Source organism: Streptomyces sp. NPDC016459, from assembly GCF_040632845.1.
GTDB lineage: Bacteria > Actinomycetota > Actinomycetes > Streptomycetales > Streptomycetaceae > Streptomyces.
The window spans coordinates 224,177-335,554 of sequence record NZ_JBEYCR010000003.1 but is presented as its reverse complement, the minus strand read 5'-3'; the positions used below and the strand labels follow the sequence as shown (position 1 = coordinate 335,554).

Here is a 111,378-nt window from a genome sequence, read left to right as displayed (position 1 = left end):
GCCCGTACGGTCATCCCTGCCCGGCCTCGGTGAGCACGGCGGCGAACTCGCCCCGGGCGGTGGTGCCGTCGGACAGCCGCCACTCGGCGGTGACCCGGCCGCCGCCCTCCGTGGCGGAGTCCGCACCGGCACGGAGGACCCGCCGTACCCGAAGGGTCAGCGGCGCGGACGCGCCGGGGACCCGTACCACCACGTCGGTGTGGTCCCTGCCTTCGGTGACCCGCACGAGTTCCACGTCGGCCGCGTCGCCCGCCGCCGGGGCGGGCGAGACGACGACGGTGGGGTCGGGGGCGTCGGTCTCGGACTGGGCCTGGGCCTGCGTCCGGCCGGTGAGGAGCGCGTACAACTGGGTGACGAACACCGGGTCGTGGGTGGCGTCGTGAACCCAGCGCTTTCCGAGGACGCCGTGCTCCATGGTGCCGATCAGGGCGTGCTCGGCGCCCGCAAGGGGGCCGGCGCGGTACGTCATGGGGACGAGGTACGTGACGGCAGTGTCGCCCTCGCCGTCGGTCACCGCGACGATCTCGATGCCGACCTCGCCCGCCGGGTCGTCGAGCCGGAAACCCCCGGCGTTCACCGGCCTCGCCTCCGCGCCGGTGTGCCACTGGCGGGCGGGCAGCCACTCCGTGAGCAGTTCCAGCTTGGTGGGGCGCAGGGTGGTGCGGTGGATGACGGCCATCGTGCGGGTCTCCCTCTCCTCCGTGGTCCGGGCCTGCGCAAACTAACAGACCGTGTCGGGACCGACGAAGCCGACGCGGTCGGCGGGGGCGGCCGCCACCGTGGCAGAGTCTGAGGGGTGGGGCCGAACCGTTGGAGGAGCGAATCATGGGACGAGTGACCGTGCGGCGGCGCGTACTGCGCATCCGGGACGGCGTGACCTCGCACCGCCCGGACACCCTGGCCGCCGAGGAACCGATGGAGATCCGCGTCGGCGGACGCCCGCTGACCGTGACGATGCGGACCCCCGGCGACGACTTCGACCTCGCCGCCGGATTCCTGGTGAGCGAGGGCGTCGTCCACGCCGCGGCGGACGTGACGGGGATCCGCTACTGCGCGGGCGCCACCGCCGACGGAGGCAACACGTACAACGTGGTCGATGTCGGCCTGGCCCCGGACGTCACCGCTCCCGACGCCTCGCTGGAACGCAACTTCTACACCACGTCCTCCTGCGGCCTGTGCGGCAAGGCCAGCCTCGACGCCGTCCGCACCACCGCCGCCTGGACCGTCGGCGACGACCCGCTGCGCATCGGGGCCGACGTGCTGGCGGCGCTCCCCGACACGCTGCGGGCGGCCCAACGCGTCTTCGACACCACCGGAGGCCTGCACGCCGCCGGGCTCTTCGCGCCCACCGGCGAACTGCTCTGCCTGCGCGAGGACGTCGGCCGGCACAACGCCGTCGACAAGGTCATCGGCCACGCCCTGCGCGAAGGGCGGCTTCCGCTCCGGGGCACCGTCCTGATGGTCAGCGGCCGCGCCTCCTTCGAACTCGTGCAGAAGGCGGTCATGGCCGGCATCCCGCTGCTCGCGGCCGTCTCCGCCCCCTCCTCGCTCGCCGTCGACCTCGCCGCGGAGACCGGACTCACCCTCGTGGGATTCCTCCGGGGCGCGTCCATGAACGTCTACACCCACGACGAGCGCGTCGACACCCCCGGCTGACGACCGGGGCCCCCCGGGGGGGCTACCGCCAGTCGTCCCAGGGCGGCGGCTCCTCCATGCCGTCCATGTCGTAGGGCGGCTCCTCGTCGTACGGCGCCGCGGTCTCCGGAGCGGCAGCGGACTCGGGCCGGACTGCCGGCGCGGGGACGGCGGCGGCGACGGCAGGGGTGGGCGGGGCGGTGGTGGGCCCGGCGGCGGTGGCGCCGCACTCCGCCAAGGCGGCGAGGACACCCTCGGCGTACTTGGTGAGCTTGGCCTCACCGACGCCTCCGATGGTGCCGAGCTCCTCGACCGTGCCCGGGACCCGCGTCGCGATCTCCCGCAGCGTGGCGTCGTGGAAGACGACGTACGCCGGTACGCCCTGCTCGCGCGCCGTCGCGGCCCGCCAGGCGCGGAGCGCCTCGAAGACCGGCACGGCGGCGTCCGGCAGGTCGACCGGCACCCGGGCGCCCTTGCCCGAGCGGGCGCCGGACTCCTTGCGGGCGGGGGCGGCCGGCGCCTTCTCCTTCCGCATCGTGACGGTGCGGCGCCCGCCGAGCACCTCGCCGCTTTCCTCGGTGAGCACGAGCGTGCCGTAGTCGCCCTCCACCGTCAGGAGCCGCAGCGCGAGGAGCTGGCGGACGACCCCGCGCCACTCCGCGGTGCCCAGCTCCGCGCCGACGCCGAACACCGAGAGCGCGTCGTGGTCGAACTGGATGACCTTGGCGGTCTTCTTGCCCTGGAGGATGTCGATGATCTGGCCGGCGCCGAACTTCTGGCGCCGCTCCTTGGCGAGGCGCCATACGGTGGACAGCAGTTTCTGCGCGGCGACCGTGCCGTCCCAGGACTCGGCCGGGGTCAGGCAGGTGTCGCAGTTGCCGCAGGGCTCGCCCGACTGTCCGAAGTACGCGAGCAGCCGCACACGGCGGCAGTCGACGGTCTCGCAGAGCGCGAGCATGGCGTCCAGGTGCATGGCGAGGGCGCGCCGGTGCTGCTCGTCGCCCTCGGAGCCGTCGATGAGCTTGCGCTGCTGGACCACGTCCTGGAGGCCGTACGCCAGCCATGCCGTGGCCGGCTCGCCGTCACGCCCGGCGCGGCCGGTCTCCTGGTAGTAGCCCTCGACCGACTTCGGCAGGTCGAGGTGGGCCACGAAGCGCACGTCCGGCTTGTCGATGCCCATGCCGAAGGCGATCGTCGCCACGACGACGACCCCGTCCTCCCGCAGGAAGCGGGACTGGTTGGCCGCGCGCGTACGGGCGTCCATGCCGGCGTGGTAGGGCACGGCGTCGATGCCGTGCTCCACCAGGAGGGCCGCGGTCTTCTCGACGGAGGCCCGCGAGAGGCAGTAGACGACTCCGGCGTCCCCCTCGTGCTCGGTCCGGATCAGGTCGAGCAGCTGCTTGTGCGGGCTGTTCTTGGGGACGATGCGGTACTGGATGTTCGGCCGGTCGAAGCCCGCGACGAAGTGCCGGGCGTCCTCCAGGCCGAGCCGGGCCGCGATCTCCTTGTGCGTGGCCTCGGTGGCCGTCGCGGTCAGCGCGATGCGCGGCACCTTGGGCCAGCGCTCGTGCAGCATGGACAGGGCGAGGTAGTCGGGGCGGAAGTCGTGGCCCCACTGGGCGACGCAGTGCGCCTCGTCGATCGCGAAGAGCGACACCGTGCCCCGGTCGAGGAGCCGCTGGGTGCCCTCGGTGCGCAGGCGCTCGGGGGCCAGGTAGAGCAGGTCGAGCTCGTCGGCGAGGAAGGCCTGCTCGACGGCCTGGCGCTCGTGCGGATCCTGCGTCGAGTTGAGGAATCCGGCCCGCACTCCGAGGGCCCTGAGCGCGTCCACCTGGTCCTGCATCAGGGCGATGAGCGGCGAGATCACGACGCCCGTCCCCTCTCTGACGAGGGCCGGGATCTGGTAGCACAGGGACTTGCCGCCGCCGGTCGGCATCAGCACGAGGGCGTCGCCGCCGCCGACGACCTGCTCGATGATCTCCTGCTGCTCCCCTCGGAAGGAGCTGTAGCCGAAGACGCGGTGGAGGACGCCCGCTGCCTCGGAGATCACGGCGGAATCGTCGGTGAGGACCATTCACCCACCCTATCGGCCGGCACCGACACCCCTGCCGCCTCCGGGCGAACCTGTGGACAACCTCCCCGGCGGCGGGCCACCCTCTGAGGCAACGTGCGGGGCGAACCCCGCGTCCTTCCGCACAGGGACGCGTCGGCCGACACGACACCCCCCCGGCCCCAGGGAACAGGACACATCATGAGCGACAAGGCCCGCACTCTCTTCGACGCCCTCGACCTCGACCACGACGGGACGCTGACCCGCACCGAGGTGATCAGCGCCCTGCGTGCCAAGGGCCCGACCCTCGCCGCGCAGGGAGTGATCCCCTTCTGGGGCGTGGGTACCGCCGACGACGCATCGGCCCTGTTCGACGAGGCCGACCAGAACGGCGACCGCGTCCTGTCGTTCGAGGAGTTCGCCATCCTGGTCGACCGCCGCTTCGGGTGGTGACCGGGGAGGGGCGGCGCGGAGACCGTACCCACGCCCCTCGGGCGGCCCGCCGGACACGGCCGCTCACCTGTCCGGGGGCGTGGACGTCTTGACCGGAGCGGCACCCCGGGAGCTACAGTCATGAAAACTTGCGCTGCTAGTTTTGAGGGCCCTCCCCACACCTTGGAGCCGTGACCATGCGCCCCGTCTACTTCGCCACCGCCCGGCGCACGCCGATCGGCCGCCTCCGCGGCGCCCTCTCCGGCGTCCGGCCCGACGACCTCGCCGCGACCGCCGTCCGCGCCGTCCTGGACGCGGTGCCGTCGCTCGACCCGGCGCGGATCGACGACGTCTACTGGGGCGCGGCCAACCAGTCAGGCGAGGACAACCGCAACGTGGCCAGGATGGCGGTACTCCTCGCCGGGCTCCCGGAGACCGTCCCCGGCGCCACCCTGAACCGGCTCTGCGCCTCCGGCCTGGAAGCGGTCACCACCGCCGCCCGCGCCATCGCCTCCGGCGAGGCCGACATCGTGCTCGCCGGCGGCTCGGAGTCGATGAGCCGCGCCCCCTTCGTACTCCCCCGCGCGGAACAGGCGCTCCCCCACCACCAGGAGATCCACGACACCAAGCTGGGCTGGCGGATGACCAACCCGCGGATGAAGGAACTCCACGGAGTGCTCTCCATGGGAGAGACGGCCGAGGAGGTCGCCGCCCGGTACGGCGTCAGCCGTGAGGACCAGGACGCCTTCGCCCTGCGCAGCCACCGGCTCGCCGCCGCCGCGCGCAAGGACGGCCTGTTCGACGCCGAAACCGTCCCCGTCACCCTCCCGGACGGCACCGTCGTCGCCCACGACGAGTCGATCAGGCCCGACACCACGCCGGAGAAGCTGGCCTCCCTGAAGCCGGTCTTCCGGCCCGGCGGCACCGTGACCGCGGGTAACGCCTCGCCGATGAACGACGGAGCGGCCGCGCTGCTGCTCGTGACCGAGGACGTCCTGCACGAGCTGGGTCTTGAGCCGCTCGGCCGCTACGTGGCCGGCGGCAGCGCCGGCGTCCACCCGGACGTCATGGGCATCGGCCCGGTCCCCGCCGTGCGCCGGGTCCTCACCAGGACCGGCCGCGCCCTCACGGACATCGACACCGCCGAGTTCAACGAGGCCTTCGCCGCCCAGGCCCTGGCCTGTGTCCGCGAGCTCGGCATCGACCCCGAGCGGGTCAACCCCCAGGGCGGCGCGATCGCCCTCGGCCACCCCCTGGGCGGTTCCGGCGCCCGCATCCTCACCACCCTCCTCCACCGCATGCACCGCACGGGCGACCGCCACGGCCTCGCCACCATGTGCGTCGGCGTCGGCCAGGGCACCGCCGTCCTGGTCGACCGGGACTGACCGACCGGGCGCTCACGAACACATCCGTGTCATCGTCGGCCCCGTCCCACCCGAGCGGCCTCCGGTCAGGTGTGACGGGGCTCACGCGTTCTCTGCGGGATCCGTGTAGACCGTCGTGCCCCTCCCAGGCGTATCCCCGGTGAAGCAAGAGACCCGGGAGTTGCCGTTGACCGTCGAAGAGTTCGAAGCGTTCTACGTCCAGGCGGTCGGGCGGCTCACCGGGCAGCTCTACGTCATGCTCGGCGACCTGCAGGAGGCTGAAGACGTTGTCCAGGAGGCGTTCATCAAGGGCTGGAACCGGCGACGGCAGCTCGACCGCGACGCCGGACCGGAGGCGTGGGTCCGGAAGGTCGCCTGGCGTCTGGCCGTGAGCCGATGGCGCTTCCGGCACCGTACGGCCGAGGCCTGGGGCCGACGAGCGGCTCCGCCCGACATGCCGGGGCCGGGGCCGGAACACGTGGTGCTGGTCGAGGCGCTGCGTACCCTGCCGGCCCAGCAGCGGCGCACCATCGCCCTCCACTACCTGTGCGATCTCACCGTCGAACAGATCTCGGGCGAGACCGGGCTGTCCGCCAGCACGGTCAAGACCCACCTCGGCCGAGGGCGTGCCGCCCTGGCCGACCGGCTGCGGGACAACGTGCAGGAGGCTCCCGGTGCGTGACGACATCGACGACCCGTCCCTGAGGAGCCTGTTCCGGGCCGCCGCCGATCACGGCCGACGGCACGCCACGCCGCTGCCCGTCGCGCAGGTCGTCGAGCGGGGCAGGCGCTCCCACCGGCGTCGTACGGCCCTCGGCGTGGTCACGGCGAGCGCCGTCGCGGCCCTCGGCATGGTCACGGCGCTGGGGCTCGGACCCGAGGCCCCCGGCCCCGTCATGCCCGCGACCAGTCCTTCCGGCCCGCAGCCGGGCCCCACCGCCGGCCCTGCCTGGCCCCTGCCCACGCAGACGGAGGCGGGCAGCACGCCCCCGCCGACCACCACCGGCACGACGACCCTGCACGGCTGACGCACCGCGTCCCCGCCTCCGGGGCGGCCCGCGCACCAGGGCCGGTCCCGCCCTTTCACGTACGCACGGAGAGACATCACCCATGCCTGTCACGGCACCGGCCTCCCCGAGGCATGCCCCCGAACGGCCGGACCCCGCCGCGCCCCGGGCCTCCGCGAACGTCCCGCGGCCTGATCGTCCGGGCCGGGCGGACACCTGGTTCGGGCGCGCCAGGTCCCGTCTGCGACCGGTCGACCGCGAGGTCCTGTGGTTGTACCTGGTGACCCGGGTGACCGTGTGGACGACCGCGTACTGCACCCGCCGGCTGTTCCCCGCGGACGGGAACAGCCGGGTGCCCGAACCGGTACTGGCGTCCTTCGAGCGCTGGGACTGGGGGCACTTCCTCCACATAGCCCGGGACGGCTACTTCCCCGAGGGCGGAGCCGGCCCCGCCGCGGGGGACAACCGGGAGGCGTTCTTCCCGGGCTTTCCCCTGCTTCTGCGGGCGGTGCACACGGTGGTCCCCGACTGGACCGTCGCCGGGCTCCTCATCTCGTTCGTCGCCGGCGCGGTCGCCGTACTCGCGCTGGCGCGGATCGCCGAACTCCACCTGCCGGACGCGCGCACGGGCAGACGCGCCGTCCTGTTCCTGCTGCTGTCCCCCTGCGCGGTCTTCCTCGCCGCCGGATACAGCGAGGCCCTCTTCCTGGCCTTCGCCCTGCCGGCCTGGCTGGCCGCCCAACGGCACCAGTGGCCCCTCGCCGCGCTCCTGGCCGCCGGCGCCACCACCGTCCGCGTCAACGGCCTCTTCCTTGCCGCCGCCCTCGCCGTCCACTTCCTCGTCACGGTGCGCGCAGGTCGGCGCCGCGCCGCACTCCTCGCGCTGCCCGCCCTGCCGGCTCTCCTCTACTTCTGGTACCTGTACGAGCGGACCGGCGACCTGATGGCGTGGAAGCACGCCCAGGAACGCGGCTGGTACCGGCATTTCCGCGCCCCGTGGGACGCCTGGTCCCAGACCTGGCACGAGGCCTTCGACCAGACCCAGGCCATCGGCTACGCCGCCCTGTTCCAGGCGGACCTGGTGGCGATGCTCCTCGGCCTCGGCCTGCTGGCCTTCCTCGCGCGCCGACGGCGCTGGCCGGAAGCCGTGTACATCGCACTGACCCTGTGGGCGCTCGGCACCTCGTACTGGTACATGTCCATCGCCCGCAGCACCCTGCTGTGGTGGCCCCTGTGGATCGGCCTCGCCGTCTGGAGTCTGCGCGGCAGGACGGTGACGACGGCGTACGTCTGCCTGGTCGCCCCCCTGAGCACGATCCTCTCCGTCACGTTCCTGACGGGCCGCTGGGCGGGCTGACCTCGGTCCCCGAACGAATCGAGGGGCCGCTTCAGATCTCTCTGAAGCGGCCCCTCGATGAACGACTCTTTCGAGTCGGGACGACAGGATTTGAACCTGCGACCCCTTGACCCCCAGTCAAGTGCGCTACCAAGCTGCGCCACGTCCCGCTGCCCGTCTGACCTGGTGTTTCCCCCGGGTGGACGCGCATGAGAACAATACCGCACTTTCTTCGGTGGTCACGAACCGTTTCCGGGCGTGCGGGGAGGGCCGAGCGCCGGGAGTGGCGCGTTCACTCTCTGTGACGCGCCTTCGCGCCCGGGGGTGCGCCCGCGCGCCTGCTCCGGGAGGCCGAAGGGGGCGTGCGGGAGGTCGACAGGCCGCTCCACCTGGGCAGGAAGGGAGGGGGGTGGGGTTGCCGGAATGCCGGTCCCGTGGGGAGGAAGGCGCTCATGGGATGACCCGGGCGCTCTCATGACCATATGACCGCGAGTTCGTTGCCGTTGGCATGTGGCAGAAAGATGCCCACGGGGAATGGACTGCGGACCGGGCCGAGCAGGCCAAGACCCTACGAAACACAGTCGAAAACAATCGTCAACCGCTCGGGTTTCGGACAAATCTCGTGGCGATATTGCTCCGTCCCAGAAAGATCAACACCATGAAGTGGTCGGCCTGTTCGGGACGGGACCACTGCCGATGCACCACCTGCTCGGACAACCGATCAGGCGTTTCGCAGGGGAGGGACTCGAATGGACGGCTACTTCAGCAGTCGACTGCATCATCAGCTCAGGGAGACGGTCCGCGATTTCGCAGAGCGTGAGGTTCGGCCACGAATAGCCGAGATGGAGGCGTCCCGCACGGTCCACCACGAACTGTCACGACTGATCGCCGAACAGGGCTGGCTGGGCGCGACAATCGGCCAGGAGTACGGCGGCATGGGCGCCGGCCATCTGGCCAAGACCATCATCATCGAGGAGCTGTCCCGGGTCAGCGGCGCCATGGGCGCCATGGTCCAGGCCTCGCAGCTGGGCACCGCCAAGATCGTCCACTTCGGGAGCGACGAGCAGCGGAAGACCTGGCTCCCGGTGATCGCCGCCGGCGAGTGCCTGCCCACCATCGCGGTCACCGAGCCCGAGTCCGGCGGCCATGTCCTCGGCATGAGCGCCAGCGCGGTGCGTGACGGCGACGACTACGTCCTCAACGGCAGCAAGGTCTTCGTCGGCAACAGCCACGTCGGCGACCTGCACGGCGTCGTGGTCAGGACCGGTCCCGGTTCGAAGGGACTCACGGCATTCCTGGTCGAATCCGATCGCCCGGGGTTCAGGACCGGTCCCCAGCAGACGGCCATGGGACTCCACGGTTTCAGCTTCGGCGAGCTGATCTTCGAGAACTGCCGGGTTCCGGCCGCCAACCGGCTCGGCGACGAGGGCGACGGCCTCTCCGTCGCCTACTCCTCCAGCGTCCTCTACGGCCGGGCCAACCTGACCGCGGTCTCGCTCGGCATCCACCGGGCGATCCTGGAGGAGACCACCCGGTTCGCCTCCGAGCGCATCCGGTACGGCAAGCCGCTCCACGACCTCCCCACGGTCAAGCTGAAGCTCGGCCAGATGCAGTCCCGGCTGATGACCTCCCGGCTTGCGGCGTACCACGCCGTGCACATGCTCGACCAGGGTCTGTCCTGCGACGCCGAGCTGATGAACGCCAAGCTCGTCAACGTCGAGTCGGCGATCGACTCCGGTCGCAACGCCATGGAGATCCACGCCGCCGCCGGTCTCTTCACGGACCGGGCCATCGAGCGCTATCTCCGGGACGCGCACCACATCTTCGCCCCGGCCGGCACCTCCGACATCCAGCTGCTGCGGCTGGCCGAGGTCGCCCTGGGCCAGGACAAGGGCAGCTGGTCGGAGCGGCTGTCCGAGCTGGTCCGCACACCGGAACCGGAACCGGTGCACGCCTGACCCCGGAACGCCGGGAGCCCCGGCACGGCGGCGACCGTACCGGGGCTCCCGGCGTTCCGGGTGGAACCGGTCAGAACATGCCGTCCTCACGGCGGTGGATCTGCTCCATCAGCTCGGCGGCCATCGCCTTGATCGTCTCGAGCCCGGCGCGCCCCCACGGCCGGACATCGGTGTCGACGACGCAGATGGTGCCGAGGGCCGCTCCGGTGCGGTCGATCAGCGGCGCTCCCATGTAGGAGCGGATGCCGATCTCGTCCACGACCGGGTTCCCCGCGAAGCGCGGGTAGTCGCAGACGTCCTCGAGCACGAGCGCCTTGCGCCGCACCACGACGTGCGGGCAGTAGCCGTGGTCACGGGCCATGAAGCGGCCGACGCCGCCGGAGCCCGCGGCGGCCGCGCCGAGGTCACTGCCCGAGTGGGTGCCCTCGGGGGTGTGCAGACCGGCGAAGAACTGCCGGTTCTCGTCGATGAAGTTGACCATCGAGAACGGGGCCCCGGTCACGTCCGCGAGGCGGTGGGCGAACTCGTCGAACGCCGGCTCCGGCCGCTCCCCCAGCCCGAGTTCCCGCAGCCGCTGCACCCGGGCGGGCGCGTCCTTGTCGACGGGGGTCAGCAGGAGATGACCGGTCGGGTCGTACGTCATGGCGTGGCTCCGTAGCTCGGCACGGTGGCCGGGATGGTGGTGAGCAGATGCTGGACGAGGGTCAGCAGGGTGCGGATGCCGGAGCTGGAGATCCGGGCGTCGCAGAGGACGACCGGCACCTCCGGCTTGAGGTCGAGCGCGGCCCGTACCTCGTCCGGGTCGTAGCGGTAGGAGCCGTCGAACTCGTTGACCGCCACGACGAACTGGATGCCCCGCCGTTCGAAGAAGTCCACGGCGGAGAAGCACTCCTGGAGCCTGCGGGTGTCGGCGAGGACGACCGCCCCCAGCGCGCCCTCGGAGAGCTCGTCCCACATGAACCAGAAGCGTTCCTGGCCGGGGGTGCCGAAGAGGTAGAGCACATGGCGGTCGTCGAGCGTGATGCGGCCGAAGTCCATGGCGACGGTGGTCGTGGTCTTGGACTCCACGCCCTCCAGGCTGTCGGTGGCCGCGCTGACCGAGGTCAGCAGCTCTTCGGTGCTCAGCGGTTCGATCTCGCTGACCGCGCCCACGAGGGTCGTCTTGCCCACGCCGAATCCCCCCGCCACCAGGATCTTGAGCGCGGTGGGGAACGGGTCGGTGGCGAGACTCTCGTGGCGCTCAGAGCCGTTGTCGTAGGCCATCGAGCACTGCCTCCAGCAAGGAACGGTCGGTTGGGTTGGCGTGGAGCCGAGGAGCGCGGGCGGTGAGCGCCCCGCAGTCCATGAGGTCGGAGAGCAGGACCTTGGTGACCACGGCCGGGAGCCGTAAGTGCGCCGCGATCTCCGCCACCGTGGTGGGCCCGTCGCACAGCCCGAGGGCCAGGCTGTGTTCGGGTCCCATGTGCGTCTGGGGTGACGATCCGGTCGCCATGACCATGGACAGCAGGTCCAGCGCGGTGGTCGGCTTGGTCCGGCCGCCACTGACGGTGTACGGGCGGATCAGCCGGCCGGCCGCGTCGTCGAGCCAGGGGCCTTCCTGAGGGGACGTCGCGTTCACTGCCCGATGCCACCCACCACTCCGGCGGTATGCCGGGCGGGAGTGACCAGGTACGGCCGGACGCTCTTGACGAGCATCGCCATCTCGTACCCGAGGACCGCGGCGTCCGCCTCGCGCCCGGCGAGGACCGCCAGACAGGTGCCTGATCCCGCGGTGGAGACGAAGAGGAGAGTGGAGTCGAGCTCCACGACCACCTGCCGCACCTCGCCGCCGTCGCCGAACCGGGCGCCCGCGCTGCGGCCGAGCGAGTAGAGCCCGGAGGCGAGGGCCGCCATGTGGTCGGCGGCGTCGGGGTCGAGACCGTGGACGGACTTGACGAGGCCGTCGGAGGAGAGCAGAACCGCGTTGCGGGTGTACGGGACCCGCTGGACCAGTCCGCTCAGCAGCCAGTCGAGGTCCGAGGAATGGCCGGTCGGCACATTGCTCGCCATGGTGCATCTACTCCTTGCGCGCGTCGTCGGGACGCAGCGGTTCGTGGGGGGCGGGCTGGGATTCGGCGAGACCGATGCCGCGCTGGAACGCGGCCATCAGGCCGGGGTCGTGCAGGGCGTGCTCTTCGGGCTTGCGGGCCGCGGGCTCGTCGCGCAGCTGCGGGACGAGGTGCTCCTGGGCTCGCCGCTTGGGGAGCACGGGTCGGCCGTTGCCTTCGGGCGCCGGGGGGAGCGGCGACAGGAAGGAGGCCGGCGGGCCCATGGGCGCGCTGCCGGCCGCCGGGGCCGGTGCCGCGGGGGTGCGGTCGGAGTCCGCGTAGCCGTTCGACCGCCCGTTCGTACGGGCGTAGGTGAGCGGATCGGCGGCGGGGCTCTCCTGGTGGCGGGAGGTGACCCGCTCGGGGAAGGGCGCGGACCGCGGTGCGGGCGTGGTGGGGGTGGCGCTCATGGCCACGGGCACGGGCGCCTGGGGGTGGGCCGGCGCCGGGGGCGCCAGGGGAGCCGTCGGGGGGGCCGGGGCCGCCGGGGGGGCGGTGACCGCGGGCCGGGACGGCGGGGGCGCAGGCGACTGGGCCGTCGGCTGGGACTGCATCTGCACCTGGTTCGGCGGGACCGCGGTGGAACCGGCGGCCGCGGCGGCCTGGCGCTCGTGCTGGGCGAGGCCTTCGGGGTCGGCGCCGAGGAGACCCTGGGGCAGTACGAGGACGGCCTGGACCCCGCCGTAGATGTTGGACTGGAGGCGTACGGCGATGCCGTGCCGCCTGGCCAGCGCCGAGACGACGAAGAGGCCGATCCGGCCGTCCTGCAGCAGATGCGCGACGTTGACCTGGTCGGGATCGGCGAGCAGGGCGTTCATCTTGTTCTGCTCGGTGACGGCCATGCCGAGACCGCGGTCCTCGACCTCGATGGCGAGGCCCGCCGTGACGTACTGCGCGCGGAGCAGCACGGTGGTGTGCGGCGCGGAGAACAGTGTCGCGTTCTCGACGAGTTCGGCGAGGAGGTGGATGACGTCGGCCACGGCATGGCCCCGGAGCGTACCGTCGATCGGCGGGACGAGCTTCACCCGCGGGTACTGCTCGACCTCGGCGATGGAGGAGCGCAGGACCTCGGTCATGGTGACCGGGTTCGACCACTGGCGACGGGAGATGGCGCCACCGAGCACGGCGAGGTTCTCCGCGTGCCGGCGGATGCGGGTGGCCAGGTGGTCGACGTGGAACAGGCCCTTGAGCAGCTCCGGGTCCTCGACCTCGTTCTCCAGCTCGTCGAGGAGCTGGATCTCGCGGTGGACGAGGGACTGCAGGCGCCGGGCGAGGTTGACGAAGACCTCGACCTTCTGTTCGTTTCCGACGCTGCTGGAGAGCCGGGACGCCTGCACGACGGCGGCGATCGCGGCCTCGTGAGAGCGCGTCAGCTCATGGGAGAGCAGGTCGAACTCGTCGCCGGAGGCGGTGCCGGTCGGCGGTGCGGGGCGGGGCGGCAGCCCTTCCCCCCTGCGCAACTGTTCGACGACCGTCCGCAGTTCGCTCTGGCCGCGGGCGCTGGCGCGGCGCAGGGCGTTGCAGCGGTCGAGCACCGACTTGGCGGCCCTGTCCGCGCCGAGCGCGGCGGCCGTCACGGAGGCGACGGTGAGGGCGGCCGCGCCGGTGAGCGCGGCCCAGAGCCCGGGGGTGGGGCTGGCGCCGGTGGAGCGGATGGTGAAGAGGACGGCCGCGGCCCCGCCCAGTGCCACCGCGATGGCGGGGAGCACCGAGGTGCGCAGGAGTTGGGGGCGTATCCGCGCTTCCGTCGAGTGCTGCGGCGCGGGCGGCTGCGAGGGGGGGTTGCCGGGGGTACCGGGGGCGGAGCGGGCTCCTGACCGGCCGTGCCGCCCGCCCTCGCGTCGATCTGACCGCGAGGCGGGTGCGCGAAGTTGAGACATGAGTGTCCTTGGTACGTGCCCAGGAATCGGCGTACTGCGGGGGTGGTTCAGGGGGACGTTCTGCGGGTCGTTCTGGAGGGCCGTTCCTGGGGCGTTCTGCGGGTGGACGACAAGAGTGCGTCGGGCTTATCGATGATCACCAACCACACACTGTAGTCGTCAACCGTTCATGGGGGGTGCGCAGTTGGCAAACTTACCCGCAGACGGGGCCGGTCTGGTATCGCCCGTCGTACGACAGGCCGAGAACGATCGGCCGAGAGTCGATCGCATGGCGTGAAAGCGCCGTCGATGACCGGGAACGGAAGAGGGCGGAGGCGCTCGTACGCCTCCGCCCCCTGCGGAAATCGATCCCTACCGGAATCCCCCGGAGCGGTACGGACCGCTTCCGTCCGCCCGCGACATCAGGGAGTCCGCGCCGCCTCCGGCGCACCAAGACCGCCGTCCGCGCCCGGCCCGCCGGACACCTGCCCGGTGTCCGCACCGGTGTTCAGGCCCCCGGCCCCACCGGCGGCGCCCGTCGACGGCGAGTGACCGTCGATGAGAACCGGGTCTTCCCACCCGCCGGCCGGGACGCGGGCGACCGGGCGCCACCAGGGGGCCTCGGGCAGACGCTCGGCCCCGGGCTCGAAGGGTTCGCCGGGAATGGGCAGGGCGACCCGCTGGGAAGCGCCGGCGGCGGCTTCGACGGTGCCCTCCCCCGGCTCGGCCCACGGGTGCGGCGCGAGGTTGAAGGTGCCCCAGTGGATCGGCAGCATCACCCCGGCCGGCTCGCCGCCTTGGAGGTCCAGGTGGGCCCGCATACCCTCCGCCGGGGTCATGTGGATGTCGGTCCAGAACTCCGAGTAGGCGCCGATCTGGATCATCGTGGCGTCGAAGGGGCCGTGGGCCGCGCCGATGTCCTTGAAGCCGGAGAAGTAGCCGGTGTCGCCGCTGTGGAAGATCCGGTGGGCGGATCCCGTCACCACCCACGAGGCCCAGAGCGTCATCTGCCGGTTGCGCAGCCCGCGGCCGCAGAAGTGCCGGGCCGGGGTGGCGGTGAGACGCAGCTCGCCGACCTCGGTGGACTCGTTCCAGTCCAGCTCGCGCAGCCGGGAGGCGGGTACGCCCCAGCGCTCCAGGTGCGCGCCGACGCCGAGGGGCACCGCGAAGAGCGTGTCCGTGGTGGCGAGCGCCTTGATCGTCGGCAGGTCGAGGTGGTCGTAGTGGTCGTGCGAGATCACCACGACGTCGACCGGACCGAGCGCGGCGAGCGGCAGGGGCACCGGGTGGAGACGCTTGGGCCCGGCGAAGGGGAAGGGGGAGCAGCGCTCGCCCCAGACGGGGTCGAAGAGGACCCGGTGGCCGTCGATCTCGGCGAGGACGCCCGAGTGCCCCATCCAGGTCAGGCGCAGGCCCGTGGCCGGGGGCCTGGCCAGGTCGGCGACGGTGGTGGGGTGGACGGGGATCGAGCCGGTGGGGGCGCGGCGCGACCGTCCGTCCTTGTCGAAGTAGATCCTGGCGAACTCGAGGCCGGAGCCGGAGGGGCCCCGCCGGGCGGGTTCGGGGTTCTGGAAGATCCCGTCCGCGAAGTTCGGCGAGCGGCGGACGCGGGCGAGGCGCTCGCCCGTGGGGTCCGCGCCGAAGGACTCGGGGCGCAGCGCGCGCAGCCGGGCGCGCGGCGAACGGTCGGAGCCGGTACCGGTCACAGGACCTCCTGATCCATGGGGGTCGTTCCATTATGGGCAACCCGCGCCCCGAACGGTCGGGACGATGGTCCACACTGAACGGCTGTTCAGTATGGAGCCCGGCCCCCACGCCCTTTCCGAGGAGACGCCCGATGAGTCCCGCCCCCCTGATTTCCGTCGGTTGGACCGACCACGTGACCGGCCGCCGGGGCCATCTGGTGGTCGACCGGCTGGTGCGCGGGGTGGCCAGTGGAGGCCTGCGCATGCGGGAGGGGTGCACGGCCGACGAGGTCGCCGGACTCGCGCGGGGCATGACCGTGAAAGAGGCCCTGCACTACGACCCGAGCGCCCGGTACGTGCCGCTGGGCGGCGCCAAGGGCGGCATCGACTGCGACCCGCGCTCCCCCGAGGCGTACGGCGTCCTGGTGCGCTACCTGCGGGCGATGCGGCCCTACGTCGAGCGGTTCTGGGCCACCGGCGAGGACCTGGGGCTCACCCAGGACCTGGTGGACCGCGCCGTGGCCGAGGTCGGCCTCGTCTCCTCCGTGCAGGCCGTGTACCCGCTCCTGGACGACGAGGCGACGGCCCGGAAGCGCCTCGCCGACGCCTTCGCCATCGAGCTCGACGGCCTCGGACTGGACGAGCTGGTCGGCGGCCTCGGGGTCGCGGAGTCCGTGCTCGTCGCTCTCGACCGGGCCGGCCGGGAGTACGCCGCGACCCGGGTGTCCCTGCAGGGTTTCGGCACGATGGGCGCGGCCACCGCCCGGTTCCTCGTACGGGCCGGACTGCGGGTGGTGGCCGTGGCCGACGTCCGGGGCACGATCGTGAACCCCGACGGCCTCGACGTCGAGGCACTGCTCGCGGCCCGCGACGCCCACGGGACCGTCGACCGCTCCGCGCTCCGGCCCGGCGACCGGCAGGCACCCGGGGACGCCTGGCTCGCGGCCGAGGCGGAGGTCCTGGTCCCGGCGGCCGTCTCCTACGCCGTCGACGCCGGGAACCAGGGACGGATCACGGCCCGTTGGATCGCGGAGGCCGCCAACATGCCGGTCCTGCCGGAGGCCGAGGAGGCGCTGTCGGCGCGCGGGGTGACCGTACTGCCCGACGTGGTCGTGAACTCGTGCACCAACGCCTGGTGGTGGTGGACGCTGTTCGGCGACATCGAGGCCGACGCCGACCAGGCATTCGACCGGGTACGGCGGGCCATGCGGGCGCTCGTCGGCGGGATGCTCGACCGGGCGGCGGCGGACGGCACGAGCCCGCGCGCCGCGGCGCACGCGCTGGCGGAGGAACGGCTGCCGCTCATCGCCGAGCGTTACGGCTGGTACTGACCCCACCACGACGGGTGACCGATGACGATCATGCTCGCGTCACGTGCTGTGTAGGCTGCACGGCGTGGCGAGAGTGCGGTTGAGCGTGGCCGAGCGGCGGGAGGAACTGCTGCGGGCAGCCGTCGAGCAGATCGAGGCGCGCGGTGTCGCGGCCGTCCGGATCTCCGACGTGGCGTCCGCGCTGGGGGTGAGCAACGCCCTCGTGCTCTACCACTTCTCGTCCAAGGAACAACTGGTCGCGGCGGCCTTCGCGCACGCCGCCGAGGCAGACCTCGCCCAGCTGCGACGGATCCTCGGGCGCCGCTCCACAGCGGTGCGACGGCTGCGGGCGGCGGTGCGCTGGTACGCGCCGACCGGCCAGGCCAAGGGTTGGCGGCTGTGGATCGAGGGCTGGGCTGCCTCCCTGCGCGACCCGGAACTGCGCCGGGTCGCCGCCTCCCTCGACCAGGAGTGGAAGGCCGCGCTGACCCGGGTGATCGCGGAGGGAGCAGCGGCCGACGAGTTCCGCTGCACGGATCCGGCCGCGGCGGCCTGGCGGCTCACCGCCTTCCTCGACGGCCTCGCCGTCCAGACGACGGCCTACGCCGGCTCCCTCTCCCGCACCGCGATGCTGCGCTGGGCGGACGCGGCCCTCGCCCGAGAGCTGAACCTGCCGGATGAGGCCGGGGACGGGGACGGGGACGGGGAGTCGGGCGGGGACGGGGAGTCGGGCGGGGACGGCGACCCCCGGGAGGACGGGAAGCCGGGCGGCAGCGGCGGGCCGGGCGCGGGTGGCGAGGACGGGAAGCCGGGTGAGACGGGCGGGCCGGGCGAGAGTGGCCGACCACCGGGCGCGGGTGGTGGCGGCCACCCCGGCGAGGACGGGAAGCCGGGCGGCAGCGGCGGGCCGGATGGCACCCGCGGGCCGGGCGCGGGTGACAGCGGCGCTCCGGATGGCGTCGGACCGCGCCCGGGCGGACCGCCGGGGGACGCCTGACCACCCCCCCGCCACCCCGCCACCCCCGCGGTCAGCGCAGTTCGAAGACCGCCGAGACCGTGATGTGCTCCTCGATCTCGCCCGGGGCCAGCGGCACGCTCTGCTCGTCCGCGATGACGCCCGGGGCGGCGCCGAGGCCGGGGCGTACGGACTCGCCCTCGCTGAGCGAGACGAGGCGGCCGAGACGGTGGCCGCTGAGCCGCGCGTGCTGTGCCGCCTTGTCGTACGCGTCCTGGTAGGCGGCCTCGCGCGCCTTCGCCCGCAGCGACGAGGGGTCGGCGACGTCGAACACGACGCCGTTGATTCGGCCCGCGTCCTTCGTGGCGTCGTTGACGGCGCCGACGACCTGCCCGGTCCTGTCGAGGTCCCGGACCTTCACAGAGAAGGACTGCCCGGCCTGGTACCCCGTCACCTTGCTCTCCCCGGCGGCGTTCTGCGTGTGCACCGGGGACAGCGTGAGGCTGTCGGTGCGGATGTCCCGCTCCGCGATGCCCTCCTTGTGCAGTACCCCGAGGAGGGTCTCGGCGGCGGTCTTCTGCGCGGCCATCGCCTCCTTCGCGGTCCCGCGCGCGGCCTCGACCCCGACGGACAGGATCGCCAGATCGGGCGCGGCGGCGGCCCGACCGCTGCCCGTGACGGTGACCGTCGCCGGCGTCTCCGCCCGGGTGGCGAGGCGTGGGGCCGTCCGCTCGGGCGCGATGGCCAGGGCGGGGATCGCGGTGGCGACGAGGAGGCCGCCGAGGACGGCGGTGGCGGCGAGAAGTCGGGCGGTGCGGGCGGCGCTGGGCCGGCGGATCGTCACGGGCGGTCCCTTCGATGGCGGGTGCCGGAGCTCCGGCGGGCCCCCTCCATCCCAGCACCCGGCGCCGCCGCCTCCCGTACGCCACTCCTGACCGGCGTCGCCCTTCACCTCTCCGTACCAGCCGGCCCGCTCGCGGGCGCGCTCAGGTCTGGACGAGCGGTTCGTACGCGTCGGGGTGCAGCCCGAAGGTCCAGGCGACGCCCTCCCGCGCGGTCCTGGTCGTGGGCGGCACCCGGAGCCAGTACGTGCGGTGGGTGCCGTCGGGCTCGGGCGTGGAGTTGACGACCTCGACCATCGCCACGTCCTCGTCGTCGGCCAGCTCGATCCGCCAGAGGACCCCGGTCTCGTCGCGATGCTCGTGCCGGGCGCCGGAGGCGGCGAGGTACCGCTCGTAGCCGTAGTACTCCAGCATCACGCGCCGCAGTTCGGCGTTCTCCTCCTTCCGTATCCGCTCCGGGGTGAGTCCGGCGAGACCGGCGAGGAACGTGGCGGGCACGGGCATGCCCCGCCAGGCGTGCAGGGCGAACCCGTCGGCGAACGCGAGCGCCGGGCCGTCGCCCCGGTCGAGCCGGCCCGCCTCGTCCCGGTGGAGTTCGACCGGGCGCTCGCAGACCACGGCGACGTTCTCGTAGGGCCACCACCAGCCCGCGTGTCGGGCGACGGCGGCGAGGCCCGCGAGGCGCTCGCCCTGCCCTTCGAAGGCGGCGAGCCAGGCGGCGTCGTGCTGACCGAGCACGGCGTCGAGCAGCACGAGCCGCACGGCGGTCGCCTCCCGCTCGGCACCCGCCGAGCCGACGAGGCCGTCGTCCGCCGAGCCCACGAGACCCTCGTCCGCCGAGCCTCCGGCGTCGTCCGGGTCTCCGGCCCCGGCCGCCGCAGCCGTGGCCGCGTCCGTCACCCCGGTCCGTATCCGCTCCGCGAGGTTCCGGGTGGGGTCCCACAGGGGGGCGCCGGTCGCCTGCCAGTGGGCCGCCCACCCGGCGGGTCCGAGGTCGTCGTGGAGGCGGCGGCGCTCCTCCGCCCATGGTCGGGTGCGCACCGCGTCCCGTACCGAACGGTCCTGTTCCGTCAGGCCCCGTACGACCGTGACGGCCGCGAGAGGCGAGTCGGCCCAGAGCACGCGCGCGGGTTCGGCGAGGCCCGCCGTGCGGTAGGCGAGCCGGACGCCGTCCTCCGCGGCGGCGCGGTCGGCGGGCCCGGTGGCGGCGGCGACCGATCGCCACGAGTCCAGTGCGGTGGTGCGGTCCATGGCGGCGTGGTTCACGTCGGTGTGGTTCATGTCGCTGTCCCCAGGTCTCTCTCGGTCAGTCCGCGACGATCCGGTACGCGCCGGGCACGTACTCCCGCTGGCGCACCACCCGGTACCAGCCCCTGGGAAGGGGTATCGGAGCGTGTTCCTCGTGCACCACCCGGCCGCCTTCGGGGAGTTCGAGCAGGAACGGGCCGAAGGGCCCCGGTTCCCGCACGAGCCTGCCCGGCCCGTTGATCGCGTGGGCGTGCCCGGTGACCTCTCCGAGGGCGAGGACCAGGCGCCCTCGGGCGTCCCTCGGCTCCCCCGGCGCCGTCCTCGCCCGCTGCGGAACGGCCGTCTCGTCGACGGGCGCGATCAGTACGTCTCCCTGCCGGTACATGGCTCTGCCCTCCCCGTCCGGCGCGGTCGGCCGAACACGAGAACGACGCTAGAGGGCGGGTCTGACAATCGGTCCCCGGACCGGCGGCGGCGCGGCCGGCGGCCCCCTCGCGGCGTCCGGGACCGACCCGGCGAACGGTGTTGTCGGTGCCGCTTGGTAGAACTCAGACATCAGCCGATCCACGCCAGTTCGCCGTACGGGAGCGCAGTCATGACCGTTCACCACCACATGCGGGAATTCCACGACCTGCCCGTGTTCGACTTCCCGGCGGCGGACGCGCCGGTCGAGCTGCCCGACGCGGCTGCCGTCGCCTGGCGGATCTCCTCGCCGACCTACTGCGACCCCGGGGACGAGCAGTGGGGGCCGCTCTTCGAGCGGTTCCTGAAGACGGTCGACGCGGGACGGGTGCGCGCGCTGGTCGTCGGCGGTTGGGACGAGGCGTACGAGAACTCGTCGGCCGACATCGTGACGGCGCTGATCGGGGCCGCTGACCGGCTGACCGGCCTGGAGGCCGTGTTCCTCGGGGACATGCTCTCCGAGGACTGCGAGATCTCGTGGATCGTCCAGTCCGATGTGACGCCCCTGCTCGCCGCCTACCCGGGGCTGCGGGAGTTCGGCGTGCGCGGCGGCACGGGCCTGGTGTTCCCGTCCGTCCGGCACGAGAGCCTGGAGACCCTCGTCGTGGAGACGGGCGGTCTGGGCGCCGAGGTCGTGCGCGGGATCGCCGGGAGCGACCTGCCCGCCCTGGTGAACCTGGAACTCTGGCTCGGCACCGACGAGTACGGCGGCGACAGCACCCCGGAGGACCTGGCTCCGCTGCTCTCCGGTTCGGCGTTCCCGGCCCTGCGCAGTCTCGGCCTGTGCAACAGCGTGATCCAGGACGCCGTCGCCGCCGCCGTGGCGAGCGCCCCCGTGGTCGCCCGGATCGAGCGCCTCGACCTGTCCATGGGCGTGCTCACCGACGAGGGCGTGGCGGCGCTGCTCGACGGGCAGCCGCTGACCCATCTCGCCCATCTCGACCTCTCCCACCACTACCTGTCGGAGGCCATGCGCGAGCGGGTGCTCGCCGCGCTCGTCCCGCACGGTGTGACCGTCGTGCTCGGCGACGCCGAAGAGCCCGACGAGTACGACGGCGAGGTCTACCGGTACGTCGCGGTCGCCGAATGACCGCCGCCCCGCGTCTCGTGGTCGTCGGCGATCCGGCGGGCCGCCGCGTCGCGTTCTTCCAGGACGCGCTGCGGACCGCCGGGCTGCCCGGGGCGCGGGTGGTGTCCTGGCCCGAGGTGCTGCGCGGCGGTGCGCGGTTCGGGGCGGGCGAGACCGTACGCCTGGACTCGCCCGGTGAGGACCCCGAGGCCGACCGGGTGCTGCGCGGCCTGGACGATCCCTCCCGGGTCGAGGGCTCCGGCCGCTGGTACGAGCGGTTCGTCGAGGCCGTGGCGGGTCTCGCCGGGTCCGTCGCCGGGGCGGGCGCCACGCTCGTCGACGACCCCGCCGAGCTCGCGGTCCTGTTCGACAAACGGCTGAGCCACGGCCTGCTGCACGCGGCCGGGGTGCCGGTGCCCGCGTCCCCGACCTCCGGGCCGTCCGCCCCCGTGGTGCGCGGCTGGGAGCACGTCCGATCGCTGACGGCCGAGGCAGGGATGCGCCGGTTCTTCGTGAAGCTCGCGCACGGATCGTCCGCGTCGGGGGTGTTCGCCGTCCAGACCGACGGCGCGGGCCGGGTGCAGGCCACCACCTCGGTGGAGCGCGGCCCCGGCGGACGCCTCCACAACTCCCTGCGGGTGCGGCGGTACACGACCGAACGCGAGGTCGCCGCCCTCGTGGACACCCTCGCGCCCGACGGTCTGCACGTCGAGCGCTGGCTGCCCAAGGCCTCCCAGGACGGCCGGGCCGCCGATCTGCGGGTGGTGGTCATCGACGGCAGGGCCACCCACGCCGTGCTCCGCACCAGCCGCTCCCCCATGACCAACCTGCATCTGGGCGGGACCCGCGGCGACCTGGCCGCGGCCCGCGCCGCGATCGCCTCGGCCGGCGGACGGTGGTCGGACGCGCTCGCCGTGTGCGAGCGGGCCGCCGCCGTCTTTCCCGGCACCCGGTGCGTGGGCGTCGATCTGCTGCCGGCCACGGGCTGGCGCCGCTTCGCCGTGGCCGAGGTCAACGCCTTCGGTGATCTGCTGCCGGGCCTCACGGGCCTGCCCGGCAGCGGCGCAGAGGGTCTCGACACGTACGCGGCGCAGGTCGCCGCGCAGTTCCCGACGACCGCTGAGGCCCTGAAGTCCCCCGAGGCCTCGGCACCATCGCAGAAGGCGCTGCGAACCCCGCAGGCCCGTCCCGCCCCCCGCACCACAGGAACGAGCAGTCCGTGAACCAGCAGCCCGCGAACCGGCGGCCCGACATGAACGCGATCGTCGGCAGCCACGATCTGCTCCTCGTCACTCTCGACACCCTGCGGTACGACGTGGCGGTGGAGCTCGCGGCCGCGGGCCGCATCCCGAACCTGGCCCGTCATCTGCCCGGCGGCGCATGGGAGCGACGGCACGCCCCCGGCAGCTTCACCTATGCCTCCCACCAGGCGATCTTCGCGGGCTTCCTGCCGACCCCGGCCGCCCCCGGGCCGCACCCGCGTCTGTTCGCGGCCCGGTTCGCGGGCAGTGAGTCGACCGCCGGCGGCACCTTCGTCCACGAGACCCCCGACCTGGTGTCCGCGCTCGCCGGCGAGGGCTACCGGACGGTCTGCGTCGGCGGCGTGGGCTTCTTCAACAAGCAGCCGCCGCTCGGCACCGTGCTCCCCGGCCTGTTCCAGGAGAGCCACTGGGAGCCCGACTTCGGCGTCACCTCCCCCACCTCCTTCGAGTCCCAGGTGGCCCGCGCGGAGGAGGTCGTGGCCGGGCTCCCCCACGGGCGTCGGCTCTTCCTCTTCGTCAACGTGTCCGCGCTGCACCAGCCCAACTGGTTCCATCTGCCGGGGGCGACCCCCGAGGCGGGTGACTCCCGGGCCACCCACGCGGCGGCCCTGGAGTACGTGGACCGGCACATCGGACGGCTCTTCGCCGCGATGAGCAGTCGGCGTCCGTGCTTCGCGATCGTCTGCTCCGACCACGGCACGGCGTACGGGGAGGACGGCCACACCGGGCACCGGATCGGTCACGAGGTCGTGTGGACCGTCCCGTACGCGCAGTTCGTCCTCGCGGGCCCGGAGCGGGAGGCCCTGGCATGAGCGACGCCATCCGCCCGTACCGCAGCTACGTCTACGCGTACCCGCACAAGACGGCGTACCGCGCGCTTCCCGAGCGCCCGGAGCTGACCGCGCTCTGGGCCGGGGAGCCGAAGGACGCGCTCTCCCTCTACGCGCACGTACCGTTCTGCGAGGTCCGCTGCGGCTTCTGCAACCTCTTCACCCGGATCGGCGCCCCCGACGAGCTGACCGGCCGCTATCTCGACGCCCTCGACCGCCAGGCCACCGCCGTGCGGGAGGCCCTCGGGGACGGGACGCCGGTGCGGTTCGCGACGGCCGCGTTCGGCGGGGGCACGCCCACCTTCCTCACGGCCGCCGAGCTGGAGCGGCTCTGCGACATCGCCGAGAAGCGGATGGGGGTCGACCTCCGGGCGGTCCCGCTCTCCGTGGAGACCTCGCCCGCGACGGCGACCGCCGACCGGCTCGCGGTCCTCGCCGAGCGGGGCGCGACCCGGCTGAGCATCGGGGTGCAGAGCTTCGTGGAGGCCGAGGCCCGGGCGGCCGTCCGGCCGCAGCGGCGCGCGGACGTCGAGGCGGCGCTCGGCCGCATCCGGGACACGGGCGTGCCCGTGCTCAACATCGACCTGATCTACGGGATCGACGGCCAGACCGAGGAGTCCTGGCGGTCCTCGCTCGACGCGGCCCTGGTCTGGCGCCCCGAGGAGCTGTATCTCTACCCCCTGTACGTCCGCCCCCTCACCGGCCTCGGCCGGATCTCCCCCGCCGACCGGCTGCGGGCCGACCGGGAGTGGGACGAGCGGCGGCTGCGTCTGTACCGGTACGGCCGGGACCATCTCCTCGCGCACGGCTACGAGCAGGTGTCCATGCGGATGTTCCGGCGGACGGACGCCGCACCGCTCGGCCCCGACGACCACGCCTGTCAGACGGACGGGATGATCGGCCTGGGCTGCGGGGCCCGTTCGTACACGTCGGCCCTCCACTACTCCTTCGACTACGCCGTCGACATGAGGGAGATCCGCTCGATCATCGACGCCTACACGGAGACCGCGGACTTCTCCCGCGTCGAGGTGGGCCGCTGGGTCGACGCCGAGGAGGCCCGCCGCCGCCATCTGCTGCAGTCGCTGCTCCAGGCCGAGGGCATGCCGGTCGCGGCGTACGAGGAGCGGTTCGGGTCCTCGCCGTTCGCGGACTTCGCCGAGGAGCTGGGCCGGTTCGAGCGGCTCGGTTGGCTGGACGCGGACGCCCCGGCGGGGCTCCTGCGGCTGTCACCGGACGGGCTCGCGTACTCGGACGGGCTCGGCCCGGAGCTGTTCTCCCCCGACGTGCGGGCCGCGATGGCCGCGTACGAGCCGAAGTAGGGGACCGGCATGGACCTCATCCTCGGCTCGGGCCCGGATCTGACCCCTGGCCCGGGCATGGACCTGACGCTGCTCTACCGCGGGCCGCTCTCGTCCTGCGACTTCGACTGCCCGTACTGCCCCTTCGCGAAGCGGCGGGACAGCCGTGAGCAGTTGCGGGCGGACCGGGCCGCGCTCGAACGGTTCACCGGGTGGGCCGCCGGACAGACCGGCGACCGGCTGCGGGTCCTCTTCACGCCGTGGGGCGAGGGGCTGGTGCGCTCCTGGTACCGGCGGGCGCTGGTCGACCTGTCACGGCTGCCGCAGGTCGAGCGGGTGGCGATCCAGACCAATCTGAGTTGCCGGACGGACTGGCTGGCGGAGGCGGACCCGGAGCGCGTGGCGCTCTGGTGCACGTACCACCCCGGGCAGACGCCGTTCACGCGTTTCCTCGCCAAGTGCGGGGAACTGGCGGAGCGGGGCGTCCGGTTCAGCGTCGGCGTGGTCGGTCTGCCGGAGCACACGGAGCACGCGCGCCGGCTGCGCGCCGCGCTGCCGCCGCACGTCTACCTCTGGGTGAACGCGGCGGAGGGGCACACGTACACCGACGCGGAGGCGGGGGCGTGGACGGCGATCGATCCGCTGTTCCCGTACAGCCGTCATCCGCACCGCTCGGCGGGGCTGCCCTGCCGGACCGGGGAGTCGGTGATCTCGGTGGACGGCGAGGGGACGGTGCGGCGCTGCCACTTCGTCAAGGCCGAGCTGGGGAACCTGTACGACGGTTCGTACCGTGCCGCCTTGCGTCCCCGGCCCTGCCCCCTCGCCGTCTGCGACTGTCACATCGGCTATGTGCACCTGGAGACACTGCCTCTGTACGACGTGTTCGCCGGCGGGGTCCTGGAGCGGATCCCGGCCGGCGGTCCGCCGCCGCTCAGAGGGGCATGAGGTCCGGTCGCTTGGCCGCGACGTGGTCGCCGGAGCTCTCGCCGCGCAGCCGGCGCCCGATCCACGGCACGAGGTACTCCTTGGCCCAGTAGATGTCGTCGCGGCGCACCTCCAGCGTGCCGCGCGGGGGCACGGGCGGCCATACCTGGTCGGGGTCCGCGGGCACCGGCAGGCCGAGGACCTGGGCGGCGCGGAGGGCGACCCTGGTGTGCCCCTCGGCCGAGAGGTGCAGCCGGTCGCTGTCCCAGGCGCGCCGGTCCTGCACGGACCGGAGGGACCACAGGTCGAGGACCGGGCAGTCGTAGCGGTCCGCGATGGCCCGGACGTGGGCGGTGTAGGTGGCGATCTTGCCCCGCAGGTGCCTGAGCACGGGCACGTCACGGGTGTCGAAGCCGGTGGTCACCATGACGGTGCCGACGGCGGAGGTCAGTTCGGCGACAGCGCGCTCGAAGCGCTCGGCCACGTCGTCGGGGTCCGTGCCGGGGCGGATGATGTCGTTGCCGCCGGCACAGAAGGTCACCAGGTCGGGGGCGAGTTCCTTCGCCCGCGGGACCTGTTCCGCCACGATCTGGTCGAGGAGGCGCCCGCGTATGGCCAGGTTGGCGTAGCGGAAGGCGTCGCCCTCCGGCAGCCGGTCGGCGAGCAGGACCGCGAGGCGGTCCGCCCAGCCGACGTACGTCCCGTCCGGGCCGGGGTCTCCGACGCCCTCGGTGAAGCTGTCACCGATCGCCGCGTACGACCCGAATACGTTCTTGTCTCTTGATCTCGAATCGTCTGCCACGGGAGCACATCCTTCCCTCTGGGATGTGACCTACGCGACCGTAAGGAGGGGTTGACGCCGGGTGACATATGCCACCGATAAAGAGTTTGCCAAGCCGGAATAGACGGGGAACACGCCGGTGGCCCGGCACGGGAGTGCCGGGCCACGCGGGGTGCCGGTGTGTCAGATGGAGACGCCGTGCTGGCGCAGGTAGCCCAGCGGGTCGATGTCGGAGCCGTAGCTCGGCGAGGTGCGGATCTCGAAGTGCAGGTGCGGGCCGGTGGAGTTGCCGGTGGAGCCGGAGAGGCCGATCTGCTGGCCGCCGCTGACGGACTGGCCGGACGAGACGGAGAGGGAGGAGAGGTGGGCGTACTGGGAGTAGCTGCCGTCGGCGTGCTGAATGACGACCTCGTTGCCGTAGGCGCCGCTCCAGCCGGCCGAGACGACCGTGCCGGCACCGACGGCGCGGACGGTGGTGCCCGAGGAGGCGATGAAGTCGACACCGGTGTGGTAGCCGGAGGACCACATGGAGCCGGAGGCGCGGTACGGGGTGGAGATGCCGCCGCTGACCGGGGAGACCCAGCCGGACCCGGAGGTCGAGGCGCCGGAGCCCGTGGACTGCGCGGAGGACGAGGAGGAGCCGGAGTCCGAGGACCGGGTGACGGGGGCCGAGGCCTCGGCGCGGTCGTCGCCGCGGGAGGCGCGCGGGGTGTCGCCGTTCTTCGAGGAGGACCGCTCGGGGGCGGCCTTGGGCGCGGCGCTCTTCGGGGCGGCGGCCTTGGCGGTGCTCTTGGCGGTGCTCTTGGCGCCGAGCGTGAGCTTCATGCCGGGCAGGATGAGCGAGGGGTCCTCGCCGACGACCTGGCGGTTGTCCGCGTACAGCTTCTGCCAGCCGCCCACGAGGCGGTGGTCGGCGGCGATCTTCGACAGGTAGTCGCCCCGCACGACGGAGTACGTCTTCGGTGCGGCCTTGGCGGCGGGGGCGGCCTTGGCGGAGGCGGGAGCCTTCACCTGGGCGGCAGCGGTGACGGCCTGGCCGGCGGCGGCCGGGGCGGACTGCTCGGCGGCGTGGGCCCCGGTGGCGCCGAGGAGTGGGAGCGCGACGACGGCGCCTCCCGTACCGGCGGCGGCGATTCCGCGGGTCAGGCGGTTGGTCTTGATGCGGCGGTGCTTACCCTTCGCGGGCATGACGAAATCCTCTCCGGCGCCTACGAGGTGAGCTGTCGGGTTCGGACTGGAGATGTCCGGCCGCGCTCTCACGCGGCTTCACCCCAAGCCGTCCTGCGTCGCGGGACCGGCGTACTTCCTGGGTCCCCCGCTCCTGCCACACATGGGTGAGTGGGAATTCCGGACGGTGGCAGGATTCGGCGGTCCGACCGGATTGACGGTGACGCTAGACGAGCGGGGTCGACACGAACAAGCCACTGTTTTCCGCCCGCTTTCCCCGCCCCGCCTTTCCCCCGGAATTCCGGTCACCCTCCGTGGATGACGGTCCTTCGATCCCCCTTTCACGCAGGGCAATTGGTTCCGGCCGTCGGCCACGATCCGTCACCTTTATGACCCTGCTCACGCGCCGAGTCTCATCTCGCCCGCAAACGGGGCGAGTTGTACGCAAGGCCCTAATCCGGACAGATCGCCCATTCCCGTGCAGGGGGGTGACCCGGCACCGTCCCGCCTGGATGATTGCCCCTGGAACCGATCTCGCTTCGGGCACCCGACCGCCGACCACCAGGAGCATCCGTGACGCAGCAGCTGCCGCAGGTCCCGCCCCTCGACATGACCGAACCCGCACTGACCGAGGTCCGCAACTTCCGGGACGTGGGCGGTCTGCCGACGACCGACGGGCGAGCCGTCCGCCCCGGGCGCCTCTTCCGCAGCGGCCACCTCGCCCACGCGACCGCGGCGGACGCCGCCTTCCTCGAATCGCTGGGCCTGCACACCGTCTTCGACTTCCGGAACCTGGCCGACCGGAAGGTGGAGGGCCCCGACGTCGAGCTGCCCGGCGTGCGGAACGTGAACATACCCCTCAACGATCCGGCGGACGGCAAGGAGTTCTGGAAGCTGGTCCGCGGCGGCGACATCGCACAGCTGCGGGAGATCCTCGGCGACGGCAAGGCGGCCGCCACCATGTCCGACTCGTACCGGAAGATGGTGGTCGAGCGGACCGCGGAGCACAGCCGGATCCTGCACGCCCTGGCGGAGGACAGCCTCCCCGCCCTGATGCACTGCGCGGCCGGCAAGGACCGCGCCGGGCTCTCCATCGCGATCACGCTGCTCGCCGTCGGGGTCGAGCGGACGGCGATCGAGGCCGACTACGTGAAGTCGAACGAACCGCACCGCCGCTACAAGGTGCGCCGCAGCTCCACCGCGCCGGACGCCATGTCGCCCGAGGTGATGGAGCTGCTGAGCCCGCTCTTCGACGCACGGGTGGAGTATCTGCGCGGGGCCTTCGAGACGATCGAGACGACGTGGGGCTCCGTGGACGTCTACCTCGCCGAGGGCCTGAAGCTGGCCCCGGAGACCCGCGAGCTGCTGCGGGAGCGCCTGCTCACCGAGGCGTGACCCCGCCGCCTACTGGTTCTGGCCACCCAGCACGAAGAGCAGGTAGAGGAAACCGGCGAAGAGGTGGCCGGCGATCAGATAGGCGAAGAGCCGGAGGACCAGTCCCTTGGGGAACTTGCCCTCCCCGCGCTCTTCACCGGTGACCGGTCGTGACTTCTCGGACATGTCAGCCCTTTCGGAAGCATCAGCGTCGGTGCGGCGTCCCGTCGCCGAGACACAGCTCGGCCACGGGACTCCGCAGCAGGGTGTGGACGAACAGCAGCTCCGCCCCGCCGGGAGTGGCGGCGCCGATCCGGTGCGGGGTGAGCGAGTCGAAGTGGGCGCCGTCCCCGCGGTCGAGGACGTGGACGACGTCACCGAGCGCGAGCCGCACCCGGCCCTCCAGGACGTGGATCCACTCCTCCCCCGGGTGGACGCGCACGATGTCGGCCCGGGTGGCGTGCGGCACGTGGACCCGCAGGCACTGCAGGGCGCGCCCGGCGCCGCCCGCCTGGCGGTAGACCCAGCCGTCGGCCTCGACGGGTTCGGAGCGGGCCGCCCGGACGACGGGGTCGCGTTCGGGCGGCGCCTCGCCGAGGAGCTCGGAGACCGTCGTACCGTAGATCCGGGCGAGGGCGAGCAGCATCGGCAGCGAGGGCTGCCGGTTCCCCGTCTCCAGGCGCGAGAGGTGGGCCGGGGAGAGGCCGGCCCGCTGGGCGGCGGCCTCCAGGGTGAGTCCCCGGCGGCGGCGCAGGGCCCGCAGCTGCGGGGCGACGTCCGGCAGGGAGCCGGGGGTGGCGGGGTCCGGGGAGAGGTCCCCGGGGACGTGGTCCATGCGTCCATTGCGCCAGCATCGTGCCTCTGAGGCAAGTTTCTTGCCTCAGAGGCAAAGACCCGACCGGGGTCAGCGTTGCGCGACGGCCTGCTTCACCAAGGTCTTGCCGAAGTCCCACATCAGCCCGCCGCCGCCGTGGGCGTCGTCCATGACCGCCGTGAAGGCGGTGACGAACCGGTCCACGTCCGCCTCGTCGATGATGAGCGGCGGGATCAGCTTGATCACCTCCAGATGGTCCCCGGAGACCTGGGTGAGGATCCTGTGCCGCTGGAGCAGCGGGACGACGACCATCTGCGCGAAGAGCCCCTTGCGGGCCGCCTGCAGCATCGTCCAGCGGCCGCGCAGCCCCAGCGAGGACGGCCTGCCGAACTCGATCCCGATCATCAGTCCGCGCCCACGGACCTCGTGGAGCAGTTCGTACCGGGGTACGAGCTCCCGCAGGCGGGCGGACAGCAGGTCGCCGATGCGACGGGCGTGCGCTACCGTCCCCTCGTCCTCCATGACCGACAGGACCGCGAGCCCGGCCGCCATGGCCTGCGCGTTCGATCCGAAACTCGCCGAGTGGACGAGGACCCGGTCCATCGACGAGTAGACCTTCTTGAAGATCCAGTCCTTGCCGAGGGTGGCGCCGACCGGCACGTAGCCGCCGGAGAGCGCCTTGGCGACGCAGACCAGGTCGGGCTCGACCCCTTCCTCGTGCTGGTACGCGTAGAAGTCGCCGGTCCTGCCGAGGCCGGTCTGCACCTCGTCCGCGATCAGCAGGGCGCCGTGCTCGTGCAGCAGGTCCTGGGCGGCGCGCAGGAAGCCGGGCGGGGCCTCGTGGACGCCCTTGCCCTGGATCGGCTCCACGACGAAGGCGGCCACGTCGCCGCCGCGCAGCTCCCGTTCCAGGGCTTCGAGGTCGCCCAGCTCGATCGCCGTGTCGGGCAGGAGCGGGGCGAAGCCGTCCCGGAAGCCCTTCTCCCCGTTGACGGAGAGGGAGCCGGTGGTCAGGCCGTGGAAGGCGTGGGAGCAGTAGAGGACCCGGGGGCGCCCGGTGGCGTACCGGGCGAACTTGAGGGCGGTCTCCACGGCCTCCGTGCCGCTGCTGCCGAAGAACACCCGGTCGAGGTGCGGGCTGTGGCCGAGCAGTCGTTCCGCGAGGAGTCCGGGCAGCGGCGGGCAGTCGAAGCGGGTGAGGTCGGCGAGCTGGGCGTCCAGGACGTCGTGGAGGGCCTTGCGGACGACGGGGTGGTGCCGTCCGAGGCCCATCACGCCGAAGCCGGCGAGCATGTCGAGGTGGTCGACGCCGTCGGCGTCCCAGAAGTGGGCGCCCTCGGCCCGCTCGTACACCTTGTCGAAGCCGATGGTGTGGAGCATCCGCGGCAGTTGGGGGTTCAGATGGCGGGCGTGCAGCTCGTACCGCTCGCCGCCGCGTTCGGCGAGCAGCGCCCGCAGGTCGAACTCACCCGTCATGAGGCACTCACCCGTTGTTCCCGGAGACGGTCTCCCTGACCGCGCGCAGGGACTCCTTGAGGGAGCCCATGGTGGCGAGGACGGCGGTGGGCTCGTAGCCGCAGTGCGCCATGCAGTTGGCGCAGCGCGGGTCCTTGCCGCGGCCGTACTTGTCCCAGTCGGTGTCCTCGATGAGTTCGCGGTACGTGGGGACGTAGCCGTCGCTCATCAGGTAGCAGGGGCGCTGCCAGCCGAAGAGGGAGTAGTTCGGGATGGCCCAGGCGGTGCAGGGGAAGTCCGCCTTTCCTTCCAGGAAGTCCAGGAAGAGCGGCGAGTGGTTGAGCCGCCAGCGACGCCGGTTCCCGCCGGCGAAGGCCTTCTTGAAGAGTTCACGGGTCTGCTCGACGCCGAGGAAGTGCTCCTGGTCGGGGGCCTTCTCGTACGCGTACGCGGGCGAGATCATCATCTCGTCGACCTGGAGGTCGTCGTTGAGGAAATTGAGGACCTCGATGATGGTCTGCGGGGTGTCGGTGTTGAAGAAGGTCGAATTGGTGGTGACGCGGAATCCGCGTCGCTTGGCCTCCTTGATGGCCGCCACCGCCTCGTCGAACACGCCTTCCTTGGCGACGGACTCGTCGTGCCGTTCGCGCAGGCCGTCGATGTGCACGGCGAAGGCGAAGTACCGGGAGGGCGTGAAGTCCTCCAGCTTCTTCCGGAGCAGCATCGCGTTGGTGCAGAGGAAGACGTACTTCCTCTTCGCCACCAACTGGCGGACGATCTCGTGGATCTGAGGGTGCATCAGGGGCTCTCCGCCCGCGATGGACACCATGGGGGCGCCGGACTCCAGGACCGCGCCGACCGCCTGGGCGACCGGCATGCGCTGCTTGAGGACGCCCGCCGGGTGCTGGATCTTTCCGCAGCCCTCGCACTTGAGGTTGCACGCGAAGAGCGGCTCGAGTTCCACGATCAGCGGGAACTTCTCGCGCTTGCGGAGCTTCTGTTCGAAGAGATAGGTCCCGACCCTGATGGACTGGCGCAGTGGCATGGCCATGACTCGCTCACCTCCTGGGGAGCAGCAAAGAACGGTGCCATTCGAAGAAAGCGGGAAGGACGGCACGAAGAACACGGAAGGCCGATATTCCCCCGCGCACCGTCCCGATCCGGAGCAGTTCATGATCTGGAGCGTCCACGACCACCCGGACGGCCGCAACGGGGCGGGCGCCGGGCCCTCCCCCGGGGCTTCCGGCGGCCCGTGCGGTACGCAGCGTCGCGGCGGACTCCATGTCGACGGCGATCGCGCCGGTGGCGCGCAGCGCGGCCCGCTCGGGGCCGCGCACCACGTGGTCGGAGCCGGTCAACGGCCCGGTGTGCACGGCCCGGCCCGGCACCGCCCTGGCGAGGGCCTCCACCAGGAGCTCGGTCCCGGTGCAGGGGGTGGTGCCGTCGGGGCCACGGGTCTCGTCGGCGACGATCAGGTCCCCCGGATGCATGCCGGGGGCCAGCCCCGCGCAGAAACCGGAGGCGATGACGGCCGCGTCCCGCCACCGCTCCCCGCCGAGCGTCCGGGACACCGCCCGGTGGGCCCGGCCGGGTCCCATGCCCGTACGGAGCACGGTCACGGCCCCGGGAGCGCCACCGCGGTCCCCGCTGCGCAGGGCGAGCTGCTCGATGCCGAGCGCGCAGGCGATGAGCAGATGCGGCGGGGCGCCGGGGCCCGGCTCGCGCCCCATCAGCGCACCCTGCCGGGCGCCGGCTCCCCGTACACGTAGCGTCCGAGCGCCGTGAGGGGGAACACCTGCCGGTAGAGGTGGTAGTTGATGGAGAAGTCCCAGGGGAAGCCGGTGCCGGTGAAGTACGGCTCGTCCCAGGAGCCGTCCTCGCGCTGGGTCGCGGTGAGCCAGGCGACGCCGCGCCGGACGGGCTCGGAGTCACGCTCGCCCGCCGCGAGGAGGGCCATCAGCGCCCACGCGGTCTGGGAGGCGGTGGAGGCACCCCGGCCGATCCACTCCGGCTGCGTGTAGGAGCGCATGTCCTCGCCCCAGCCGCCGTCGTCGTTCTGCGTGGAGCCGAGCCAGGCGACGGCCCGGCGGATCGCGGGATGGGAGACGGGCAGCCCGGCCGCGGTCAGCGCCGGGAGCACCGAGCCGGTGCCGTACACGTGGTTGACGCCCCAGCGCCCGAACCAGCCGCCGTGCGGCTCCTGTGCGGCGAGGAGCCACTCGACGCCCCTGCGGGTACGGGGGTCCTCGGCGAGCCCCTCGTACGCCAGCATCTCCACCACGTGGGCGGTGACGTCGGCGGAGGGCGGGTCGATCACCTCGCCGAAGTCGCAGAAGGGCAGCTTGTTGGGCAGGGCGCTGGTGTTGTCGGCGTCGAACGCGCCCCAGGCGCCGTCGCGCGACTGCATGCCGAACGTCCAGCGCGCGCCCCGGGCGACGGCCGCCTCGACCCGGGCCGGCTCGGGGTGGCGGACCCGGCGCAGGGCGAGCACCACCTCCGCGGTGTCGTCGATGTCGGGGTAGTTGTCGTTGTGGAACTCGAACGCCCAGCCGCCCGGTGGCAGTCCCGGCCGTCGTACCGCCCAGTCCCCCGTCCGGGTGATCTCCTCGTCGAGCATCCAGTCGACGGCCTTCAGCAGGGCGGGGTGGTCCGGCGGGAGTCCCGCGTCCGCGAGGGCGATGGTGGCGAGGCAGGTGTCCCAGACGGGCGACTGGCAGGCCTCGACCATCCGCGAGCCGTCCTCGCGCCACACGGCGAACCGGTCGAGCGACTCCAGGCCGGCGCGCATGACGGGGTGTTGGAGGTCGTAGCCGAGGAGGTGGAGGGCGATCACCGAGTAGACGGCGGGCGGCTGGATGCCGCCCCAGCAGCCGTCGTTCTCCTGGCGCTCGACGATCCAGCGCGCGGCCAGGTTCATGGCGGTCCTGCGCAGGGCGCGCGGCGCCACCCGGTGGTAGACGTGCAGCGCCTTGTCGAGCCGCTGGAAGATCCCGTCCCAGCCGGTCGCGGGGGCGAGGGGGCGGGGCGGGTTCGGCCGGACCGGGTCGGTGTGCAGCTCGTCGAGGGGGAAGGGCGCGGGGCGGACCGGGCGTTTCGCGGAGACGACGGTGAGGGGCACGATCGTCTGCCGGGCCCAGCAGCCGAAGTCGTAGATGTTGAGCGGGAACCACTTCGGCAGGAAGAGCAGTTCCGGGGGGAGTTCGGGCAGGTCCTCCCAGCGCCACCAGCCGAAGAGGGCGAGCCAGATCCGGGTGAATACCCGGGCGGCAGCGATGCCGCCCCCGGCGCGGACCCAGGCGGCAGCGCGGACCATGTGCGGAGCCTCGGGCGGGTCTCCGGCGAGCCGGAGGGCCACATAGGCCTCGACGGTGGCGGAGACCTCTCCGGGTCCGCCGTAGAAGGTGGCCCAGGCGCCGTCCTCGCGCTGTTCGCGGCGGATGTGGAGGGCCGCGGCGCGGAGGGTGTCGGCGTCGAGGATGCCCAGGAACTGGCGGAGGAGGAGGTCCTCGGCGTCCATGGTGACGTTGGTCTCCAGGTCGCCCTTCCACCAGCCCTCGGGGTCCTGCAGGGCGAGCAGGTGCTCGACGGCCCGTTCCGTGGCTCTGGCGGCGGCCTCGTCGAGGCCGGCGGGCGCGGAGGCGTCGGTGTGGTGGGTGGTGCTGGCCGCGGCCGTCCGGGGGCCTACGGCCCCGGCGTTTCCGTCGGTCGTCGCTGTCATGGCTTCCCCTTTACGCAGTCGGTTTCATCTGCTCTACGGGTCTGCCGTCGGCCGGCGCCGAAGGGCACCGGCCGGCGACCGCGAACTCATATCAGGGTGATGGTGATCATCTCTTCCGTACGACCACGAAGTCGGCCAGCGCGGTGAGCTGCGCCCGGACGCGGGCGGGCATGTCCACCTCGTGCAGGGCCTCGATCGCGACGGCGTGCTGGCGGCGGGCCTCCTGGGAGGTCCACTCGCGCCCCCCGGCCTCCTCGATGAGGGCCGCCCGGAAAGCGAACTCCTCCTCGGAGAAGGTGTCGAAGTCGTTGGACTTGGCGTCCGCCGCGAGCAGTTCGCCGAGCCGCTCCGAGGCCTCGCCGCCGGCGGCGAGGGCGGCGACGACCGGCAGGGACTTCTTGCGCTGGCGCAGGTCGCTCCAGGTCTGCTTGCCGGTGGCCCCGGGGTCGCCCCAGATGCCGAGCAGGTCGTCGACGGCCTGGAAGGCGAGGCCGAGGTGGTAGCCGTACTCCTCCAGCTTGTCGGCGGTGCGGTCGTCGGCGCCGCCGAGCACGGCGCCGATGGAGACGGCGCAGGCGAGCAGGGCGCCCGTCTTGTTGCCCTCCATCTCCAGGCACTCCTCGACGGTGACCCGTTCCCGGTGCTCGTACGAGATGTCCTGGGCCTGCCCGTCGATGAGCTTGCGGGAGGCCGTGGTGAGCCTGCGGGTGGCCCGGCCGGCCTCGACGGTGCCGAGTTCGAGGAGCAGCTCGTTGGCGAGGGCGAACAGGGCGTCGCCGACGAGGATGGCCTGCGCGGGGCCGTGCACCTTCCACACGGTGTCGCGGTGGCGGCGCTGCTCGTCGCCGTCCATCAGGTCGTCGTGCAGCAGCGAGAAGTTGTGGACGAGCTCCACGGCGACGGCGCCGGGGACGCCGACCTCGGGCGGGGCGCCCGCGACCTCGGCCGACAGCAGGGCGAGCGCGGGGCGGACGGCCTTGCCGCCGTCGCCGTCGGCGGGGTTGCCCTGGGCGTCGATCCAGCCGAAGTGGTAGGCGGCCACGGTGTCCATGGGTGGTGCGAGGCGGTCGACGGCCGCCCGCAGTACGGGGGTGGACAGGGTCCGCCCCCGCTCCAGCAGTGCGGTCACGTCCGCGGTGTCGACGGCCGGATTACCCGGCGGCACAGTCGGCACGGTCTCTCCTCTTGTTCCGGTACTCACACTCATACCGCCTCCTGAAGCGGATGGTCATGGCGGCGGCCGAGGGCGGAGAGCGCGGCGCCCGCCGCGCTGAATCCGCTGCGGACGGCACCCTCCATGGTCGCGGGCCAGCCGGTGGCGGTCCAGGCGCCGGCCAGGTAGAGCCCCGGGGCCTGGGTGCGGGCGCCGGGGCGGAGCCGGCCGACGCCCGGGGTGGGGGCGAACGTGGCCGTCCGCTCCCTGGTGACGAAGAAGTCGCGGATGCCGGCGCCGCGGGCGGCGGGCAGCAGCCGTTCCAGCTCGGGGAGGTACTTCGCGCGCAGGGCCGCGACGGGTTCGTCGATCTCGTCCTGGGCGGCGGACTGGGAGACGGCGAGGTACTGGCCGCCGCCGGTGAGCCCGGAGGAGTCGGTGCGGTCGAAGACCCACTGCACCGGGGATCCGAGCGTGGTGAAGAAGGGCCGCTTGAGGACCTTGCGGTCGTAGACGACGTGGAGGTTGAGGATGGGGGCGGTGGCGATGTCGAGGAGCCGGTCGGGGTCGTCGAGTGCGCCGTCGGGCAGCAGACCGTGGGTCTCCTGCTGGGGTACCGCGAGGACGACGGCGTCTGCCGTGAGCGTCTCGCCGGGTACGTCGACGGTCCAGCGGCCGTCGTCGGTACGGGCGATCCGCTCGGCCTTGGTGCGGAGCAGGGTGCGGACGCCGAGGGCGTCGAGCTCCTTCGCGGCGCGGGTGTCGTGGAGTTCGCCGAGCGGGACGTGGGCCCAGCCGATGTCGGCGGCACCGGGCTCGGACAGGAGCCCGGTCTTGAAGACCATCGCGGCGAGTCCCATGGAGGCCTGCGGGGCGGGGGCGTTGAGGGTGGGGACGCCGACCAGGTCCCAGAGGGCCTCGATGGCCCGGGGGGACTGTCCGTGCCGTCCGAGCCAGGTGGCGAAGTCGATGCCGTCGAGCGCGGGGTCGGCGGGGTCGAGTTTCTTCAGGGCGAGCGCGGCCCGGCCGACGGAGGCACGCTCGGCGAGGGAGAGGTGCGGGTACGTGGCGAGGCTGCGGGCGAGGTGCAGCGGTACGGGGAGGTCGTCGCGGCGGATCCGGCCGAGGCGGGGACCGCGCGGGTGGCCGACGTCGAGGACGGGGACGTCGAGACGGTCCTGGAGGGGCGCGAGCCTGGCTCCGTCGACCCGGCCGAGGAACCAGCGGTACGCGGTGCAGCAGCGCAGGTAGACGTGCTGGCCGTTGTCGACGGTGAGGTCACCGCGGCGGAAGGAGAAGGCAAGGCCGCCGAGCCGGGGCCGCCCTTCGATGAGGGTGACGTCGACGCCCGCCTCGGCCAGCCGGAGCGCGGCGGTGATCCCGGCGAGCCCGCCGCCGACGACGACGGCGTGGGGCCGCCGGGCGTTCTGCTCGGTTCCGTCGTGGGTCACTCGGCCTCCGCTCGGGTCGTCGCGCAGAGGGACGCCGAGGCGGCGCCCGGGGTTGCCCGGCGGTGGGGGGTGTGCGGGCTCATCAGGCATGCCCCCTGACACCGCGCCGGGCGATGTGACGGGTGTCGAGGCCGGAGAGGCCGCGGACGGCGACGTACGCCTTCTCCCGGCCGGGCAGCGAGACACGGCCGCGCAGCACGGCCCCGGGGTCGCGTTCGATCCGGTCGAGCAGACGGCGGTAGATGCCGGCCATGGCGGCGACACAGGCGCCGCTGCGCCGGTCGAGCATGGGCAGCAGTTGGTAGCCCTCGGCGAACAGGGCACGGGCGCGCCGCACTTCGAAGTGGATGAGGCCCTCGAAGTCGGAGCCGGCGGGCGGTGTGTCGCCGCGGAAGCCGTCTCCGCAGCCGAACTTGGCGAGGTCGTCGGCGGGCAGGTACGTGCGCCCGTTGCCCGCGTCCTCGCGTACGTCCCTGAGGATGTTGGTGAGTTGGAGCGCGAGGCCCAGGGTGTCGGCGTACTCGGGGGCGCGGTCGGCGCCCCGGGCGCCGGGCTGGGTGCCGAAGACGCCGAGCGAGAGCCGGCCGATCGCCCCCGCGACGCAGCGGCAGTAGACCTTGAGGTCGTCCCAGGTCTCGAAGGTCGCACCGTGCACGTCCATGAGGACGCCGTCGATGAGTTCGTCGAGGCCGTCGAGCGGGAGCGGGAAACGGCGGGCCGAGTCGGCGAGGGCGACGGCGACGGGATCGGTGTCGTCCTCGTCGACCTCACCGGCGCGGACCCGGTCGAGCAGCGCGCGGGTGGCCTCCAGGCGCTCCCGCTTGACCTCGGACGCGAGGGTGCCGTCGCCGATGTCGTCGACGCGCCGGGAGAAGGCGTACAACGCGGACATGGCCTGGCGCTTCCCGGTCGGCAGCAGCCGGATCCCGTAGGCGAAGTTGCGTGCCTGCTGTCCGGTGACCGTCTCGCAGTAGCTGTAGGCGGCCTGTACCGGTGCGGACGGCTGGGGCTGTGCCTCCACGGTCGCGCTCACCCCTCTCTCCGCGCCCGGAGCATGACCGCTCCCACCTGGCGCATCAGGCTCGGCTTGGTGGACTTCGGTGCGCCGCTCAGTACGTCGAACCCGGCGTCGGTGATCGCGTCGAGCGCGGCGAGCCCCCCGGCGGCGAATCCCGCGAGGAGGAGGCGGAGCCGGCCGTGGACGCTGCCGACGAGCGGGGTGCCCGCGTGGAGCAGGTCGCGGGCCCGCTCCGCCTCGAAGGCGATCAGTGCGCGCACGGAGGCGCCCGCGGCGGGGCGTGCGAGGTCGGCCTCGGTGACGTGGAACCGCTCGAGGTCCTCGGCGGGCAGGTAGATCCGGTCGTTGCCGAGGTCCTCGGCGACGTCCTGGAGGTGCTCGACGACCTGGAGGGCGGTGCAGATCTCGTCGGAGCGGCGGATCCGCTCGGGGGTCTCGGTGCCGGTGATGGCGAGGACGAGCCGGCCGACGGGGTTGGCGGAGAGCTCGCAGTACGCGAGGAGGTCGTCGTACGTCTCGTAGCGCCGGACCTGCTGGTCCTGCCGGTTGGCCGCGATCAGGCCGAGGAAGGGCTCCGGGGTGAGCCGGTGGCGCCGTACGGTCGGCTGGAGGCCGCGCAGGAGGGGGTGGCGCGGGGTGCCGTCGAAGGCGCGGCGGAGGTCGGCCTCGAAGGCGTCGAGGAGGACGAGCCGGTCCTCGGCGGTCCCGGGGTCGAGGCCGAGGTGGCGGGCGTCGCCGCCGCCGGGGGCGAGGTCGCCGTCCCCGATGTCGTCGACGAGGCGGGCGAAGCCGTAGACGGCCATGAGGTCGTCGCGCCAAGCCCGGGGCAGGAAGAAGGGGGCCACGGGGAAGTTCTCGTCCGCGGCCTTGCCGAGTGTGGCGCGCGAGGAGGCGTCGGGGCGCGCCTGCCGGGTGTCCGTCACAGGTCACTGCCCGACGGAGGGACGGCGACACCCTCGTGGAGCTGGAGATTCTGCGTCATGGCCGTCACGTCTCCCGTTCTACACTGCGGATCCAATCCATCCTATTTCGGACACGCCGCCGACCCCTGCCCGTAGAGCCGTGACCCGGAGGCCCGATGGTCGTGGGGTATCGCCCTACTTGCCGCGAAACAGACCGGTCCAGCTTACGTCGTACGACCTCCGTCGCCGTTCCGGGGTGGCGTGCGCCGGGAAGCTCACTCGTACGAGTCGTCAACCCCCGCACATCGCAAGGGAGTTCGGCGCGGTAGGCGGCTCAGAGGGCGCGCGCGCCGGAGACCACCATGGCGAGCGTCGTCTCGACGACGGCGTTCCTGCGCTGGACGGGAAGGCGCCGAAGCGGGCCGTCGACCAGGAGAAGTGACAGTCCGTGCACGGCCGACCACGCGGCGGCACCACTGACGGCGCGGGCGCCCTGGCGGGCGGTGCCGCGGCGGGTGAGCGCCTCGAGCGCCTCCCCGAGCAGGGTGAACGCGCGGATCTCGGGCTCGGCGGGCTGCCGCTCCGCCGCCGCTCCGGCCGTCCCCGCCGGGCGGGGGACGCAGAACGCGGCCCGGTAGAGGCCGGGCTGGTCGAGGGCGAAGCCGACGTATCCGCGGCAGAGGGCCGCGACCCGGCGTTCGGCCGCGAGGGTGGGGTCGTCGGCGCCGGGCTCGCGGGCGGCGGCGCGCTCCATGGAGTCGGCGAGGCGGCGCCGGGCGTGGGTCCTGACGGCGCGCAGGAGTTCACCGCGTCCGTCGAAGTGCCGGTAGGCGGCGGTGGGCGAGACTCCGACCCGTCGGGCCGCCTCGCGCAGGACGACCCGCTCGGGGCCGCCCTCGGTTGCGAGGTCGACGGCCGCGCAGATCAGCGCGTTGCGCAGGTCGCCGTGGTGGTAGGTCTTTCCCCCCGAGAACGCTGCCATGGCCTCATCCTGCCCGAAGTTAACCGCATGAACATTCCAGCCGCCGGTACGACGCGCGGAAACCGGAACCGCCCCCGCCGACGACGGCGGGGGCGGTTCGGAAGGACTCGGGGTCAGCGGGCGGTCTCGCGCTCGTACGCCTTGAGGACCTCGTCCGTGGGGCCGTCCATCAGGAGTTGCCCCTTCTCCAGCCAGAGCACCCGGTCGCAGGTGTCCCGGATGGACTTGTTGCTGTGGCTCACCAGGAAGACCGTGCCGGCCTCCTTGCGGAGTTCGCGGATGCGCTCCTCGGAGCGGATCTGGAACTTGCGGTCACCGGTCGCCAGCGCCTCGTCGATGAGGAGGACGTCGTGGTTCTTGGCCGCCGCGATGGCGAAGCGGAGCCTGGCACCCATACCGGAGGAGTACGTCCGCATGGGCAGGCTGATGAAGTCGCCCTTCTCGTTGATGCCGGAGAAGTCGACGATGCCCTCGTAGCGGGAGCGGACCTCCTCGCGGCTCATGCCCATGGCGAGGCCGCCGAGGATCACGTTGCGCTCACCGGTGAGGTCGTTCATGAGGGCCGCGTTGACGCCGAGGAGCGAGGGCTGCCCGTCGGTGTAGACCTTGCCGCTCTCGGTGGGCAGCAGACCGGCGATGGCGCGCAGCAGCGTCGACTTGCCGGAGCCGTTGGAACCGATGAGGCCGATGGCCTCGCCGCGGTAGGCGGTGAAGGTGACACCCCGGACGGCGTGGACCTTGCGGACGCCGCGGGAGACCTCGGCCTTGCCGCGGCCGACGATCCGGCTGAGCGCCGCGGTGGCGCTGCCCTTGCCTCCGCCGCCGGCGTTGACGCGGTAGACGATGTGGACCTCGTCGCAGATGACGGTGGGGACGTTGCTCCGGTCGGTGTCAGCCACGGCCGTACCTCTCCTCGGCCTTCCAGAAGTAGACGAAGCCGCCGATGCCGAAGACCAGCGCCCAGCCGAGGGCGGTCATCCAGACGTGGTCCGGCAGGTTCTGCGCGCTGTAGCCGTCGATGAGGGCGAAGCGGATCAGGTCCATGTAGACGGCGGCCGGGTTGTACATGAGGATGTCGGCGATCCAGGCCGGCTTGTCGGAGAGCATCACCGGGATCGAGAACATCACGCCGGACGCGTACATCCAGGTCCGCATGACGAAGGGCATCAGCTGGGCGAGGTCGGGCGTCTTGGAGCCCATCCTGGCCACGATCATGGCGAGGCCCACATTGAACACGAACTGCAGGAGCAGCGCCGGGATCACGAGGAGCCAGCGGAACGAGGGGTAGCTGCCGAAGGCGATCGCCACCGCCACGAGCACGATCATCGAGAACAGCAGCTGCTGGAGCTGCTGGAGCGAGAAGGAGATCGGCAGGGTGGCGCGGGGGAAGTGCAGGGCCCGGACGAGTCCGAGGTTGCCCGAGATCGCCCGGACGCCCGCCATCACGGAGCTCTGGGTGAAGGTGAACACGAAGATGCCGGTGACCAGGAAGGGGATGTAGACCTCCTTGGTCATCCCTTGTCCCGCGCCCAGGATCAGCCCGAAGATCAGGTAGTAGACCAGGGCGTTCAGCAGCGGGGTCGCCACCTGCCACACCTGGCCCAGCTTGGCCTGGCTGTACTGCGCGGTCAGCTTGGCAGAGGAGAAGGCCAGGATGAAGTGGCGGCGGCTCCACAGCTCACGGACGTACTCGAACAGCCCGGGCCGGGCGCCACTGACGGAGAGGCCGTACTTCGCCGCCAGCGCGGCCGGAGCCAGGCCCTCGTCGACGGACGGAGGCGCGCTCGTCGCGACCGCCCCGCCCTGGTGTGTGTCACTCACAGTCGAAACTTTCGTGTTCAAGATGCGCGGCACGTCGGTACCACGATGTCAGACGACCGGGGGGCGACCCAGCCGGGTCAGCCGCCACACCGTACGCCACCTCATGGGGCGGCGCGGTCCGCAGGGGGTCGTCCAGCCCTCGCGGAGACCGCCGCACCACGCCTTCAGCGCGGGGAGCGGGGGCCGCCGGGCCAGGGTGAGCAGGAGCCAGACGCCGAGATAGACCGGCACCAGGGGCGCGGGCAGATTGCGACGTGCCAGCCACACTCGGTTGCGGGCCACGTTGAAGTGGTACGAGGCGTGCCGGGACGGGGCTGTGGTGGGGTGCAACAGCACCATGTCGGAACGGTAGTCGATCATCCAGTCGGCGTCGAGCGCGCGCCAGGCGAGGTCGGTCTCCTCGTGCGCGTAGAAGAACTCGCCCGGCAGTACGCCCACTTCGGCGAAGACCTTGGTGCGGACCGCGTTGGCGCCACCGAGGAAGGTGGTCACCCGCGAGGAGCGCATCGGGTCGGACGCGCGCAGTCGCGGCACGTGCCGGCGCTGGGTGAGCCCGGTCTCGGGGTCGGCGATGCGGAAGGTGACGATGCCGAGGCGCGGGTCGGCGGTGAAGGCCTGCCGGACCAGTTCGGCGGTGTCCGTGTGCGCGAGCAGCCCGTCGTCGTCGAGGAACATCAGGACGTCGACGTCGGTGCCGCCGGGGCCGAAGGCCTCGATGCCGACGTTCCGGCCGGCGGGGATGCCGACGTTCTCCGGGAGGTCGACGGTCCGCACCCAGTCGGGCACCCCGGTGACCGGGGTGCCCTGCCCGACGACGACGACCTCGACCCGGTCGCCCTCCTGCGCGGCGACCGAGTCGATCAGCGCGCGCAGCTCGTCGGGGCGGTCGCCCATCGTGATGACGACGGCTCCCACCTTGAGCGGCGCGCCCGCGGACGGTCTCACTTCAGCCTGCTGGAAACCATGATCGACACGAGGTGGAGCACGGTCTGGAGCAGCGCGATGCCGGCGAGGACGGCGACGCCGACCCGGGAGAAGAACAGGTCGCCGCGGACCTGGTCCGCGATCGCCAGGACCACGATCAGGAGCGAGGCCTCGATGCCGAGGACGAGCCGGTGGAACTTGAGCGCCGCCGCGGCCCTGCGGGCCAGCGCCATGCCGGAGGAGCGCGGCTCGGACGCCGCCTCCTTGACCGGCGGCAGACCGCCCTGGTGACGGGCGACACCGACGAGGTCGGTCTCGGCCTTGATCAGGATGGCGCCGAGGGCGGCGAGCGTCCCGAGGAAGGCCCACAGCCAGTCGATCCGGCCGGAGCCCCACAGGTCGGCGGCGCGCAGGCCGAAGCCGACGAGCACGGCCGCGTCGCACAGGTACGCGCCGACCCGGTCCAGGTACACCCCGCCGAGGGAGAACTGCTTCTTCCAGCGGGCCACCTCGCCGTCGACGCAGTCGAGCAGCAGGTAGAGCTGGACCATGAGCGCGCCGAGCAGGGCGCCCGGGATCCCCGGCACCAGCAGCGCCGGGGCCGCGAGGACGCCCGCGAGGGTCATGACGTAGGTGAGCTGGTTCGGCGTGATCCGGGTGCCGACGAGCCGGCGGGTGATCCGGAGCGAGATCTCCCGCATGTACAGGCGGCCGCCCCAGTGCTCACCGCTGCGCCGGTCCTTCACACCGGGGGGGTGGACGACCGGTCGGAGCTCAGCTACCGATGGCTTTTGCATAGTCGGCGTACGCGTCCCTGATCTCGTCGTCGGACAGGTCGAGGTGTTCGAGGATGGTGAAGCGGCCCGGTCGGGTCTGCGGGGCGAAGGACACCGCCCGTACGAACTCGTCCACGGTGAAGCCCATCTCCTCCGGCCGGACGGGCAACCCGTGCCGGCGGAGGGTCTCCACCATCTGCGCGGACCCGTCGCGGGCGCCGCGCAGGTGCATGGCGAAGGCCGCTCCGAGGCCGCACTGCTCGCCGTGGCTGGCGGCGCGGGCCGGGAAGAGCAGGTCGAAGGCGTGGCTGATCTCGTGGCAGGCGCCCGAGGAGGGGCGGCTGTCGCCACTGATCGACATGGCGATGCCGGACATCACCAGGCCTTCGGAAAGGGAGACGAGGAAGTCGTCGTCGCCGACGCCGCCGGGGTGGCGGAGCACGGCCTCGCCCGCGCTGCGGGCCATGGCGGCCGCGAGGCCGTCGACGGGCTCGCCCGTCACCTCGTGGGAGAGCTCCCAGTCCGCGATGGCGGAGATGTTGGAGACGGCGTCGCCGATGCCGGAGCGGACGTAGCGGACCGGCGCCTCCCTGATCACGTCCAGGTCGATGACGAGGGCGATCGGGGTGGGCACGCCGTAGGAGCCCCGGCCGTTGTCGTTGTCCAGGGTCGAGATCGGGGAGCAGATCCCGTCGTGCGACAGGTTGGTGGCGATGGCCACCAACGGCAGCCCGACCCGGGCCGCCGCGTACTTCGTCACGTCGATGATCTTGCCGCCGCCGAGGGCGACCACGGCGTCGTACCGCTTGCCGCGCATGGCGTCGGCGAGCTTCACGGCCTCGTCGATGGTGCCGCCCGCGACCGGGTACCAGTCGGCACCCGGCAGCTCGGCGGCGAACTGGTCACGCAGCTTGAGGCCCGAGCCGCCGCTGATGGCGACGGCGATCTTGCCGTTGCTGGAGATCCGCTGGTCCGCGAGGAGCGCGGACAGGTCGTCCAGCGCTCCCCTGCGGATGTCGACGACGACCGGCGAGGGGATCAGCCGAGTCAGTACTGGCACGCGATCTCACGGCCCTTCGCGAGGTCGTCGTGGTTGTCGATCTCGACCCACTTGACGTCGCCGATGGGGGCCACGTCGACGGTGAAGCCGCGGTGGACGAGCTCCTGGTAGCCGTCCTCGTAGTACAGGTCGGGGTCGCGCTCGAAGGTGGCCTTGAGGGCGTCCGCGAGCTCCTCGGCGGCCTCGGCCTCGATGAGGGTGACGCCGATGTACTCGCCGGTGGCGGTGGCCGGGTCCATGAGCTTGGTGATGCGCTGGACGCCCTTGCCCTCGGCGGTGATGACCTTCATCTCCTCGTCGGCGAGGTTCTTCACCGTGTCGAGGGCGAGGATGATCTTCTTGCCGTCGCCGCGGGCGGCGAGCAGGGTCTCCTCGACGGAGACCGGGTGGACGGTGTCGCCGTTGGCGAGGATCACACCCCGCTTGAGGACCTCACGGGCACACCACAGGGAGTAGGCGTTGTTCCACTCCTCGGCCTTGTCGTTGTCGACGAGGGTGAGCTTGAGGCCGTACTTCGCCTCCAGGGCCTCCTTGCGGTCGTAGACGGCCTCCTTGCGGTAGCCGACGACGATCGCGACCTCGGTGAGGCCGATCTCGGCGAAGTTCTTCAGCGTCCCGTCGAGAATCGTCGTCTCGCCGTCGACGGGCACGAGGGCCTTCGGAAGGGTGTCGGTGTAGGGGCGCAGACGCCGTCCGGCACCGGCTGCCAGTACGAGACCGATCATGCTGTTTCTCCTTCGTCGTGAACGGCGGGTGCTCCGGAGGAGACCCAGAAGCGGACGGACTCCACGAGCACCACCAGCGCGACGGCGACCGCGAGGGCGGTCAGTGCCAGGGTGAAGTCGTCGCCGCGGTCCGCCAGCAGGGCGGCGAGGACGGCCACCAGGAGCGTGCGCCCCTCGTGTCCGCCGGTGACGCGCGCCAGCCAGGCGGGCGGCGCGCCGGTGCCCCCGCGAATGCGGTACACCGTGTCGTAGTGATGGTAGGCGACCGCCGCGACCAGCCCGAACGCCGCCGGGAGGGCGTGCGCGGAGCCGGAGTGGGCGGCGAGGACGAGGACGGTGGTGTACTCGGCGGCGCGGAAGAGCGGCGGTACGAGCCAGTCGAGGGCGCCCTTGAGGGGGCGGGAGACGGCCGCGCCGGCGAGCACCACGTACAGGACCGCGATGACGACGGTCTGCCGGTCCCCGAAGGGGCGGGCCAGGACGGTGGAGAGCAGCACGGCGGTCGCGATGGCGGCGAGGACGACGCCGGGGCCGAGGAGGCGGGTGCGGGCCGGCGCGCGGGCGACGATCCCGGCGAGCGGGCCGGAGTCGGCGAGGTCGGCGAGGGCCTGGGCGGCCCGGTCGGTCCTCCTCGCCTTGCGTGTCAGGGAGCGCAGGACGCGGCCCGCCGTGGTGTAGCAGGCACCGAAGGCGCAGCCGATGATCAGCGCCCAGAAGACGACCCGGGGGCTGGTGACGGCGGTGAGGACGGCGATCATCGCCCAGCGCTCGCCGATCGGCAGGATGATCATGCGGCGGGCCCAGACGGTCCAGCCGAGGCTGTCGAGCCGGTCGGAGAGGGCGGCGGTGGGGCTCGTGTTGGCCGTGGCGTCGTGGTTGGCCTCGTTGAACGAGAAGTCCACGACGTGCCGGCAGGTCATGAGGATCATCGCGCCGAGCGCCAGGGCCCACACGTCGTCGCCGTCGCGGGCGGCGCCGAGGGCGAGGCCCGCGTAGAAGGCGTATTCCTTGGCGCGGTCGAAGGTGGCGTCGAGCCAGGCGCCCATCGTCGAGTACTTCAGCGCGTACCGGGCGAGCTGCCCGTCGGTGCAGTCCAGGACGAAGGAGACGAGGAGGAGGACGCCGGCGGCGATGTAGCCGCCGCGCTCGCCGGTCGCCGCGCAGCCGGCCGCGATCAGGGCGGTGAGCAGGGAGGCGGTGGTGACCTGGTTGGGGGTCAGTCCGCGGCGCGCGCACCAGCGGGCGATGTAGCGCGAGTACGGGCTGATGAAGAAGGTGGTGAAGAAGCCGTCGTGGGCCTTGACGGCCGAGCGGAGGCGTACGGCCTCGTCGTCGACGGCGTCGACGGCGGCGCGGGCCTCGTGGCGGGCCTCCGGGTCGGCGGGCACGGTGGCGACGAGGGTGCCGAGCTGGGGCCGGTGCACGGCGACGCCGTCGGCGTCGAGGGCGTCGGCGAGCGTGCCGGGGAGGTCGTCGGTGGCCGTGGCGTCCCTGAGCGCGCGGCTGAGCGCGGGGCGGGCCCCGCTCTGCGCGGTGAGCGCGCCGGGGGCGGCGGCCGCGGGGAACCGCGGGTCGGTGAGGGCGAGGCGCAGCGCGTGCAGGTGGCCGACGAACCGGGGGTCGACGAGCGCGACGCGCTCACCCGCCGGGACGGCTGCCAGCAGGGCGGCGGCCTCGTCGGCGCCGGAGGCTGCCTTGACGTCGAAGCCGAGCGACCGCAGATCACCGTCGAGCGAGGATCCGGGTGCCGGCGGGCCGGTGAGGATGGCGGTCGACAGACGAACTCACTCCTTGGAGCTGACGGAGGGGCCGGCGGGGCCCATGGCGGCCCCGGGCGCGGCGGTGCGGCCCGGCACCGGGCGGCGGCACGTCGGCTGAGGCTATCGGATGAACGGAGCGTGAGTTCACCGAGGCTTCGCGGGCAGGACTCCCCCGGGCCCACCCGCGTCCTCGCGGGTGCGCCTCGCCCCGCGATGATCATCATGGGTGATCGGAGGCCCGCCGGACGAACCACGGTCGACCGGCGCCGCGAGAGCCTTCGGGGGCGGGTTCGCGCCATACTCCGCAGTTCGCGCATCACCGCAGATCAGAGCATATGACAACGGTGTTCAGTGCCGTGTTGCGCATACCCCCCACCCGTAGTTGACTGGCTGATCGGGGCACCTGCGACCACACGATCTGGAGGCCATTTCCATGGGGGCTGGACACGACCACGGGCACAGCCACGGCGGCCCGCCGCCGACCGGCACCGCGGGGGCCGCGTACAAGAACCGACTGCGGATCGCACTCGGCATCACGCTCTCCGTGATGGTGATCGAGATCATCGGCGGTCTGCTCGCGGACTCGCTGGCCCTGATCGCCGACGCGGCGCACATGGCGACCGACGCGGTCGGCCTCGCGATGGCGCTGCTCGCGATCCACTTCGCCAACCGGCCTCCCTCGGGGAACCGCACCTTCGGGTACGCGCGGGCCGAGATACTCGCGGCGCTCGCCAACTGTCTGCTGCTGCTCGGAGTCGGCGGCTACGTGCTGTACGAGGCGGTCCAGCGGTTCGTCGAGCCGGCCGAGACCAAGGGCGGTCTCACGATCACGTTCGCGGCGATCGGTCTGGTCGCCAACGTGATCTCGCTGTCGCTGCTCATGCGGGGCCAGAAGGACAGCCTCAATGTGCGCGGGGCGTACCTGGAGGTGCTGGCGGACGCGCTCGGCTCGGTCACCGTGATCATCGCGGCCGGCATCATCCTGGCCACCGGCTGGCAGTACGCCGACCCGATCGCCTCGATCGTCATCGGCCTCATGATCGTCCCCCGGACGGTCAAACTGCTGCGCGAGACCCTGGACGTGCTCCTGGAGGCGGCACCCAAGGGCGTCGACATGGCCGAGGTACGGGCGCACATCCTGGCCCTGCCGGGGGTCGAGGACGTGCACGACCTGCACGCCTGGACGATCACCTCGGGGATGCCCGTGCTCTCGGCGCACGTGGTCGTGGACCAGGGCGCGCTGGACTCGGTCGGCCACGAGAAGATGCTGCACTCGCTCCAGGGGTGCCTGGGCTCGCACTTCGACGTGGAGCACTGCACCTTCCAGCTGGAGCCGGTGGGGCACGCGGAGCACGAGGCGAAGCTCTGCCTGTGAGGCCCCGGATCACCTGCGCCTGTTAGTCTTTTCGTACGAACGTGTGGTGAGAGGAGCTGAGGTTGATGACCGTCGCGATGAAGGCTGCCCGCAGCGGCAGCGCCCGGTCCTCCCTCGGCCTCCGGGTCTCCGGCTGACCTGATCCCGGTTTCCACCGGTCCGTCACGTCGTCGGCCGGGGCCCTCACACAAAGGGTTTCCCACGTTGTCCGACAACGCCATGCACGACTCCTTCTTCGCCCTGCACCACGGTCTCCCGCGGCAGGGTCCCGGCTCCGACACCACGACCCGTCGACTCCTCACGCTCGCGTGCGGGTCTCCCGAGGGGCGCGGCGGGGGGTTTCCGGAGCGTCCGCGCGTGCTCGACCTGGGCTGCGGCCCCGGCCGTTCCGCGCTGCTCCTGGCCGCCGAGGCGGGCGCGGAGGTGACCGCCGTCGACACCCACGAGCCGTTCCTCGCGGAGCTGCGGGAGTCCGCCGCCGCCCACGGGCTCGACGGCTCGATCCGCACCCTCCGCGCCGACATGGGCGCGGTGCCGTTCCCCGACGGCTCCTTCGACCTGGTCTGGGCCGAGAGCTCGGTCTTCGTCCTCGGCTTCGACCGGGCGCTCGCCGAGTGGCGCAGGCTGCTGGCGCCCGGGGGCACGCTGGTGCTCACCGAGTGCGTCTGGACCACCGGGGAGCCGGACCCGGTGCCCCGCGCCTTCTGGGAGGAGCACTACCCGCTCCGTACCGTCACCGAGAACGCCCGGGCGGCGGTCGAGGCCGGCTACCGGGTCCTCGGGACCTTCATCCAGCCCGACAGCGACTGGGACGAGTACTACGGTCCCCTGGCCGTACGCGCCGAGGCCGCGGACACCGGTGTGCCGGGCATGGCCGAGGCCGTGGCCGGGGCGCGCGCCGAGATCGCGCTGCGGCGCGAGCACGGCTCCGACTACGGGTACGCCGGATTCGTCCTGCGGCCCACGGATCCTCGCTGACTCACCCGCGCGGAGACCGCCGAGGACGATCCTGCGGGTTGGGGTTCGTACGTGCGTCCGCATAGGGGATCAGGCCAGGTTTCGAGGTTCCGGACGAGCGATGACGGCACTCGTCCTGGACGACTCCGTCCCCGTTCCCTCGGGCACGATCGCCTGTCCGGCGGCTTTCGGGGTCCAGCCGCTCGCGTCGCCCCTCCCCTCCCGCCGCACCGGTGGTACTCCGGTGCGGCGGGAGCGGCCGCGTCCGGCCGCCGAAGTGCGGACAAGCCGCTTTTGTGCGGCAGACTGTGGTGGCCCCACCGGGCCGAGGACCGATGCGAAGGATGGGTATGCCGACCACACCAGCCACCGCGGCTCAGATCTCGCCGGAGATCACGTCGAACGGTGTCCAGCCGTCCGGAGTCCCGGCTCCGATCCTGCTCGAACTGGTCGACGAGGACGGGACGACGATCGGCACGGCCGAGAAGCTCGCCGCGCACCAGGCGCCGGGGCTGCTCCACCGCGCCTTCTCGGTCTTCCTCTTCGACGAGTCGGGCCGGCTGCTGATCCAGCGCCGGGCGCTCGGCAAGTACCACTCCCCCGGCGTCTGGTCGAACACCTGCTGCGGCCACCCCTACCCGGGCGAGGCGCCGTTCACGGCGGCCGCCCGGCGGACCTTCGAGGAGCTGGGCGTCTCGCCCACGCTGCTCGCGGAGGCGGGCACCGTCCGCTACAACCACCCGGACCCGGCCTCGGGTCTGGTGGAGCAGGAGTTCAACCACCTCTTCGTCGGTCTGGTGCAGGCCGAACTGCGGCCGGACCCGGAGGAGGTCGGTGACACCGCCTTCGTGACCGCCGCCGAGCTGGCCGAGCGCCACGCCGCCGCGCCGTTCTCCGCCTGGTTCATGACGGTGCTCGACGCGGCGCGGCCGTCCGTCAGGGAACTGACGGGTCCGTCCGGGGGCTGGTGACGACCGGCTGGTGGATCACGGCCTCCGGCCCCGGTGCCATCGGGGCCAGGGGCAGTGCCGCCCAGATGATCTTGCCGCCGCTCGCGGTGTGCTCGACGTCGCAGGCGCCGCCGGACTCCTGGGCGACCTCGCGGACAAGCAGCAGTCCACGGCCACCGGTCTGCCCGTAGTCCGCCTCCAGGGCCTTCGGGCGGTACGGGTGGCTGTCCTCGACGGACACCCGGACCCATTCGGGGCCGATGGCCACCTCGACCGCTATCTCCGGCGACAGCAGCGCCGCGTGCCGGACGGCGTTGGTGACCAGCTCGGAGACGATCAGCAGCAGTCCGTCCATGATCTCCTCATGGACGGGGACAGCCTGGCGGACCAGCAGGTCGCGTACGGCGTGCCGGGCCTGCGGGACGGAGACGTCGACCGCGGCAGCGGTGAAGCGCCAGACTCCTTCGTAGGACGGGTGCCGGGCGGGGCCACCGCCGTGGGTCTCCACGGTACGGTTCCCACCCTCGTGCTCGATTCTCGCCACGGATCGAGTCTTGGCAATGTGCGGGGGTCGACCGGCCTACTGACCAGAAGTCGACACGTATCGGCCACTTTCCGATCGTTTGAGTATGCCCATGTCAGTTACTCGACTGGTCAGTTGCACTTTCTGACGATTCCGGAGCCGTGGGCGAGGTCGGGGTTGAGGGTGGGGCCGGGGTCGGGGTGGGGGTCACCAGGCTGACGATCCTCCGCCCGCCGACGCCGATCGCGATGAGGCCGAGCCCGTCGAAGAGCAGTGCGAGCGAGAAGAAGAGCCCGAGGACGTACCGGCTGCTGTGCGGCCAGTCGAACAGGACGAGCAACCCGAGGAGCAGGCCGAAGGCTCCCTGGAGGAGGGTCCAGCCGAACTGCGGCCCGCGCACCACCACACTGCCGACCAGCCGGAAGACACCACCGGTCAGGAAGAGCAGCGCGGCGAACATCGTCAGCGCCTCCGCCGAGCCCTCCGGGTGGCGGAGCACCACGAGGCCGGCGGCGATGTTCAGGGCGGCCACCACGACGGCGAGCCAGAAGTAGCTGGTGCCCCGCGACTGGATGGCCTGGAGCAGACCCACGGCGCCGCCGATCAGCAGCAGCCAGCCGAAGAGCAGCATCGACGTCAGGGTGGCGAGGCCCGTGTAGACCAGGCCGACGACTCCGCCGATGACGAGCAGGATGCCGAGTGCGGCGAGCCAGCCGAAGCTGCGGTTGAGCCGTTTCCCCTCGCGTGCCATGTCCCGGAGGGAGTCCGGGTCCTCGTGTGTCTCGTGGGCGTCCTCGGCCATGCGGTGCCTCCTCGGGACGGCCCCTTCCTGATCGTACGTTCGGCCGCGGCGGATAGCATCCGGCCCATGGAGCCGCAGCTGAAGGACAGCGTCACGGACGGGATCGCCACCCTCGTCATCGCCAACCCCGCCAAGCGCAACGCGATGAGCGCCGGCATGTGGCGCGCGCTGCCCGGCGTACTGGCGCGGCTCGCCGTCGACCCCGCGGTGCGGGTCCTGGTCGTGACCGGCGAGGGCGACACCTTCTGCGCCGGGGCGGACATCTCGGGGCTGCGGGAGCCAGGGGACGAGCAGCAGACGCTCGCGGTGCGGGCCGAGGAGGCCCTCGCGGCCTTCCCCAAGCCGACCCTCGCCGCCGTCCGGGGCTTCTGCGTCGGGGGCGGCAGCCAGCTCGCCGCCGCCTGCGACCTGCGGTTCGCCGAGGAGGGAGCACGCTTCGGGATCACCCCGTCGAAGCTCGGGATCGTCTATCCGTCCTCCTCGACCCGCAGGCTCGCCGCCCTGGTGGGCCCTTCGGCTGCCAAGTACCTGCTTTTCTCCGGCGAGTTGATCGACGCGGAACGGGCGCTGCGGACCGGGTTCGTGGACGAGCTCCATCCGGTGGGCGCACTGGACGAGCGGGTGGCCGAGTTCGCGCGGGTGCTGGCCTCGCGCTCGCTCCTGACGCAGGCGGCGGCCAAGGAGTTCGCCGACGGGCGCCAGGACCGGGACGCCCACTGGGACGCGCAGGCACGCGGCAGCGGCGACACCGCGGAGGGGGTCGCCGCCTTCCTGGAACGCCGCGCGCCCCGCTTCACGTACGGGCTCTGAGCGTCCCCTCGCGTACGAAGCCTGAGCGCCCCGCCTCACGCACGGCCTCCGAGGCTCAGTCCTCCCGTGCGAGCGAATCGACGGGCTGTCCGCGCCAGTGCGCGACGATCGCGGCGGGGGCCTTCTCCGGTGAGCCGGCGTCGTACGGCGGCTGCGGGTCGTACTCGGTGAGCAGCTGGATCGTCTGCGCGGTCTCGTCCCCCGCGATCCGGCCGAGCAGGTGCAGGGCCATGTCGATGCCGGAGGAGACCCCGGCGGCCGTGACGTACTTGCCGTCGAAGACGACCCGCTCCCCGGTGGGTTCGGCGCCGAGGACCCTCAGCTCCTCGTGGGCGAGCCAGTGGGTGGTGGCGCGGCGGCCGCTCAGGAGCCCGGCGGCGCCCAGGATCAGGGAGCCCGTGCAGACCGAGGTGGTCCAGGTGCTGGTCCCGTCCGCGGTACGGAGCCAGACCTGGATCTCCGGGTCGTCCATGGCCTGCCGGGAGCCGGGCCCGCCGGGCACGAGGACGATGTCCGGGTGCGGGACCTCGGCGAGGCTCTTGTCGGCGACGAGCGCGAGACTGCCCTGGTCGTTCCTGATCGGGCCGGCCTCCTTGGCGACGAAGACGGTCTCGGCTCCGGGCAGCCGGGCGAGCAGTTCGTACGGGCCGACGGCGTCGAGGGTCGTGAAGCCCTCGTAGAGCAGGACGGCGATCTGCATGGTCATCCCTTTCGGTGGGCGGGCGGTCGGTCGGGGACCGCGCGGAAGCGGCGGCGGTACTCCGCCGGGGCGGTCCCCAGGGCTTTGAGGAAGGCGCGGCGCATCGCCTCGGGGGTGCCGTAGCCCGAGGCGCGGGCGACCTCCTCGACACCGCGCGAGGTGTCCTCCAGGAGCCGGCGCGCGTGTTCGAGCCTGACCCGGTCGACGTAGCGGCCGGGCGGGGTGCCGGTCTCCGCGTGGAAGGCGCGGGCGAAGTGGCGGGGCGAGAGCCGGGCCCGGGCGGCGAGCGCGTCGACGGAGAGGTCCGCCTCGGGGTGCTCGGTGATCCACTGCTGGAGGTCGCGCAGCGGCTCCCGGCGGGCGGTCTGGGCGGACAGCTGGGCGCTGAACTGGGCCTGGTTGCCGGGGCGGCGCAGGAAGACGACCAGATGGCGGGCGACGGTGAGGGCCACGTCCCGGCCGAGGTCCTCCTCGACCAGGGCGAGCGCCAGGTCGATGCCGGCCGTGACCCCGGCGGAGGTGGAGAGCCGGCCGTCCCGTACGAAGATGGGGTCCGGGTCCACCTCGACCTCGGGGTAGTGGCGGGCGAGGTGATCGCAGGTGGCCCAGTGGGTCGTCGCCCGGTGTCCGTCGAGGAGCCCGGCCTCGGCGAGGAGCAGCGCCCCGGTGCAGACGGAGACCAGACGGCCGGCGCTCGGGGCGTGGGTGCGCAGCCAGTCGATCAGGGCGGGGTCCGGGTCGCGGGTGCCCTCGCCGCCGGGGACGACGAGGGTGTGCGGGGGGCTGGAGGCGACCGCCTCGGCGAGGGTGCTGTCGGGGAGCAGACGCAGTCCGCTGTGCGTACGGACCGGTCCGCCGTCCAGGGAGGCCGTGCGGAGCGTGTACGCGGAGGGATCCCCGGCGGCCCGGCCGGCACCGGCGAACACCTCGAAGGGGCCGGTGACGTCGAGGCTCTGGGCACCGTCGAAGAGGACGACGAGAACGGGTCGCTGCGTCATGCCCACCATCCTTCGCGGGTCCCGGAGCGTCTGCAACGACGGGGATCCCACCTTTCCTGCCATCGGGCGACGCGGGCGGCCGCCCCCTGTTCCCGTCGTACCGACCAGTCGGTAACGTGGGTCCATGACGACCTCTCTCCCCCCGCGCGCCGGACGTCGCTGCCACAACGCGGTCAACACGGTGCACACCACGCTCTACTTCTCGCCCGACCTCGACCGCGAGCTCGGCGCGCTCGGCATCACCGACACCTCCGCCGCACGGCTCGCCGCGCGCAGTGCGGTGCTCGGCGCCGTCGGCCCCGGCACCGTCGGCGCCACCTTCTACAACTACAACCACGAGCTGCTCGCCCGGCACCTGCCCTCCGTCTGGGAGACCGCCTCTCCCGCGGCCGTCCTCGACGCCCGGCTGCGCGCCGCCGACACGACCCTGCGCCGGCTCCTCGGCGCGGAGACCATCGCGTCCCCGGAGATGGCCGAGGCCGCGGAGCTGGCCCTGCGCGCCACCGAGGCCTGCACCCGGCACGCCCGGCCGCTCTACTCGGCCAACGCCGACCTGCCGGTGCCGCAGGCCCCGCACCTCGCCTACTGGCACGCCGCGACCCTGCTGCGCGAGCACCGGGGCGACGGCCACCTCGCGGCCCTGCTCACCCTGGGCCTCGACCCGATCGAGGCGGTCGTCTCCCACACGGCGACCGGCAGGGCCATGAGCCCGCGCTGGTTCCTCGGCAGCCGCGGCTGGCGGCGCGCCGACTGGGAGGCGGCGGGCGAGCGGCTGCGCGGACGCGGGCTGCTCGACGCCGACGGCGAGCTGACCGAGGCCGGGGCCCGGCTGCGGGAGGACGTGGAGGAGACCACGGACCGGCTGGACGCCGCCCCGTACGAGCACCTCGGCGCGGCCGGGGTCGAACGGCTCACCGAACTGGCCCGCGGCTTCGCCGTCTCGGCGTCCGGCGCGGGCGCCTTCCCGGCGGACCTGCTCGGCAAGGGCTGAGACGCGGAGGACGGCCGTTGGGGCGCCGGGGGGGGCGACACCGGGGCGCGGGGGCCCGTCGCCGGGGTGCGGGGGCCCGGCATGGAGGCGCGGGGGCCCGGCACGGAGGCGCGGCGGTCCGGACACTGAGGCCCGGGGGCCTTTCTCGCGCTGAGGCGCGGGTCACGGCACGGAGACGCGGCGGTCCCGGGAACCCGCGCCCTCACACCGCGGCACGGCGATCCCGGGACCTAGCGCCCTCGCACCGCGGCACGGCGGTCCCGCACCGCCGCCCGGCGGCCCGGGCGCCCGGCCGCGGCCCTCCCGGCGCGCGCGTAAACGGGTCGGATGCCGCGTACGGGTGAACGACCCGGCACAATGCACTCGCAAGCTTGAGGCACGAGAAGGCGAGTCGGGACACCGTGACGACGTCCATCGAAGCAAGGATCGCCGAGGAGCTCGGCGTACGCGACCGACAGGTGAGAGCAGCCGTCGAGCTGCTCGACGGCGGTTCGACCGTGCCGTTCATCGCGCGCTACCGCAAGGAAGCGACGGAGATGCTCGACGACGCGCAGCTGCGCACCCTGGAGGAGCGGCTGCGTTATCTGCGCGAGCTGGAGGACCGCCGCTCGGCGGTCCTCGACTCGGTACGCGAGCAGGGCAAGCTGACGGAGGAGCTGGAGGCCCGGATCCGGGCCGCCGACACCAAGGCGCGCCTGGAGGACATCTACCTGCCCTTCAAGCCGAAGCGCCGGACCAAGGCGCAGATCGCGCGGGAGGCCGGTCTCGAACCGCTTGCGGACGGGCTGCTGACCGACCCGTCGGTGGAGCCGACGGCCGCCGCCGCGGCCTTCGTGGACGCGGACAAGGGCGTCGCGGACGCCGCCGCGGCCCTCGACGGCGCACGCGCGATCCTCGCGGAGAGGTTCTCCGAGGACGCCGACCTCATCGGGGAGCTGCGCGAGCGCATGTGGGGCCGGGGCCGGCTCGTGGCCAAGGTGCGGGAGGGCCGGGAGGAGGCGGGGGCGAAGTTCGCCGACTACTTCGACTTCGCCGAGCCGTTCACGGCACTGCCCTCGCACCGGGTGCTCGCCATGCTGCGCGGTGAGAAGGAGGACGTCCTCAGTCTCGACCTGGAGCCGGAGGAGCCCTCCGAGACCCCCGGCCCCTCCTCGTACGAGGGGATCGTGGCGCACCGCTTCGGCGTGGCCGACCGGGGGCGCCCCGGGGACAAGTGGCTCCAGGACACCGTCCGCTGGGCCTGGCGGACCCGCATCCTGGTTCACCTCGGCATCGATCTGCGGCTGCGGCTGCGGACGGCCGCCGAGGACGAGGCGGTCCGGGTCTTCGCCGCGAACCTGCGCGACCTGCTGCTCGCCGCGCCGGCCGGCACCCGGGCGACGCTGGGCCTCGACCCCGGCTTCCGTACGGGGGTGAAGGTCGCCGTGGTCGACGCGACCGGCAAGGTCGTCGCCACCGACACGATCTACCCGCACGTGCCCGCCAACAAGTGGGACCAGGCCCTGGACAGGCTGGCGCGGCTCGCGAAGGAGCACGCGGTCGAGCTGGTCGCGATCGGCAACGGCACCGCCTCCCGCGAGACCGACAAGCTGGCCGCGGAACTCCTCGCCAGGCACCCCGAGTTGAACCTGACCAAGGTGATGGTCTCGGAGGCGGGCGCCTCGGTCTACTCGGCCTCCGCGTTCGCCTCGCAGGAACTCCCCGAGCTTGACGTGTCGTTGCGCGGTGCCGTCTCCATCGCCCGACGGCTCCAGGACCCGCTCGCGGAGCTGGTGAAGATCGACCCGAAGTCCATCGGTGTCGGCCAGTACCAGCACGACCTGGCCGAGGTGAAGCTCTCCCGCTCGCTCGACGCGGTCGTCGAGGACTGTGTGAACGGCGTCGGCGTCGACGTCAACACGGCCTCCGCGCCGCTCCTTTCACGGGTCTCGGGCATCAGCTCCGGGCTCGCGGAGAACATCGTCGCGCACCGGGACGCCAACGGCCCCTTCCGCTCCCGCCGGGCGCTCAAGGACGTCGCGCGGCTCGGCCCGAAGGCGTACGAGCAGTGCGCGGGCTTCCTGCGCATCCGGGGCGGTGACGATCCGCTCGACTCCTCCTCGGTGCACCCGGAGGCGTACCCGGTGGTGCGCCGGATGGTGAAGGCGACGGGCGGCGAGGTCGCGGCCCTCATCGGTGACACGGGCAGGCTGCGCTCGCTGCGGGCGGACGACTTCGTCGACGAGACCTTCGGTCTGCCGACCGTGACGGACATCCTGCGCGAGCTGGAGAAACCGGGCCGCGACCCGCGACCGGCGTTCAGGACGGCCACCTTCAAGGAGGGCGTCGAGAAGATCGGCGACCTGGAGCCGGGGATGGTCCTCGAAGGGGTCGTGACCAACGTGGCCGCCTTCGGGGCGTTCGTCGACGTCGGTGTGCACCAGGACGGTCTGGTGCACGTGTCCGCGATGTCGAAGAACTTCGTCAAGGACCCGCGCGACGTGGTGAAGCCCGGCGACGTGGTCAAGGTGAAGGTCCAGGACGTGGACATCCCGCGCAAGCGGATCTCGCTGACCCTGCGGCTCGACGACCAGGCCGCCGCCGAGTCCCCGGACGGGGCTCCCCGTCGCGAGCGGGGCGAGCGGTCCGGGCGACCGCCGCAGCAGCGGCAGGGCGGTGGCGGCGGCCGGGGCGAGCGCGGGAACCGGGGCGGGCAGTCCGACCGTGCCGGACAGGCCGACCGTGGCCGGGACAACCGGGGCGGCGGCGGTCCGGGCGACCGGAACGGCCGGGGCGGGCAGCCCGAGCGGGGCGGCCGGGACCGCGCCTCGTCGCCCGCGTCCGCGCCCGCGAACAGCGCGATGGCCGACGCCCTGCGCAAGGCGGGCCTCCTCGGCGAGGGCGGCGGCAAGCGCCGCTGACCCCTCATGGGGCGAGGCCACGGCCCGATGGGCCGTGGCCTCGCCCCATGAGGAGGCTCTCCCTACGGCAGGAAGCGCATGGCCCAGTCGGCGCGGTTGGCGACGGAGAGGTCGTCGTCCTCCGTGAGGGGCTGAAGGAGGGCGCGGGCGGCCTTCGGGTCCGCCTGGACGAGGTCGACGATCTCGGCGGCCAGGCCGTCCTGGTCGTCACCGAGGTCGACGGCCGAGGCGCGGATCAGCGCGGGCAGGGCGTCCGGGCCGCCGATGGCGGCGAGGACACCACCGAGGAGTTCACGGGCGTAGGCGTTCCGCTCGGTCAGGGCACGGTCCAGCTCCGACTGGAGGCGCGGCAGGAGACCGGCGTCGCCCGAGGCCGCGATCTCGTCGGCGAGGTCGATCGTCTCGTCGACGTCCGCGTCCAGATCGTCCAGCATCTCGGTCAGCCGGGTCAGTAGGTCGGTCATGGTGCCTCCTGGAAAACGCCGTCCGCGGGGACGGGGACGGCCGTGGAGCCGTCGACCTCCGCGGCCACGGCCACGTCCTGCGGAAAGCCGTACTCGTACAGTTCACGGCCCGGGTCACCACCGTGCAAGGCGGCGAACGGGCCCTCGGTGGCCCGCCACGGCGTGGCCGCCGACGGGCCGGGGGCCCGCGCTTCCACGGGTCCCCGGCCGAAGGGGACCGCCATCAGAGTTCGGTCACCTTGCCGTCGGCGACCTCGATGCGCCGGGTGGTGCGGACCGCGTCCAGCATGCGCCGGTCATGGGTGACGAGCAGCAGCGTGCCGGTGTACGAGTCGAGTGCGGACTCCAGCTGCTCGATGGCCGGCAGGTCCAGATGGTTGGTCGGCTCGTCGAGGACCAGCAGGTTCACGCCCCGCCCCTGGAGCAGGGCCAGCGCGGCCCGGGTCCGCTCGCCCGGGGACAGGGTGGTGGCGGGCCGCATCACATGGGCGGCCTTGAGGCCGAACTTGGCGAGCAGGGTACGGACCTCGGCGGGCTCCGTGTCGGGCACGGCCGCGCAGAACGCCTCCAGGAGGGTCTCCGTACCGTGGAAGAGCTTGCGGGCCTGGTCGACCTCTCCGACGACGACGCCCGGGCCGAGGTACGCGTCCCCCGCGTCGAGCGGCAGCCGGCCCAGGAGCGCGGCGAGCAGGGTCGACTTCCCGGCGCCGTTGGCCCCGGTGACGGCGACCCGGTCGGCCCAGTCGATCTGGAGGCTGGCGGGACCGAGGCCGAAGTCGCCGCGGCGCACCTCGGCCTCGCGCAGGGTGGCGACGACCGAGCCGGAGCGCGGCGCGGCCGCGATCTCCATGCGCAGCTCCCACTCCTTGCGGGGCTCGTCGACGACGTCGAGGCGTTCGATCATGCGCTGCGTCTGGCGGGCCTTCGCGGCCTGCTTCTCGCTGGCCTCGCTGCGGGCGTTGCGTCCGAGCTTGTCGCCGTCGGTGGCCTTGCGGCGGGCGTTCCGGACGCCCTTGTCCATCCAGGACCGCTGCATGTGGCCGCGCGCTTCGAGGGCGGCCTTCCGGCCCGCGTACTCGTCGAACTCCTCGCGCGCGTGGCGTCGGGCGGTGTCCCGCTCCTCCAGGTACGCCTCGTAACCGCCGCCGTACAGGGTGATCTGCTGCTGGGCGAGGTCGAGTTCCAGGACCTTGGTGACGGTACGGGTGAGGAACTCGCGGTCGTGGCTGACGACGACCGTCCCCGCCCGAAGCCCCTTCACGAAGGCCTCCAGGCGCTCCAGGCCTTCGAGGTCCAGGTCGTTCGTGGGCTCGTCGAGGAGGAAGACGTCGTAGCGGGAGAGGAGGAGCGAGGCGAGTCCGGCGCGGGCGGCCTGGCCGCCGGAGAGGGAGGTCATCGGCTGGTCGAGGCCGACGGTGAGGCCGAGGGAGTCGGCGACCTCCTCGGCGCGCTCCTCCAGGTCGGCGCCGCCGAGGTCCAGCCAGCGCTCCAGGGTCGTGGCGTACGCGTCGTCGGCGCCGGGCGTGCCGTCGACGAGGCCCTGGGTGGCCTCGTCCATGGCCGCCTGGGCGGCGGCGACGCCGGTGCGCCGGGCGAGGAACTCACCGACGGTCTCCCCGGCGCGCCGCTCCGGCTCCTGCGGGAGGTGGCCGACGGCGGCGGTGGGCGGGGAGAGCCGGAGCTCGCCCTCCTCCGGGGTGTCCATGCCGGCGAGCAGCCGCAGCAGGGTCGACTTGCCGGCGCCGTTGGCGCCGACGAGGCCGATCACGTCGCCGGGGGCGACGACGAGGTCGAGCCCGGCGAAGAGGGTGCGTTCGCCGTGGCCGGCGGCGAGGTCCTTGGCGACGAGGGTTGCAGTCATCAGGGAACGAATTCTAGAGCGTGTCGCAGAGGGTCCTGTCCTGGCAGGTCAGCGCCGGGGCGTCGAGGAGTCGCAGCAGGACGGCCCGGTAGGTCGCGCCGTGGAAGCGGAACGGGCCGACGCCGGGGTAGCCCTCGTGCGCCGGGCCGGCGGTGGGGCCGGTCTGCCAGGCGAAGTCCCGCCAGACGACGTCCTCGCCGTCCTCCCCCGCGCGCTCGACGACGGCCGTGACGGCTCCGCAGCCGGGGTCCCGGCAGTCGGGGCAGGAGTGGATCACCTGGCGGCCGTCCGCGAGCGAGGGGACGGGGTGGAGGAGTCGGCGGACGTCCTCGGCGCGGAGGGTGGGCGGCAGGTCCGCCGCAAGGGGCGAGACCGTGTCGGTGCCGTCGGACTCGTCGAGCCGGTGGAGCAGCGGTCTGCCGTCGACGACGAGGTCGACGTCGACGGGCCGGGGGCGGGGAAAGCCCCCGGGAGGGGCGCCGTGCGGGAGGACGGCGGGGGCGAGGTCGAGGGTCGTGTACGCGGCCGGCATACGGCCAAGCATTCCCCGGCCGACGGCCCCGTTCCATGGCTGGGCCGTCCCGGAAATGTACCGATCCCGGTACGGGGCAGGTCGGCGCGAGTGGCGGGACCGGCGCGGGGGCCGGTCTCGGCGGCAGGCCGGGTTCCCGCCGCACCGCCCGGGGGGCGTGGCGGGGCCGAGGTGCGCCCGCCCGGGGTCCGGGCGGGTTCCCGTCTCGCCGCCCGGGGGCGCGTGGCGGCGCTGAGACGCTCCCACCCGGGGTCCGGGCGGGTTCCCGTCTCGCCGCCCGGGGGGCGCGGGGCGGGGCGGGCCGGTCTCGGCGATCGGCTCCGCCCCGCGGACGTCGCTACTTCCAGAGCGGCGGCCTGTTGTTGTTCTCCGCGTCGGCGCACTGGCGGGCGCGCCGCTCGAGGGCGTCGGCGCGGGCGATGGCCTTGCGGGCCTCCGTCGTGGCACCGAGGCGCTTGAGCTGGGCGGCCCGGTCGCGCTCCTTGCGGGCGTCGGCCCTCAGCTTGTCGACGTTGCAGGTGATCGTGCCGGCGGCGGCGGGCTCGGCGGTCACCGTCTGGCCGAGCAGCACGCCCCCTGCGAGCAGCGTCGTGGCGAGCAGCGACGTCAGGGTGCGACGTGCGGTCTGCGTGTTGCGCATGGTGGTTCTCCAACTTCCAGGCCGTGACGACCCGTTCGAGGCATGGTCAGTACCGGTGGGTAACTTTACCTCGGCAAACATCGGGTTCACGCCATCACGACCCCGCGGCGCATGATCGTCAACACCTCTCCACAGGACTCCCACTGACGAGGTGATAGGTCGCCCGCGCGTCCAGGAGCAGGGGGACGAGCGCGCGCTGCGACTGACGCAGCGGCACGAACACTCCCGCGCCCCGGGGGCGCACGGTGACGCCGTGCAGGGCGAGTTCGTCGCCCACGTCGGCGTACTGGGCGGCGTCGAGGCGGTAGCCGCACGCCGGGTCGGCGATGATCTCCCCGGGCTCCGGCGGATCGTTGTCGGCGCCCCCGAGGTAGACCGGCCCCCGGTCGGCGAAGCCGGTGAGCCGGGCGGCGGCGGTGGCCGCCGTGAGCGGTCCGCGCCGCTCCTCGACGTAGGCGAAGGCGCCTTCCAGAGCGGCGTGCTGAGTGGCGACCCGGCGCCGGTGATTGCGTGCGGGATCGGTCTGCTCGGCCTCGTCGAGCGCGTCCACCCGGGTCTCGACGAGCAGACCCGCGGAGTGCTTGATGCCCGCCGTGTTGCGCAGGATCCGCTCCTGGCCGTCGCCGGCGACCTGCTTGAGCGGCTTGCCGGTGAGGGGGTCGGTCCAGATGCCGTAGATGCCGCTGCTGTAGCCCGCGAGCCCGGCGGCGGGCCTGACGTAGGCCTCGGACAGGGTCCGGGACTCGTCGTGGACGTGCGGGTCCGCGTCGAGGCTGCGCGGCCAGAGGGCGAGCAGGTCCTTGTCGTAGTAGCGGGGGGTGGCACCGTACTCGTGCAGGTCGTAGACGAGTGCCGGGCGCCGGTCGCGGATGACGGCGGCGACCGCCCGCGCCTCGGCGGTCCGCAGCGCGATGTGGTCGCGGTTGACGTCGACGCCGTCGCCGTTGCCCCTGGTGTCGGCCTCCCGGCCGTCGGGGTTGGCGGTGGGGACGACGAGGAGGGTGGTCCGGGCGAGGAAGTGCCGGGTCTCCCGGTCCTGGGCGTGGGCGAGGTCGCGCACCGTGCTCAGACAGGCCTCGCGGCCGGCCGGCTCGTCGCCGTGCTGACTGCAGACGAGCAGCACGGTGGTGCGGCCCGTGCCGAGGGTGACGAGCCGGAGCGGACGGCCCTGCGCGGTGGTGCCGATCACGCGCAGCGCCACCCGCTCGCTCGCCCGGTCGACGGCCGCCAGGAAGTCCCGCTCCTCGGCCTCGGTGGTCCATCGCGCACCTCGGGTCGCCTCGAAACCGGTGCGGGGCGGCGGCTTCGCGGGAGCGCTGTCCGCGGCCTTGGCGGGAACGGTGACGAGCGGCAGGGCGAGCGCCGCGGCGCCCGCCACGAGGGCGAGGGCGCGCCGCGAACTCCGGAGCGCGGTGGGGGGCTTCATCGGGTGGCTCCTGCTCCGGGAAGGCGCGGACCCGTCACGGCGACCGACGGTTCGGCGCCGCTCGGGGACGGTACGGCGGAGGGCGACGGCACGATCGGGGGCGGCCCGGAGGTGGCCCGCCCGAAGGCCGCGGCACCGCCGACAAGCGGCAGCTCGGCCCAGGTGCGGGCGAGGTCGAGGGTCAGGGTCGGGGTGGTCGACGGGGGGTCGAGGAGGCCCTCGTCGGTGCCGGCGACGATCAGCGCGAGCCGGTGTCCGGCCGGGACGACATGGTCGGTGGCGGCGAGGTCCAGGGTCATCGTGTACGCCCTGCCGGGGGTCAGCGGGCGCTCCTTGTCCGGGTCGGCCCAGGTGCCGAGGTCGGCCCATCCCCGGCTGACGACCGTGTGGCCGACGTCCGCCGTAAGGGCCTCGGTCTCCTTGAAGCAGGCGCTGCCGCCGGGGGCGCTCGCGCCCCAGCAGGTACGGGCGGTGAGGGTGGTGATGCCTTCGCCGGGGGCTCCGTAGTCGCGGATCGTGTCGGGGCCCAGGTCGACGAGGACGGCGGAGAGGTGTGCGGTGGCGGTGCTCGGGGTGGCCGTGAGCGTCACCTTCGAGGAGCCGGAGATCCGCAGGTCGCGGGAGAGGGGCCGGGTGACGAATCCGGCCTTCTCCGGGGTCGCGCTGTCGATCCGGGCCGCCCAGTCGAGTTCGCCGAGGCCCGGGTCGTCGGTGAAGGTCGCGGTGGAGCCGGGGGCGGCGGGGGCGCGGCCGAGGACGCCGGGTCCCGCCGGGGCACCGGGAGCGGGCCGCAGGGTGGTGGCCTCGGTGGCGCGCGGCGGCCAGTGCCGGTCGGTGGTCCAGCGGTCCGGGGCGCGCTCGATGTCGGCGACCGGCTCGCGGTCGATGCCGTTCTCGTATCCGAGGAGGTAGTGGTCGAACCAGCGGTGCAGGGTGCGGACCCAGTCGGCGCGGCGGAAGTCGAAGGGGTCGACGTGGCCGGTCTGGGAGAGCCAGATCTTCCGCTCGACGCCGTGGGCGGCGAGCGCGTCCCACCACTGGCCGAACTGTCCGGCGCGCACGTTGAGGTCCTGCTGTCCGTGCACGACGAAGACGCTCGCCTCGACCTTCCCCGCGTTCCGCACGTGGTCGCGCTCGGTCCAGGTCGGGGTCCGGTCACCGCTGTAGGGGGTGCCGGCGGCGATACGGTCCTGGACGGTGCCGCAGCGGGCCCGCGCCTCGGGGCTGTTGACGTACTCGGAGAGCCAGCTCGGGTTGGCGTCGTAGAGGGGGGCGCCCTGGGAGTGGAAGTAGTCGTACCAGGAGGAGATGGCGCCGATCGGGACGATCGTCTTCAGTCCTTCGACGCCGGTGGCGGCGACGCCGTTGGCGACGGTGCCGTCCCAGCTCTTGCCGATCATGCCGACGTTCCCGGTGCTCCAGGTGGTGGCGCGGGCCCGGGTGTCTCCCGTGCGGGAGGTGTAACCGCGGGCCCGGCCGTTCAGCCAGTCGACGACGGCTTTGGCCGACTGGACGTCGGAGCGCCCGCCGACGTCGTCGCAGCCGTCGGAGCGGGTGGTGCCGGCGAGGTCGACGGCGGCGAACGCGTATCCCCGGGGGACGAAGAAGTTGTCGTAGAAGAGGGGGAACTGGACGGGGTTGCCGTCGGCGTCGTAGGTCTTCTTCTGTCCCTCGTTGCCGCGTCCGCAGCAGGCGTAGTAGGGGCTGGCGTCCATGATGACCGGGATCTTCCGGTCGGCGGCGGCGGGCTCCCGGGGGCGCACGATGTCGACGGCGACCCGGTCCGCGCGCCCGTCGCCGTCGCCGTCGAGTCCGGTGTCGACCCAGACGGACTCGCGGATGGCGTCGGCGTACGAGTGGACGGGCCGGGATTCGCGAGGGGAGGGCGCGGTGGGCGCCGGCAGTGCGCCCGCCGGGGAGACCAGGGTCGCGAGCAGGGCGGCGGTGGCCGCGGCCACGAGGGGTCCGTACGGCAGTCGGGCTCCGCGGGTTCTCCGCGTTCGCATCGGCATGGGCGGGAACGTACCCCGGTCAACTCCCGGGCAAAAGAGTGCCGCAGGGAATCAGGGGTGATGCGGGGTGATCCCGGAGACGGGCGGGTCCATGTCGGCCGAATGGCGATCGTGTGACAGGGGGTCCTCTGGACGTGACGGTGCGTCGAGGGCTGAATAGTGTCCGGACCAAGGACCGACGCACACCCACGCGTCTTACGTTTCTTATGACTTGGGGAGCACCTGTGCACCGCAGAATCATCGTTCCGAGCGCCCTCGCGGCCGCCCTGCTGCTGGCGATCCCGGCATCGGCGGCCGACTACGTCCCCGGGGCCCCGGGCATCGGCGACTCCTACTACCCCACCAGCGGCAACGGAGGCTACGACGTCTCCCACTACGACCTGCGCCTGACGTACCAGCCCGCCACCGACCTCCTGGAGGGCACGGCGACGATCCTCGCCACGACGAAGCAGAACCTGTCCCGGTTCAACCTCGACCTCGGCCTGAAGGTCAGCGAGGTCCGGGTCAACGGGCGCCTCGCGAGGTTCACCACCTCGGGCGCCCACGAACTGGAGGTCACCCCGGCCACCCCGCTGGAGAGGAACAAGGCGATCTCGGTCGTCGTCCGCTACGCGGGCAAGCCCTCCGAGGTGAAGATCGACGGCTGGACCGCCTGGGCCCGCACCCCGGACGGCGGTGTCGCCGCGCAGGAGCCGGATTCGGCCGTCTGGTGGTTCCCGTCCAACGACCACCCGCTCGACAAGGCCACCTTCGACGTCTCCGTCTCGGTGCCGGACGGCCACCAGGCCATCAGCAACGGCGTGCTGCAGTCGCAGTCCTCGCGCCTCGGCCGGACCCGCTTCAACTGGCGCTCGAACAAGCCGCAGGCGACGTATCTGGCCACGCTCGCCGTCGGCAGGTTCGACATCACGACGGACAGGACGGCGAACGGGCTGCCCGTCCTGAACGCGTACAGCAAGGACCTCGGCGACAACGACGGCGCCGCGCGCGCCTCGGTCGAGCGTACGACCGAGGTCGCCGAGTGGCTGGAAGGGGTCTTCGGACCGTACCCCTTCAACGCCCTCGGCGGGTACGTGCCGAACGTGACGAGCGGCTTCGCCCTGGAGACGCAGACCCGCCCGTTCTACAGCCCGCGGCAGTTCGCCCACGGCGCGAACGTGTCGGTGGTCGTCCACGAGCTGGCGCACCAGTGGTACGGCGACAGCGTGTCCGTCCGCGACTGGAAGGACATCTGGGTCAACGAGGGCTTCGCCCGCTACAGCCAGTGGCTCTGGTCGGAGAAGGAGGGCGAGGGCACGGCCCAGGAGCTCGCGGACTACGTGTACGCCCTCCGGACGGCCGAGGACCCGTTCTGGACGGTGAAGCCGGGTGACCCGGGACCCGAGAACCAGTTCCACATCGCGGTCTACGACCGGGGAGCGCTGGCGCTCCAGGCGCTGCGCAACGAGATCGGCGACGAGGACTTCTTCGCGATCCTGAAGGGCTGGCCGCAGGAGTTCGCCCACGGCAACGCGCGGGTCTCCGACTTCGTGCGGTACGCGGAGCGGGTCTCCGGCAAGCCACTGGCCGGGCTCTTCGACACCTGGCTGTACCAGCCGTCGAAGCCGTCCGCGTCGACGGCGGCCGCGGCCGGGCTGTCCGCCCCCGCCGCGCGGTCCACCGCTCGGGCGACGACGCCGGTGAAGCCGGCGCAGCCCAGGTCGTGGAAGAAGATCGCCGAGACGAACACGATCCACCAGACCGGGGAGCGCCACGGGCACTGAGCGGTACGAGACCGGGGAGCGACCGGGCTCCGATCCGTGCGGGACGCCCGGGGCCGTCCGTCAGCGCGAGGCGCGGCGGGCGGCCTCGCGTGCTCGGCGGGCCTGCGGGAGGTAGCGCAGCCGCTCCGGCAGTACGGGAACCACGACCCGGACGACACGGGCGAACCGGCGCAGGACGCGTTCCTGCGCGTCGGTCCACTCCAGACCGATGGCCTCCCGGGCGTCCGGTGGCATCAGGCCCACGGTGAGGAAGGCCCGCAGCCCCAGGAACGGGCGGCGCAGGACGGGCCAGAGCAGCCGGCAGGCGAGCCTGAGGGGCAGGGGGCCGCGGTCCGGGGCGGGCACCGGCTGGTCGGGATCGAGCAGTTCCCGGACGACGACGGTCGCCTCCAGCTCGTCCGCCAGGACCTTCCGGTAGTACGGCCAGAACTCCTCGATCGTCTGCGGCATGTCCCGGTCGTGGATGCCGAGGATCCGGCCGACCTGGAGCCACTCCGCGTACAGCTGCCGTTCCTGCGCCTCGGTGAGGGGACGGGCGAGCAGGCTCAGGCCCCGGGTGTAGACGGGGAAGCCGGTCGCGTGGACCCATGAGTAGTAGGCGGGGGTGAGGGCGTGGTAGCGGCGGCCGTGGGCGTCGGTGCCCTGGATCGTGCGGTGCAGTTCCCGCAGACGGCGCCCTTCCCGTGCGGCGTCCTCGCCGCCGTAGATCCACAGCTGGAGCGAGCGCAGGGAGCGTTCGCCGCGGCCCCAGGGGTCGGTCCGGAAGACGGAGTGCGCGTCCACGCCGGCGCCGATCGCCGGGTGCGCGACCTGCATGGTGAGGGCGGCGGGCAGCATCAGGAGCGCCCGGATGTCACCGGCGACGCTCCACAGCACGCCGCCGACGGGCGGCGGAACGGGGTCGGCGGGGTCGCTGGGGTTCACGTGTTCCACGGGGGCTCTCCTCACCTCCAGAGTGCACCCACGACGAAGGGGCCGTCACCCGGATCCTGCGACCCCGGGTGACGGCCCCCTCCGGGGACGCACGGATCAGACGCGGTCGGCGCCGACCGGCTCGCCGACGATACGGGCGGCGAGGGCGTGGGCCCAGGCGTCGACGTCCGCGGTGAGCTCGCGCTCGGCGGCGGCGCGCTCGGAGGCGATCTTCTGGGCACCGGCGGCGAGGATCGCGTCCCGCTCGGCGCTGCCCTCGGCGCGGGCGGCGGCGATGGCGACCGAGCCCTCCTCGACGGCCTTGGAGCGGATACGGGCCGCGTCGTGGCGGGCCTCGGCGAGCTCGGCCTCGTACTGCTCACGGATCTGCGTGGCCTCGGCGCGCAGGCCGTCGGCGCGGTCGGTGCCGCCCTCGATGGCGTCCTCGCGGGCGTCGAGGGTGCGACGGATCTTGGGCAGGATGCCCTTCGCAAGGAGGAGGAAGGTGAGCCCGAACAGAACCGCGCCGAGGATGAGCTCGGCCAGGACGGGGTTGAGCGGACCGAGGTCCATGTTGAAGATCTGTGAGTTGCTCGCGAGGGTCATGCGCGCATTCTACCTGGATAAAAACACCACAAATCAGACAGTGGCGGGAGAGTTGGTGCGCTTGTGCGGGCCCGGCAAGATTCCCGGCATCCAAAGGCTACCGGAAGGTAACCACGGCTGATTGTATGTGCGGCGCAAGGTCAACCCCCCACCCTCTTTTGGGAGTTCACGTGTCGTTCGCCGCGCTTCGCCGTGCCCCAGGCGCCGCACTTTCACTCGCCCTCGCCGCCGCCACCGTGGCGGCGACCGCGCCCGGCGCGACCGCGGCCCCCGCCGTGGCCGCCGAGGCCCCCCGGCTGAAGGTGCTCTCGTACAACGCGTTCCTCTTCTCCAAGAACCTGTACCCGAACTGGGGGCAGGACCACCGGGCCGCGGCGATCCCCGCCGCCTCCTTCTTCCAGGGGCAGGACGTCGTCGTCCTCCAGGAGGCCTTCGACAACTCCGCGTCGGACGCGCTCAAGGCGAACGCCGCCGGCCGGTACCCGCACCAGACCCCGGTCGTGGGCCGCGGCAAGAGCGGCTGGGACGCGACCGGCGGGGCGTACTCCGCGACGACGCCCGAGGACGGCGGAGTGACGATCCTCAGCAAGTGGCCGATCGTCCGCAAGGAGCAGTACGTCTACAAGGACGCCTGCGGCGCCGACTGGTACTCGAACAAGGGCTTCGCGTACGCCGCCCTGGACGTGAACGGCAGTCGGGTGCACGTCGTCGGCACCCACGCCCAGTCGACCGACCCGGGCTGCTCGGCGGGCGAGGCGGCGCAGATGCGCAGCCGCCAGTTCAAGGCGCTCGACGCCTTCCTCGACGCCAAGAACATCCCGGCGAACGAGCAGGTGATCGTCGCCGGTGACATGAACGTCGACTCGCACACGCCCGAGTACGGCACGATGCTCGCCGACGCGGGCCTGGCGGGGGCCGACGCCCGCACCGGCCACCCGTACTCCTTCGACACCGACCTCAACTCGATCGCCTCGGAGCGCTACCCGGACGACCCGCGCGAGGACCTCGACCACGTCCTCTTCCGCGCCGGGAACGCCCGCCCCGCCGACTGGACCAACCACGTGGTCCTGGAGCGGAGCGCTCCGTGGACGGTCTCCAGCTGGGGTACGCGGTACACGTACACCAACCTCAGCGACCACTACCCGGTGCTCGGGTACTGACCTCTCCGGACCGACGACCGGCGGCGGGCGCGGGCTCAGTACCCGGACCGGCCGAAGAGGCTGTAGAGCCAGGCACCGAGGACCCCGGCGACACAGAGCAGCACGAAGAACGAACCCAGGCTCGTGTGCCGCCCCTTGCGGGGCCGGCCGGGCCGGGCGGCGCGTGCCGCCCGACCCGGCCTCCCCTGCTTCCCGGTCGATCGCGCGCGTCCCGCCCCGGCCGGAACCGGCTCGGCGACGGCGGCGACGTCGGCGAGGAGGCTCCGGCAGACCGCCGCCAGCTCCGCCGTCCCGGCGGTCAGATCCACGACCACCTCGGTCCGGGCCGGGGCCGTGGTCCCCCCGTCGAGGAGCCGCCCCGCCCTCAGCAACGCCTGGTCCTTGCCCCCGGTCGGCCCGAGACTGATCCAGCGCCGCACATGCTCGCCCCGGATCACCACACCACCACCCCGCTCCCGGTAGACGGTGTGCTCCCGCCACAGAACCCCGGCCAACTCGTCGGCCGTCTCCTTGAGTTGCGCGTACATCGGCCCCCTGCTCTCCCGAACCCCCCGGTCCGATCAGCGGCAGACTCTAGCGCCGCCCCTCGGCCGGGTGCGCGGTGGGGTCCTCAGGTGCGGGTGTAATGGCGGATCCGGTAGCGGAGGGCTGTGGTGGAGTCCTGCCAATCCGTGTCCGCCGTGAGCTGCCAGGTCGGGTCGAGCGGCGGGGCGTAGGTGTCGCCGGTGATCGGGGTGTCCACCTCGGTCACCGAGAGCGTGGTGGCGTGGGGCAGGGCCGCGCGGTAGATCTCGCCTCCGCCGATCACCCACGTCGTCGTCGTGCCGGTCGGCTCGGTCGCGAGCCGCAGGGCCGTCTCGATGGACTCGGCGCGCTCCGCGCCCTCGGCCGTCCAGTGCGGGTCGCGCGTCACCACGATGTTGCGCCGGCCGGACAGCGGGCGGAAGCGCGCGGGCAGCGAGTCCCAGGTCTTGCGGCCCATGATCACGGGGTGGCCGAGGGTGGTCGCCTTGAAGTGCGCCATGTCCTCGGGAAGGCGCCACGGGATCGCGTTCGCCGCGCCGATCACGCCCTCGCGGGTCTGCGCCCAGATCAGCCCGACGGACATGCCGCCGTTCGCGCCGGTGCTCATACCGCTACCTGGGCCTTGATCGCCGGGTGGTGGCGGTAGTCCACGACCTCCACGTCGGCGTAGGCGTACTCGAACAGCGAGTCGACCTTGTGGAGGCGCAGCTCCGGGAAGTCGAACGGGGTGCGCGAGAGCTGCTCGGTGACCTGCCGCACGTGGTTGTCGTAGATGTGGCAGTCGCCGCCGGTCCAGATGAAGTCGCCCGGTTCGAGCCCCGTCTGCTGCGCCACCATGTGGGTGAGCAGGGCGTAACTCGCGATGTTGAAGGGGACGCCGAGGAACAGGTCCGCGCTGCGCTGGTACAGCTGGCAGGAGAGCCTGCCGTCGGCGACGTAGAACTGGAAGAAGGCGTGGCACGGGGCCAGTGCCATCCGGTCCAGTTCGGCGACGTTCCAGGCGGAGACGATCATCCGGCGGGAGTCGGGGTCGTCGCGCAGGGTGTCGAGGACCTGGCTGATCTGGTCGATGTGCCGGCCGTCGGGCGTCGGCCAGGACCGCCACTGCACGCCGTAGACCGGGCCGAGCTCGCCGTCCGCGTCGGCCCACTCGTTCCAGATGCTGACGCCGTGCTCCTGCAGCCAGCCGACGTTCGAGTCGCCGCGGAGGAACCACAGGAGCTCGTACACGATGGACTTGAGGTGCACCTTCTTGGTGGTGACCAGCGGGAACCCCTGGGAGAGGTCATAGCGGAGCTGGTGCCCGAAGACACTCCGGGTGCCGGTCCCGGTCCGGTCGGCCTTGGCCGTCCCGGAGGTGAGCACCAGTCGCAACAGGTCTTCGTACTGTGTATCCGCCACGGACGTCGAGTCTACTGCCGACCCGGGGCCGACCCGTACCCGCGCCCTTTTACAGCGATGGTGAGACAGCAATACTGTTCAAGCGACCCGGACCGGCGGGTCGACCGCGCGGGAAGTGAGGGCACCTCGGATGGGCGTCGGGAGCGGCGGGGGGGACGTGCCGGGTGGGGACGTGCCGGGTGGGGACGTGACGGCGAATGGCGTGACGGCTGGCGACGTGCCGACCTACACCGTCGACGAGCTGGCCGCGCGGGCCGGGGTCACCGTACGGACCGTGCGGTTCTACGGGACCCGGGGGCTGCTGCCGCCGCCCGTGATCGGGGCGCGGCGCGTCGGCCACTACGGCCCGGGGCACCTGTCGCGGCTCGCGCTCATCGAGGAGCTCCAGCGGCAGGGCATGACGCTGGCGGCGATCGAACGGTACGTGGAGCAGCTGCCGCCCGATCTCAGCGCCCAGGACCTCGCCATCCACCGGGCCCTTGTGGCCTCGTGGGCGCCCGAGTCGGCCGAGGTCATCACCCGGCGCGACCTGGAGCGGCGCGCCGGGCGGGCACTGACGGAACAGGACGTCGACCGGCTGGCGGCGATGGGCGTCCTCGACCGGACCGGTGACGCCGACGCCTTCCGGCTCGACGGCGCGCTCCTGCGGCTCGGCGTGGAGCTCCTGGACGTGCCGATCGAGCACGAGACGATCCTCGCCTCCCGCACCGTGCTCCTCGAACACGCCCGCGCCGCCGCCCAGGAGCTGTCCCGGCTCTTCCAGGAGCAGGTGTGGAGCCCGTACCGGGAGAGCGGCGAGGACCCGGACCACCTGACCGCGATGAAGTCGCTGTCGGCGCACATGCAGCCGATGGTGGTCCAGGCCCTCGTCACCGCCTTTCAGCGCTCGCTGAGCGAGGAGCTGAGGGCCGCGTTCAGGAGTCGCTGAAGACCTCGCCCCGGTCCGCCTTCCGCACCAGGAGGGCCGGCGGCTCGAACCGCTCCCCGTAGGTGGCCGCCAGCTCGCGGGCGCGGGTCACGAAGCCGGCGACACCGCCCTCGTAACCGTTGACGTACTGAAGGACGCCGCCGGTCCAGGCCGGGAAGCCGATGCCCAGGATGGAGCCGATGTTGGCGTCGGCGACCGAGGTCAGGACGCCCTCCTCCAGGAGCCGGACGGTGTCCAGGGCCTCGGCGAAGAGCATCCGCTCCTGCATGTCGCGGAACGGGATCTCGTGTCCGGGCTTGGCGAAGTGCTCGCGCAGACCGGGCCAGAGCCTGCCGCGCTTGCCGTCCTCCCCGTACTCGTAGAAGCCCGCGCCGCCGCTGCGTCCGGGCCGGCCGAACTCGTCGACCATGCGGTCGATCACGGCCTCGCCGGGGTGGGTGGTCCAGGTCCCGCCGGCCTCCTCGACCGCCCGCCTGCTCTCGTTGCGGATCTTGCGGGGCAGGGTCAGGGTCAGCTCGTCCATCAGGGAGAGGACCTTAGCCGGGTAGCCCGCCTGGGCGGCGGCCTGCTCGATCGAGGCGGGCTCGATGCCCTCGCCGAGCATGGCGACGCCCTCGTTGATGAAGTGGCCGATCACCCGGGAGGTGAAGAAGCCGCGCGAGTCGTTGACGACGATCGGCGTCTTGTTGATCTGCCGGACCAGGTCGAACGCGCGGGCCAGGGCCTCGTCGCCGGTCCGCTCGCCCCTGATGATCTCGACGAGCGGCATCTTGTCGACGGGCGAGAAGAAGTGCAGGCCGATGAAGTCGGCCTGGCGCTCCACACCCTCGGCGAGGACGGAGATCGGCAGGGTGGAGGTGTTGGAGCAGAGCAGGGCGTCGGGGGCGACGACGGCCTGGATCTCTTGGAAGACCTTGTGCTTGAGCGCGGTGTCCTCGAAGACCGCCTCGATGACGGCGTCGCAGCCCGCGAGGTCGCGGACCTCGGCGGTCGGGGTGATCCGGGCCAGGAGCGCGTCGGCCTTGTCCTGGGTGGTGCGGCCGCGGGACACGGCCTTGGCGCAGAGCGCCTCGGAGTAGGCCTTGCCCTTGGCGGCGGACTCGGCGGAGACGTCCTTGAGGACGACCTCGATGCCGGCGCGGGCGCAGGAGTACGCGATGCCGGCGCCCATCATGCCGGCGCCGAGGACGGCGACCCTGCGGACCTGGCTCCGCGCGATGTCCTTCGGGCGGCTCGCCCCCGAGTTCACGGCCTGGAGGTCGAAGAAGAAGGCCTGGATCATGTTCTTCGCGTTCTGGCCGACGACCAGCTCGGTGAAGTAGCGGGACTCGATGGTGAGCGCGGTCTCGAAGTCGACCTGGGAGCCCTCGACGGCGGCGGCCATGATGGCGCGCGGCGCCGGGTAGGGCGCGCCGGCCAGCTGCTTGCGGAGGTTGGCCGGGAAGGCCGGCAGGTTGGCGGCGAACTTCGGGTTCGACGGGGTGCCGCCCGGGATCCGGTGGCCGGGGACGTCCCAGGGCTGCCGGGACTCGGGGTGCGCGTCGATGAAGGCGATGGCCTTGGCCATCATCTCCTCGGGGGTGGCGGCCACGGCGTCGACGAGCCCGTTCTCCAGGGCGCGCCGCGGGTTGTACTGGGTGCCCTGGAGCAGCACCTTGAGCAGGGCGTCGGTGATGCCCATGAGGCGTACGGTGCGGGCGACGCCGCCGCCGCCCGGCAGCAGGCCGAGGGTGACCTCGGGCAGGCCGATCTTGGAGCCGGGGGCGTCGAGCGCGACGCGGTGGTGGGAGGCGAGCGCGATCTCGTAGCCGCCGCCGAGCGCGGCTCCGTTGATGGCGGCGACGACGGGCTTGCCGAGGGTCTCGATGCGGCGCAGCGCCCGCTTCATCTCGATGGCGGCGTCGAAGATGCCCTGGGCGTGCTCGGGGCCCGCCTGGACCATGTCCTTGAGGTCGCCGCCCGCGAAGAAGGTCTTCTTGGCGGAGGTGTAGATGATGCCGCGGATGGAGTCCTTCTCGGCCTCCACGCGGTCGGCGACGGCGATGATCGAGGCCCGGAAGGCCTGGTTCATGGTGTTGGCGGACTGGTCGGGGTCGTCCAGGACGAGGGTGACGATCCCGGTCGCGTCCTGCTCCCAGCGGATGGTGGTGCTCTCGCTCATGGCTGATGCTTCTCCGTTTGAGGGGTTCGGACGGGACGGTCAGACGCGCTCGACGACGGTGGCGATGCCCATGCCGCCGCCCACGCAGAGGGTGGCGAGGCCGTAGCGCTTGTCCTGCCGCTCCAGTTCGTCGACGAGGGTGCCGAGGATCATCGCGCCGGTGGCGCCGAGCGGGTGGCCGAGCGCGATGGCTCCGCCGTTGACGTTGACCTTGTCCAGGGAGATCCCCATGTCCTTGACGAAGCGGAGGACGACGGCGGCGAAGGCCTCGTTGATCTCGATCAGGTCGATGTCGTCGATGGTGAGTCCGGCCTTGGCGAGCGCCTTGCGGGTCGCGGGGGCGGGGCCGGTGAGCATGATGGTGGGCTCGGAGCCGGAGACGGCGGCGGAGACGATCCGGGCGCGCGGCGCCAGCCCGTACCGCTCACCGACCTCCTTCGAACCGATGGCGACGAGGGAGGCGCCGTCGACGATGCCGGAGGAGTTGCCCGCGTGGTGGACGTGGTCGATCTCCTCGACCCAGTGGTACTTCTGCAGCGCCACGGCGTCGAAGCCGCCGAGTTCGCCGATGTCGGCGAAGGAGGGCTTGAGGCGGGCGAGGGAGTCGGCGGTGGTGCCGGGGCGCAGGTGCTCGTCGTGGTCGAGGACGACGAGTCCGCTGCGGTCGAGGACGGGGACGACGGAGCGGGCGAAGCGCCCGTCCTTCCAGGCCGTGGCGGCCCGCTCCTGGGAGAGTTCCGCGTACTCGTCGACGTCACGGCGGGTGAAGCCCTCGATGGTGGCGATGAGGTCGGCGCCGATGCCCTGCGGGACGAAGTTGGTGTCGAGGTTCGTCATCGGGTCGGAGAACCAGGCGCCGCCGTCGGAGGCCATCGGCACCCGGGACATGGACTCGACGCCGCCGGCGAGGACGAGGTCCTCCCAGCCGGAGCGGACCTTCATCGCGGCCATGTTGACCGCTTCGAGGCCGGAGGCACAGAAGCGGTTCTCCTGGACGCCGGCGACGGTGTCGGGGAGCCCGGCGGCGATGGCGGCGATCCGGGCGATGTCGGAGCCCTGGTCGCCGACCGGGCCGACGACGCCGAGGACGATGTCGTCGATCGCGGCCGGGTCGAGGTCGGGGTTGCGGGTCTGGATCTCCCGGATGAGGCCGACGACGAGGTCGATGGGCTTGGTGCCGTGCAGGGAGCCGTTGGCCTTGCCGCGTCCGCGCGGGGTGCGGATCGCGTCGTACACGTACGCTTCGGTGCTCACGGGAAGCCTTTCACGATGAGGGTGGGAGGAGTCGGACGGCAGGAGGTCAGCCGAGGAGGGAACGGCCGATGATCTCCTTCATGATCTCGGTGGTGCCGCCGTAGATGGTCTGGATCCGGCCGTCGGTGTAGGCCCTGGCGACCGGGAATTCGCTCATGTAGCCGTATCCGCCGTGCAGTTGCAGACACCGGTCGGCGACCCGCTTCTGGAGTTCGGTCGCCCACCACTTGGCCATGGAGGCATGGACGGCGTCGAGTCCCCCCTCGGTGTGCTCGGTGATGCAGCGGTCGACGAAGGTCCGGGTGACGGCGCACTCGGTGGCCATCTCCGCGATCTCGAAGCGGATGTGCTGGAGCCGGGCGAGGGGCCGGCCGAAGGCCTCCCGCTCCTTGACGTACCGGGTGGTGATCTCCAGGAGGTGTTCGGCGCCCGCGATGCCGGCGACGGCGATGGCGAGACGCTCCTGGGCGAGGTTGGTCATCAGGTGGACGAAGGCGCTGTTGAGTTCGCCGAGCAGGTTCTCCTTGGGGACGCGGACGTCCTCGAAGAACAGCTCGGCGGTGTCCTGGGACTTCTGGCCGATCTTGTCCAGGTTGCGGCCGCGCTCGAAGCCCTCGGCTCCGCGCTCGACGACGAGGAGGGAGAGGCCGTGCGCGCCGCCCTCCGGGGTGGTGCGGGCGACGACGATCACGAGGTCGGCGAGGATTCCGTTGGAGATGAAGGTCTTGGAGCCGTTGAGGATCCAGTGGTCGCCGTGGTCCTCGGCGGTCGTACGGATGCCCTGGAGGTCCGAGCCGGCGCCGGGTTCCGTCATGGCGATGGCGGTGATCAGCTCCCCGGAACAGAAGCCGGGCAGCCAGCGGCGTTTCTGCTCCTCGGTGCCGAGCGAGGTGAGGTAGGGGCCGATGATGTCGTTGTGCAGGCCGATGGCGAGTCCGGGGGCGCCGGCCCGGGTGAACTCCTCGGCGAGGACGGCGCCGTAGCGGAAGTCGGGGTCGCCGCCGCCTCCGTACTCCTCGTCGACGGCGAGACCGAGCAGGCCCTGCCGTCCGGCGGCGAGCCAGACGTCGCGGGAGACGACGCCGTCCTTCTCCCACCGCTCGTAGTGGGGCAGCACCTCCTTCTCCAGGAAGGTGCGGACCGTCGCCCGGAAGGCCTCGTGGTCGGCGGTGTAGAGCTGACGCTTCATGCTTCGGTCTCCTGGGTCTGCTTCGGTCCGCCGAGCGCGGGGACTGCCCAGTCACGGGCGACGGCCGCGGTGTCGGCACCGGGCAGGGCGGGGCCCGTACGCAGGGTGCCGGGGGTGACGGAGAAGCGGGGCGCGGGGGCGGGCTGGGCGATCCCGCCGTGCTCGGTGAAGGTGGCGCGGGCGGCGAGGTGCGGATGGGCGGGAGCCTCGCGCAGCGAGAGGACGGGCGCGACGCAGGCGTCACTGCCGTCGAAGACGGCCGTCCACTCCTCGCGGGTACGGCTCCGGAAACGGTCGGCGACGGCCTCGCGCAGCTCGGGCCAGCGGGCGAGGTCGCGGCGCGCGGGTGCGACGTCCTCGATGCCGAGGAGGCGGACGAACTCCGCGTAGAACTGCTCCTCCAGCGCGCCGACCGCCATGTGGCCGCCGTCGGAGGTCTCGTACACGCCGTAGAACGGGCAGCCGCCGTCGAGGAGGTTGACGCCCCGCCGGTCCTGCCAGCCGCCGGCCGCGAGCATGCCGTGGATCATGGTCGTGAGGTGCGCCGTGCCGTCGACGATGGCGGCGTCCACGACCTGGCCCTCGCCGCACGCCCGCGCGTGCTGGAGCGCCGCGAGGACGCCGATGACGAGGTAGAGGGAGCCGCCCGCGTAGTCCCCGACGAGATTGGCCGGGACGGTGGGCGGGCCGTCCGGGTCGGGGCCGATCATGCCGAGCGCGCCGGTGATCGCGATGTAGCCGATGTCGTGGCCGGCGGTCATGGCGAGCGGCCCGTCCTGGCCCCAGCCGGTCATCCGACCGTAGACGAGCCGGGGGTTACGGGCGAGGCAGACGTCGGGGCCGACGCCGAGGCGCTCGGCGACCCCGGGGCGGTAGCCCTCGACGAGGATGTCGGCCCGCTCGACCAGGTCCAGGACGGTGGCCGGGCCGCCGTCGGCCTTGAGGTCGACGAGGACGGAGCGTTTGTTGCGGTTGGTGAGGTCGCGGGCCGGATCGATGCCCAGGCCGGGACCGCCGGGGCGGTCGACGCGGACGACGTCGGCCCCCAGGTCGGCCAGGAGCATCGCGGCGAAGGGGCCGGGGCCGATGCCGGCGAGTTCGACCACGCGTACCCCGGTGAGCGGTCCGTTCCCGGTGGTGTGCGTCGTGCTCATCCAACCCCCAGGCCTGTGTGACACCAATGATGTAACACCGGAGATGCTAGGAACGTGTTCCACTCCGCACAAGCCCCCCGGCCGAGCAAGCGCTTGGAAAATTACGGCCCCGGGGCGCGGGCCGGGCCCGGCACCGGACCCGCTATCCTCCGCCGACGACGACAACCGCGCGCGGCGGCGCGGTACGGCCGAGATGAGGGGCTGGATGGAGACAGGGGCGGCGGGCGTGGGACGCGAGGCGGAGGGCGGCTCGGGGCGCGGGAGCGGGTCCGGGGCGGGGGCGGAGGCGGGAATGCCGCCTGAGGCCGGGGCGGAGGCGGCGACTGAGGCGTCGTCCGGGGCTGGGGCGGAGGCGTCGGCTGAGGCTGGAGCGGAGGGGTCGGCTGAGGCTGGAGCGTCGGCCGGGGCCGTGGCGCTGTCTGGGGCCGAAGCGCCGTCTGGGGCCGAGGCGCCGTCTGGGGGCGGGGACGGTCCGGAGCGTGGGGGCAGGCCGTACGACGTGGTCCTGTTCGGGGCGACCGGGTTCGTGGGCGAGCTCACCGCCGCCTACCTGGCCGAGCACGCGCCCGCGGAGTGCCGGTGGGCGCTCGCGGGTCGCGACCGGGCCGGGCTCACGGCCCTGCGCGAACGGCTCGCCGCCCGGTGGCCGCACTGCGCCGAGCTGCCGCTCGTCATCGCGGACGCCGCCGACCCCGGTTCACTGCGCGAACTCGCCGAGTCCACGCGGGTGGTGGCCACCACCGTCGGCCCGTACGTCTGGTACGGGGACGGGCTCGTCGCCGCCTGCGCGGAGGCCGGCACGGACTGTGTGGACCTCACCGGGGAGGCCGAGTTCGTCGACCTGACGTACGTCCGGCACGACGCGCGCGCCCGGGAGACCGGCGCCCGGATCGTGCACGCCTGCGGCTTCGACTCCGTCCCGCACGACCTGGGCGTGTACTTCACCGTCCAGCAGCTCCCGGAGGGCGTACCGCTCCGGGTCGACGGCTTCGTCAGGGCCGGGGCGGCCTTCTCCGGGGGTACGTTCGCGTCGGCGCTGACCGCGCTCGGCCGGGGCCGGGAGATCCAGCGGGCGGCACGTGAACGGCGGCTGTACGAACCGCGGTCGGTCGGGCGCCGGGCGCGGGCTCCGCTGGGCGGACCGCGCTTCAGCCGGGAGACCGGGGCCTGGGCACTGCCGCTGCCGACGCTCGACCCGCAGGTCGTGGCGCGCTCGGCCGCGGCCCTGGAGCGGTACGGACCGGACTTCCGCTACCGGCACTACGCCTCCGTGAAGACGCTTCCGGTGGCGCTCGGGGGCGCCGCAGCGGTCGGCGCGAGCGTGGCGGCCGCGCAACTTCCGCCAGTTCGGAACTGGTTGATGAACCGTTACCAAGCGGGCCGGGGTCCGTCCCCGGAGCGACGGGCGCGCAGCTGGTTCTCGGTGCGCTTCGTCGGCGAGGGCGGCGGCCGCCGGGTCTTCACCGAGGTGTCCGGTGGCGATCCGGGCTACGACGAGACGGCCAAGATGCTCGCCGAGTCTGCCCTCTGCCTCGCCTTCGACCCGCTCCCGCAGACGGCGGGCCAGGTGACGACGGCGGTGGCGATGGGCGACGCCCTCACCGCCCGGCTGACCGCGGCGGGGATCCGCTTCCGGGTGGCGCACCACGGCTGACCGGAGCCGCGGACCAGACCGCAGAGGGAGGCTCGACGGGCACGGAAAGCTCAGCAGGCATGTAACCGGTCAGGGCCGTACGGGGCGGCCCCACGGTTCCGTGCCCGGTCAGGGCCGTACGGGGTGGCCCCACGGTTCCGTGCCCGGTCAGGGCCGCACGAGGCGGAACGGGTGTCCGGCCGGGTCCGCGTAGACACGCCAGGCCGGGTCGCCGCCCCCGTCGTCGACCCCTCCCCCGCCGAGCGGTACGGCTCCGATCGCGAGGACGGCCTCGTGGGCGGCCTCCAGGTCGTCGACCCGTACGTCCAGGTGGAACTGCTGCTCGGGCGCTCCCCAGACCGGCGGACGGTGGTCCGCCACGCTCTGGAAGGCGAGAGCCCGCCCATCGTCGCCGCGCAGCACGGCGGCGCCCTCGCCGACGGCCCACCGGGGATCGGAGCCCTCCACCTCGCCTCCGATCAACTGCCGGTAGAACTCGGCGAGTTCCCTGGCGTCGGGGCAGTCGAGAACGAGGCAGCGCAGTCGCCCGATCACGCGAGGACCCAGGCGGCGACGACGTACAGCATGGCGAGGACCCAGGCCAGGGCGACGAGCCCGGCAGCGGCGAGAACGAGGTCGAGGCCGCGCGCGGCGGAACGCGTGGAAGCGGAAAGGGGTGGTGTCATGGGCCTCACTCTGCCGGGCGGGATCATGGTCCGGCATCCGTACAGATACTCAGCTTGACGCCCCGGGACGGCTGGGCTCGTCGATCGCGAGCCCAGCCCGGTCCCGACGCCTCGGCACGCGTTCCCGCCCCGTTCACCCCTCCCCCAGCGCCTCCTTCAGTGCGCGGCGGCAGAGGGAGTCTGCGTGGCGGGTGGTCTGGGGCAGGCGGTAGCGCGGGGTGAGGTGGAGGGTGTGGGCGCAGGCGTTGGCGAGGGAGACGCGGTGGCCCACGGAGACGAACACCGGCTTCACCCCGGCCTGGGTGCGCAGGGCGCGCCCCACCTCCTCGCCGTCGGCCAGCAGCGGGGAGAACTCGCCGCGCGCCGTGCCGGGTTGGTCGTACGTGAAGGTGAAGGGGTTCTTCGCGACGCCGATGGAGGGTCGGCCGGTGAGCACCCCCAGGTGGCTGGCGAGCCCGAAGCGGCGGGGGTGGGCGAGGCCGTAGCCGTCGCAGACGAGGACGCCGGGGTCGGCGGTGAGCCGGTCGAGCACGGCGAGGACGGTCGGGATCTCACGGAAGGCGAGGAGCCCGGGGACGTACGGGAACGACACCCGGCCGACCGCCGTGGCCTCCTCCACCACCTCAAGGGTCCGCGCGTCGAGGACGACGGCGGCCGCCGCGACGAGATCGCGCTCGTCGTCGTAGGCCACGTCGAGCCCCGTGACATGCCCCTCGCCGGCCGCGGGACCGTCCTCGTCGCGCACGAGGCGTCCCCGCAGCTCCTGTTGGACGGCTCGGGCGGCCGTCTCGTCGGCGGGCCAGCCCGCCGGAATCTCGATGATCGTCATGATGCGGGCCACCCTACGGTCGCCCGTGGACCGGCTCCCGGCCGGAGGGCACCGGGTAGCCTGGCGATCATGTTCGTACTGGAATTGACCTACACCGCGCCCGTCGAGCGGGTCGACGCGTTGCTCGACGCGCACATCGAGTGGCTCGACGCGCAGTACGCCGCCGGCGTGATCGTCGCCTCGGGGCGGAAGAACCCGCGTGACGGCGGGGTGATCCTGGCCGCCGGGGTCGACCGCGCGGAGATCGAGAAGATCGTGGCGGCCGACCCCTTCAGCGTCGAGGGCGTGTGCGCGTACCGGATCACGGAGTTCTACGCGACCAAGACGGCCGAGGGCCTGGCGGCGTTCCGGGAGCAGCTGCCCTCCTAGGGCTGCCCGGAAAGTAGCGCCGTCTGCCCGGAGGGCCGGGCTCGCGAGGGCCGGGCTCGCGAGGGCCGGGCTCGCGAGGGCCGGGCTCGCGAGGGCCGGCACCGCTCCCCGAGCCGGCCCGACCCGAGCGAAGGACCCTAGGCGCCCGGTCCGGCCACCGCGATCCGGCCCTTCTCGCCCGCGGCCCAGCAGGAGCCGTCGGGCGTGCAGTCCACCGTGTCGTACGAGCCGGTGTCGACGGTGCGCCAGGTCCGGCCGCCGTCGGTGGTCAGGTCCGTGCCGGTCGGCCCGACCGCGAGGGCGGCGCTCCGGCTGTGCGGCAGCCAGGCGACGCCGGAGCGGTACGCGGGCGGGGGCGTGGCCGAGGCGCGCCAGGTGCGGCCCCCGTCGGCGGTGACCGCGGCGGCCTGCGGGGACTGCTGGTCCTTGCGGTAGTCGCCGCCGACGGCGATGCCGTGCGTCCGGTCCCGGAAGGCGAGCCCGAAGACGCCTCGGGCCGGGTCCCCGGCCGGGACGGACGTGACGGTGGCGGTCCAGGTCAGTCCCCGGTCCGCGGAGTGGAGCACGCGCGCGGTGGCCCCGCCGCCCGTCGCCAGCCATACGTCCCGGGGCCCTGCCGACACCAGGCACTGGCCGCTCGCGGCGAAGCCGGCCTCACCGGGGAGCGCGTCCGGCATCCCGTCGCTGGGCAGCACGTTCCAGGAGCGGCCGCCGTCGCGGGTGGCGAGGATGCGGTACTTGCCGTCGACGGGGTCGCTCATGGCGAGCCCGTGTCGGCGGTCGAAGAACGTCATGCAGTCGTAGAAGGCGCGCGGATCGGTGTTTCGGAAGGACTCGGTCCAGGTGGCTCCGCCGTCCTCGGTGCGCAGCACGCGCGAGGCCTCACCCTCGCCGATGGCGAGGACGACGGCCCGGCGGGCGTCGAAGGCCTCCACGTCCCGGAGTTCCAGTTCGGCGGCGCCGGGCGGCGAGACGTTCCGCCAGCTCCTGCCGCCGTCGGTGGTGCGCAGCACCGTGCCCTTGGAGCCGGCGGCCCAGGCGGTACGGCGGTCGACCGGCGCGAGGCCGCGGAAGCGTGCGTCGGTGCCGGTCGGCGTCAGCTGCCAACCGGCCGAATCCCCTTCGGCCGAGGCCGGTTGACCGCCGTTCGCGGCCGTGGGGATCTCCCCGGCGCGCGCCGGGGCGGTCAGGGTGAGCGCGAGCGCCGCCCCGATGAGCCCCACCGACATCTTTCGTCTCGTCTTCCCCATGGACGTCATGGCGCCGGAAGCTAGCGCCATGGACCGCTCCGCGTCCAGGGCGCCTTTCGCAGGGCGAGTTCCCGGGGGACGGAGGCGGGCGCGCCGGCCCGGCGCCGCGTCGGCACCTCCGCGAGGGCGATGCCGCACGCCTTTCGGTCTCGGGAAATCAGCCGTACCGCGAGCGCCCCGAGACGTGCGCCGAGCCCGGCGCGGACGCTCCCGCACGGCGCTGACCTGCGCCGTACCCGCCTGGGGCCCTAGGAGCCGCCGGTCCGGGTGACGTAGCTCACGTGGGCCCCCAGTGCACGTTCCGGTCGCCTCGCTCGTCTTGCCAGGTGTCAGGTGCCCTGGTGTCGGGGAGACGCACAGGACCCGAAGCCGCGTGAGAGGAGCCGGTCTTGTCCGCCGTCATCGAACAAGCCGTAGAGGCACGAATGGTCGCATCCACTCCGCGGATGGAGACAGTCCCCGCCACGCTGCGGTACGACCGCGAGGACCCGTACGCCGTGACCATGGCCTTCCCGCCCGTGGCGACCCTGGAGGGCGTCGAGGTCTCCTGGGCCTTCTCGCGCGAGCTCCTCGTGCAGGGCGTCGAGCACCCGGCCGGGGACGGGGACGTACGCCTGCGTCCGTACGGGTACGACCGTACGGTGGTCGAGTTCCACGCCCCGGAGGGGGTGGCGATGGTGCACGTCCGGACCTCGGAGCTGCGCCGCTTCCTGGAGCGTTCGCAGCACCTGGTGCCGGCGGGGCGCGAGAACCAGTACCTGGACTGGGACGAGGACCTGGCGAAGCTGCTGCACGGGCGCCCGTGACGAGGCCCGGGGTCCGCCCCGTAAATCGTTTGTGGCCTCCCGCGTCGACGCGTACGGTCAGTACCGCCCACGTCGTCGTCTGATCGGAGAAGGACGTTGCTCGTCTGAGGTTGCGAGACACCGTGCCGCGCGTGCCCCTCTGTGCCGCGTGTGACGTTCTCGACCTCGGCGTACGAGCCGTTCTTCTTATTGGCCGCGCCTCGGTGTCTCCACGCGTCGCATCCAGTCACGCTCGCGCTCGCGCATCCGGGAGGCCCCCATGGCGCATCACCCCACGTTCATCACCTGTACCTCCGTCTCCTTCTCCTGGCCGGACGGCACCGAGGTCCTCGACGACTTCCGCCTCACGGTCGGCCCCGGCCGCACGGGGCTCGTCGGGCTCAACGGCTCCGGCAAATCCACGCTCCTGAAACTGATCGCGGGTGAGCTGGCCCCGGCCTCCGGCACCGTCCGGGTCACCGGCGAACTCGGCTACCTCCCGCAGAACGTGGTCCTGGACACCTCGCGCCGGGTGGACGAGATCCTGGTCATCGCCTCGAAGCGGGCCGCCCTGCACGCCATCGAGGCGGGGGACCCGGCGGAGGAGCACTTCACCGCCCTCGCCGACGACTGGGACGTGGAGGAGCGGGCCCGCGCCACCCTCGACCAGCTCGGGCTCGACGCCGTGGGTCTCGACCGCACCGTCGGCGAGGTCTCGGGCGGCGAGTCCGTACTGCTGCGCCTCGCCGCCCTGCTGCTCGCCCGGCCCGACGTCCTGCTGCTCGACGAGCCGACGAACAACCTGGACCGGCACGCCCGGGCGCGTCTGTACGAGGCGGTCGAGGGCTGGTCCGGAGTCCTGGTCGTGGTCAGCCACGACCGTGAACTCCTGGAGCGCGTCGACCAGATCGCGGATCTGCGGGACGGCGAGGTGACCTGGTACGGAGGCACCTGGTCCGCCTACGAGGAGGCACTCGCGGCCGAACAGGAGGCGGCGGAGCGGATGGTGCGGGTCGCCGAGGCCGACGTGCAGCGTCAGAAGCGGGAACTCGGCGACGCGCAGGTGAAGTTGGCCCGTCGGAAGCGGTACGGGCAGAAGAGCTTCGACAACAAGGTCGTCCCGAAGATCGTGGCGAACAACCGGAAGAGGGAGGCGCAGGTCTCGGCCGGCAAGCACCGGGCGCTGCACACGGAGCGCCTCTCGGAGGCCCGGGAGCGGCTCGACGCGGCTGTGGAGGCGGTGCGGGACGACGACGAGATCCGGGTCGAGCTGCCGCGCACCTCGGTGCCGCCGGGTCGCGAGGTGCTGCTCCTGCGGAATCTGGAGCTGCTGTACGGGGCGCGGGTGGACGGCGGGTTCGAGCTGCGGGGTCCTGAGCGGATCGCGCTGGTCGGCCGGAACGGCGCCGGGAAGACGACGCTGCTCCGGACGATCGCCGGGGAGGTACGGCCACTGTCGGGCGAGGCGGAGGCGCGCGTGCCGCTCCGGTTCCTGCCGCAGCGGCTCGACGTCCTCGACGACGGGCTGAGCATCGTGGAGAACGTGGCCCGGTTCGCGCCCACGGCGACGGGGAACGCGATCAGGGCGCGACTGGCACGGTTCCTGTTCCGGGGGGCGCGGGCGGATCAACCGGTGGGCACCCTGTCGGGCGGGGAGCGGTTCCGGGCGACGCTCGCGGCGCTGCTCCTCGCGGAGCCGGCTCCGCAGCTGCTGATGCTGGACGAGCCGACGAACAACCTGGACATGGCGTCGGTCCGGAAGCTGACGGCGGCCCTCGACGCGTACGAGGGCGCGCTGATCGTGGCGAGCCACGACGTGACGTTCCTGGAGTCGCTCGGGATCACCCGCTGGCTGCTGCTCGACGGTGAGCTGCGGCCGACGACGGCGGAGGAGGTGAGGGACACGTCGCACTGATCCGGGCGGGCAGGGGGGTGCCCCGGACCATGTGCTCTGCGTAGTGGACCGGGCACCCCTCGGGCGCCGCGGACGGCGTGACCTGTGTCTCCGCTCCCCGCCCGAGCAGCGGGCATAGCGGAACGTAACCGGACATCGCCGGGACGGGCTTGGCCGACGCCTTACGGAGCCTTAACCTACGGTTTCGTAACCTACGAATCCGTAGGTATTCCCGTATGCCCTCCCCTCCGTCCCCAGGAGTACTCGTGACGCTCACCTCTCCCCACCTCGGCAGCTCGGCAGAGTGGACCGACGCCCGGTTGCTCTACGCGCTGGAAGAGGTCGTGGAGCAGGAGCTCAACCGACACCTCAAGGTCACCAAGGACTGGATGCCGCACGAGTACGTGCCGTGGTCCGACGCCCGGAACTTCCCCGGTCTCTTCGAGGACGGCGAGGCCTGGGACCCGTCGCAGTCGAAGGTGACCGACATCGGCAAGATCGCTCTCGTCGTCAACCTGCTCACCGAGGACAACCTCCCGAGCTACCACCACGAGATCGCCAGCCTCTTCGGCCGCGACGGCGCCTGGGGCACCTGGGTGCACCGCTGGACCGCCGAGGAGGGCCGTCACGGCATCGTGATGCGCGACTACCTCCTCGCCTCGCGCGCCGTCGACCCGGACAAGCTGGAGCAGTTCCGGATGGCGCACATGAGCGAGGGCTTCGAGTCCGACAACCGGCACTCGATGCTGCACTCCGTGGCGTACGTCGCCTTCCAGGAGCTCGCGACCCGCATCTCGCACCGGAACACCGGGCACCAGTCCGGCGACCCGGTCTGCGACCGGATGCTCTCCCGCATCGCCACCGACGAGAACCTGCACATGGTCTTCTACCGCAACCTGCTGGGTGCGGCCTTCGAGCTCGCCCCCGACCTGACCATGCAGGCCGTGCGGGACGTCGTGGTCAACTTCCGGATGCCCGGACACGGCATGCCCGGCTTCGAGCGGGCGGCGGCGCAGATGGCGATCGGCGAGATCTACAACATGCGCATCCACCACGACGACGTCCTCCAGCCCGTCCTGCGCTTCCTCAAGGTCCTCCAGATCGACGGCCTCGGCCCGGAGGGCCTCCAGGCGCAGGAGGAACTGGGCCTGTACATGAACGGGCTCGACAGCGAGGCGAGCAAGTTCGACGAGAAGCTCGCGGCCCGCAAGGCCCGGATGGCCGCGCGCGCGGCCGGCTGAACGACGGACCGAACGACCGCCCATGGGGCGGGCGGGCCCGGGGCTCAGTGGCTCTGGCGCTTGAGCCGTACGCGCTCCTTCTCGGAGAGCCCGCCCCACACCCCGAACCGCTCGTCGTGGCTCAGCGCGTACTCCAGGCACGCCACGCGTCCCTCGCACGCCCCGCACAGCTGCTTCGCCTCGCGCGTCGACGAGCCCGGGGCCGGGAAGAAGAACTCCGGCCCCGCCTGGGCGCACAGGGCGTCCTCGCGCCAGGAGAGTTCGGGAGCGGTCAGCACGTCGGTATCCATCCGCATGTCCATATCCCTCCGCATGTCCATCTGCATGACCGTCACACTGTCGTACTGCCGTAAACGCGCCATCAACGTTCGATCAATGGCGGATACCCGCCCCGGTCAGCCGGTCTCCTTCTTCGCCCGGCTGGGCTGGACGCGCTTGGGCTCACCCGGCATCTTCGGGTACTCCGGCGGGTACGGCAGGTCGCCGAGGTCGTGCTCCGCCTCGTCCCGCCGGGCCAGTTCGAGCAGGGACTCCAGGCTGAACCGCTGATCGTCCATGTCGGCGTGGACGTCACCGACCTCGGCGTACCGGACCGGCATCGTCCTGATGTCGAAGTCCCGGGGCACCGCGTCGTCGACCTCCTCCCACCGCAGCGGCGCGGAGACGGGGGCGTGCGGACGCGGGCGTACGGAGTAGGCGGAGGCGATCGTGCGGTCCCGGGCCGTCTGGTTGTAGTCGACGAAGATCCGCTCGCCGCGCTCCTCCTTCCACCATTTGGTGGTGACCCGCTCCGGCATCCGTCGCTCCAGTTCCCGGCCGCAGGCGATGGCCGCCCGCCTGACCTGGGTGAAGGTCCACCGGGGCAGGATCGGGACGAAGACGTGGAGCCCCCGCCCGCCGGAGGTCTTCGGCCAGCCGCGCAGCCCGTGCTCGTCGAGGACGGAGCGCAGTTCGTGCGCGGCCCGGACGGCGTCGGCGTAGTCGGTGCCGGGCTGGGGGTCGAGGTCGATGCGGAGCTCGTCGGGGCGGTCGGTGTCGTCGCGACGTACCGGCCAGGGGTGGAAGGTGACGGCGCCGAGGTTGGCGGCCCAGATCACGGCCGCCGGTTCGGTGGGGCACATCTCGTCGGCCGACCGGCCGCTGGGGAAGGTGATGTGGGCGGTCGGGATCCACTCGGGCAGGTACTTCGGGGCTCGCTTCTGGAAGAACGACTCGCCGGTGACCCCGTCGGGATAGCGCTCCAGGGTGGTGGGGCGGTCGCGCAGGGCGCGGGTGATGCCGTCCCCCACGGCCAGGTAGTAGCTGACCATGTCGAGCTTGGTGTAGCCGGGTTCGGGGAAGTACACCTTGTCCGGATTGGACACGCGCACGGTCCGGTCGCCGACTTCCAACTCCACCGCTGCCGCCTTGCCTGCCATGCGGGTCAGCCTAGAGCTCGCAGACAAGTCACGCATACCGGACAATCGCCTCATGGATCTTCCGGTGATGCCGCCCGTGAAACCGATGCTCGCCAAGTCCGTGAAACGGATTCCGCCGGGGATGCAGTACGAGGCGAAGTGGGACGGCTTCCGGGCGATCGTGCACCGGGACGGACCGGAGCTGGTCATCGGCAGCCGTACGGGCAAGCCCCTGACCCGCTACTTCCCCGAGCTGGTCGAGGCGCTTGCGGCCCGGTTGCCGGAGCGGTGCGTGGTCGACGGCGAGATCGTCATCGAGCACGAGGGGCGGCTCGACTTCGACCGGCTCAGCGAGCGGATCCATCCGGCCGACTCACGGATCCGCATGCTGGCCGCGACGACCCCGGCCCGGTTCGTCGCCTTCGACCTCCTCGCCCTCGGGGACGTCTCCCTGCTCGACATCCCCCTGAGCAGGCGCAGGGAGGCCCTGGAGCGCGTGCTCGCCGGGGTCGACGCGCCCGTCCATCTGGCCCCGGCGACCCGTGACGCCGAGCTGGCCGGCCGCTGGTTCCAGCAGTACGAGGGCGCGGGGCTCGACGGGGTGATCGCCAAGCCCCTCGATCTGCCGTACCGGCCGGACGCCCGGCTGATGTACAAGATCAAGCACGAGCGGACGGCCGACGTGGTGGTGGCCGGCTACCGCTTCCACAAGAGCGGGCCGGTCGTCGGCTCGCTGCTGCTCGGGCTGTACGACGACCAGGGCGCGCTCCAGCACGTCGGTGTGTGCGCGGCGTTCACCGCCGCCCGGCGGGCCGAGCTGATCGAGGAGCTGGAGCCGCTGCGGATGGAACCGCCGGCCGGGCATCCGTGGGCGGCGTGGACGGAGGAGTCCGCGCACGAGGGAGCGCGGCTGCCGGGAGCGCCGAGCCGCTGGTCGGGGAAGAAGGACCTGTCGTGGGTGGCGCTGCGGCCCGACCGGGTCTGCGAGGTGGGGTACGACCACATGGAGGGTGACCGCTTCCGCCACACGGCGCAGTTCAAGCGGTGGCGTCCGGACCGCACGCCCGAGTCCTGTGGGTACGACCAGCTGGACGAGCCCGCCTCGTACGACCTGTCGGAGATCCTCTCACCGTCCTGAAGGTGCGGGACCTGTCCGGAAGACGCCGTTCCGCCGAGTGAGATGCTTCACATTCCGTTCGGCGTCCGACCGGGTCCAACACCCCCGCGTCGACCACGCGTTCACCGCACGCGCGCGCGACACGCGGAAGGGCCGTGCGCCACGGCGACGGCCACCCGCCCCCGCACCTGCGAGAACGCCTCCGTACCCGCCCGGTGTCCCCGGCCGGTCCCCCGTCCCCGGCGTCCTCGCGCGGTGCCGCGGGGCCGTCGCGCCGTTGCCCCGCCGCGACACCGCCGTGCCGGAACGCTGACGACGATCCGGTACGTATGGAGACCACACCCTTCCGTACCCTTCCCGAACCCGCTAGGACTGAACCGTGATCACCTCGCCCTCGCGCCTCGTCCCCGTTCCGATCCCCGACCGCGTGGCCGCGCTGATCGGTGCCTGTCTGCCGCTGCACGTCCTCCAGGCCGAGGTCGACGCGGACTGCGCGGTGCGCGAGGTGTACCGGTTCCGGGGGCCGCTGTGCGCCGAGGACCGCGCCGACCGCGAGCACGCCCTCGCGGCGCTCGCGCGGGCCAACAAGATCCTCGCCAAGCACCATCCGAAGCTGCCCGTCACCTTCTGACGGTCCGCCCGTTCGGCGGTCCCCCGCATGCACCGGGACGGAGCCGGTGTGACGCTGCGGGAGTGACCACGACCAGCGACGCGGCGCCCGCGCCCCCGGCCGCCGCCACCGAGCCGCTCCTGCTCGACCGCCGCCGCCGCAACATCGTCTTCGGCACGATCATGCTGGGTGTCCTCCTCGCGGCGCTCGACCAGACGATCGTCGGCACCGCGCTGCCCACGATCGTCTCGGACCTCGGCGGCGCCGCCCACATGTCGTGGGTGGTCACGGCGTACCTGCTCGCGGAGACGGTCGCGACCGTCCTCGTCGGCAAGTTCGGCGATCTCTTCGGCCGCAAGGTGGTCTTCCAGATCTCGGCGGTCGTGTTCATCACCGGCTCGTTCCTCTGCGGACTCGCCACCAACATGACGCTGCTCATCGTCTGGCGCGGGCTGCAGGGCATCGGCGCGGGCGGCCTCATGGTCACCTCCATGGCGCTCATCGCCGATGTGATCCCGCTGCGCGAACGCGGCAAGTACCAGGGCGCGATCGGCGCCGTGTTCGGCGTCTCCACCGTCATCGGCCCGCTGCTCGGCGGCCTGTTCACCGACCATCTCAGCTGGCGTTGGGCCTTCTACGTCAACGTGCCCATCGCCATCCTCGTCGTCATCGCCGCCGCCCGCACGATCCCCTCCGTACGCGCGGCGACCCGGCCCGCCATCGACTACGCGGGCATCGCGCTCGTCGCCGCCGGAGCCAGCGCCCTGATCCTGGCCACCAGTTGGGGCGGCAACGAGTACGCCTGGGGCTCCGGCGTCATCATCGGCCTCTTCGCCGGCGGCGTCATCGCCCTCGGCCTGTTCTGCTGGGTGGAGACCCGGGCCGCCGAACCCATGCTGCCCATGCGGCTGTTCAACAATCCCGTGTTCACCGTGTGCTCCGTGCTGAGCTTCGTCGTCGGCTTCGCCATGCTCGGCGCGATGACGTTCCTGCCGACCTACCTCCAGTACGTCGACGGGGACTCCGCCACCGTCTCCGGCATCCGCACCCTGCCCATGGTCGTCGGACTGCTCATCGCCTCCGTCTTCAGCGGCAACGTCGTCAGCAAGACGGGCCACTACCGGATCTTCCCGATCGCCGGCTGCCTCGTGATGGGGCTCGGGCTCTACCTGCTGTCGCTCATGGATCCCGGGACCAGCACCTGGCTCGCTTCGCTGTACATGTTCGTGCTCGGCGTCGGCATCGGCCTGTGCATGCAGGTCCTCACCATCGCCGTGCAGAACACCGTCGACTACGCCGACCTCGGCACCGCAACCTCCGGCGTCACCTTCTTCCGCACGCTCGGCAGCTCCTTCGGCACCGCCGTCTTCGGCACGATCTACGTCAACGCCCTCACCCCCAACCTCACGGCCGGGGTCGGCGAGGCCTCGGCCGTCGCGGGGAGCCTCGGCGTGGACCCGGCCGGACTCGGACAGGCCGCGCAGAGCCCGGCCGGAGTGCACGCCCTGCCGGACGAGGTGGCGGAACCCATCGTCCACGCCTACGCCGACACCCTCCACACCGTCTTCCTCTGGACCGTGCCGGTCGCCGCCATCGGCTTCGTCGTCGCCCTCTTCCTCAAACAGGTGAAGCTCCGCGACTCCGCCCGCGCCGCAGCGCCCGACATGGGCGAGGGCTTCGCCTCCCCCACCATGTCGGGCGACTCGGCGAAACTCCTCGAACTGTCCGTCGGCCGGATCCTGCGCCGCGCCGACCTCGACACGGCCCGGCGGGTCGTCGCCGCCTCCGACACACGGCTCGACCCGGCCGGGGCCTGGGCGGTCATGCAGGTCGAGCTCTTCACCCGGACGGTCGGGCACGCGAGCCTGGGTCTGATCTCGGCGGGCCGCCGGGTCCCGCCCGAGGTGCTCCTGCCGGTCTTCGACCGGATGGTCGACGAGGGGTTCCTCACCCGCGACGGCAGTCTGCTCTCCCACACCCCGGCCGGGAAGCGCGAGGCGGACGTCATCACCCACGCCTGGGGCGACTGGCTCTCCGACCGGGTCGAACAGGAACGCGGCCGTCCCAGCGGCCCCGAGCTGCGGGTGGCGACGGACGCCATCGCGAAGAAGATCGTCGCCGAGGACCTGGCGAACGGCCTCCCCCGTGACCGCCCGACGGTCTCGGCGGGCGCCCGCTGATCCGCCGCCCGCTACGGAGCGACGTCGCCGTCCACGTACACCCAGGCGCCCTCGTGGCGGGTGAAGCGGCTCCGCTCGCTCAGCGCGCCGGGCCCGCCGTCGTGGACGTAGCGGGCCGTGAAGGTGACGGTGCCGCGCTGGTGGAAGGCCGTTCCCTCGGTGGCGCCCTCGATCTCCAGGCCGGTCCAGCGCAGACCCGGGTCGAAGTCGACCTCGTCCGGACGCGTCTCCGGCGCCCAGGTGCGCAGCAGATAGGCCTCGTCACGGACCACGAAGGCGCTGTAGCGGGAGCGCATGAGCAGCTCGGGGGTGGGCGCCGTGCCGCCCGTCCCCGCGTGGAACCGTCCACAGCACGCTCCGTACCGGGCGTCGAGGCCGCACGGGCAGGGCGAGTCGGGGGTCACGGCGGAGAGCGCGACGGCGGTCGTACGGGGGCGGGGCTTGCGTCGGGACATGCCGCCATTGTTCCCCACCCCGACCGCGGGACCGCGCCCGGCATGTGGACGCCGCCGTGGACGCCGGTCCGGAATCCCGCTGCTCAGAGGGTGCGTCCGAGTAGCGTACGAGCATGAAACTGACGATTCTCGGAGGCGGCGGGTTCCGGGTGCCGCTGGTGTACGGGGCCCTCCTCGGCGACCACGCCGAGGGGCGGGTCACCCACGTCACCCTGTACGACCTGGACGAGGGGCGGCTCTCGGCCATCGCCAGGGTCCTCGCGGAGCAGGGCGAAGGCGTGCCGGACGCGCCCGGGGTGACGGCGACGACGGACCTGGACGAGGCGCTGCGCGGGGCGGACTTCGTGTTCTCCGCGATCCGGGTCGGCGGTCTGGAGGGCCGGGCCGCCGATGAGCGGATCGCGCTCGACGAGGGGGTGCTCGGCCAGGAGACGGTGGGGGCGGGCGGCATCGCGTACGGCCTGCGGACCGTGCCCGTCGCGGTGCGCGTCGCCCGCAGGATCGCCGAACTCGCCCCGGACGCCTGGGTCATCAACTTCACGAACCCGGCGGGCCTGGTCACAGAGGCGATGTCCCGGATCCTCGGCGACCGGGTCGTCGGCATCTGCGACTCCCCCGTGGGGCTCGGCCGCCGGGTCGCCCGCATCCTGGGCGCCGACCCGGACGAGGCCTGGATCGACTACGTGGGTCTCAACCACCTCGGCTGGCTGCGGGGGCTGCGGGTCGGCGGCCGGGACGAGCTGCCCCGGCTGCTCGCCGACGAGGAGGCGCTCGGCTCGTTCGAGGAGGGCAGGCTCTTCGGCGCGGAGTGGCTGCGCTCGCTGGGTGCGATCCCCAACGAGTACCTGCACTACTACTACTTCAACCGGGAGGCCGTGCGGGCCTACCGGACCGCCGAGCGGACCCGCGGCGCCTACCTCCGGGACCAGCAGGCCGGCTTCTACCGGGAGATGGGGAAGCCCGGCACGTCTGCCCTGGCCGCCTGGCGCCGTACGCTCGCCGACCGCGAGGCCACCTACATGGCGGCCAACCGGGAGGCCGCCGGGATCGGGGAGCGAAACGAGGAGGACCTGGAGTCGGGCGGCTACGAGAAGGTGGCCCTCGCCCTCATGCGGGCGGTGGCGCGCGACGAGCGGACCACGCTCATCCTCAACGTGCGCAACGGCACGACGCTCGGGGCGCTCGACGCGGACGCGGTGGTCGAGGTGCCCTGCTTCGTGGACGCGAACGGCGCCCATCCGGTGGCGGTGTCCCCGCTGCCGTACCACGCGGTCGGTCTGGTGACGGCGGTGAAGGCGGTGGAGCGAGAGGTCCTCGCGGCGGCGGAGAGCGGCTCGCGCGCGACCGCCGTCAAGGCCTTCGCCCTGCATCCGCTGGTCGACTCGGTGGCCGTGGCCCGCCGTCTCGTGGACGGCTACACGGCGGAGCACCCGGGCCTTGCGTACCTGCGGCGCTGAACCGACACCCGCCTGTACGGCCGGCGAACATCTTTACGGCGCCGGGGGCGCGGCCTAGGCTCGCGCCCCATGACCTCACAGAACAAGGGCGTTCGACGAGAGGTGGCCCGCCTCGTCACCGCCTGCCTGCTGGCCGCCGGTCTGGTGGGCACCGTACCGGCGGCGGCGCAGACGCCGACACGGGGGGACGGTCCGGTCGTCGTCCCGGTGCAGCTGACCGGGCCCGCGGACCGGCGGTTCAACCTGGTGTTCATGGGCGACGGCTACACCGCGGCCCAGATGCCGACGTTCCGGGCGGACCTCGAACGGCATCTGAACACCCTGTGGAGCATCGAGCCCTTCGCCTCGTACCGCTCGTACGTCAACGTGTGGGCGGTGGAGGCCCCTTCGGCCGATTCGGGTGTGGACTGCGATCCCGGTCTGGACTCCCCCGCCCGTGACACCGTGCTCGACATGGGGTTCTGGGGCGGCTGCGATCCGGCGAGCGTGCGGCGGCTGCTGACCGTCGACAGCCGGAAGGCAGCGGCACTCGCCGATCTCGTCCCGGGCACGAACCGCGCCAACCGGCAGGTCGTCGCCCTCGCGCACAGCTCCACCTACGGGGGCGCGGGCGGCGGTTACGCCACCGCGTCCGGCGGCAACGCCCTCTCCTCGCTCATCACCCCGCACGAGATAGGCCACTCCCTGGGCGGCCTCCAGGACGAGTACGACTACTACGCGCGCGGTGTCCCCGGCGGGACCTACTCCGGCCCCGAGCCGTCCTCCGCCCACCACACGCTGCTGACGGAGGCGCAGATGCGGGAGCAGAAGGCCAAGTGGTGGCGCTGGCTCGGCGAGGAGAGCGAGTCGGGCGGAGTCATCGGACGCCACGAGGGCGGTCTCTACAACACGAAGGGCGTCTGGCGCCCGAGCCGGCACTCCCTCATGAAGACCCTCGGCTACTCCTTCGACCAGGTGGAGCGCGAGATCATGGTCCAGGCGATCTCCGCGAAGGTGGACCTGATCCAGGACCACACGCCGGACACCTCCGCCATCGGCGCGGACCGGACGGTGTGGGTGGACACCCTGCACCCGGTGGGCGGCGCGCTCACCGTGACCTGGCGCCTCGACGGGCGGACCCTTCCCACGCACGGCGCCCGCACGGTCGACCTGCGGGGACTGCGGTTCTCCCCCGGCCCGCACACCCTCACGGCGACGGTCACCGACCCGACGCCCTTCGTCCGCGACCCGGCGGTCCGCGCCTCCGCCGCCCTCACCCGGACGGTGAGCTGGACGGTGGACCCGGCCCTCACGACCGCCCGGGACGGGACCGAAGCCGCGTTCACCGGCCACACCCCCACCGCCGCGCCCGTCGGGGCCCGGTCCGTCGTCCACGCGGACACCACCCACCCGGTGGACGGCACACCGGCGGTGCGGTGGCGCATCGACGGACGTCCGGTCGCGACCGGCCCCAACGACCGTGACCTGGACCTGCGTCGGTTCCGCCTCTCACCCGGGACCCACACCCTGAGCGCCCGAATCGCGGGCGGCGACGAGGAGTTGACCTGGACGGTGGACGCCAGTCCCGCGACGGCCGCCTACGAACTGTCCGATCCACTGCGTACCGTACGGCGTTCCGGCCGGCCGGTGGAGTACGTCTACGACGGCCCGTTCACGCTGCGGCTGACCGCCCGGGACGACCAGGTGGGCGCGGTGGTGAGCCAGTTCCGCGTGGACGGCGACGGCTGGTACACGTACTACGGCTGGCCTACGGACGCGGACGCGCCGTTCCGCTTCACGCCGGGCGGCACGGTGATCGACGACCTCGTGTACGGGAAGCTGGGCCGGAGCCGGTCCGTGCCGTGGGACGACGCGACGCCCGACTACGGCACGCACCGGATCGAGTACCGCACGATCGACGCGGCCGGCAACGTGGGCCCCGCACGGAGCTTCCGGGTGACCCTGGTACCGCCGGGGCGCTGAGAGCTCAAGCGGGTCGGGCGCTCAGGCGGGTCGGCCACTCAGGCAGGTCGGCCACTCAGGCAGGTCGGCCACTCAGGCGGGTCGGGCCCGTGGACCTCTTCGGTCCGCGGGCCCGGTCGCGCTGTTCGTGAGGGGCGGATCAGGGCTTCCGCGCGACGCCCGCCCACCCGGGGATGGGCTCGTCGCCCGCCACCGGGACCGGCTCACCCAGCTCCGGGTGCCACTCCGCGGTGAGCGAGACGCCGGGCTCGACGAACTCGAGCCCGTCGAAGAACGCGGCCAGCTCGTCCCGCGAGCGGGGCCGCAGGGTCAGCCCGCGCGCCTTGTACATGGCGGCCGCCTTCGCCGCGCCCTCGGGGTCGAAGTCCCCGGTGACATGGGAGAGGACCAGGTAGCTGCCCGGCGCGAGCTTCTCGACGATCTTGGCGACCAGCTCGTACGCGCCGTCCTCGTCCCCGACGAAGTGCAGCAGGGCGAGCATCGACAAGGCGATGGGCTGATCGAAGTCAAGGACCTTTCCGGCCCTTTCGAGGATGACCTCGGGGTCGCGGGCGTCCGCCTGGATGTACTCGGTGGCCCCCTGCGGGGTCGAGCGCAGCAGGGCGGCCGCGTGCGCGAGCACGATCGGGTCGTTGTCGCAGTAGACGATGCGGGACTCCGGCGCGGCCTCCTGCGCGATCTGGTGCAGGTTGGGCTCGGTCGGGATGCCCGTACCGACGTCCAGGTACTGGCGGACGCCGTGGGCGCTGAGCCAGCGGATGGCGCGGTGCATGAAGGCCCGGTTGACGCGGGCCATGTCACGGCCCCGGGCGTCGACGGTGAGCAGTTGACGGGCCATCGCCTCGTCGACCGGATAGTTGTCCTTGCCGCCCAGGAACCAGTCGTACATGCGCGCGGGGTGCGGCGTGCTGGTGTCGATGCGGATCTCACTCCGCGGCGCTGCGGGGTCCTGGGTCATCGGCTCTCCTGGTCGGGGTGAACGAGTGGCGCTGAAGCAAGAGTTACGCGACGGTGAGGGTGGGGCGGAAGGGGTCAGGTGAGCAGAAAATCCACCTGCCCGGATTTGGCCCCCTGGATGAAGGCGGCGATCTCTCCGTGGGTGTAGATGAGCGCGGGTCCTTCAGGGTCTGCGGACTGTCGCACGGCGACCCTGCCGTCGGCCAGCTTCATGGCCTCCACGCAGTTGCCCCCGTTCCCGCCGCTCCAGGGCTTGTGCCATCCCTCGGCACCTAGCTCCGCGGCGGGCATGCCGTTGTATATGCGATCCATTCACAGCTCCTTGCGGAGATCCCGGAGGATCTCCTTCGTGCGTTGTGCAGTCGCGGCCTGAGCCGCCATGCGGTCCATGACCTCCAGGTGGGATGCCACCTCGGGGCGCGCGTCGAGATAGACCGCGCCGGTCAGGTACTCGCTGTAGACCATGTCCGGGAGTTCCGGCATGGCGAAGCGGAAGAGGACGAACGGTCCGTAGGTGCCGGGATGGTGGCCGGACGCGAACTCCGCGATCTGCAGGGTGACGTTCGGCAGCTCGGACGCTTCGAACAGCCGGTCGAGCTGGTCGCGCATCACTTCGGGCCCGGCGCCGACCGGTCGGCGGAAGACCGTCTCGTCCATGATCACCCAGAACTTCGGGGCGTCCTCCCTGGTGAGCAGGGACTGACGCTCCATCCGCAGGGCTACATGCCGTTCGGTCTCCTCTTCCTTGTCGGCATCGCTGCCGCCACCGACCGCCCCGCTGCGCAGAATGGCGCGGGCGTAGTCCCCGGTCTGGAGCAGGCCGGGGACGAACTGGGGCTCGTACGCACGGATGAGGCTGGCGGCCCCCTCCAGGCTCACGTACATGGAGAACCAGCCGGGCAGCACGTCGTGGAACCGCTGCCACCAGCCGGGGAGGTTGGCCTCCTCGGTGAGAGCGATGAAGCCCTCCGCCTCGGAGTCCGGGATCCCGTACTCCTTCAACAGGAGCTGCACGTACGGGATCTTCAGCGCGACCTCGGCGGTCTCCATCCGCCGGACGGTGGCCGGGGCCACCCGGAGGATCTTCGCGGCCTCTTCCCTCTTCAGGCCTGCGCGCTCCCGCAGATCCTGCAGGCGCCTCCCGAGAACGACCTGTCCCACCGTCGGGGCGGACCGCGGCTCGCTCACTCTGACCTCCCCGACGCACTGTTTGGACGAGTGTGACACGAAGCCGGTCCAGAGAGAACACGGCACTCTGCAATTTTCAGAGTGCCACTTGCCAAGTGTCCGAGTCAGGAGGACAGTGATCCGGTGAACCAGTACACGCTGCCGCCGTGCGCCACCGCGTCACGGCGACAGCGCCGTACGGCAGTCCTGCCCACTGTTGTGAGGAACCGGTCGTGGCTTCTGGTAACGCGCAGCCTTCCGCTCTGATGAGCCGTCGAGCCCCCGGGGTCATGGCCCAGCGCCCACAGCCGCACACCGACACCGTCCGCCGCTTCGCCTTCGAGCTCCCGGCCCTCACCGCCTCCGTCGCCCGGGCCCGCGGGCTCGCCGAAGAACGGCTCATCCTCTGGGGCTGCGGCCCCGACATACGTGACACGGTGGCCCTGGTCGTCTCCGAGCTGGTCACCAACGCGGTCGTGCACACCGCGAGCGGCCGGGTGATCTGCGAGCTCCGCGAGGACGAGGAGACACTGCGGATAGCCGTACGGGACGAGGGCGGCCCGGCGGGCCCGCGGATGCGCGACTGCGGCGAGGAGGAGCGCGGCCGCGGACTCCTGATCGTCGACGCGCTGTGCACCGCCTGGGGCGCCGACCGCACCGGACACGGCACGGCCCAGGTCGTCTGGGCGGAGCTGGCCCACGGCACGGGGGAACCGTGCTGAGGTCGATGGCCACCCGCATGATCCCGCTGTTTCCGGGGATCCGCCGGGCTCCCGACCGCGTTTCGGACTCCCGCCTCGCACCCGCACTCCGCCCCGGCCCCTCCGCCCGTCCCCGGGAACTGGGCGCCACCCGCCTCGCCGTCCCCACCGGACTGCACACCGGACTCGGCTGCGACGCCGTCGGCGTTCCGGCCCGCTTCGGCTTCAAGATCCTCTCCCGCCTCCCCGCCAAGGGTTGCGTCTACGCCGACGCCGACTGGTGGTGGTGGCTGGTCCCGGCCGGCTCCGACCACGATCTGAGCTGGCCCATGCCCGGCTGCTACGCACCGGGCGCCGAGATCCCGGACCGCCGGCCGCGCCTCATCCACCACCCCGACGGCACCTCGCCCTACACCCCGCCGATCCCCCTCTACCTGCTGGTCTGCCAGCTGACGGGGACCGCGCCGTCCTGGACGGTGCGGCAGGTGGGCAGCACGCTCTGACCGCGGGGGCCCGGACGGCATAGGGTCGGGAGCATGTTCACCCCGCAGGGTCCCAGCCTCCGCGAGCTGACCGTCCAGGCGCTCTCCTCGGTCGAGCACGGCTACGACCTGCTCGCCGACACCTTCGACGCGACCCCCTTCCGCACGTCCGACCGTCTCCTGACCGCCGTCGCCTGCACCCTTGAGCCCCTCGGCCCCTTCGACTCGGGGCTCGACGTCTGCTGCGGCACCGGCGCCGGACTCGGCGTCCTGCGCTCGGTCTGCGCGGGCCGGATCACCGGCGTCGACTTCAGTACGGGCATGCTGACCCGGGCCCGCGACGCCCACCCCGCCGCCGACCTGGTCCGCGCCGACGCCCTGGCCCTGCCCTTCGCCCCGGCCTTCGACCTGGCGGTCAGTTTCGGCGCCTTCGGCCACTTCCTCCCGGACGACCAGCGCACCCTGTTCGGCCAGGTCCACGCATCCCTGCGCCCCGGCGGCACCTTCGCCTTCCCCCTGCCGGCGCCGCCGCCGGTCGGATCCCGCCTCTACTGGATCCTGTGGGGCTTCGACGCGGCGATGCGTGTCCGGAACGCCGTCTGGCGGCCGCCGTTCGTCATGTACTACCGCACCTTCCGCCTCGCGGACGTCCGCCGCCGGCTGGAGGACGCGGGCTTCGACGTGTCGCTCGCCCCGGTCGAGACCCTGGGCCGCAGGGATGACGGGAGCCCGCGGTGCCGCCTTGTGGTGGCACGGAAGCCCCAGGACCGGCCGGCCTGATCGACGGCGCGGAACGCGAAAGGCCGGTCGATCCGAAGATCGACCGGCCTTTCAGCTGGTGTCCGAGGGGGGACTTGAACCCCCACGCCCGATAAAGGGCACTAGCACCTCAAGCTAGCGCGTCTGCCATTCCGCCACCCGGACAAGGTGTCTGTCGCTTCGGGGTTTCCCTCGCGGCGACAGATGTAACTCTACCAGGGGATCGAGGTGCCTTTCACCAGCGTTTTCCGTGGTCAGTGGGGTCGGGCGGCCCGATTCGGCGGATCAGGTGAATCCGGCCAGGCCGAGCAGCGCGTCCTTCGCTTCGGCGGCCGCGACGAGGGTGAGGAGCGACCGTCCCGTGGATCCGGGGACGTCGACGCGGACGCGGCAGCCCTGGGCCGCGGGGCGGGAAGGCCGTCGAACGGGAGCCCGGCGCCCCCCGACGCCGGCTCCGTGAAGGTCACACTGACGACCACGACGCGGTCCAGGCCAATCCTTCGTCAAGAGTCCGTCAGGTCATCGTGGAGGCGGTGACGAGCCGCTCATCGGATTCGTACAACCATCCGCACGCTGAAGAGTCATGTAAGGCGACTGCGCTGTAGGCGCGTTCGTTTCGTTTTCAGGGGGGACCCACATGACTCACCACATATCCCTGCGTGCCCGCGTGCTTCCGGTCGTGGCCGCGGCCGGGATCCTCGTGCCCGTCGTCGCGGTGGCGACGCCGGCGTCCGCCGCCACCGCGCCGCAGGTCAGCTGCACGTCGGGCAAGGCCGGGCTCGCCGCCAAGCTCCAGAAGGACATCACCCTCGCCCTGGCCGGGCGCACCGGTACCGTCGCCGTCGGTCTGCGCGACCGCACCACGAACACCACCTGCACCCTTCGCGCCACGGGCTCGTACGACTCGGCCAGCATCGTGAAGGTGACGGTCCTCGCCACGCTCCTCTGGGACGCCAAGAAGACCAACCGGTATCTGACCTCGCGCGAGACCACCCTCGCGACCGCCATGATCACCAAGTCCGACAACGCGGCCACCACCTCCCTGTGGAACCAGCTCGGTGTCACCAAGGTGAAGGGTTTCCTGTCGGCCGCGGGCATGACGCGGACGGTGCCGGGGGCCGGCGGCTACTGGGGGCTCACCCAGATCAACGTCACCGACGAGCAGCGGCTGCTCTCGCTCATCACCGCCAGGAATTCCGTCCTGAGTGACAACTCCCGCGCCTACATCCTCAAGCTCATGGGGAACGTCATCACCTCGCAGAGGTGGGGGACCACGTCCGGCGCGCCCTCCTCCGTGTCCGTACACGTCAAGAACGGCTGGCTGCAGCGCGCCACGCGCGGCTGGCGCGTACACAGCATCGGCACCTTCAAGGGCGGTGGCCACGACTACAGCATCTCCGTGCTCACCGACGGCAACAGCACGATGAGCTACGGCGTGAACACGATCCAGGCCGTGGCCAGGGTGATCCACCGGGATCTGACCCCGACCGTGTCCGCCGCGTCCCGTTACACGCCGACCACCAGGCCCGCCGAGGCGTACGTCGCGGTGCCCCAGGGCTGACCGCGCTGCTCGCGCGCGACGGGGGCGGCGCCGGTACGTGTGTCGAGCTCGGAGCGGGAGGGATCGATCCGGTGTCTCGGCCGGTCCGGGACTCGGGCGGTCAGTGGATCTCGATCAGGCGGGCCGAGACCACCACGTTGCCCGCGTAGCCGTTCTCCTCGGTGAAGGTGCCGCCGCAGGTGATCAGACGGAGTTCGGGGGCGCCGGCGTCGCCGTAGACCCGCTCGGCGGGAAAGCCCTCCTTGGGGACGACCTCCACCCCGTACACGGCGAAGACGGCGGTCCGGCCGTCGCGGCGCGCGATCTCCACCCGGTGTCCCCTGCCGAGTGCGCCGAGGTCGTGGAAGACGGCCCGTCCGCCCGGGGTGTCGACATGGCCGACGACGACGGCGGTGCCCCGCTCTCCGGGCGTGACGGCACGGGTGAACCAGCCCGCGAGCCGGCCGTCCTCGGGTGGCGGCGCCTCGATCCAGCCGTCGGCGTCGAGCCCGACCTTCGTGACGGGCGCGTCGATCCCGACGGCGGGTACGCGGACCCGCACCGGCGTGGACGGGGGCAGCGGATCGGGTACGGACGCGGGGACGAGGGCGGCGGCCGTCCGGGGGCCGTCGGGCGCGGCGGCGGCGAGGGGCTGCGGCGGACCGTCGGCCCGCGGTTCCTCCGTACCACCGCGCACGAGGTGGACGCCGACCAGGAGGACGACGGCGACGACACCCCAGGCGCCACGCCGTCCGGTCACCTCCGCACGCCCGGTCACGTCCGACCGCCTCGTACCGTCCTCGCGGTCACGTCCCTGCGTCCCGTGCCCGCGCAGCGCCCCGTACCGTCCGACCGTCCCACGTCCGCCCTCCTCCTCGTGCCCTGCCCGTGGATGGTGGCGCCCCTCCGTCCCGGACCTCGTCACACCGGGGCGGAGGGGCTGATCAAGGCCCCCTGGTTCCCGGCCGTCAGGCGCTGTCGCCGGCGTCGCGGCGGCGGATCAGGACGACGGCGGCGCCGAGCGCGCCCGCGATGAGGAGGGCACCGGTGACCGCCCCGGTGGCACCGAGCCCGTCGGACTCCGCACCGGAGGCGGCGGCGGTTCCGTAGCCCGCCTTGACGCCCTTGAGCGCTCCGGGCTCCATCCGGTCGTCGTGCCCGGTCGTCGTCTTCCCGCCGGTACCGCCCTGGGCGACGGTGAGGGTGGTGGTGCCTCGCTCGCCCTTGCAGTCGAAGGTGATCTCGTACCGCGCACCGGCCTTGGCGTCGAAGTCGACGGTCGCGGTGCCCGGACGGCCCTCTTCGAGGGTCACGGTGTCGAAGACGCCGGAGGTGACGGTCACCGACGGCACCTCGCAGCCGTCGGTGGTCAGGGTGACCGTGCCGCCGGGGGCGACGGTCTCGGGAATGACGGAGAAACCGAACGACGTGATGCCGGGGTCCTCCTCGCCCGCCAGGGCGATCGGCGCGGCCGCGGCCACGAGGGCGGCGGCGCTCAGCAGGGCTGCGGAAGCGGCACGTATCGCACGCATGGCGGTGTCCTCCGGATCACGCGAGGGCCCCGGCCGCGGAGCGATTCCGTGCCGGAAGGCGACGACCCTCACCGCGATCGAAGCTAGGTCCGCCCCCGGCGCGCCGCCACCGGGCTCCGCCGAACGGGGGTCAGGGGATCCGGACGACCTGGCCCGCGTACGAGAGGTTGCCGCCGAAGCCGAACAGCAGGACCGGCGCGCCGGAGGCCAGTTCGCCGCGTTCGACGAGCTTGGCGAGGGCCAGCGGGATCGAGGCGGCCGAGGTGTTGCCGGAGTCGACGACGTCGCGGGCGACGATCGCGTTGACGGCGCCGATCTTCGCGGCGAGCGGCTCGATGATCCGCAGGTTGGCCTGGTGCAGGACCACGCCCGCGAGGTCCTCGGGCGCGATGCCGGAGCGCTCGCAGGTCTGCCGGGCGAGGGCGGGCAGCCGCTGGGTGGCCCAGCGGTAGACGCTCTGGCCCTCCTGCGCGAAGCGGGGCGGGGTGCCCTCGATCCGGACGGCGTGGCCCATCCCCGGGACGGATCCCCAAAGGACGGGGCCGATGGCGCCGGTGTCCGCATCCGTGGCCTCGACGATCGCGGCGCCCGCGCCGTCGCCGACGAGGACGCAGGTGGTGCGGTCCGTCCAGTCGGCCACGTCGGTCATCTTGTCGGCGCCGATGACCAGGACGCGGCGCGCCCCACCGGCCCGTACGGCGTGGTCGGCGGTGGCCAGGGCGTGCGTGAACCCGGCACAGACCACGTTCAGGTCCATGGTGGCGGGCGAGGTCATGCCGAGGCGGGCGGCAACGCGGGCGGCCATGTTGGGCGAGCGGTCGATGGCCGTGGAGGTGGCGACGAGGACGAGGTCGATGTCGTCGGGGGTGAGCCCCGCGGTGGCAAGGGCCTTGCCCGCCGCGTGCGCGGCGAGCTCGTCGACGGGCTCGTCGGGCCCGGCGACGTGCCGGGTGCGGATGCCGACCCGGCTGGTGATCCACGCGTCGTCGGTGTCGACCAGCTCCGCGAGGTCGTGGTTGGTGAGCACCTTGGTGGGCTGGTAGTGCCCGAGCGCGGCAATGCGAGTGCCCGTCATCCCGGGACCCCCTCGGTGGTTCGTTCTTCGGCAGGAACTCCCCAGTCTTGCCAGCGACTGATGGGTAACCGGGCACGTAACCCACCAAGATTCACGCGTACCCCTTGGCCGACCGTGACAAGGCCCCGGGCGTGGCACGGCTTCCGCGGTGTCGGGCGTGGGCCGCGGACGGGGTCAGTTCTTCGGCGGGTCGATCATCTGGAGGGCGAGGGTGGCCGGGGGCGGGGCGATGCCGGGGCCGCCGGACTCCGTCCAGGCGAGGATGTCGTCGAGGGAGTCCTCGTCCAGGGTGAACGCGATCCACGCGGCCCGTCCGCCGCGCCGGCGGCCTTCGGTGGAGGGCTGGACGACGACGATGTTGGCCTGGGCGCAGGGCCCGAGGCAGTCGCTGGTACGGACGGCGAGCCGGCCGCCGGAGGCCGCGGCGGCCGCCCGGAGGCGGGCGAGCTGGCCGGTGTGGTCGGTGCCGGGGTTCTTGCTGGCGTCGCCGCAGCAGCAGCCGCGGCAGACGACGAGGGAGCAGGGGCGGGCCCCGTACCGTATCGGGACGGGGGTCACGCGGGGCCGTCCAGGGTGATCGCGGAGACCGGGGCGACCGTGCCGAGGCGGGGGAGGTCGAGGGCGACGGACGCGTGGTGCTCGTCGGCGGTGAGCGCGCTCATGGCGTCCTCGGCGAAGACGAGTTCGTAGCCGTGGTCGGACGCGGCACGGGCGGTGGACTCGACGCCGAGGTTGGTGGCGATGCCGCCGAGGACGAGCGTGGTGGCGCCGAGTCCGGTGAGCAGCTCGTGGAGTCCGGTGTCGTGGAAGGCGCCGAGGGTGCGCTTGACCACGACGGGGTCGCCGTCCTCGACGAGGTCGGGGACGAGGTCACTGCCGGGCGGCTGGCGGTCGACGTTCGGCCGCTCGACCCGGATGTGGACGACGGGAGCGCCGGCGGCCCGGAAGATGTCGGCGAGCCGGGCGGCCGCGGCGAGGACGTCGGTGCCGGGCCGGGGGGTGAGGGGCAGCGCGACGATGCGTTCCATGAGGTCGACGAGGACGAGCGCGGTACGGCCGGGATCGAGTGCGGGCATGGGAGCACCGTAGCGGCCCTGATGATCATCGCGGGCCGCACGGGGGTGTGATCCGGCCGACGGGAGCTGCTCGCCGCCACCGGCGCCCGCGCGCTCGCCCGCTCCTCCGGCGCCGTCCCTCGGGGGGCGTGGGGCGCGGGCACGGCGGGGGGGGCCGGGGTCAGGCGCGGGTCTTCGCCGTGGCCTCGGTTCCGGGGGCGGGCGGGGCGGGGTCGGCCTTCGGCGGCGGGGGCGGCTCCGTGGCGTCGGCCCCTGGGGCGGGCTCCGGTGGCCGGGTGGGGTCCGCGGTGTCGCGGGAGCGGTGTCTCGCGATGACCGCGCAGACCATCAGCTGCATCTGGTGGAAGAGCATCAGCGGGAGGACGGCGAGCGCGGCCTGGGGGCCGAAGAGGACGCTGGCCATCGGCAGTCCTGCCGCCAGGCTCTTCTTCGAACCGGCGAACTGGATCGCGATCCGGTCGGCCCGGTCGAAGCCGAGTCGGCCGGCTCCGTACCAGGTCAGGGCGAGCATCACCGCGAGGAGGACGGCTTCGACGGCGAGCAGCAGACCGAGCCGCGCGGGGGTCACGAGGTGCCAGATGCCGGCGACCATTCCCTGACTGAAGGCGGTGTAGACGACGAGGAGGATCGAGCCCCGGTCGACGTGTCCGAGGACTTTCCTGTGCCGGCCGAGGAAGCCGCCGACCCAGCGGCGCAGGAGCTGTCCGGCCAGGAACGGGACGAGGAGTTGCAGCACGATCCTCAGGAGCCCGTCGGCGGAGAGTCCGCCGGCGCTGTCGCCGAGGAGGAGCGCCGCGAGGAGCGGCGTCAGGACGATGCCGGCGAGCGAGGAGAAGGATCCGGCGCAGATCGCGGCGGGGACGTTGCCGCGGGCGATCGAGGTGAAGGCGATGGAGGACTGGATGGTGGACGGCACCAGGCAGAGGAAGAGGAGACCGCTGTAGAGCTGGGGGGTGAGCACGGTGGGGACGAGCCCGCGCGCGGCGAGTCCGAGGAGGGGGAAGAGCAGGAACGTGCTGCCGAGGACGGTGAGGTGGAGCCGCCAGTGGCGGAGGCCGTCGAGGGCCTCGCGGGTGGAGAGCCGGGCGCCGTAGAGGAAGAAGAGGAGGGCCACGGCCCCGGTCGACGCGCCCTCCACGGCGTCGGCGGCGGTTCCGGAGGCGGGCAGCAGCGCGGCGAGGGCGACCGTGCCGAGGAGCGCGAGGACGTATCCGTCGACGGGGAGCCAGGACGGCGGGCGGAGGGTACGGCGCGGGGTGCGGGCGGGGACGGTCATGGGCTCCACTGCTCTGTGCACTGCGGGGGTGGGCGGGTCGCGCGTTCCCATCCTGCTCCACGGGCCGGTGATCGGGAATCCCGTACAGCGCTCTGACTGTCATCATGAAGCGTGATGAGCGTACGGTCGTCCCGTGTACGAGCCCACGCACCTGCGTACCTTCCTCGCCGTGGCCCAGACGCTCAGCTTCACCCGGGCCGCCGACCGCCTCGGGCTGCGCCAGTCGACGGTCAGCCAGCATGTACGGCGCCTCGAGGAGGCGACCGGGCGGCCGCTGTTCACCCGCGACACGCACCGGGTGGCGCTCACGGAGGACGGGGAGGCGATGCTCGGCTTCGCGCGCTCGATCCTTCAGGCGCACGAGCGCGCGTTGGCCTTCTTCGGCGGGACCCGGCTGCGCGGGCGGCTGCGCTTCGGCGCGTCGGAGGACTTCGTCACGACCCGGCTGCCGGAGATCCTGGAGTCGTTCCGGCGCGACCACCCCGAGGTCGACCTGGAGCTGACGGTCGAGCTGTCGGGCACGCTCCAGGCCCGGCTGGCGGCCGGCCGGCTCGATCTGATCCTGGCGAAGCGGCGCGGGACGGAGAGCGAGGGCCGGCTCGTGTGGGAGGACACGCTGATCTGGATCGGTGCGCCGGGGCTGCGGCTGGATCCGGAGCGGCCGGTGCCGCTCATCCTGTACCCGCCGCCGGGGATCACCCGGGCGCGCGCCCTGGAGGCGCTGGAGGCGCAGGGCAGGGCGTGGCGGATCGCGTGTACGAGTTCCAGCCTGAGCGCGAACGTGGCGGCGGCCCGCGCGGGGCTCGGGGTGATGGCGCACACGAGGGGCTTGGTGCCGCCGGGCCTGGTGCCGGTCCCGGCCCGCGCGGGGCTCCCGGAGCTGGGGGACGTCGGTTTCGTCCTGCGGGGCGGGCGCCGGGGCGGGGCGGTGCAGGAGGCGGCGGACGCGCTGGCGGAGGCGATCCTGGTGGGCGGCGACCGCCTGCACAGGCCGGGGTGATCGGGCGACGACCAGCCGTGCAGGCTTGGGTGATCGGGCGACGACCCGCTTGCCCAGGACCGGGTGGTCGGGCAGCCACCAGCTCACACACGCCCGGGTGAGCGGGCGGGGACTCGACCGGGCAAGCCCCGGTGCTCGGGCGGCCGGCCACCCGCGCCGGGCCAGCGGTCGGGCAGAGCCCCGGTCGTACAGGCCCCGCTGACCGGACGTCGCATCACCTCCGGGCGGCGCTGCGGTGAGCGGCCGGTACAGATTCCGTGGAGATTCCCGCCCGGCGGACGTACCGGGTGGTCGGTAACGGCCCCGGGGTGCCCGTGACTTGGCCTCTCCACCCGCCCTGACCTGTGGGAACGGGGAAGGTTCCGGCTTGGTGAAGGCCCTGCCGCCGGGGAGTCGTGTGGGGTACCGTCACCCGCGCCGTACGGAGCGCGACAAACGGGCTTTTCCAGCCACCGAGCCGTCGAGGAGCAGGTCAGTGCGCGAGTTCACCGTGCCGCCCGTCGAGGCGGCGCCTCAGGTCGGCGGTCTGGCGGACGCCCTGTACGAGCGCGCCCTCGCGGAGCCCGACCGGATCGTGTTCGGCCGGAAGGGCCCGGACGGGGACTGGCGGGACGTGACGGCGGCGCGGTTCCGGGACGAGGTCCTCGGCCTCGCGAGGGGGCTGATCGCGGAGGGGGTGCGGTTCGGCGACCGGGTCGCGATCATGGCCCGTACCCGCTACGAGTGGACGCTGTTCGACTTCGCGCTCTGGTCGCTGGGCGTGCAGTCCGTGCCGGTCTATCCGACGTCCTCCGCCGAGCAGGTCTTCTGGATGCTGCACGACTCCGAGGTCACGGCGTGCGTGGTGGAACACGAGGACCACGCGATGACGATCGGCTCGGTGATCGACCGGCTGCCCCTGCTGCGGCGGCTGTGGCAGCTGGACGCGGGCGCGGTGGCCGAGGTGACCGCGGCGGGGACGGACATCGACGAGGAGGTCGTGCACCGGCACCGGCGGGCGGTGACCCCGGAGACGGTGGCGACGGTCATCTACACGTCGGGGACGACCGGCCGCCCCAAGGGCTGTGTGATCACCCATTCCAACTTCATGTTCGAGACGGACATGCTGGTGGGCCGCTGGGAGCCGGTGTTCCGTTCGCGGCCGGGGGAACAGGCGTCGACGCTGCTGTTCCTGCCGCTCGCGCACGTCTTCGGCCGGATGGTGGAGGTCGCGGCCGTCCGCAGCGGGGTGAAGCTGGGCCACCAGCCGGTGATGGCGGCCGGCGAGCTGCTTCCGGACCTGGCGGCGTTCCGGCCGAGTTTCGTGCTCGCCGTTCCGTACGTCTTCGAGAAGGTCTTCGCCGCTGCGCGCCGCAAGGCGGAGCGGGAGGGGAAGGCGGGGCCCTTCGACAAGGCGGTGGAGGTGGCGGTCGCCTACGCGGAGGCGCTGGAGCAGAAGGCGTTCGGGACGGGTCCGGGCCCTTCGGCGGCGCTGCGCGTGCAGCACCGGTTCTTCGAGCGGACGGTGTACGGGAAGGTCCGGGCGGCCCTGGGCGGGCGGCTGCGGCACGCGATGTCGGGCGGCTCGGCGATGGACCGCGTGACCGGGCTGTTCTTCGCGGGTGCGGGGGTCACGGTGTTCGAGGGGTACGGGCTCACCGAGTCCTCGGCCGCCGCCACCGCGAACCCGCCCGAGCGCACGAGGTACGGCACGGTCGGGCAGCCCGTCCCGGGCACGACGGTGCACATCGCGGAGGACGGTGAGGTGTGGCTGCACGGCGGTCAGGTCTTCTCCGGGTACCTCAACGATCCCGAGGCGACCGCGGCCGTCCTCAACGACGGATGGCTGGCCACGGGGGACCTCGGGGCCCTCGACGAGGACGGTTATCTGACGATCACCGGCCGGAAGAAGGAGATCCTGGTGACCTCGGGCGGCAAGAGCGTCGCCCCCGCCGGTCTGGAGGAGCGGGTGCGGGCGCACCCGCTGATCGCCCAGTGCATCGTCGTCGGCAACGACCGGCCGTACATCGCCGCCCTGGTGACGGTCGACCAGGAGGCGGTGGAGCACTGGCTGGCGATGCAGGGGCGGGCGCCGCTCGCCCCGGCGGAGATGGTGCGGGACCCGGCTCTGGAGACCGAGATCCGGCGGGGGGTGGTGGCGGCGAACACGCTGGTCTCGCAGGCCGAGTCGATCCGCACCTTCCGGATCCTGGCGCATCCGTTCAGCGAGGAGCACGGGCTGCTCACCCCGTCCCTGAAGCTGAAGCGGAAGGCGATCGAGCGGGCGTACGCGGCGGAGGTCGCCGCGCTGTACGGCTGAGCCGCCCGCGAGCGGATCCCACGACGTGACGCGGGACGTGGAGGGCGGAATGCGGAATGCGGAACGGCCCGTGATCGTTGACGCTGGGAGTGGCCGTACGGCCTTCGGCGGACGTAGGGCCGTCACGATTCGCGACAAGGTAAGGATCCCTCCCACGTGAGCACGGACAGCAAGGTTCCCTCCGTCACCCTCGACAACGGCGTCCGGATGCCGCAGCTGGGCTTCGGTGTCTGGCAGGTGCCGGACGACGAGGCGGCGGCCGCCGTGACGACGGCCCTGGAGGCCGGCTACCGCTCGATCGACACCGCCGCGATCTACGGGAACGAGGAGGGCACGGGCCGTGCCGTCGCCGCTTCCGGGATCGCCCGCGAGGACCTGTTCGTCACCACCAAGCTGTGGAACAGCGAGCAGGGCTACGACTCGACGCTGAAGGCCTTCGACGCCTCGCTCGACAAGCTGGGACTCGACTACGTCGATCTGTACCTGATCCACTGGCCGGTCCCCGCGAAGGACGCGTACGTCGACACGTACCGGGCGTTCGAGAAGATCTACGCCGACGGGCGTGCCAAGGCGATCGGCGTGTCGAACTTCCTCCCCGAGCACCTGGAGCGGCTGATCGAGGAGACCTCGGTGGTGCCCGCCGTCAACCAGATCGAACTCCACCCGCAGCTCCCCCAGCGGGCCGCCCGTGAGGCGCACGACCGGCTCGGCATCGCGACCGAGGCGTGGTCGCCGCTCGGCTCCGGCAAGGGGCTCCTGGACGTGCCGGCGATCGTCGCGATCGGCCGCAAGCACGGCCGGACTCCGGCGCAGGTCGTGCTGCGCTGGCACCTCCAGCTGGGGAACGTGGTGATCCCGAAGTCGGTCACCCCGTCCCGCATCCGGGAGAACATCGACGTCTTCGGCTTCGAACTGGACGCCGAGGACCTGGCGGCGATCGCCGCGCTCGACGAGAACCGCCGACTGGGCCCGGACCCGGCGGAGTTCAGCGCCGGCGCCTGAAGACGGAGGACCCCGTGGCACCGTGCCGTCGCCGCGGTGCGGCGCGGTCGCCGACGGGGTGCCCCTGCTCGGTAGCCCGTCGGCCGGGGGCCGCGTGAGCGGCGGTGGCCGCGCTGTCAGACCCGGGACATAGGGTCGGTGACGGCCCGTGGGGGCCCT

At 72.6% G+C, this 111,378-nt stretch carries 107 protein-coding genes, 2 tRNA genes, 1 pseudogene and 1 riboswitch; of the genes and pseudogenes, 41 read left to right on the top strand and 69 right to left on the bottom strand.

From position 1 onward, the window contains the following. Positions 1 to 10: 10 nt before the first annotated feature. Positions 11 to 679, bottom strand: coding sequence for a 1,4-alpha-glucan branching protein (locus ABZ567_RS11745; protein ID WP_360787212.1), 669 nt, complete (start codon positions 677 to 679; stop codon positions 11 to 13). A 146-nt stretch (positions 680 to 825) separates the two neighbouring features. Between ABZ567_RS11745 and fdhD the strand changes: the two genes are divergently transcribed. Beyond that, positions 826 to 1,656 carry a formate dehydrogenase accessory sulfurtransferase FdhD gene (gene fdhD / locus ABZ567_RS11740; RefSeq protein ID WP_360787209.1) on the top strand — a complete coding sequence of 277 codons (831 nt, stop codon included), beginning with the start codon at positions 826 to 828 and terminating at the stop codon, positions 1,654 to 1,656. Between the two features lie 22 nt (positions 1,657 to 1,678). Here fdhD and recQ read toward each other — a convergent pair whose 3' ends face one another. Beyond that, positions 1,679 to 3,709 carry a DNA helicase RecQ gene (recQ, locus tag ABZ567_RS11735; RefSeq protein WP_360787207.1) on the bottom strand — a complete coding sequence of 677 codons (2,031 nt, stop codon included), beginning with the start codon at positions 3,707 to 3,709 and terminating at the stop codon, positions 1,679 to 1,681. Positions 3,710 to 3,886: 177 nt separating this feature from the next. Between recQ and ABZ567_RS11730 the strand changes: the two genes are divergently transcribed. From ABZ567_RS11730 to ABZ567_RS11710, 5 genes are all read left to right on the top strand, one after another. Then, positions 3,887 to 4,138, top strand: coding sequence for an EF-hand domain-containing protein (locus ABZ567_RS11730; RefSeq protein WP_360787204.1), 252 nt, complete (start codon positions 3,887 to 3,889; stop codon positions 4,136 to 4,138). A 176-nt stretch (positions 4,139 to 4,314) separates the two neighbouring features. Continuing rightward, positions 4,315 to 5,502, top strand: coding sequence for an acetyl-CoA C-acyltransferase (locus ABZ567_RS11725; RefSeq protein ID WP_360787640.1), 1,188 nt, complete (start codon positions 4,315 to 4,317; stop codon positions 5,500 to 5,502). 166 nt (positions 5,503 to 5,668) lie between these two features. Beyond that, positions 5,669 to 6,163, top strand: coding sequence for a SigE family RNA polymerase sigma factor (locus tag ABZ567_RS11720; protein ID WP_360787201.1), 495 nt, complete (start codon positions 5,669 to 5,671; stop codon positions 6,161 to 6,163). Beyond that, on the top strand, positions 6,156 to 6,509 hold the full coding sequence (locus ABZ567_RS11715) for a hypothetical protein (protein ID WP_360787199.1): 354 nt from the start codon (positions 6,156 to 6,158) through the stop codon (positions 6,507 to 6,509). Before ABZ567_RS11720 ends, ABZ567_RS11715 begins: the two co-directional genes overlap by 8 nt. Before the next feature lie 82 nt (positions 6,510 to 6,591). After that, entirely contained in the window at positions 6,592 to 7,845 is a 1,254-nt protein-coding gene (locus ABZ567_RS11710) for a mannosyltransferase family protein (protein WP_360787197.1), read from the top strand. 75 nt (positions 7,846 to 7,920) lie between these two features. On the opposite strand, the gene ABZ567_RS11705 is transcribed toward ABZ567_RS11710, so the two are convergent. Next, positions 7,921 to 7,994, bottom strand: a tRNA-Pro gene (locus tag ABZ567_RS11705). Between the two features lie 579 nt (positions 7,995 to 8,573). On the opposite strand from ABZ567_RS11705, the gene ABZ567_RS11700 reads away from it, so the two are divergent. Further along, positions 8,574 to 9,782, top strand: coding sequence for an acyl-CoA dehydrogenase family protein (locus tag ABZ567_RS11700; protein WP_360787194.1), 1,209 nt, complete (start codon positions 8,574 to 8,576; stop codon positions 9,780 to 9,782). Between the two features lie 70 nt (positions 9,783 to 9,852). Here the strand turns inward: ABZ567_RS11700 and ABZ567_RS11695 are convergent, their stop codons facing one another. The 6 genes from ABZ567_RS11695 to ABZ567_RS11670 all read right to left on the bottom strand — a co-directional run bounded on the left by ABZ567_RS11695 (position 9,853) and on the right by ABZ567_RS11670 (position 15,434). Then, on the bottom strand, positions 9,853 to 10,425 hold the full coding sequence (locus ABZ567_RS11695; RefSeq protein WP_360787191.1) for a GAF domain-containing protein: 573 nt from the start codon (positions 10,423 to 10,425) through the stop codon (positions 9,853 to 9,855). Continuing rightward, the gene (locus ABZ567_RS11690; RefSeq protein WP_360787189.1) at positions 10,422 to 11,045 is read right to left on the bottom strand and encodes an ATP/GTP-binding protein; all 624 of its coding nucleotides are present in this window, start codon (positions 11,043 to 11,045) and stop codon (positions 10,422 to 10,424) included. The genes ABZ567_RS11695 and ABZ567_RS11690 overlap by 4 nt, the downstream gene beginning before the upstream one ends. Next, entirely contained in the window at positions 11,023 to 11,400 is a 378-nt protein-coding gene (locus ABZ567_RS11685) for a DUF742 domain-containing protein (protein WP_360787186.1), read from the bottom strand. The genes ABZ567_RS11690 and ABZ567_RS11685 overlap by 23 nt, the downstream gene beginning before the upstream one ends. Further along, positions 11,397 to 11,831: a roadblock/LC7 domain-containing protein gene (locus tag ABZ567_RS11680; protein ID WP_360787184.1), complete on the bottom strand. Its 435-nt coding sequence runs from the start codon at positions 11,829 to 11,831 to the stop codon at positions 11,397 to 11,399. Before ABZ567_RS11680 ends, ABZ567_RS11685 begins: the two co-directional genes overlap by 4 nt. 7 nt (positions 11,832 to 11,838) lie before the next feature. Beyond that, positions 11,839 to 13,749: an ATP-binding protein gene (locus ABZ567_RS11675; RefSeq protein ID WP_360787181.1), complete on the bottom strand. Its 1,911-nt coding sequence runs from the start codon at positions 13,747 to 13,749 to the stop codon at positions 11,839 to 11,841. Positions 13,750 to 14,150: 401 nt separating this feature from the next. Further along, a complete protein-coding gene (locus ABZ567_RS11670; protein WP_360787179.1) occupies positions 14,151 to 15,434 on the bottom strand; it encodes an MBL fold metallo-hydrolase in 1,284 nt (427 codons plus the stop codon). Between the two features lie 131 nt (positions 15,435 to 15,565). Between ABZ567_RS11670 and ABZ567_RS11665 the strand changes: the two genes are divergently transcribed. Together ABZ567_RS11665 and ABZ567_RS11660 are read left to right on the top strand one after the other, a co-directional pair. Next, complete coding sequence (locus ABZ567_RS11665; protein ID WP_360787176.1) at positions 15,566 to 16,744, top strand: Glu/Leu/Phe/Val dehydrogenase dimerization domain-containing protein; 1,179 nt, start codon at positions 15,566 to 15,568, stop codon at positions 16,742 to 16,744. A gap of 64 nt (positions 16,745 to 16,808) precedes the next feature. Then, positions 16,809 to 17,396, top strand: a pseudogene (locus ABZ567_RS11660) (TetR/AcrR family transcriptional regulator); the annotation flags it as partial. Between the two features lie 355 nt (positions 17,397 to 17,751). Here ABZ567_RS11660 and ABZ567_RS11655 read toward each other — a convergent pair. The 3 genes from ABZ567_RS11655 to ABZ567_RS11645 form a co-directional block, all read right to left on the bottom strand. Next, positions 17,752 to 18,522: an SIMPL domain-containing protein gene (locus ABZ567_RS11655; protein WP_360787174.1), complete on the bottom strand. Its 771-nt coding sequence runs from the start codon at positions 18,520 to 18,522 to the stop codon at positions 17,752 to 17,754. A gap of 142 nt (positions 18,523 to 18,664) precedes the next feature. After that, on the bottom strand, positions 18,665 to 19,801 hold the full coding sequence (locus tag ABZ567_RS11650; protein ID WP_360787172.1) for a DUF6745 domain-containing protein: 1,137 nt from the start codon (positions 19,799 to 19,801) through the stop codon (positions 18,665 to 18,667). A gap of 25 nt (positions 19,802 to 19,826) precedes the next feature. Continuing rightward, positions 19,827 to 20,153 (bottom strand): hypothetical protein, encoded by a 327-nt coding sequence (locus ABZ567_RS11645; RefSeq protein ID WP_360787168.1) that lies wholly within the window; start codon positions 20,151 to 20,153, stop codon positions 19,827 to 19,829. A gap of 210 nt (positions 20,154 to 20,363) precedes the next feature. Between ABZ567_RS11645 and ABZ567_RS11640 the strand changes: the two genes are divergently transcribed. Genes ABZ567_RS11640 through ABZ567_RS11620 form a run of 5 tightly spaced genes read left to right on the top strand, consistent with a single transcriptional unit; the run spans position 20,364 to position 25,634 of the window. Next, positions 20,364 to 21,320, top strand: coding sequence for an STM4015 family protein (locus tag ABZ567_RS11640; RefSeq protein WP_360787165.1), 957 nt, complete (start codon positions 20,364 to 20,366; stop codon positions 21,318 to 21,320). Next, positions 21,317 to 22,522, top strand: coding sequence for an STM4014 family protein (locus ABZ567_RS11635; RefSeq protein WP_360787163.1), 1,206 nt, complete (start codon positions 21,317 to 21,319; stop codon positions 22,520 to 22,522). The genes ABZ567_RS11640 and ABZ567_RS11635 overlap by 4 nt, the downstream gene beginning before the upstream one ends. Positions 22,523 to 22,551: 29 nt before the next feature. Beyond that, positions 22,552 to 23,373 (top strand): STM4013/SEN3800 family hydrolase, encoded by an 822-nt coding sequence (locus ABZ567_RS11630; protein ID WP_360787637.1) that lies wholly within the window; start codon positions 22,552 to 22,554, stop codon positions 23,371 to 23,373. Further along, positions 23,370 to 24,710, top strand: coding sequence for an STM4012 family radical SAM protein (locus tag ABZ567_RS11625; RefSeq protein WP_360787160.1), 1,341 nt, complete (start codon positions 23,370 to 23,372; stop codon positions 24,708 to 24,710). Before ABZ567_RS11630 ends, ABZ567_RS11625 begins: the two co-directional genes overlap by 4 nt. A gap of 57 nt (positions 24,711 to 24,767) precedes the next feature. Beyond that, positions 24,768 to 25,634, top strand: coding sequence for an STM4011 family radical SAM protein (locus ABZ567_RS11620; protein WP_360787634.1), 867 nt, complete (start codon positions 24,768 to 24,770; stop codon positions 25,632 to 25,634). Here the strand turns inward: ABZ567_RS11620 and ABZ567_RS11615 are convergent. Continuing rightward, positions 25,621 to 26,415 (bottom strand): SGNH/GDSL hydrolase family protein, encoded by a 795-nt coding sequence (locus tag ABZ567_RS11615; RefSeq protein WP_360787157.1) that lies wholly within the window; start codon positions 26,413 to 26,415, stop codon positions 25,621 to 25,623. The two genes, ABZ567_RS11620 and ABZ567_RS11615, sit on opposite strands and share 14 nt — an antisense overlap. A 162-nt stretch (positions 26,416 to 26,577) precedes the next feature. After that, positions 26,578 to 27,582, bottom strand: coding sequence for a LysM peptidoglycan-binding domain-containing M23 family metallopeptidase (locus tag ABZ567_RS11610; RefSeq protein WP_360787154.1), 1,005 nt, complete (start codon positions 27,580 to 27,582; stop codon positions 26,578 to 26,580). Positions 27,583 to 27,586: 4 nt separating this feature from the next. Beyond that, positions 27,587 to 27,741: riboswitch (cyclic di-AMP (ydaO/yuaA leader) on the bottom strand. Positions 27,742 to 28,134: 393 nt separating this feature from the next. Between ABZ567_RS11610 and ABZ567_RS11605 the strand changes: the two genes are divergently transcribed. After that, positions 28,135 to 28,956, top strand: coding sequence for a tyrosine-protein phosphatase (locus ABZ567_RS11605; protein ID WP_360787152.1), 822 nt, complete (start codon positions 28,135 to 28,137; stop codon positions 28,954 to 28,956). Between the two features lie 9 nt (positions 28,957 to 28,965). Here the strand turns inward: ABZ567_RS11605 and ABZ567_RS11600 are convergent, their stop codons facing one another. From ABZ567_RS11600 to ABZ567_RS11515, 18 genes are all read right to left on the bottom strand, one after another. Beyond that, positions 28,966 to 29,121: a DUF6126 family protein gene (locus ABZ567_RS11600; RefSeq protein WP_360787149.1), complete on the bottom strand. Its 156-nt coding sequence runs from the start codon at positions 29,119 to 29,121 to the stop codon at positions 28,966 to 28,968. A 19-nt stretch (positions 29,122 to 29,140) separates the two neighbouring features. Continuing rightward, the gene (locus ABZ567_RS11595; protein WP_360787147.1) at positions 29,141 to 29,770 is read right to left on the bottom strand and encodes a helix-turn-helix domain-containing protein; all 630 of its coding nucleotides are present in this window, start codon (positions 29,768 to 29,770) and stop codon (positions 29,141 to 29,143) included. Between the two features lie 69 nt (positions 29,771 to 29,839). Beyond that, a complete protein-coding gene (locus ABZ567_RS11590; protein ID WP_360787144.1) occupies positions 29,840 to 31,225 on the bottom strand; it encodes an aspartate aminotransferase family protein in 1,386 nt (461 codons plus the stop codon). Positions 31,226 to 31,232: 7 nt separating this feature from the next. After that, positions 31,233 to 32,255: an adenosyl-hopene transferase HpnH gene (gene hpnH / locus ABZ567_RS11585; RefSeq protein WP_360787141.1), complete on the bottom strand. Its 1,023-nt coding sequence runs from the start codon at positions 32,253 to 32,255 to the stop codon at positions 31,233 to 31,235. A 7-nt stretch (positions 32,256 to 32,262) separates the two neighbouring features. Then, positions 32,263 to 32,934 carry a 1-hydroxy-2-methyl-2-butenyl 4-diphosphate reductase gene (locus tag ABZ567_RS11580; protein WP_360787139.1) on the bottom strand — a complete coding sequence of 224 codons (672 nt, stop codon included), beginning with the start codon at positions 32,932 to 32,934 and terminating at the stop codon, positions 32,263 to 32,265. Further along, a complete protein-coding gene (gene shc, locus ABZ567_RS11575) occupies positions 32,934 to 34,922 on the bottom strand; it encodes a squalene--hopene cyclase (RefSeq protein ID WP_360787136.1) in 1,989 nt (662 codons plus the stop codon). Before shc ends, ABZ567_RS11580 begins: the two co-directional genes overlap by 1 nt. A 106-nt stretch (positions 34,923 to 35,028) precedes the next feature. Then, on the bottom strand, positions 35,029 to 36,129 hold the full coding sequence (locus ABZ567_RS11570) for a polyprenyl synthetase family protein (RefSeq protein WP_360787133.1): 1,101 nt from the start codon (positions 36,127 to 36,129) through the stop codon (positions 35,029 to 35,031). After that, positions 36,126 to 37,526: a hydroxysqualene dehydroxylase HpnE gene (hpnE, locus tag ABZ567_RS11565; protein WP_360787130.1), complete on the bottom strand. Its 1,401-nt coding sequence runs from the start codon at positions 37,524 to 37,526 to the stop codon at positions 36,126 to 36,128. The genes ABZ567_RS11570 and hpnE overlap by 4 nt, the downstream gene beginning before the upstream one ends. A gap of 82 nt (positions 37,527 to 37,608) precedes the next feature. Further along, positions 37,609 to 38,559, bottom strand: a complete 951-nt coding sequence (hpnD, locus tag ABZ567_RS11560; protein WP_360787128.1) for a presqualene diphosphate synthase HpnD — start codon at positions 38,557 to 38,559, stop codon at positions 37,609 to 37,611. Further along, positions 38,556 to 39,467 (bottom strand): squalene synthase HpnC, encoded by a 912-nt coding sequence (hpnC, locus tag ABZ567_RS11555; protein WP_360787126.1) that lies wholly within the window; start codon positions 39,465 to 39,467, stop codon positions 38,556 to 38,558. Before hpnC ends, hpnD begins: the two co-directional genes overlap by 4 nt. A gap of 313 nt (positions 39,468 to 39,780) precedes the next feature. Next, the gene (locus ABZ567_RS11550; RefSeq protein ID WP_360787124.1) at positions 39,781 to 40,428 is read right to left on the bottom strand and encodes a TetR/AcrR family transcriptional regulator; all 648 of its coding nucleotides are present in this window, start codon (positions 40,426 to 40,428) and stop codon (positions 39,781 to 39,783) included. Between the two features lie 113 nt (positions 40,429 to 40,541). Continuing rightward, the gene (locus ABZ567_RS11545; RefSeq protein ID WP_360787121.1) at positions 40,542 to 41,327 is read right to left on the bottom strand and encodes an ABC transporter ATP-binding protein; all 786 of its coding nucleotides are present in this window, start codon (positions 41,325 to 41,327) and stop codon (positions 40,542 to 40,544) included. After that, positions 41,320 to 42,249 carry an ABC transporter permease gene (locus ABZ567_RS11540; protein WP_360787119.1) on the bottom strand — a complete coding sequence of 310 codons (930 nt, stop codon included), beginning with the start codon at positions 42,247 to 42,249 and terminating at the stop codon, positions 41,320 to 41,322. Before ABZ567_RS11540 ends, ABZ567_RS11545 begins: the two co-directional genes overlap by 8 nt. 48 nt (positions 42,250 to 42,297) lie before the next feature. Next, positions 42,298 to 43,143 carry a glycosyltransferase gene (locus tag ABZ567_RS11535; RefSeq protein ID WP_360787631.1) on the bottom strand — a complete coding sequence of 282 codons (846 nt, stop codon included), beginning with the start codon at positions 43,141 to 43,143 and terminating at the stop codon, positions 42,298 to 42,300. 47 nt (positions 43,144 to 43,190) lie between these two features. Then, a complete protein-coding gene (locus ABZ567_RS11530; RefSeq protein ID WP_360787116.1) occupies positions 43,191 to 43,970 on the bottom strand; it encodes a CDP-alcohol phosphatidyltransferase family protein in 780 nt (259 codons plus the stop codon). After that, positions 43,948 to 45,009: an iron-containing alcohol dehydrogenase family protein gene (locus ABZ567_RS11525; protein WP_360787113.1), complete on the bottom strand. Its 1,062-nt coding sequence runs from the start codon at positions 45,007 to 45,009 to the stop codon at positions 43,948 to 43,950. The genes ABZ567_RS11530 and ABZ567_RS11525 overlap by 23 nt, the downstream gene beginning before the upstream one ends. Further along, on the bottom strand, positions 44,997 to 45,734 hold the full coding sequence (locus tag ABZ567_RS11520; protein ID WP_360787111.1) for a phosphocholine cytidylyltransferase family protein: 738 nt from the start codon (positions 45,732 to 45,734) through the stop codon (positions 44,997 to 44,999). Before ABZ567_RS11520 ends, ABZ567_RS11525 begins: the two co-directional genes overlap by 13 nt. Continuing rightward, the gene (locus ABZ567_RS11515; protein ID WP_360787628.1) at positions 45,731 to 47,512 is read right to left on the bottom strand and encodes a DUF5941 domain-containing protein; all 1,782 of its coding nucleotides are present in this window, start codon (positions 47,510 to 47,512) and stop codon (positions 45,731 to 45,733) included. Before ABZ567_RS11515 ends, ABZ567_RS11520 begins: the two co-directional genes overlap by 4 nt. A gap of 415 nt (positions 47,513 to 47,927) precedes the next feature. Here ABZ567_RS11515 and ABZ567_RS11510 point away from each other — a divergent pair, with 415 nt between their 5' ends. The 3 genes from ABZ567_RS11510 to idi all read left to right on the top strand — a co-directional run bounded on the left by ABZ567_RS11510 (position 47,928) and on the right by idi (position 50,797). Next, positions 47,928 to 48,869: a cation diffusion facilitator family transporter gene (locus ABZ567_RS11510; protein WP_360787108.1), complete on the top strand. Its 942-nt coding sequence runs from the start codon at positions 47,928 to 47,930 to the stop codon at positions 48,867 to 48,869. A 204-nt stretch (positions 48,870 to 49,073) separates the two neighbouring features. After that, a complete protein-coding gene (locus ABZ567_RS11505; RefSeq protein ID WP_360787106.1) occupies positions 49,074 to 49,847 on the top strand; it encodes a class I SAM-dependent methyltransferase in 774 nt (257 codons plus the stop codon). A 329-nt stretch (positions 49,848 to 50,176) separates the two neighbouring features. Further along, positions 50,177 to 50,797, top strand: coding sequence for an isopentenyl-diphosphate Delta-isomerase (gene idi, locus ABZ567_RS11500; RefSeq protein WP_360787103.1), 621 nt, complete (start codon positions 50,177 to 50,179; stop codon positions 50,795 to 50,797). On the opposite strand, the gene ABZ567_RS11495 is transcribed toward idi, so the two are convergent. Beyond that, entirely contained in the window at positions 50,763 to 51,284 is a 522-nt protein-coding gene (locus ABZ567_RS11495; protein WP_360787625.1) for an ATP-binding protein, read from the bottom strand. The two genes, idi and ABZ567_RS11495, sit on opposite strands and share 35 nt — an antisense overlap. 130 nt (positions 51,285 to 51,414) lie before the next feature. Then, positions 51,415 to 52,101: a DUF308 domain-containing protein gene (locus ABZ567_RS11490; protein WP_360787100.1), complete on the bottom strand. Its 687-nt coding sequence runs from the start codon at positions 52,099 to 52,101 to the stop codon at positions 51,415 to 51,417. Between the two features lie 66 nt (positions 52,102 to 52,167). Between ABZ567_RS11490 and ABZ567_RS11485 the strand changes: the two genes are divergently transcribed. Further along, the gene (locus ABZ567_RS11485; RefSeq protein ID WP_360787098.1) at positions 52,168 to 52,911 is read left to right on the top strand and encodes an enoyl-CoA hydratase/isomerase family protein; all 744 of its coding nucleotides are present in this window, start codon (positions 52,168 to 52,170) and stop codon (positions 52,909 to 52,911) included. Between the two features lie 55 nt (positions 52,912 to 52,966). Here the strand turns inward: ABZ567_RS11485 and ABZ567_RS11480 are convergent, their stop codons facing one another. Then, a complete protein-coding gene (locus tag ABZ567_RS11480; RefSeq protein WP_360787095.1) occupies positions 52,967 to 53,611 on the bottom strand; it encodes a DJ-1/PfpI family protein in 645 nt (214 codons plus the stop codon). 2 nt (positions 53,612 to 53,613) lie between these two features. Further along, on the bottom strand, positions 53,614 to 54,609 hold the full coding sequence (locus ABZ567_RS11475; RefSeq protein WP_360787092.1) for a DJ-1/PfpI family protein: 996 nt from the start codon (positions 54,607 to 54,609) through the stop codon (positions 53,614 to 53,616). A gap of 124 nt (positions 54,610 to 54,733) precedes the next feature. On the opposite strand from ABZ567_RS11475, the gene ABZ567_RS11470 reads away from it, so the two are divergent. Together ABZ567_RS11470 and ABZ567_RS11465 are read left to right on the top strand one after the other, a co-directional pair. Beyond that, entirely contained in the window at positions 54,734 to 55,600 is an 867-nt protein-coding gene (locus ABZ567_RS11470; RefSeq protein WP_360787089.1) for a hypothetical protein, read from the top strand. A 401-nt stretch (positions 55,601 to 56,001) separates the two neighbouring features. After that, a complete protein-coding gene (locus ABZ567_RS11465) occupies positions 56,002 to 58,500 on the top strand; it encodes a Tex family protein (RefSeq protein ID WP_360787086.1) in 2,499 nt (832 codons plus the stop codon). 62 nt (positions 58,501 to 58,562) lie between these two features. Here the strand turns inward: ABZ567_RS11465 and ABZ567_RS11460 are convergent, their stop codons facing one another. From ABZ567_RS11460 to ABZ567_RS11430, 7 genes are all read right to left on the bottom strand, one after another. Next, positions 58,563 to 58,964 (bottom strand): hypothetical protein, encoded by a 402-nt coding sequence (locus ABZ567_RS11460; RefSeq protein ID WP_360787083.1) that lies wholly within the window; start codon positions 58,962 to 58,964, stop codon positions 58,563 to 58,565. Next, on the bottom strand, positions 58,961 to 59,188 hold the full coding sequence (locus ABZ567_RS11455; protein ID WP_360787080.1) for a hypothetical protein: 228 nt from the start codon (positions 59,186 to 59,188) through the stop codon (positions 58,961 to 58,963). The genes ABZ567_RS11460 and ABZ567_RS11455 overlap by 4 nt, the downstream gene beginning before the upstream one ends. Next, entirely contained in the window at positions 59,188 to 60,825 is a 1,638-nt protein-coding gene (locus ABZ567_RS11450) for an ABC-F family ATP-binding cassette domain-containing protein (RefSeq protein WP_360787077.1), read from the bottom strand. The genes ABZ567_RS11455 and ABZ567_RS11450 overlap by 1 nt, the downstream gene beginning before the upstream one ends. A gap of 13 nt (positions 60,826 to 60,838) precedes the next feature. Next, positions 60,839 to 61,357 carry a hypothetical protein gene (locus ABZ567_RS11445; protein WP_360787075.1) on the bottom strand — a complete coding sequence of 173 codons (519 nt, stop codon included), beginning with the start codon at positions 61,355 to 61,357 and terminating at the stop codon, positions 60,839 to 60,841. A gap of 337 nt (positions 61,358 to 61,694) precedes the next feature. Then, entirely contained in the window at positions 61,695 to 61,997 is a 303-nt protein-coding gene (locus ABZ567_RS11440; protein ID WP_360787072.1) for a hypothetical protein, read from the bottom strand. Between the two features lie 118 nt (positions 61,998 to 62,115). Then, positions 62,116 to 63,423 carry a M14 family metallocarboxypeptidase gene (locus ABZ567_RS11435; protein ID WP_360787069.1) on the bottom strand — a complete coding sequence of 436 codons (1,308 nt, stop codon included), beginning with the start codon at positions 63,421 to 63,423 and terminating at the stop codon, positions 62,116 to 62,118. Further along, positions 63,420 to 65,435: a Xaa-Pro dipeptidyl-peptidase gene (locus tag ABZ567_RS11430; protein ID WP_360787066.1), complete on the bottom strand. Its 2,016-nt coding sequence runs from the start codon at positions 65,433 to 65,435 to the stop codon at positions 63,420 to 63,422. Before ABZ567_RS11430 ends, ABZ567_RS11435 begins: the two co-directional genes overlap by 4 nt. Positions 65,436 to 65,659: 224 nt before the next feature. Here ABZ567_RS11430 and ABZ567_RS11425 point away from each other — a divergent pair, with 224 nt between their 5' ends. Continuing rightward, complete coding sequence (locus ABZ567_RS11425; RefSeq protein WP_360787063.1) at positions 65,660 to 67,198, top strand: M1 family metallopeptidase; 1,539 nt, start codon at positions 65,660 to 65,662, stop codon at positions 67,196 to 67,198. 60 nt (positions 67,199 to 67,258) lie between these two features. Here ABZ567_RS11425 and ABZ567_RS11420 read toward each other — a convergent pair whose 3' ends face one another. After that, positions 67,259 to 68,131, bottom strand: coding sequence for an oxygenase MpaB family protein (locus tag ABZ567_RS11420; protein ID WP_360787060.1), 873 nt, complete (start codon positions 68,129 to 68,131; stop codon positions 67,259 to 67,261). A gap of 96 nt (positions 68,132 to 68,227) precedes the next feature. Continuing rightward, positions 68,228 to 68,716, bottom strand: coding sequence for a hypothetical protein (locus tag ABZ567_RS11415; RefSeq protein ID WP_360787057.1), 489 nt, complete (start codon positions 68,714 to 68,716; stop codon positions 68,228 to 68,230). Between the two features lie 170 nt (positions 68,717 to 68,886). Between ABZ567_RS11415 and sph the strand changes: the two genes are divergently transcribed. Further along, positions 68,887 to 69,876, top strand: coding sequence for a sphingomyelin phosphodiesterase (gene sph, locus ABZ567_RS11410; protein WP_360787055.1), 990 nt, complete (start codon positions 68,887 to 68,889; stop codon positions 69,874 to 69,876). Positions 69,877 to 69,911: 35 nt separating this feature from the next. Here the strand turns inward: sph and ABZ567_RS11405 are convergent, their stop codons facing one another. The 3 genes from ABZ567_RS11405 to ABZ567_RS11395 form a co-directional block, all read right to left on the bottom strand. Then, complete coding sequence (locus tag ABZ567_RS11405; protein WP_360787053.1) at positions 69,912 to 70,403, bottom strand: hypothetical protein; 492 nt, start codon at positions 70,401 to 70,403, stop codon at positions 69,912 to 69,914. A gap of 83 nt (positions 70,404 to 70,486) precedes the next feature. Beyond that, positions 70,487 to 70,984 carry a dihydrofolate reductase gene (locus ABZ567_RS11400; RefSeq protein WP_360787622.1) on the bottom strand — a complete coding sequence of 166 codons (498 nt, stop codon included), beginning with the start codon at positions 70,982 to 70,984 and terminating at the stop codon, positions 70,487 to 70,489. Positions 70,985 to 71,004: 20 nt separating this feature from the next. Next, positions 71,005 to 71,802 (bottom strand): thymidylate synthase, encoded by a 798-nt coding sequence (locus ABZ567_RS11395; RefSeq protein WP_360787050.1) that lies wholly within the window; start codon positions 71,800 to 71,802, stop codon positions 71,005 to 71,007. Between the two features lie 202 nt (positions 71,803 to 72,004). Here ABZ567_RS11395 and ABZ567_RS11390 point away from each other — a divergent pair, with 202 nt between their 5' ends. Then, positions 72,005 to 72,730, top strand: coding sequence for a MerR family transcriptional regulator (locus ABZ567_RS11390; protein ID WP_360787047.1), 726 nt, complete (start codon positions 72,005 to 72,007; stop codon positions 72,728 to 72,730). Here the strand turns inward: ABZ567_RS11390 and ABZ567_RS11385 are convergent. Genes ABZ567_RS11385 through ABZ567_RS11370 form a run of 4 tightly spaced genes read right to left on the bottom strand, consistent with a single transcriptional unit; the run spans position 72,717 to position 78,488 of the window. Beyond that, positions 72,717 to 74,891 (bottom strand): 3-hydroxyacyl-CoA dehydrogenase NAD-binding domain-containing protein, encoded by a 2,175-nt coding sequence (locus ABZ567_RS11385; protein WP_360787044.1) that lies wholly within the window; start codon positions 74,889 to 74,891, stop codon positions 72,717 to 72,719. The two genes, ABZ567_RS11390 and ABZ567_RS11385, sit on opposite strands and share 14 nt — an antisense overlap. Before the next feature lie 39 nt (positions 74,892 to 74,930). Next, positions 74,931 to 76,145 (bottom strand): acetyl-CoA C-acetyltransferase, encoded by a 1,215-nt coding sequence (locus tag ABZ567_RS11380; protein WP_360787041.1) that lies wholly within the window; start codon positions 76,143 to 76,145, stop codon positions 74,931 to 74,933. Positions 76,146 to 76,191: 46 nt separating this feature from the next. Beyond that, the gene (locus ABZ567_RS11375; protein ID WP_360787039.1) at positions 76,192 to 77,334 is read right to left on the bottom strand and encodes an acyl-CoA dehydrogenase family protein; all 1,143 of its coding nucleotides are present in this window, start codon (positions 77,332 to 77,334) and stop codon (positions 76,192 to 76,194) included. Beyond that, positions 77,331 to 78,488 (bottom strand): CaiB/BaiF CoA-transferase family protein, encoded by a 1,158-nt coding sequence (locus tag ABZ567_RS11370; protein ID WP_360787036.1) that lies wholly within the window; start codon positions 78,486 to 78,488, stop codon positions 77,331 to 77,333. The genes ABZ567_RS11375 and ABZ567_RS11370 overlap by 4 nt, the downstream gene beginning before the upstream one ends. A gap of 499 nt (positions 78,489 to 78,987) precedes the next feature. On the opposite strand from ABZ567_RS11370, the gene ABZ567_RS11365 reads away from it, so the two are divergent. Beyond that, positions 78,988 to 80,142, top strand: coding sequence for a saccharopine dehydrogenase NADP-binding domain-containing protein (locus ABZ567_RS11365; RefSeq protein ID WP_360787034.1), 1,155 nt, complete (start codon positions 78,988 to 78,990; stop codon positions 80,140 to 80,142). Between the two features lie 147 nt (positions 80,143 to 80,289). Here the strand turns inward: ABZ567_RS11365 and ABZ567_RS11360 are convergent, their stop codons facing one another. The 3 genes from ABZ567_RS11360 to ABZ567_RS11350 all read right to left on the bottom strand — a co-directional run bounded on the left by ABZ567_RS11360 (position 80,290) and on the right by ABZ567_RS11350 (position 81,636). Then, positions 80,290 to 80,676: a VOC family protein gene (locus ABZ567_RS11360; protein ID WP_360787031.1), complete on the bottom strand. Its 387-nt coding sequence runs from the start codon at positions 80,674 to 80,676 to the stop codon at positions 80,290 to 80,292. Continuing rightward, positions 80,673 to 80,807, bottom strand: coding sequence for a hypothetical protein (locus tag ABZ567_RS11355; RefSeq protein WP_360787028.1), 135 nt, complete (start codon positions 80,805 to 80,807; stop codon positions 80,673 to 80,675). The genes ABZ567_RS11360 and ABZ567_RS11355 overlap by 4 nt, the downstream gene beginning before the upstream one ends. 133 nt (positions 80,808 to 80,940) lie before the next feature. Then, positions 80,941 to 81,636 carry an endonuclease V gene (locus ABZ567_RS11350; protein WP_360787026.1) on the bottom strand — a complete coding sequence of 232 codons (696 nt, stop codon included), beginning with the start codon at positions 81,634 to 81,636 and terminating at the stop codon, positions 80,941 to 80,943. A gap of 69 nt (positions 81,637 to 81,705) precedes the next feature. On the opposite strand from ABZ567_RS11350, the gene ABZ567_RS11345 reads away from it, so the two are divergent. Beyond that, positions 81,706 to 82,005 (top strand): YciI family protein, encoded by a 300-nt coding sequence (locus tag ABZ567_RS11345; RefSeq protein ID WP_030313612.1) that lies wholly within the window; start codon positions 81,706 to 81,708, stop codon positions 82,003 to 82,005. A gap of 137 nt (positions 82,006 to 82,142) precedes the next feature. Here the strand turns inward: ABZ567_RS11345 and ABZ567_RS11340 are convergent, their stop codons facing one another. Continuing rightward, positions 82,143 to 83,264 (bottom strand): oxidoreductase, encoded by a 1,122-nt coding sequence (locus ABZ567_RS11340; RefSeq protein ID WP_360787619.1) that lies wholly within the window; start codon positions 83,262 to 83,264, stop codon positions 82,143 to 82,145. Positions 83,265 to 83,644: 380 nt separating this feature from the next. Between ABZ567_RS11340 and ABZ567_RS11335 the strand changes: the two genes are divergently transcribed. The 3 genes from ABZ567_RS11335 to ABZ567_RS11325 all read left to right on the top strand — a co-directional run bounded on the left by ABZ567_RS11335 (position 83,645) and on the right by ABZ567_RS11325 (position 87,175). Next, positions 83,645 to 84,061, top strand: a complete 417-nt coding sequence (locus ABZ567_RS11335) for an SsgA family sporulation/cell division regulator (RefSeq protein ID WP_360787022.1) — start codon at positions 83,645 to 83,647, stop codon at positions 84,059 to 84,061. 259 nt (positions 84,062 to 84,320) lie between these two features. Next, positions 84,321 to 85,955, top strand: a complete 1,635-nt coding sequence (locus tag ABZ567_RS11330; RefSeq protein ID WP_360787020.1) for an ATP-binding cassette domain-containing protein — start codon at positions 84,321 to 84,323, stop codon at positions 85,953 to 85,955. A gap of 245 nt (positions 85,956 to 86,200) precedes the next feature. Next, positions 86,201 to 87,175, top strand: coding sequence for an acyl-ACP desaturase (locus ABZ567_RS11325; protein WP_360787017.1), 975 nt, complete (start codon positions 86,201 to 86,203; stop codon positions 87,173 to 87,175). 44 nt (positions 87,176 to 87,219) lie between these two features. Here ABZ567_RS11325 and ABZ567_RS11320 read toward each other — a convergent pair whose 3' ends face one another. After that, the gene (locus ABZ567_RS11320) at positions 87,220 to 87,465 is read right to left on the bottom strand and encodes a WhiB family transcriptional regulator (protein WP_360787616.1); all 246 of its coding nucleotides are present in this window, start codon (positions 87,463 to 87,465) and stop codon (positions 87,220 to 87,222) included. A 105-nt stretch (positions 87,466 to 87,570) separates the two neighbouring features. After that, complete coding sequence (ligD, locus tag ABZ567_RS11315) at positions 87,571 to 88,593, bottom strand: non-homologous end-joining DNA ligase (protein WP_360787015.1); 1,023 nt, start codon at positions 88,591 to 88,593, stop codon at positions 87,571 to 87,573. Positions 88,594 to 88,645: 52 nt separating this feature from the next. On the opposite strand from ligD, the gene ABZ567_RS11310 reads away from it, so the two are divergent. The 3 genes from ABZ567_RS11310 to ABZ567_RS11300 all read left to right on the top strand — a co-directional run bounded on the left by ABZ567_RS11310 (position 88,646) and on the right by ABZ567_RS11300 (position 92,479). Beyond that, a complete protein-coding gene (locus tag ABZ567_RS11310; protein WP_360787012.1) occupies positions 88,646 to 89,710 on the top strand; it encodes an ATP-dependent DNA ligase in 1,065 nt (354 codons plus the stop codon). Between the two features lie 361 nt (positions 89,711 to 90,071). Continuing rightward, entirely contained in the window at positions 90,072 to 90,320 is a 249-nt protein-coding gene (locus tag ABZ567_RS11305; protein WP_360787613.1) for a hypothetical protein, read from the top strand. 62 nt (positions 90,321 to 90,382) lie between these two features. Continuing rightward, a complete protein-coding gene (locus tag ABZ567_RS11300) occupies positions 90,383 to 92,479 on the top strand; it encodes an MDR family MFS transporter (protein ID WP_360787009.1) in 2,097 nt (698 codons plus the stop codon). Between the two features lie 11 nt (positions 92,480 to 92,490). On the opposite strand, the gene ABZ567_RS11295 is transcribed toward ABZ567_RS11300, so the two are convergent. Then, positions 92,491 to 92,934 (bottom strand): YchJ family metal-binding protein, encoded by a 444-nt coding sequence (locus ABZ567_RS11295; protein ID WP_360787006.1) that lies wholly within the window; start codon positions 92,932 to 92,934, stop codon positions 92,491 to 92,493. Between the two features lie 113 nt (positions 92,935 to 93,047). Between ABZ567_RS11295 and ABZ567_RS11290 the strand changes: the two genes are divergently transcribed. Together ABZ567_RS11290 and ABZ567_RS11285 are read left to right on the top strand one after the other, a co-directional pair. Further along, positions 93,048 to 94,391: a 6-phospho-beta-glucosidase gene (locus ABZ567_RS11290; RefSeq protein WP_360787004.1), complete on the top strand. Its 1,344-nt coding sequence runs from the start codon at positions 93,048 to 93,050 to the stop codon at positions 94,389 to 94,391. 69 nt (positions 94,392 to 94,460) lie between these two features. Next, on the top strand, positions 94,461 to 96,353 hold the full coding sequence (locus ABZ567_RS11285) for a M64 family metallopeptidase (protein ID WP_360787001.1): 1,893 nt from the start codon (positions 94,461 to 94,463) through the stop codon (positions 96,351 to 96,353). Positions 96,354 to 96,492: 139 nt separating this feature from the next. Here the strand turns inward: ABZ567_RS11285 and ABZ567_RS11280 are convergent, their stop codons facing one another. The 3 genes from ABZ567_RS11280 to ABZ567_RS11270 form a co-directional block, all read right to left on the bottom strand. Then, a complete protein-coding gene (locus tag ABZ567_RS11280) occupies positions 96,493 to 97,311 on the bottom strand; it encodes an SAM-dependent methyltransferase (RefSeq protein ID WP_360786999.1) in 819 nt (272 codons plus the stop codon). 74 nt (positions 97,312 to 97,385) lie between these two features. Further along, the gene (locus ABZ567_RS11275) at positions 97,386 to 97,622 is read right to left on the bottom strand and encodes a DUF397 domain-containing protein (RefSeq protein ID WP_360786996.1); all 237 of its coding nucleotides are present in this window, start codon (positions 97,620 to 97,622) and stop codon (positions 97,386 to 97,388) included. Continuing rightward, positions 97,623 to 98,498 (bottom strand): helix-turn-helix transcriptional regulator, encoded by an 876-nt coding sequence (locus tag ABZ567_RS11270; protein WP_360786993.1) that lies wholly within the window; start codon positions 98,496 to 98,498, stop codon positions 97,623 to 97,625. 269 nt (positions 98,499 to 98,767) lie between these two features. Between ABZ567_RS11270 and ABZ567_RS11265 the strand changes: the two genes are divergently transcribed. The 3 genes from ABZ567_RS11265 to ABZ567_RS11255 are packed head-to-tail and all read left to right on the top strand — an operon-like array spanning position 98,768 to position 100,440. Beyond that, the gene (locus ABZ567_RS11265) at positions 98,768 to 99,199 is read left to right on the top strand and encodes an ATP-binding protein (RefSeq protein WP_360787611.1); all 432 of its coding nucleotides are present in this window, start codon (positions 98,768 to 98,770) and stop codon (positions 99,197 to 99,199) included. Positions 99,200 to 99,204: 5 nt separating this feature from the next. Beyond that, positions 99,205 to 99,681 (top strand): hypothetical protein, encoded by a 477-nt coding sequence (locus ABZ567_RS11260; RefSeq protein WP_360786991.1) that lies wholly within the window; start codon positions 99,205 to 99,207, stop codon positions 99,679 to 99,681. A gap of 33 nt (positions 99,682 to 99,714) precedes the next feature. Next, a complete protein-coding gene (locus ABZ567_RS11255) occupies positions 99,715 to 100,440 on the top strand; it encodes a methyltransferase domain-containing protein (protein ID WP_360786988.1) in 726 nt (241 codons plus the stop codon). A gap of 56 nt (positions 100,441 to 100,496) precedes the next feature. On the opposite strand, the gene ABZ567_RS11250 is transcribed toward ABZ567_RS11255, so the two are convergent. Continuing rightward, a tRNA-Leu gene (locus tag ABZ567_RS11250) sits at positions 100,497 to 100,584 on the bottom strand. Between the two features lie 472 nt (positions 100,585 to 101,056). Between ABZ567_RS11250 and ABZ567_RS11245 the strand changes: the two genes are divergently transcribed. Continuing rightward, the gene (locus ABZ567_RS11245; RefSeq protein WP_360786985.1) at positions 101,057 to 101,980 is read left to right on the top strand and encodes a serine hydrolase; all 924 of its coding nucleotides are present in this window, start codon (positions 101,057 to 101,059) and stop codon (positions 101,978 to 101,980) included. Between the two features lie 100 nt (positions 101,981 to 102,080). Here ABZ567_RS11245 and ABZ567_RS11240 read toward each other — a convergent pair whose 3' ends face one another. The 6 genes from ABZ567_RS11240 to ABZ567_RS11215 form a co-directional block, all read right to left on the bottom strand. After that, the gene (locus ABZ567_RS11240) at positions 102,081 to 102,737 is read right to left on the bottom strand and encodes a class F sortase (RefSeq protein ID WP_360786982.1); all 657 of its coding nucleotides are present in this window, start codon (positions 102,735 to 102,737) and stop codon (positions 102,081 to 102,083) included. A 190-nt stretch (positions 102,738 to 102,927) separates the two neighbouring features. Then, the gene (locus ABZ567_RS11235) at positions 102,928 to 103,491 is read right to left on the bottom strand and encodes a hypothetical protein (protein WP_360786979.1); all 564 of its coding nucleotides are present in this window, start codon (positions 103,489 to 103,491) and stop codon (positions 102,928 to 102,930) included. Positions 103,492 to 103,621: 130 nt separating this feature from the next. After that, entirely contained in the window at positions 103,622 to 104,566 is a 945-nt protein-coding gene (locus tag ABZ567_RS11230; RefSeq protein WP_360786977.1) for a beta-ketoacyl-ACP synthase III, read from the bottom strand. A gap of 174 nt (positions 104,567 to 104,740) precedes the next feature. Then, entirely contained in the window at positions 104,741 to 105,124 is a 384-nt protein-coding gene (locus ABZ567_RS11225; RefSeq protein ID WP_360786974.1) for a (2Fe-2S) ferredoxin domain-containing protein, read from the bottom strand. Beyond that, positions 105,121 to 105,642 carry an isochorismatase family protein gene (locus tag ABZ567_RS11220; RefSeq protein WP_360786971.1) on the bottom strand — a complete coding sequence of 174 codons (522 nt, stop codon included), beginning with the start codon at positions 105,640 to 105,642 and terminating at the stop codon, positions 105,121 to 105,123. The genes ABZ567_RS11225 and ABZ567_RS11220 overlap by 4 nt, the downstream gene beginning before the upstream one ends. Positions 105,643 to 105,802: 160 nt before the next feature. After that, on the bottom strand, positions 105,803 to 106,918 hold the full coding sequence (locus tag ABZ567_RS11215) for a bile acid:sodium symporter family protein (RefSeq protein WP_360786968.1): 1,116 nt from the start codon (positions 106,916 to 106,918) through the stop codon (positions 105,803 to 105,805). Positions 106,919 to 107,051: 133 nt separating this feature from the next. Here ABZ567_RS11215 and ABZ567_RS11210 point away from each other — a divergent pair, with 133 nt between their 5' ends. From ABZ567_RS11210 to ABZ567_RS11200, 3 genes are all read left to right on the top strand, one after another. Then, the gene (locus ABZ567_RS11210) at positions 107,052 to 107,918 is read left to right on the top strand and encodes a LysR substrate-binding domain-containing protein (RefSeq protein ID WP_360786966.1); all 867 of its coding nucleotides are present in this window, start codon (positions 107,052 to 107,054) and stop codon (positions 107,916 to 107,918) included. Positions 107,919 to 108,393: 475 nt separating this feature from the next. After that, positions 108,394 to 110,217, top strand: a complete 1,824-nt coding sequence (locus tag ABZ567_RS11205; RefSeq protein WP_360786963.1) for an AMP-dependent synthetase/ligase — start codon at positions 108,394 to 108,396, stop codon at positions 110,215 to 110,217. Between the two features lie 207 nt (positions 110,218 to 110,424). Further along, positions 110,425 to 111,219 carry an aldo/keto reductase gene (locus ABZ567_RS11200; protein WP_360787608.1) on the top strand — a complete coding sequence of 265 codons (795 nt, stop codon included), beginning with the start codon at positions 110,425 to 110,427 and terminating at the stop codon, positions 111,217 to 111,219. Positions 111,220 to 111,378 lie beyond the last annotated feature (159 nt).

Coding starts and splice junctions, on each gene's coding strand:
- ABZ567_RS11745 (WP_360787212.1), bottom strand. CDS start 679: ATGGCCGTCATCCACCGCACCACCCTGCGCCCCACCAAGCTGGAACTG.
- fdhD (WP_360787209.1), top strand. CDS start 826: ATGGGACGAGTGACCGTGCGGCGGCGCGTACTGCGCATCCGGGACGGC.
- recQ (WP_360787207.1), bottom strand. CDS start 3,709: ATGGTCCTCACCGACGATTCCGCCGTGATCTCCGAGGCAGCGGGCGTC.
- ABZ567_RS11730 (WP_360787204.1), top strand. CDS start 3,887: ATGAGCGACAAGGCCCGCACTCTCTTCGACGCCCTCGACCTCGACCAC.
- ABZ567_RS11725 (WP_360787640.1), top strand. CDS start 4,315: ATGCGCCCCGTCTACTTCGCCACCGCCCGGCGCACGCCGATCGGCCGC.
- ABZ567_RS11710 (WP_360787197.1), top strand. CDS start 6,592: ATGCCTGTCACGGCACCGGCCTCCCCGAGGCATGCCCCCGAACGGCCG.
- ABZ567_RS11700 (WP_360787194.1), top strand. CDS start 8,574: ATGGACGGCTACTTCAGCAGTCGACTGCATCATCAGCTCAGGGAGACG.
- ABZ567_RS11695 (WP_360787191.1), bottom strand. CDS start 10,425: ATGACGTACGACCCGACCGGTCATCTCCTGCTGACCCCCGTCGACAAG.
- ABZ567_RS11690 (WP_360787189.1), bottom strand. CDS start 11,045: ATGGCCTACGACAACGGCTCTGAGCGCCACGAGAGTCTCGCCACCGAC.
- ABZ567_RS11680 (WP_360787184.1), bottom strand. CDS start 11,831: ATGGCGAGCAATGTGCCGACCGGCCATTCCTCGGACCTCGACTGGCTG.
- ABZ567_RS11675 (WP_360787181.1), bottom strand. CDS start 13,749: ATGTCTCAACTTCGCGCACCCGCCTCGCGGTCAGATCGACGCGAGGGC.
- ABZ567_RS11665 (WP_360787176.1), top strand. CDS start 15,566: ATGAGTCCCGCCCCCCTGATTTCCGTCGGTTGGACCGACCACGTGACC.
- ABZ567_RS11650 (WP_360787172.1), bottom strand. CDS start 19,801: ATGAACCACACCGACGTGAACCACGCCGCCATGGACCGCACCACCGCA.
- ABZ567_RS11645 (WP_360787168.1), bottom strand. CDS start 20,153: ATGTACCGGCAGGGAGACGTACTGATCGCGCCCGTCGACGAGACGGCC.
- ABZ567_RS11640 (WP_360787165.1), top strand. CDS start 20,364: ATGACCGTTCACCACCACATGCGGGAATTCCACGACCTGCCCGTGTTC.
- ABZ567_RS11635 (WP_360787163.1), top strand. CDS start 21,317: ATGACCGCCGCCCCGCGTCTCGTGGTCGTCGGCGATCCGGCGGGCCGC.
- ABZ567_RS11630 (WP_360787637.1), top strand. CDS start 22,552: ATGAACGCGATCGTCGGCAGCCACGATCTGCTCCTCGTCACTCTCGAC.
- ABZ567_RS11625 (WP_360787160.1), top strand. CDS start 23,370: ATGAGCGACGCCATCCGCCCGTACCGCAGCTACGTCTACGCGTACCCG.
- ABZ567_RS11620 (WP_360787634.1), top strand. CDS start 24,768: ATGGACCTGACGCTGCTCTACCGCGGGCCGCTCTCGTCCTGCGACTTC.
- ABZ567_RS11610 (WP_360787154.1), bottom strand. CDS start 27,582: ATGCCCGCGAAGGGTAAGCACCGCCGCATCAAGACCAACCGCCTGACC.
- ABZ567_RS11600 (WP_360787149.1), bottom strand. CDS start 29,121: ATGTCCGAGAAGTCACGACCGGTCACCGGTGAAGAGCGCGGGGAGGGC.
- ABZ567_RS11595 (WP_360787147.1), bottom strand. CDS start 29,770: ATGGACCACGTCCCCGGGGACCTCTCCCCGGACCCCGCCACCCCCGGC.
- ABZ567_RS11590 (WP_360787144.1), bottom strand. CDS start 31,225: ATGACGGGTGAGTTCGACCTGCGGGCGCTGCTCGCCGAACGCGGCGGC.
- hpnH (WP_360787141.1), bottom strand. CDS start 32,255: ATGGCCATGCCACTGCGCCAGTCCATCAGGGTCGGGACCTATCTCTTC.
- ABZ567_RS11580 (WP_360787139.1), bottom strand. CDS start 32,934: ATGGGGCGCGAGCCGGGCCCCGGCGCCCCGCCGCATCTGCTCATCGCC.
- shc (WP_360787136.1), bottom strand. CDS start 34,922: ATGACAGCGACGACCGACGGAAACGCCGGGGCCGTAGGCCCCCGGACG.
- ABZ567_RS11570 (WP_360787133.1), bottom strand. CDS start 36,129: ATGAGTGTGAGTACCGGAACAAGAGGAGAGACCGTGCCGACTGTGCCG.
- ABZ567_RS11550 (WP_360787124.1), bottom strand. CDS start 40,428: ATGGCAGCGTTCTCGGGGGGAAAGACCTACCACCACGGCGACCTGCGC.
- ABZ567_RS11535 (WP_360787631.1), bottom strand. CDS start 43,143: ATGGGCGACCGCCCCGACGAGCTGCGCGCGCTGATCGACTCGGTCGCC.
- ABZ567_RS11530 (WP_360787116.1), bottom strand. CDS start 43,970: ATGCAAAAGCCATCGGTAGCTGAGCTCCGACCGGTCGTCCACCCCCCC.
- ABZ567_RS11520 (WP_360787111.1), bottom strand. CDS start 45,734: ATGATCGGTCTCGTACTGGCAGCCGGTGCCGGACGGCGTCTGCGCCCC.
- ABZ567_RS11510 (WP_360787108.1), top strand. CDS start 47,928: ATGGGGGCTGGACACGACCACGGGCACAGCCACGGCGGCCCGCCGCCG.
- idi (WP_360787103.1), top strand. CDS start 50,177: ATGCCGACCACACCAGCCACCGCGGCTCAGATCTCGCCGGAGATCACG.
- ABZ567_RS11490 (WP_360787100.1), bottom strand. CDS start 52,101: ATGGCCGAGGACGCCCACGAGACACACGAGGACCCGGACTCCCTCCGG.
- ABZ567_RS11485 (WP_360787098.1), top strand. CDS start 52,168: ATGGAGCCGCAGCTGAAGGACAGCGTCACGGACGGGATCGCCACCCTC.
- ABZ567_RS11480 (WP_360787095.1), bottom strand. CDS start 53,611: ATGCAGATCGCCGTCCTGCTCTACGAGGGCTTCACGACCCTCGACGCC.
- ABZ567_RS11475 (WP_360787092.1), bottom strand. CDS start 54,609: ATGACGCAGCGACCCGTTCTCGTCGTCCTCTTCGACGGTGCCCAGAGC.
- ABZ567_RS11470 (WP_360787089.1), top strand. CDS start 54,734: ATGACGACCTCTCTCCCCCCGCGCGCCGGACGTCGCTGCCACAACGCG.
- ABZ567_RS11460 (WP_360787083.1), bottom strand. CDS start 58,964: ATGACCGACCTACTGACCCGGCTGACCGAGATGCTGGACGATCTGGAC.
- ABZ567_RS11455 (WP_360787080.1), bottom strand. CDS start 59,188: ATGGCGGTCCCCTTCGGCCGGGGACCCGTGGAAGCGCGGGCCCCCGGC.
- ABZ567_RS11450 (WP_360787077.1), bottom strand. CDS start 60,825: ATGACTGCAACCCTCGTCGCCAAGGACCTCGCCGCCGGCCACGGCGAA.
- ABZ567_RS11445 (WP_360787075.1), bottom strand. CDS start 61,357: ATGCCGGCCGCGTACACGACCCTCGACCTCGCCCCCGCCGTCCTCCCG.
- ABZ567_RS11440 (WP_360787072.1), bottom strand. CDS start 61,997: ATGCGCAACACGCAGACCGCACGTCGCACCCTGACGTCGCTGCTCGCC.
- ABZ567_RS11435 (WP_360787069.1), bottom strand. CDS start 63,423: ATGAAGCCCCCCACCGCGCTCCGGAGTTCGCGGCGCGCCCTCGCCCTC.
- ABZ567_RS11430 (WP_360787066.1), bottom strand. CDS start 65,435: ATGCCGATGCGAACGCGGAGAACCCGCGGAGCCCGACTGCCGTACGGA.
- ABZ567_RS11415 (WP_360787057.1), bottom strand. CDS start 68,716: ATGACCCTCGCGAGCAACTCACAGATCTTCAACATGGACCTCGGTCCG.
- ABZ567_RS11405 (WP_360787053.1), bottom strand. CDS start 70,403: ATGTACGCGCAACTCAAGGAGACGGCCGACGAGTTGGCCGGGGTTCTG.
- ABZ567_RS11400 (WP_360787622.1), bottom strand. CDS start 70,984: ATGTCCGTCGGGCTGATCTGGGCGCAGACCCGCGAGGGCGTGATCGGC.
- ABZ567_RS11385 (WP_360787044.1), bottom strand. CDS start 74,891: ATGAGCGAGAGCACCACCATCCGCTGGGAGCAGGACGCGACCGGGATC.
- ABZ567_RS11375 (WP_360787039.1), bottom strand. CDS start 77,334: ATGAAGCGTCAGCTCTACACCGCCGACCACGAGGCCTTCCGGGCGACG.
- ABZ567_RS11370 (WP_360787036.1), bottom strand. CDS start 78,488: ATGAGCACGACGCACACCACCGGGAACGGACCGCTCACCGGGGTACGC.
- ABZ567_RS11355 (WP_360787028.1), bottom strand. CDS start 80,807: ATGACACCACCCCTTTCCGCTTCCACGCGTTCCGCCGCGCGCGGCCTC.
- ABZ567_RS11350 (WP_360787026.1), bottom strand. CDS start 81,636: ATGACGATCATCGAGATTCCGGCGGGCTGGCCCGCCGACGAGACGGCC.
- ABZ567_RS11345 (WP_030313612.1), top strand. CDS start 81,706: ATGTTCGTACTGGAATTGACCTACACCGCGCCCGTCGAGCGGGTCGAC.
- ABZ567_RS11340 (WP_360787619.1), bottom strand. CDS start 83,264: ATGACGTCCATGGGGAAGACGAGACGAAAGATGTCGGTGGGGCTCATC.
- ABZ567_RS11330 (WP_360787020.1), top strand. CDS start 84,321: ATGGCGCATCACCCCACGTTCATCACCTGTACCTCCGTCTCCTTCTCC.
- ABZ567_RS11320 (WP_360787616.1), bottom strand. CDS start 87,465: ATGGATACCGACGTGCTGACCGCTCCCGAACTCTCCTGGCGCGAGGAC.
- ligD (WP_360787015.1), bottom strand. CDS start 88,593: ATGGCAGGCAAGGCGGCAGCGGTGGAGTTGGAAGTCGGCGACCGGACC.
- ABZ567_RS11310 (WP_360787012.1), top strand. CDS start 88,646: ATGGATCTTCCGGTGATGCCGCCCGTGAAACCGATGCTCGCCAAGTCC.
- ABZ567_RS11295 (WP_360787006.1), bottom strand. CDS start 92,934: ATGTCCCGACGCAAGCCCCGCCCCCGTACGACCGCCGTCGCGCTCTCC.
- ABZ567_RS11290 (WP_360787004.1), top strand. CDS start 93,048: ATGAAACTGACGATTCTCGGAGGCGGCGGGTTCCGGGTGCCGCTGGTG.
- ABZ567_RS11285 (WP_360787001.1), top strand. CDS start 94,461: ATGACCTCACAGAACAAGGGCGTTCGACGAGAGGTGGCCCGCCTCGTC.
- ABZ567_RS11280 (WP_360786999.1), bottom strand. CDS start 97,311: ATGACCCAGGACCCCGCAGCGCCGCGGAGTGAGATCCGCATCGACACC.
- ABZ567_RS11275 (WP_360786996.1), bottom strand. CDS start 97,622: ATGGATCGCATATACAACGGCATGCCCGCCGCGGAGCTAGGTGCCGAG.
- ABZ567_RS11265 (WP_360787611.1), top strand. CDS start 98,768: ATGGCCCAGCGCCCACAGCCGCACACCGACACCGTCCGCCGCTTCGCC.
- ABZ567_RS11260 (WP_360786991.1), top strand. CDS start 99,205: ATGGCCACCCGCATGATCCCGCTGTTTCCGGGGATCCGCCGGGCTCCC.
- ABZ567_RS11255 (WP_360786988.1), top strand. CDS start 99,715: ATGTTCACCCCGCAGGGTCCCAGCCTCCGCGAGCTGACCGTCCAGGCG.
- ABZ567_RS11245 (WP_360786985.1), top strand. CDS start 101,057: ATGACTCACCACATATCCCTGCGTGCCCGCGTGCTTCCGGTCGTGGCC.
- ABZ567_RS11235 (WP_360786979.1), bottom strand. CDS start 103,491: ATGCGTGCGATACGTGCCGCTTCCGCAGCCCTGCTGAGCGCCGCCGCC.
- ABZ567_RS11230 (WP_360786977.1), bottom strand. CDS start 104,566: ATGACGGGCACTCGCATTGCCGCGCTCGGGCACTACCAGCCCACCAAG.
- ABZ567_RS11220 (WP_360786971.1), bottom strand. CDS start 105,642: ATGCCCGCACTCGATCCCGGCCGTACCGCGCTCGTCCTCGTCGACCTC.
- ABZ567_RS11215 (WP_360786968.1), bottom strand. CDS start 106,918: ATGACCGTCCCCGCCCGCACCCCGCGCCGTACCCTCCGCCCGCCGTCC.
- ABZ567_RS11200 (WP_360787608.1), top strand. CDS start 110,425: ATGCCGCAGCTGGGCTTCGGTGTCTGGCAGGTGCCGGACGACGAGGCG.